At 44.2% G+C, this 115,343-nt stretch carries 117 protein-coding genes and 3 other annotated features (2 of these 120 cut by a window edge); of the genes, 33 read left to right on the forward strand and 84 right to left on the reverse strand.

The window, feature by feature from the left end; all coding sequences use genetic code 11:
• The 3 genes in view from ABE28_RS17985 to ABE28_RS17995 are tightly spaced (at most 44 nt apart) and all read right to left on the reverse strand, a layout consistent with a single transcriptional unit that may run on beyond the window.
• Positions 1-162 carry the 5' end (the start) of an ornithine--oxo-acid transaminase gene (locus ABE28_RS17985; protein ID WP_064465730.1) on the reverse strand. It extends 1,032 nt beyond the left edge of the window, so only the first 162 of its 1,194 coding nucleotides appear in the window; it begins with the start codon at positions 160-162; its stop codon lies beyond the left edge, outside the window.
• Between the two features lie 16 nt (positions 163-178).
• Positions 179-1,726 (reverse strand): L-glutamate gamma-semialdehyde dehydrogenase, encoded by a 1,548-nt coding sequence (gene pruA, locus ABE28_RS17990; protein ID WP_064465729.1) that lies wholly within the window; start codon positions 1,724-1,726, stop codon positions 179-181.
• 44 nt (positions 1,727-1,770) lie between these two features.
• A complete protein-coding gene (locus tag ABE28_RS17995; protein ID WP_167353413.1) occupies positions 1,771-1,959 on the reverse strand; it encodes a hypothetical protein in 189 nt (62 codons plus the stop codon).
• Between the two features lie 143 nt (positions 1,960-2,102).
• Here ABE28_RS17995 and ABE28_RS18000 point away from each other — a divergent pair, with 143 nt between their 5' ends.
• Both ABE28_RS18000 and ABE28_RS25190 read left to right on the forward strand, forming a co-directional pair.
• Complete coding sequence (locus ABE28_RS18000) at positions 2,103-3,515, forward strand: sigma-54 interaction domain-containing protein (protein WP_083232133.1); 1,413 nt, start codon at positions 2,103-2,105, stop codon at positions 3,513-3,515.
• 43 nt (positions 3,516-3,558) lie between these two features.
• Positions 3,559-3,732: a hypothetical protein gene (locus ABE28_RS25190; RefSeq protein ID WP_156775820.1), complete on the forward strand. Its 174-nt coding sequence runs from the start codon at positions 3,559-3,561 to the stop codon at positions 3,730-3,732.
• 422 nt (positions 3,733-4,154) lie between these two features.
• On the opposite strand, the gene ABE28_RS18005 is transcribed toward ABE28_RS25190, so the two are convergent.
• From ABE28_RS18005 to ABE28_RS18095, 19 genes are all read right to left on the reverse strand, one after another.
• A complete protein-coding gene (locus ABE28_RS18005; protein ID WP_064465726.1) occupies positions 4,155-4,841 on the reverse strand; it encodes an FMN-dependent NADH-azoreductase in 687 nt (228 codons plus the stop codon).
• Between the two features lie 35 nt (positions 4,842-4,876).
• A complete protein-coding gene (locus ABE28_RS18010) occupies positions 4,877-5,725 on the reverse strand; it encodes a VOC family protein (RefSeq protein WP_064465725.1) in 849 nt (282 codons plus the stop codon).
• A gap of 4 nt (positions 5,726-5,729) precedes the next feature.
• Complete coding sequence (locus ABE28_RS18015; protein WP_064465724.1) at positions 5,730-6,134, reverse strand: DoxX family protein; 405 nt, start codon at positions 6,132-6,134, stop codon at positions 5,730-5,732.
• A 195-nt stretch (positions 6,135-6,329) separates the two neighbouring features.
• Positions 6,330-7,142, reverse strand: a complete 813-nt coding sequence (locus ABE28_RS18020; RefSeq protein ID WP_064465762.1) for a nicotianamine synthase family protein — start codon at positions 7,140-7,142, stop codon at positions 6,330-6,332.
• Positions 7,129-8,466: an MATE family efflux transporter gene (locus ABE28_RS18025; protein WP_064465723.1), complete on the reverse strand. Its 1,338-nt coding sequence runs from the start codon at positions 8,464-8,466 to the stop codon at positions 7,129-7,131. Before ABE28_RS18025 ends, ABE28_RS18020 begins: the two co-directional genes overlap by 14 nt.
• A gap of 74 nt (positions 8,467-8,540) precedes the next feature.
• A complete protein-coding gene (locus ABE28_RS18030; RefSeq protein WP_064465722.1) occupies positions 8,541-9,305 on the reverse strand; it encodes an ABC transporter ATP-binding protein in 765 nt (254 codons plus the stop codon).
• Positions 9,302-10,099 (reverse strand): ABC transporter ATP-binding protein, encoded by a 798-nt coding sequence (locus ABE28_RS18035; protein ID WP_064465721.1) that lies wholly within the window; start codon positions 10,097-10,099, stop codon positions 9,302-9,304. Before ABE28_RS18035 ends, ABE28_RS18030 begins: the two co-directional genes overlap by 4 nt.
• Entirely contained in the window at positions 10,096-10,935 is an 840-nt protein-coding gene (gene nikC / locus ABE28_RS18040; RefSeq protein ID WP_064465720.1) for a nickel transporter permease, read from the reverse strand. Before nikC ends, ABE28_RS18035 begins: the two co-directional genes overlap by 4 nt.
• Complete coding sequence (gene nikB, locus ABE28_RS18045; RefSeq protein ID WP_064465719.1) at positions 10,926-11,879, reverse strand: nickel ABC transporter permease; 954 nt, start codon at positions 11,877-11,879, stop codon at positions 10,926-10,928. Before nikB ends, nikC begins: the two co-directional genes overlap by 10 nt.
• A 1-nt stretch (position 11,880) precedes the next feature.
• Positions 11,881-13,410: a nickel ABC transporter substrate-binding protein gene (gene nikA, locus ABE28_RS18050; RefSeq protein WP_064465718.1), complete on the reverse strand. Its 1,530-nt coding sequence runs from the start codon at positions 13,408-13,410 to the stop codon at positions 11,881-11,883.
• A gap of 404 nt (positions 13,411-13,814) precedes the next feature.
• Positions 13,815-14,264 carry an OsmC family protein gene (locus ABE28_RS18055; RefSeq protein WP_064465717.1) on the reverse strand — a complete coding sequence of 150 codons (450 nt, stop codon included), beginning with the start codon at positions 14,262-14,264 and terminating at the stop codon, positions 13,815-13,817.
• A gap of 25 nt (positions 14,265-14,289) precedes the next feature.
• On the reverse strand, positions 14,290-15,027 hold the full coding sequence (locus ABE28_RS18060; RefSeq protein WP_064465716.1) for an amino acid ABC transporter ATP-binding protein: 738 nt from the start codon (positions 15,025-15,027) through the stop codon (positions 14,290-14,292).
• Between the two features lie 15 nt (positions 15,028-15,042).
• Positions 15,043-15,687 carry an amino acid ABC transporter permease gene (locus ABE28_RS18065; protein WP_064465715.1) on the reverse strand — a complete coding sequence of 215 codons (645 nt, stop codon included), beginning with the start codon at positions 15,685-15,687 and terminating at the stop codon, positions 15,043-15,045.
• 33 nt (positions 15,688-15,720) lie between these two features.
• Complete coding sequence (locus ABE28_RS18070; protein WP_180319966.1) at positions 15,721-16,572, reverse strand: transporter substrate-binding domain-containing protein; 852 nt, start codon at positions 16,570-16,572, stop codon at positions 15,721-15,723.
• On the reverse strand, positions 16,569-17,147 hold the full coding sequence (locus tag ABE28_RS18075; RefSeq protein ID WP_064465713.1) for a TetR/AcrR family transcriptional regulator: 579 nt from the start codon (positions 17,145-17,147) through the stop codon (positions 16,569-16,571). The genes ABE28_RS18070 and ABE28_RS18075 overlap by 4 nt, the downstream gene beginning before the upstream one ends.
• 347 nt (positions 17,148-17,494) lie before the next feature.
• The gene (locus ABE28_RS18080; RefSeq protein ID WP_064465712.1) at positions 17,495-18,640 is read right to left on the reverse strand and encodes a mannitol-1-phosphate 5-dehydrogenase; all 1,146 of its coding nucleotides are present in this window, start codon (positions 18,638-18,640) and stop codon (positions 17,495-17,497) included.
• A 5-nt stretch (positions 18,641-18,645) separates the two neighbouring features.
• Positions 18,646-20,736, reverse strand: coding sequence for a BglG family transcription antiterminator (locus ABE28_RS18085; RefSeq protein ID WP_064465711.1), 2,091 nt, complete (start codon positions 20,734-20,736; stop codon positions 18,646-18,648).
• Positions 20,737-20,822: 86 nt separating this feature from the next.
• Positions 20,823-22,766, reverse strand: a complete 1,944-nt coding sequence (locus tag ABE28_RS18090; protein WP_064465710.1) for a PTS mannitol transporter subunit IICBA — start codon at positions 22,764-22,766, stop codon at positions 20,823-20,825.
• A gap of 221 nt (positions 22,767-22,987) precedes the next feature.
• On the reverse strand, positions 22,988-24,280 hold the full coding sequence (locus ABE28_RS18095; RefSeq protein ID WP_064465709.1) for a CitMHS family transporter: 1,293 nt from the start codon (positions 24,278-24,280) through the stop codon (positions 22,988-22,990).
• A gap of 328 nt (positions 24,281-24,608) precedes the next feature.
• Here ABE28_RS18095 and map point away from each other — a divergent pair, with 328 nt between their 5' ends.
• Positions 24,609-25,349 (forward strand): type I methionyl aminopeptidase, encoded by a 741-nt coding sequence (gene map / locus ABE28_RS18100; RefSeq protein WP_064465708.1) that lies wholly within the window; start codon positions 24,609-24,611, stop codon positions 25,347-25,349.
• Positions 25,350-25,578: 229 nt separating this feature from the next.
• On the opposite strand, the gene ABE28_RS18105 is transcribed toward map, so the two are convergent.
• Complete coding sequence (locus ABE28_RS18105; RefSeq protein ID WP_064465707.1) at positions 25,579-26,271, reverse strand: response regulator; 693 nt, start codon at positions 26,269-26,271, stop codon at positions 25,579-25,581.
• A 2-nt stretch (positions 26,272-26,273) separates the two neighbouring features.
• The gene (locus ABE28_RS18110; protein ID WP_064465706.1) at positions 26,274-27,860 is read right to left on the reverse strand and encodes an ATP-binding protein; all 1,587 of its coding nucleotides are present in this window, start codon (positions 27,858-27,860) and stop codon (positions 26,274-26,276) included.
• A 153-nt stretch (positions 27,861-28,013) separates the two neighbouring features.
• Here ABE28_RS18110 and ABE28_RS24635 point away from each other — a divergent pair, with 153 nt between their 5' ends.
• Positions 28,014-28,358 carry a hypothetical protein gene (locus ABE28_RS24635; RefSeq protein ID WP_373921293.1) on the forward strand — a complete coding sequence of 115 codons (345 nt, stop codon included), beginning with the start codon at positions 28,014-28,016 and terminating at the stop codon, positions 28,356-28,358.
• A gap of 23 nt (positions 28,359-28,381) precedes the next feature.
• On the opposite strand, the gene ABE28_RS24640 is transcribed toward ABE28_RS24635, so the two are convergent.
• On the reverse strand, positions 28,382-28,765 hold the full coding sequence (locus ABE28_RS24640) for a transporter (protein ID WP_083232134.1): 384 nt from the start codon (positions 28,763-28,765) through the stop codon (positions 28,382-28,384).
• A gap of 267 nt (positions 28,766-29,032) precedes the next feature.
• Positions 29,033-29,941 (reverse strand): DNA-3-methyladenine glycosylase family protein, encoded by a 909-nt coding sequence (locus ABE28_RS18115; RefSeq protein ID WP_064465705.1) that lies wholly within the window; start codon positions 29,939-29,941, stop codon positions 29,033-29,035.
• 350 nt (positions 29,942-30,291) lie between these two features.
• On the opposite strand from ABE28_RS18115, the gene ABE28_RS18120 reads away from it, so the two are divergent.
• Complete coding sequence (locus ABE28_RS18120; RefSeq protein ID WP_064465704.1) at positions 30,292-30,870, forward strand: bifunctional transcriptional activator/DNA repair enzyme AdaA; 579 nt, start codon at positions 30,292-30,294, stop codon at positions 30,868-30,870.
• Position 30,871: 1 nt separating this feature from the next.
• The gene (locus ABE28_RS18125) at positions 30,872-31,396 is read left to right on the forward strand and encodes a methylated-DNA--[protein]-cysteine S-methyltransferase (protein WP_064465703.1); all 525 of its coding nucleotides are present in this window, start codon (positions 30,872-30,874) and stop codon (positions 31,394-31,396) included.
• Between the two features lie 45 nt (positions 31,397-31,441).
• Here the strand turns inward: ABE28_RS18125 and ABE28_RS18130 are convergent, their stop codons facing one another.
• The 3 genes from ABE28_RS18130 to ABE28_RS18140 all read right to left on the reverse strand — a co-directional run bounded on the left by ABE28_RS18130 (position 31,442) and on the right by ABE28_RS18140 (position 33,256).
• The gene (locus ABE28_RS18130; protein WP_257390825.1) at positions 31,442-31,882 is read right to left on the reverse strand and encodes a DUF2690 domain-containing protein; all 441 of its coding nucleotides are present in this window, start codon (positions 31,880-31,882) and stop codon (positions 31,442-31,444) included.
• Between the two features lie 67 nt (positions 31,883-31,949).
• Positions 31,950-32,411: a YjfA family protein gene (locus ABE28_RS18135; protein WP_083232135.1), complete on the reverse strand. Its 462-nt coding sequence runs from the start codon at positions 32,409-32,411 to the stop codon at positions 31,950-31,952.
• Positions 32,412-32,989: 578 nt separating this feature from the next.
• Positions 32,990-33,256: a transporter suffix domain-containing protein gene (locus ABE28_RS18140; protein WP_373921294.1), complete on the reverse strand. Its 267-nt coding sequence runs from the start codon at positions 33,254-33,256 to the stop codon at positions 32,990-32,992.
• Positions 33,257-33,383: 127 nt separating this feature from the next.
• On the opposite strand from ABE28_RS18140, the gene ABE28_RS18145 reads away from it, so the two are divergent.
• From ABE28_RS18145 to ABE28_RS18155, 3 genes are all read left to right on the forward strand, one after another.
• The gene (locus ABE28_RS18145; protein ID WP_257390623.1) at positions 33,384-34,157 is read left to right on the forward strand and encodes a copper homeostasis protein CutC; all 774 of its coding nucleotides are present in this window, start codon (positions 33,384-33,386) and stop codon (positions 34,155-34,157) included.
• A 109-nt stretch (positions 34,158-34,266) separates the two neighbouring features.
• A complete protein-coding gene (locus ABE28_RS18150) occupies positions 34,267-34,767 on the forward strand; it encodes an RrF2 family transcriptional regulator (RefSeq protein ID WP_064465700.1) in 501 nt (166 codons plus the stop codon).
• A 115-nt stretch (positions 34,768-34,882) separates the two neighbouring features.
• Positions 34,883-36,100, forward strand: a complete 1,218-nt coding sequence (locus ABE28_RS18155) for an NAD(P)/FAD-dependent oxidoreductase (protein ID WP_064465699.1) — start codon at positions 34,883-34,885, stop codon at positions 36,098-36,100.
• Positions 36,101-36,168: 68 nt separating this feature from the next.
• On the opposite strand, the gene ABE28_RS18160 is transcribed toward ABE28_RS18155, so the two are convergent.
• The 5 genes from ABE28_RS18160 to ABE28_RS18180 form a co-directional block, all read right to left on the reverse strand.
• Positions 36,169-36,906: a MerR family transcriptional regulator gene (locus ABE28_RS18160; protein ID WP_064465698.1), complete on the reverse strand. Its 738-nt coding sequence runs from the start codon at positions 36,904-36,906 to the stop codon at positions 36,169-36,171.
• 158 nt (positions 36,907-37,064) lie between these two features.
• Positions 37,065-37,889 (reverse strand): pentapeptide repeat-containing protein, encoded by an 825-nt coding sequence (locus ABE28_RS18165; protein ID WP_064465697.1) that lies wholly within the window; start codon positions 37,887-37,889, stop codon positions 37,065-37,067.
• Positions 37,890-37,923: 34 nt separating this feature from the next.
• Positions 37,924-38,382 carry a VOC family protein gene (locus ABE28_RS18170; protein WP_064465696.1) on the reverse strand — a complete coding sequence of 153 codons (459 nt, stop codon included), beginning with the start codon at positions 38,380-38,382 and terminating at the stop codon, positions 37,924-37,926.
• A complete protein-coding gene (locus ABE28_RS18175; protein ID WP_064465695.1) occupies positions 38,379-39,212 on the reverse strand; it encodes an AAC(3) family N-acetyltransferase in 834 nt (277 codons plus the stop codon). Before ABE28_RS18175 ends, ABE28_RS18170 begins: the two co-directional genes overlap by 4 nt.
• A 45-nt stretch (positions 39,213-39,257) precedes the next feature.
• The gene (locus tag ABE28_RS18180; protein WP_257390624.1) at positions 39,258-39,770 is read right to left on the reverse strand and encodes a GNAT family N-acetyltransferase; all 513 of its coding nucleotides are present in this window, start codon (positions 39,768-39,770) and stop codon (positions 39,258-39,260) included.
• A gap of 250 nt (positions 39,771-40,020) precedes the next feature.
• On the opposite strand from ABE28_RS18180, the gene ABE28_RS18185 reads away from it, so the two are divergent.
• Positions 40,021-41,409 carry an L-cystine transporter gene (locus ABE28_RS18185; protein ID WP_064465693.1) on the forward strand — a complete coding sequence of 463 codons (1,389 nt, stop codon included), beginning with the start codon at positions 40,021-40,023 and terminating at the stop codon, positions 41,407-41,409.
• A 48-nt stretch (positions 41,410-41,457) separates the two neighbouring features.
• Here the strand turns inward: ABE28_RS18185 and ABE28_RS18190 are convergent, their stop codons facing one another.
• The 4 genes from ABE28_RS18190 to ABE28_RS18205 form a co-directional block, all read right to left on the reverse strand.
• Complete coding sequence (locus ABE28_RS18190) at positions 41,458-42,210, reverse strand: HAAS domain-containing protein (protein ID WP_373921353.1); 753 nt, start codon at positions 42,208-42,210, stop codon at positions 41,458-41,460.
• Between the two features lie 421 nt (positions 42,211-42,631).
• Positions 42,632-43,834 (reverse strand): hypothetical protein, encoded by a 1,203-nt coding sequence (locus tag ABE28_RS18195; protein WP_064465691.1) that lies wholly within the window; start codon positions 43,832-43,834, stop codon positions 42,632-42,634.
• Positions 43,835-43,980: 146 nt separating this feature from the next.
• On the reverse strand, positions 43,981-44,637 hold the full coding sequence (locus ABE28_RS18200; RefSeq protein ID WP_064465690.1) for a phosphatase PAP2 family protein: 657 nt from the start codon (positions 44,635-44,637) through the stop codon (positions 43,981-43,983).
• Between the two features lie 194 nt (positions 44,638-44,831).
• Positions 44,832-46,181, reverse strand: a complete 1,350-nt coding sequence (locus ABE28_RS18205; protein ID WP_064465689.1) for an amino acid permease — start codon at positions 46,179-46,181, stop codon at positions 44,832-44,834.
• A 60-nt stretch (positions 46,182-46,241) separates the two neighbouring features.
• Positions 46,242-46,478: a binding site (T-box leader), on the reverse strand.
• Between the two features lie 426 nt (positions 46,479-46,904).
• On the opposite strand from ABE28_RS18205, the gene ABE28_RS25195 reads away from it, so the two are divergent.
• Positions 46,905-47,078 carry a hypothetical protein gene (locus ABE28_RS25195; protein WP_156775823.1) on the forward strand — a complete coding sequence of 58 codons (174 nt, stop codon included), beginning with the start codon at positions 46,905-46,907 and terminating at the stop codon, positions 47,076-47,078.
• A gap of 462 nt (positions 47,079-47,540) precedes the next feature.
• On the forward strand, positions 47,541-47,948 hold the full coding sequence (locus tag ABE28_RS18210) for an HTH domain-containing protein (protein ID WP_064465688.1): 408 nt from the start codon (positions 47,541-47,543) through the stop codon (positions 47,946-47,948).
• Positions 47,949-48,022: 74 nt separating this feature from the next.
• Here the strand turns inward: ABE28_RS18210 and ABE28_RS18215 are convergent, their stop codons facing one another.
• Positions 48,023-48,727, reverse strand: coding sequence for a cytochrome c biogenesis CcdA family protein (locus ABE28_RS18215; protein ID WP_064465687.1), 705 nt, complete (start codon positions 48,725-48,727; stop codon positions 48,023-48,025).
• A gap of 50 nt (positions 48,728-48,777) precedes the next feature.
• A complete protein-coding gene (locus ABE28_RS25200; protein WP_156775824.1) occupies positions 48,778-49,014 on the reverse strand; it encodes a hypothetical protein in 237 nt (78 codons plus the stop codon).
• A gap of 205 nt (positions 49,015-49,219) precedes the next feature.
• On the opposite strand from ABE28_RS25200, the gene ABE28_RS18225 reads away from it, so the two are divergent.
• On the forward strand, positions 49,220-50,380 hold the full coding sequence (locus ABE28_RS18225; protein WP_064465685.1) for an MFS transporter: 1,161 nt from the start codon (positions 49,220-49,222) through the stop codon (positions 50,378-50,380).
• A 196-nt stretch (positions 50,381-50,576) separates the two neighbouring features.
• Positions 50,577-50,750, forward strand: coding sequence for a hypothetical protein (locus ABE28_RS25205; protein WP_156775825.1), 174 nt, complete (start codon positions 50,577-50,579; stop codon positions 50,748-50,750).
• A 221-nt stretch (positions 50,751-50,971) separates the two neighbouring features.
• On the opposite strand, the gene ABE28_RS18230 is transcribed toward ABE28_RS25205, so the two are convergent.
• The 7 genes from ABE28_RS18230 to ABE28_RS18255 all read right to left on the reverse strand — a co-directional run bounded on the left by ABE28_RS18230 (position 50,972) and on the right by ABE28_RS18255 (position 55,673).
• On the reverse strand, positions 50,972-51,610 hold the full coding sequence (locus ABE28_RS18230) for a response regulator transcription factor (RefSeq protein WP_064465684.1): 639 nt from the start codon (positions 51,608-51,610) through the stop codon (positions 50,972-50,974).
• The gene (locus tag ABE28_RS18235) at positions 51,603-52,649 is read right to left on the reverse strand and encodes a sensor histidine kinase (RefSeq protein ID WP_064465683.1); all 1,047 of its coding nucleotides are present in this window, start codon (positions 52,647-52,649) and stop codon (positions 51,603-51,605) included. The genes ABE28_RS18230 and ABE28_RS18235 overlap by 8 nt, the downstream gene beginning before the upstream one ends.
• Positions 52,646-53,392: a cell wall-active antibiotics response protein LiaF gene (liaF, locus tag ABE28_RS18240; protein ID WP_064465682.1), complete on the reverse strand. Its 747-nt coding sequence runs from the start codon at positions 53,390-53,392 to the stop codon at positions 52,646-52,648. Before liaF ends, ABE28_RS18235 begins: the two co-directional genes overlap by 4 nt.
• A 155-nt stretch (positions 53,393-53,547) precedes the next feature.
• Positions 53,548-54,183, reverse strand: a complete 636-nt coding sequence (locus ABE28_RS18245; RefSeq protein ID WP_064465681.1) for a PspA/IM30 family protein — start codon at positions 54,181-54,183, stop codon at positions 53,548-53,550.
• A gap of 19 nt (positions 54,184-54,202) precedes the next feature.
• Entirely contained in the window at positions 54,203-54,547 is a 345-nt protein-coding gene (locus ABE28_RS18250; protein WP_064465680.1) for a lmo0954 family membrane protein, read from the reverse strand.
• A gap of 288 nt (positions 54,548-54,835) precedes the next feature.
• A complete protein-coding gene (locus ABE28_RS25830) occupies positions 54,836-54,964 on the reverse strand; it encodes a hypothetical protein (protein ID WP_257390625.1) in 129 nt (42 codons plus the stop codon).
• Between the two features lie 94 nt (positions 54,965-55,058).
• Positions 55,059-55,673 (reverse strand): TetR/AcrR family transcriptional regulator, encoded by a 615-nt coding sequence (locus ABE28_RS18255; protein WP_064465679.1) that lies wholly within the window; start codon positions 55,671-55,673, stop codon positions 55,059-55,061.
• Positions 55,674-55,850: 177 nt separating this feature from the next.
• Here ABE28_RS18255 and kynU point away from each other — a divergent pair, with 177 nt between their 5' ends.
• The 6 genes from kynU to ABE28_RS18285 all read left to right on the forward strand — a co-directional run bounded on the left by kynU (position 55,851) and on the right by ABE28_RS18285 (position 61,585).
• Positions 55,851-57,128 carry a kynureninase gene (kynU, locus tag ABE28_RS18260; RefSeq protein ID WP_180319967.1) on the forward strand — a complete coding sequence of 426 codons (1,278 nt, stop codon included), beginning with the start codon at positions 55,851-55,853 and terminating at the stop codon, positions 57,126-57,128.
• A 68-nt stretch (positions 57,129-57,196) separates the two neighbouring features.
• On the forward strand, positions 57,197-58,618 hold the full coding sequence (locus ABE28_RS18265) for an amino acid permease (protein WP_064465677.1): 1,422 nt from the start codon (positions 57,197-57,199) through the stop codon (positions 58,616-58,618).
• A gap of 58 nt (positions 58,619-58,676) precedes the next feature.
• A complete protein-coding gene (gene kynA, locus ABE28_RS18270) occupies positions 58,677-59,522 on the forward strand; it encodes a tryptophan 2,3-dioxygenase (RefSeq protein WP_373921354.1) in 846 nt (281 codons plus the stop codon).
• Between the two features lie 24 nt (positions 59,523-59,546).
• On the forward strand, positions 59,547-60,173 hold the full coding sequence (gene kynB / locus ABE28_RS18275) for an arylformamidase (RefSeq protein WP_064465675.1): 627 nt from the start codon (positions 59,547-59,549) through the stop codon (positions 60,171-60,173).
• Positions 60,174-60,340: 167 nt separating this feature from the next.
• The gene (locus ABE28_RS18280; protein WP_064465674.1) at positions 60,341-60,586 is read left to right on the forward strand and encodes a DUF2164 domain-containing protein; all 246 of its coding nucleotides are present in this window, start codon (positions 60,341-60,343) and stop codon (positions 60,584-60,586) included.
• A gap of 366 nt (positions 60,587-60,952) precedes the next feature.
• On the forward strand, positions 60,953-61,585 hold the full coding sequence (locus ABE28_RS18285) for a LysE family translocator (RefSeq protein WP_064465673.1): 633 nt from the start codon (positions 60,953-60,955) through the stop codon (positions 61,583-61,585).
• Positions 61,586-61,659: 74 nt separating this feature from the next.
• Here the strand turns inward: ABE28_RS18285 and ABE28_RS18290 are convergent, their stop codons facing one another.
• Positions 61,660-62,514 carry an MBL fold metallo-hydrolase gene (locus ABE28_RS18290; RefSeq protein ID WP_064465672.1) on the reverse strand — a complete coding sequence of 285 codons (855 nt, stop codon included), beginning with the start codon at positions 62,512-62,514 and terminating at the stop codon, positions 61,660-61,662.
• 67 nt (positions 62,515-62,581) lie between these two features.
• Positions 62,582-64,012 (reverse strand): phospholipase D-like domain-containing protein, encoded by a 1,431-nt coding sequence (locus ABE28_RS18295; protein WP_083232136.1) that lies wholly within the window; start codon positions 64,010-64,012, stop codon positions 62,582-62,584.
• Between the two features lie 204 nt (positions 64,013-64,216).
• Between ABE28_RS18295 and ABE28_RS18300 the strand changes: the two genes are divergently transcribed.
• The gene (locus ABE28_RS18300; RefSeq protein ID WP_064465671.1) at positions 64,217-64,657 is read left to right on the forward strand and encodes a hypothetical protein; all 441 of its coding nucleotides are present in this window, start codon (positions 64,217-64,219) and stop codon (positions 64,655-64,657) included.
• 153 nt (positions 64,658-64,810) lie between these two features.
• On the opposite strand, the gene ABE28_RS18305 is transcribed toward ABE28_RS18300, so the two are convergent.
• The 6 genes from ABE28_RS18305 to ABE28_RS18315 form a co-directional block, all read right to left on the reverse strand.
• Positions 64,811-65,371 carry a peptidoglycan-binding domain-containing protein gene (locus ABE28_RS18305; RefSeq protein WP_257390626.1) on the reverse strand — a complete coding sequence of 187 codons (561 nt, stop codon included), beginning with the start codon at positions 65,369-65,371 and terminating at the stop codon, positions 64,811-64,813.
• A gap of 212 nt (positions 65,372-65,583) precedes the next feature.
• The gene (locus ABE28_RS25210; RefSeq protein WP_156775827.1) at positions 65,584-65,727 is read right to left on the reverse strand and encodes a hypothetical protein; all 144 of its coding nucleotides are present in this window, start codon (positions 65,725-65,727) and stop codon (positions 65,584-65,586) included.
• A gap of 75 nt (positions 65,728-65,802) precedes the next feature.
• Positions 65,803-65,952, reverse strand: a complete 150-nt coding sequence (locus ABE28_RS25215; RefSeq protein ID WP_156775828.1) for an FbpB family small basic protein — start codon at positions 65,950-65,952, stop codon at positions 65,803-65,805.
• Positions 65,945-66,112: a Fur-regulated basic protein FbpA gene (locus ABE28_RS24645; protein WP_083232137.1), complete on the reverse strand. Its 168-nt coding sequence runs from the start codon at positions 66,110-66,112 to the stop codon at positions 65,945-65,947. Before ABE28_RS24645 ends, ABE28_RS25215 begins: the two co-directional genes overlap by 8 nt.
• Positions 66,093-66,644: a flavodoxin domain-containing protein gene (locus tag ABE28_RS18310; RefSeq protein ID WP_064465670.1), complete on the reverse strand. Its 552-nt coding sequence runs from the start codon at positions 66,642-66,644 to the stop codon at positions 66,093-66,095. The genes ABE28_RS24645 and ABE28_RS18310 overlap by 20 nt, the downstream gene beginning before the upstream one ends.
• Positions 66,645-66,868: 224 nt before the next feature.
• The gene (locus tag ABE28_RS18315; protein WP_064465669.1) at positions 66,869-69,904 is read right to left on the reverse strand and encodes an efflux RND transporter permease subunit; all 3,036 of its coding nucleotides are present in this window, start codon (positions 69,902-69,904) and stop codon (positions 66,869-66,871) included.
• 250 nt (positions 69,905-70,154) lie between these two features.
• On the opposite strand from ABE28_RS18315, the gene ABE28_RS18320 reads away from it, so the two are divergent.
• Complete coding sequence (locus ABE28_RS18320; protein WP_064465757.1) at positions 70,155-70,823, forward strand: cupin domain-containing protein; 669 nt, start codon at positions 70,155-70,157, stop codon at positions 70,821-70,823.
• An 82-nt stretch (positions 70,824-70,905) separates the two neighbouring features.
• Here the strand turns inward: ABE28_RS18320 and ABE28_RS18325 are convergent, their stop codons facing one another.
• The 3 genes from ABE28_RS18325 to ABE28_RS18335 form a co-directional block, all read right to left on the reverse strand.
• Complete coding sequence (locus ABE28_RS18325; protein ID WP_064465668.1) at positions 70,906-71,091, reverse strand: hypothetical protein; 186 nt, start codon at positions 71,089-71,091, stop codon at positions 70,906-70,908.
• A gap of 187 nt (positions 71,092-71,278) precedes the next feature.
• Complete coding sequence (locus ABE28_RS18330) at positions 71,279-73,870, reverse strand: polynucleotide kinase-phosphatase (RefSeq protein ID WP_064465667.1); 2,592 nt, start codon at positions 73,868-73,870, stop codon at positions 71,279-71,281.
• The gene (locus ABE28_RS18335; protein WP_064465666.1) at positions 73,870-75,219 is read right to left on the reverse strand and encodes a 3' terminal RNA ribose 2'-O-methyltransferase Hen1; all 1,350 of its coding nucleotides are present in this window, start codon (positions 75,217-75,219) and stop codon (positions 73,870-73,872) included. Before ABE28_RS18335 ends, ABE28_RS18330 begins: the two co-directional genes overlap by 1 nt.
• A gap of 426 nt (positions 75,220-75,645) precedes the next feature.
• Between ABE28_RS18335 and ABE28_RS18340 the strand changes: the two genes are divergently transcribed.
• Positions 75,646-77,601, forward strand: a complete 1,956-nt coding sequence (locus ABE28_RS18340; protein WP_257390627.1) for an ABC transporter ATP-binding protein/permease — start codon at positions 75,646-75,648, stop codon at positions 77,599-77,601.
• An 88-nt stretch (positions 77,602-77,689) separates the two neighbouring features.
• Positions 77,690-78,274, forward strand: coding sequence for a TetR/AcrR family transcriptional regulator (locus tag ABE28_RS18345; protein ID WP_064465664.1), 585 nt, complete (start codon positions 77,690-77,692; stop codon positions 78,272-78,274).
• Between the two features lie 285 nt (positions 78,275-78,559).
• Here ABE28_RS18345 and ABE28_RS18350 read toward each other — a convergent pair whose 3' ends face one another.
• The 4 genes from ABE28_RS18350 to ABE28_RS18365 all read right to left on the reverse strand — a co-directional run bounded on the left by ABE28_RS18350 (position 78,560) and on the right by ABE28_RS18365 (position 80,871).
• The gene (locus tag ABE28_RS18350) at positions 78,560-79,015 is read right to left on the reverse strand and encodes an ASCH domain-containing protein (protein WP_064465756.1); all 456 of its coding nucleotides are present in this window, start codon (positions 79,013-79,015) and stop codon (positions 78,560-78,562) included.
• A gap of 32 nt (positions 79,016-79,047) precedes the next feature.
• Positions 79,048-79,506, reverse strand: coding sequence for a VOC family protein (locus ABE28_RS18355; protein ID WP_064465663.1), 459 nt, complete (start codon positions 79,504-79,506; stop codon positions 79,048-79,050).
• 12 nt (positions 79,507-79,518) lie between these two features.
• Positions 79,519-79,971, reverse strand: a complete 453-nt coding sequence (locus ABE28_RS18360) for a GNAT family N-acetyltransferase (protein ID WP_064465662.1) — start codon at positions 79,969-79,971, stop codon at positions 79,519-79,521.
• 141 nt (positions 79,972-80,112) lie between these two features.
• Positions 80,113-80,871, reverse strand: a complete 759-nt coding sequence (locus ABE28_RS18365) for an SDR family oxidoreductase (RefSeq protein WP_064465661.1) — start codon at positions 80,869-80,871, stop codon at positions 80,113-80,115.
• A gap of 189 nt (positions 80,872-81,060) precedes the next feature.
• Between ABE28_RS18365 and ABE28_RS18370 the strand changes: the two genes are divergently transcribed.
• A complete protein-coding gene (locus ABE28_RS18370; protein WP_064465660.1) occupies positions 81,061-81,687 on the forward strand; it encodes a TetR/AcrR family transcriptional regulator in 627 nt (208 codons plus the stop codon).
• A 237-nt stretch (positions 81,688-81,924) separates the two neighbouring features.
• On the opposite strand, the gene ABE28_RS18375 is transcribed toward ABE28_RS18370, so the two are convergent.
• Positions 81,925-82,716, reverse strand: a complete 792-nt coding sequence (locus tag ABE28_RS18375) for a GNAT family N-acetyltransferase (RefSeq protein ID WP_064465659.1) — start codon at positions 82,714-82,716, stop codon at positions 81,925-81,927.
• A gap of 317 nt (positions 82,717-83,033) precedes the next feature.
• Positions 83,034-83,942: a LysR family transcriptional regulator gene (locus tag ABE28_RS18380; RefSeq protein ID WP_064465658.1), complete on the reverse strand. Its 909-nt coding sequence runs from the start codon at positions 83,940-83,942 to the stop codon at positions 83,034-83,036.
• A gap of 123 nt (positions 83,943-84,065) precedes the next feature.
• Here ABE28_RS18380 and ABE28_RS18385 point away from each other — a divergent pair, with 123 nt between their 5' ends.
• Together ABE28_RS18385 and ABE28_RS18390 are read left to right on the forward strand one after the other, a co-directional pair.
• Positions 84,066-86,069, forward strand: coding sequence for a YhgE/Pip domain-containing protein (locus ABE28_RS18385; RefSeq protein WP_064465657.1), 2,004 nt, complete (start codon positions 84,066-84,068; stop codon positions 86,067-86,069).
• A gap of 90 nt (positions 86,070-86,159) precedes the next feature.
• The gene (locus ABE28_RS18390; RefSeq protein WP_064465656.1) at positions 86,160-86,828 is read left to right on the forward strand and encodes an MOSC domain-containing protein; all 669 of its coding nucleotides are present in this window, start codon (positions 86,160-86,162) and stop codon (positions 86,826-86,828) included.
• 75 nt (positions 86,829-86,903) lie between these two features.
• Here ABE28_RS18390 and ABE28_RS18395 read toward each other — a convergent pair whose 3' ends face one another.
• Positions 86,904-88,391 carry a DHA2 family efflux MFS transporter permease subunit gene (locus ABE28_RS18395; protein ID WP_064465655.1) on the reverse strand — a complete coding sequence of 496 codons (1,488 nt, stop codon included), beginning with the start codon at positions 88,389-88,391 and terminating at the stop codon, positions 86,904-86,906.
• 219 nt (positions 88,392-88,610) lie between these two features.
• On the opposite strand from ABE28_RS18395, the gene ABE28_RS18400 reads away from it, so the two are divergent.
• Positions 88,611-89,507, forward strand: coding sequence for a TetR/AcrR family transcriptional regulator (locus ABE28_RS18400; protein WP_064465654.1), 897 nt, complete (start codon positions 88,611-88,613; stop codon positions 89,505-89,507).
• 44 nt (positions 89,508-89,551) lie between these two features.
• Here ABE28_RS18400 and ABE28_RS18405 read toward each other — a convergent pair whose 3' ends face one another.
• Both ABE28_RS18405 and ABE28_RS18410 read right to left on the reverse strand, forming a co-directional pair.
• On the reverse strand, positions 89,552-90,925 hold the full coding sequence (locus tag ABE28_RS18405) for an amino acid permease (protein ID WP_064465755.1): 1,374 nt from the start codon (positions 90,923-90,925) through the stop codon (positions 89,552-89,554).
• A gap of 67 nt (positions 90,926-90,992) precedes the next feature.
• Positions 90,993-92,219: an MFS transporter gene (locus ABE28_RS18410; RefSeq protein WP_064465653.1), complete on the reverse strand. Its 1,227-nt coding sequence runs from the start codon at positions 92,217-92,219 to the stop codon at positions 90,993-90,995.
• A 244-nt stretch (positions 92,220-92,463) separates the two neighbouring features.
• Here ABE28_RS18410 and ABE28_RS18415 point away from each other — a divergent pair, with 244 nt between their 5' ends.
• Positions 92,464-93,090 (forward strand): LysE family transporter, encoded by a 627-nt coding sequence (locus ABE28_RS18415; RefSeq protein ID WP_064465652.1) that lies wholly within the window; start codon positions 92,464-92,466, stop codon positions 93,088-93,090.
• Positions 93,091-93,332: 242 nt separating this feature from the next.
• On the opposite strand, the gene thrS is transcribed toward ABE28_RS18415, so the two are convergent.
• A complete protein-coding gene (gene thrS, locus ABE28_RS18420; RefSeq protein ID WP_373921355.1) occupies positions 93,333-95,240 on the reverse strand; it encodes a threonine--tRNA ligase in 1,908 nt (635 codons plus the stop codon).
• A 59-nt stretch (positions 95,241-95,299) separates the two neighbouring features.
• Positions 95,300-95,522, reverse strand: a binding site (T-box leader).
• A gap of 31 nt (positions 95,523-95,553) precedes the next feature.
• Positions 95,554-95,774: a binding site (T-box leader), on the reverse strand.
• Positions 95,775-95,912: 138 nt separating this feature from the next.
• Between thrS and ABE28_RS18425 the strand changes: the two genes are divergently transcribed.
• Complete coding sequence (locus tag ABE28_RS18425; RefSeq protein WP_064465650.1) at positions 95,913-96,185, forward strand: hypothetical protein; 273 nt, start codon at positions 95,913-95,915, stop codon at positions 96,183-96,185.
• 16 nt (positions 96,186-96,201) lie between these two features.
• Positions 96,202-96,888, forward strand: coding sequence for a Type 1 glutamine amidotransferase-like domain-containing protein (locus tag ABE28_RS18430; protein ID WP_064465649.1), 687 nt, complete (start codon positions 96,202-96,204; stop codon positions 96,886-96,888).
• On the opposite strand, the gene ABE28_RS18435 is transcribed toward ABE28_RS18430, so the two are convergent.
• The 8 genes from ABE28_RS18435 to ablA all read right to left on the reverse strand — a co-directional run bounded on the left by ABE28_RS18435 (position 96,851) and on the right by ablA (position 104,406).
• Positions 96,851-97,429, reverse strand: a complete 579-nt coding sequence (locus ABE28_RS18435) for a DUF7010 family protein (protein ID WP_064465648.1) — start codon at positions 97,427-97,429, stop codon at positions 96,851-96,853. The genes ABE28_RS18430 and ABE28_RS18435 overlap by 38 nt on opposite strands.
• Before the next feature lie 247 nt (positions 97,430-97,676).
• Positions 97,677-98,987 (reverse strand): peptidase, encoded by a 1,311-nt coding sequence (locus ABE28_RS18440; protein WP_064465647.1) that lies wholly within the window; start codon positions 98,985-98,987, stop codon positions 97,677-97,679.
• Between the two features lie 36 nt (positions 98,988-99,023).
• Positions 99,024-99,686, reverse strand: coding sequence for a 3-oxoacid CoA-transferase subunit B (locus tag ABE28_RS18445; RefSeq protein ID WP_064465646.1), 663 nt, complete (start codon positions 99,684-99,686; stop codon positions 99,024-99,026).
• Positions 99,671-100,363: a CoA transferase subunit A gene (locus ABE28_RS18450; RefSeq protein ID WP_064465645.1), complete on the reverse strand. Its 693-nt coding sequence runs from the start codon at positions 100,361-100,363 to the stop codon at positions 99,671-99,673. Before ABE28_RS18450 ends, ABE28_RS18445 begins: the two co-directional genes overlap by 16 nt.
• Positions 100,364-100,374: 11 nt before the next feature.
• Complete coding sequence (locus ABE28_RS18455; RefSeq protein WP_064465644.1) at positions 100,375-101,742, reverse strand: aspartate aminotransferase family protein; 1,368 nt, start codon at positions 101,740-101,742, stop codon at positions 100,375-100,377.
• 30 nt (positions 101,743-101,772) lie between these two features.
• Positions 101,773-102,636 (reverse strand): putative beta-lysine N-acetyltransferase, encoded by an 864-nt coding sequence (gene ablB, locus ABE28_RS18460; protein ID WP_064465643.1) that lies wholly within the window; start codon positions 102,634-102,636, stop codon positions 101,773-101,775.
• Between the two features lie 64 nt (positions 102,637-102,700).
• Positions 102,701-102,967 (reverse strand): YokU family protein, encoded by a 267-nt coding sequence (locus tag ABE28_RS18465; protein WP_064465642.1) that lies wholly within the window; start codon positions 102,965-102,967, stop codon positions 102,701-102,703.
• Between the two features lie 2 nt (positions 102,968-102,969).
• Entirely contained in the window at positions 102,970-104,406 is a 1,437-nt protein-coding gene (ablA, locus tag ABE28_RS18470; RefSeq protein WP_064465754.1) for a lysine 2,3-aminomutase, read from the reverse strand.
• Positions 104,407-104,687: 281 nt separating this feature from the next.
• Between ablA and ABE28_RS18475 the strand changes: the two genes are divergently transcribed.
• Positions 104,688-105,257, forward strand: coding sequence for a GNAT family N-acetyltransferase (locus tag ABE28_RS18475; protein WP_064465641.1), 570 nt, complete (start codon positions 104,688-104,690; stop codon positions 105,255-105,257).
• Positions 105,258-105,278: 21 nt separating this feature from the next.
• Here ABE28_RS18475 and ABE28_RS18480 read toward each other — a convergent pair whose 3' ends face one another.
• Positions 105,279-106,757, reverse strand: a complete 1,479-nt coding sequence (locus ABE28_RS18480; protein ID WP_257390628.1) for a sigma-54 interaction domain-containing protein — start codon at positions 106,755-106,757, stop codon at positions 105,279-105,281.
• 53 nt (positions 106,758-106,810) lie between these two features.
• Between ABE28_RS18480 and ABE28_RS18485 the strand changes: the two genes are divergently transcribed.
• Positions 106,811-107,401, forward strand: coding sequence for a GNAT family N-acetyltransferase (locus ABE28_RS18485; RefSeq protein ID WP_083232266.1), 591 nt, complete (start codon positions 106,811-106,813; stop codon positions 107,399-107,401).
• A 302-nt stretch (positions 107,402-107,703) separates the two neighbouring features.
• Here ABE28_RS18485 and ABE28_RS18490 read toward each other — a convergent pair whose 3' ends face one another.
• From ABE28_RS18490 to ABE28_RS18520, 7 genes are all read right to left on the reverse strand, one after another.
• Positions 107,704-108,606 (reverse strand): peptidoglycan-binding protein, encoded by a 903-nt coding sequence (locus ABE28_RS18490; protein ID WP_257390827.1) that lies wholly within the window; start codon positions 108,604-108,606, stop codon positions 107,704-107,706.
• Positions 108,607-108,767: 161 nt separating this feature from the next.
• The gene (locus tag ABE28_RS18495) at positions 108,768-109,415 is read right to left on the reverse strand and encodes a 3-oxoacid CoA-transferase subunit B (protein ID WP_064465639.1); all 648 of its coding nucleotides are present in this window, start codon (positions 109,413-109,415) and stop codon (positions 108,768-108,770) included.
• A 17-nt stretch (positions 109,416-109,432) separates the two neighbouring features.
• Positions 109,433-110,128 (reverse strand): CoA transferase subunit A, encoded by a 696-nt coding sequence (locus ABE28_RS18500; protein WP_064465638.1) that lies wholly within the window; start codon positions 110,126-110,128, stop codon positions 109,433-109,435.
• Between the two features lie 29 nt (positions 110,129-110,157).
• Positions 110,158-111,543 (reverse strand): GntP family permease, encoded by a 1,386-nt coding sequence (locus ABE28_RS18505; RefSeq protein ID WP_064465637.1) that lies wholly within the window; start codon positions 111,541-111,543, stop codon positions 110,158-110,160.
• A gap of 573 nt (positions 111,544-112,116) precedes the next feature.
• A complete protein-coding gene (locus ABE28_RS18510; protein WP_083232140.1) occupies positions 112,117-113,784 on the reverse strand; it encodes a sigma-54 interaction domain-containing protein in 1,668 nt (555 codons plus the stop codon).
• A gap of 64 nt (positions 113,785-113,848) precedes the next feature.
• Positions 113,849-115,024 (reverse strand): acetyl-CoA C-acetyltransferase, encoded by a 1,176-nt coding sequence (locus ABE28_RS18515; protein ID WP_064465636.1) that lies wholly within the window; start codon positions 115,022-115,024, stop codon positions 113,849-113,851.
• Positions 115,021-115,343, reverse strand: the end of a protein-coding gene (locus ABE28_RS18520) for a 3-hydroxyacyl-CoA dehydrogenase family protein (protein ID WP_064465750.1). Its footprint extends 625 nt past the window's final position; the window shows 323 of its 948 coding nt (coding positions 626-948); the start codon falls outside the window, past its right edge; its stop codon occupies positions 115,021-115,023. The genes ABE28_RS18515 and ABE28_RS18520 overlap by 4 nt, the downstream gene beginning before the upstream one ends.

A 115,343-nucleotide genomic window follows, 5' to 3' on the forward strand; every position in this document is an offset into this window, starting at 1 on the left:
GTTCACTGCTGAATAAGCACTTAACATATCCATATATTTGTTGCCTTCTGGGTCTTCCACCCAAACTCCTTCTGCCTTCGAAATGACGATCGGTAGTGGATTATAATTGTTTGCACCATATTGTTCCGTTTGCTCGATTAATTTTTCCGTAATTGTTGTCATATTGATTCCCCCTAATTTATAGCGTTTCCGATGTTGTTTTTCCTTGAAGGTGAAGAACTAAATAATCGGGACCGCCCGCTTTTGAATCCGTTCCTGACATATTGAAGCCGCCAAATGGCTGGTATCCTACAATGGCTCCTGTACAGCCGCGATTGAAGTACAAGTTACCGACGTGGAAATCCTCACGCGCCTGTTCGATATGTTCAATGTTATTCGAGATGACCGCGCCTGTTAAACCATAATCCGTGTTGTTGGCAATTTCGATGGCATGATTGAAATCCTTTGCCTTACAGAACGCTACAACCGGTCCGAAAATCTCTTCTTTCATGACACGTGCGTTCTCATCCACATCGGCAATGATCGTCGGCTGGATGAAGAAACCTTTTGAATTGTCCCCTTCTCCCCCTGCAACAACTTTCCCTTCTTTTTTACCGATTTCCACGTAGCTCATGACTTTGTCGTAAGCGGCTTGATCGATGACAGGACCCATGAAGTTGTTAACATCCGATGGCTCCCCGACCGTTTTCTCTTTCGTTAATTCAATGACACGATCCAAGACTTGATCATACACATCTTCCACTACGACGGTACGTGAGCAAGCTGAACATTTCTGTCCGGAGAATCCGAATGCAGAAGCGACGATTGATTGTGCCGCCAATTCCAGATCAGCCTCTTTATCAACGACGATCGTATCTTTACCACCCATTTCAGCGATGACACGTTTTAACCAAATTTGACCTTCATGAACTTTTGCCGCACGCTCATAAATACGAATTCCGACATCACGAGATCCAGTAAAGCTAATGAAACGTGTACGGTGATGATCCACTAAATAATCGCCCACTTCGGCACCGCTTCCTGGAATGAAGTTCACGACTCCTGCAGGCAAGCCCGCTTCTTCCAATACTTCGATGAATTTGGCTGCAATGACCGGCGTTGTACTGGCTGGTTTCAATAGAACCGTATTACCTGAAACAAGAGCAGCCGTCGTCATCCCTGCCATGATCGCAAACGGGAAATTCCAAGGTGAGATGATGACACCGACACCAAGTGGAACATAGCTGAATGCATTGTGTTCAATCGGACGGCTTTCCACTGGCATGCCGTCTTTAAGCTTCAGCATTTGACGTGCGTAGTATTCCATGAAATCGATTGCTTCCGCTGTATCTGCATCCGCTTCATTCCAAGGCTTCCCTGCTTCTTTGACCAATAGCGCCGAGAAATAATGTTTTCTTCTGCGAACGATGGCTGCAGCCCTGAATAAAATATTTGCACGAACTTCCGCTTTCGTTTTTCTCCAGGTTTGGAATGTCTGATCTGCCGCTTGCATGGCTTGCTCGGCCAAATCCTTGTTCGCTTTGGAAACCATTCCAATGACTTCTTCTTTATTTGCTGGGTTTACAGAGGTAATGACTTCATCAGTAAACACTTTTTCCCCATTAATGACTAGCGGGTATTTCTTCCCTAACTCATTAGCTACTTCATTCAATGCCGCTTGAAAAGCTTTATCGTTTTCTTCGAGTTTAAAATTAGTAAATGGTTCGTGTTTATATGGTTGGACCATTATGGCTCATCTCCCTAAAGTTTATTTATGTTTTTACTTCTCCCTTATTTAATAAGCAAGTTCCGTGCCAACTTTTCATTTTTATCAAAATAATTAATATTTTGCATGAAATTCAACACGTTCAGGGCAAAATTTTTATAGTATGCCATTATTTTTTGCTCTAATCTATATTTTGCAGCTTCAAACCCTGTACTTTTATTAGATGCAAAATTCATGCCAAACTGTTTCATCATAAAAAAGCAGCCTTTCCCCCTTTTTTCGCAAAATAATTTTGCACCTATCCGCAAAACCATCTTGCTGCGCAAATTTTCATTGCACCTTTTCTTCCATTCCTCTACAATAAGCTCTAACATATGAAATAAACGGGGAGGCACTCATGTATTTAGACCAAATCATAAAAATAGAAGGTTTCCAGACCATCCTCTACTCACTTGTGGATGTGATCGATAGTGGGATACATATCATTGATACAAAAGGACGTACGATTGTATATAACAAAAAAATGGCTGAAATTGAAGGCATGGAATCCGATGAGGTATTGGGGAAAAAGATTCACGAGATTTTCAAGTTCAAGGAGGAAACGGAGAGTACATTGATTCGCGCCTTACATTCCGGCAAAAAGACCGAAAACTCAAAGCAGACGTATTTCAATAATCTCGGGCAGGAAATCACGACCATCAATAATACGTTCCCGATTATGGATCAGAACCAACGGATAATCGGGGCAATTGAAGTGGCCAAGGATATAACGAACCTGGAAAGGCTCATTAAAGATAATATTTTGAATAAGGGAGATACCAAATACACGTTTGACAGCATCATTGGAACGAGCGAGAATTTCTTGGAGGTTATAGAAAAGAGCAAGCGCTCGACCAGGACCACATCCTCGATCCTTATCGTCGGGGAGACGGGAACGGGCAAGGAGCTCTTTGCCCAAAGCATCCATAATGGCAGCAGCCGCTCGACACATCCCTTCATTAGCCAAAACTGTGCAGCCCTCCCGGATAGCCTAATTGAAGGAATACTGTTTGGCACGAAGAAAGGAGCGTTCACGGGTTCGATTGAAAGGCCCGGATTATTCGAACAAGCCCAAGGCGGGACCATCCTTCTGGATGAAATCAACTCCTTAAATCCGAATCTGCAGGCGAAGCTGCTGCGCGCCCTACAGGAAAGGACGATTCGCCGTGTCGGGGATACGAAAGACAAAAAAATAGATGTTCGGGTCATTGCGACAATCAACGAAGATCCAATAGACGCCATTGCAAATGATCATTTACGAAAAGATTTATACTACCGCCTAAGCGTCGTTTCCTTATTCATCCCGCCGCTTCGTGAGCGGAAAGAGGACATTCCTTTGCTTGCGCAATCCTTCATCGAGAAATTCAATGCACTATTCGAATTGAATATCGAAGGAATAAGCGAAGATGTTTACGCCCTTTTTTATGACTATGACTGGCCAGGAAACGTCAGGGAGCTTGAGCATATCATCGAAGGTGCCATGAATTTACTCGAACCTGGCGATACAAAAATCTCACCCAACCACCTTCCAGCTCTATTCAAAAAGAAGGCACATCTAGAGGAAGCACCTGCCTCTAAAGACGAAGACCATAACAAACGGGAAACACAAGAGTCAACTTTATCCCTGGATGATTATATAGCAAATACCGAAAAGCAATATTTGGAGAAAGTCTTGAAGGAGCATGGGATGAATATCTCACAAGCGGCCAAAACCCTCAATATCAGCCGCCAAAGCCTTCAATACCGATTGAAAAAATATCAAGTCAAATAGCATCACGCTTCACAAAAAGGCCCCCATTCTATGGACCCTTCTATTGATCAGCGCGGTGGAGAGCAAATTCATATATGACCGGACGGATTTTGCGTTGAGCACGCTGATTTTTTTCCGCACGGCCGAATTATCGGTCGGGTCGGTCGAATTATCGGTCGGGTCGGTCGAATTATCGGTCGGGTCGGTCGAATTATCGGCTGCGACGGTCGAATTATGACAGAGTTCGGACGGATTATGACTGAATTCGGACGGATTCTGCTTTGAGCATGCTGATTTTTTTCCGCACGGCCGGAATATCGGACGGGTCGGTCGAATTATCGGCTGCGACGGTCGAATTATGACCGAGTTCGGACGGATTCTGCGTTGGACATGCTGATTTTTTTCCGCACGGCCGGATTATCGGGCGGGTCGGTCGAATTATGACCGAGTTCGGACGGATTCTGCGTTGAGCATGCTGATTTTTTCCGCACGGCCGGATTATCGGACGGGTCGGTCGAATTATCGGCTGCGACGGACGAATTATGACCGAGTTCGGACGAATTATCGGCTGCGACGGACGGATTATGACCGAGTTCGGTCGAATTATGACCAGATGCAGTGGGAAAGGCCCTCCATATTTGGAGGGCCTTTCCGTTATGATTAGAATGAAGCGGCAGCTTTTGCAACGTTTTCCAAACCATCGCTGATGATTTTTTGTGTCCGATCGGGGTACTGATTGTGACCTTCTATGACCACTGCCTCAGGATTGTTGATCCCCCATAGGCTAATGATAGTTTTAACCAAATTGACAGCCATTTCTCCAGAAGCCATTCCTTCCAAGGCATAATCCGAGCCACGGGCGTTCAGTAACATGACTTTTTTATTGCCCGCATATCCTATTGGACCTTCCGCCGTGTAATTGAACATTTTACCGGCTTGTGCCAAATAGGATAGATAGGTGATGAGCGGTGCTGGTGCGGTTCCATTCCATAATGGGAAAGCGAAAACCACCTTATCCATCGCCAGGAACTGATTTAAATATTGGTCGACCAGATTGGCGGCTTTTTCCTCTTCAGCTGTCAGTTCCAGCCCTTGATTGCGTTTATACAGCCCCGTGATGGCGGTATTGCCATAGTAGGGAAGGTCTTCTTTGAATAAATCCAATTCAGTCACTTCATCTGTACGGTGTGACTCTTTATACGATTTTAAAAATGTGTCATACATTTTCGAGCTTATTGCCTGTTCTGCCGGGCGATCGTTCACTTTCACGAAAAGTACTTTTGTCATTTTCCGATTCGCCTCTGCAGCGGTTTCCTTATTTCCAAATAATCTGCTTAAAAAACCCATTATCCTCACCCTTGCTTTCTTCTATAGTTCATTTCTTAGACGACTAAATGAATCTCATTTCCTGATGGATCGGCTACAATGTAGTACGCTTCTTTTTCCGTCACTACAGCACCGATTGCTTTCAATTGTTTCGTTACTTCGTTTCTCGCTTTCTCATCTGCAAAAACGAGAGTGTACCAGTTTAGGCCCACACTATTTTCCTTAGGGGCTGGGACGCCGACGCCATTCCATGTGTTCAAGCCGATGTGATGATGATATCCTCCGGTGGAAGTGAAAAGCGCACCTCCGAATCGGTTCACGACGGTAAATCCAAGTCCTTGCATGTAAAACTCCTCCGTCTTCCGTAAATCCGATACGTGCAGATGGATGTGTCCCATTAGGGTACCTTCAGGCAATTTGCTCCATTCGCGGTCGCTTTCTTCCAGCAGGTCGTTTCCATCCAAGGGATCCGTGCCCATTGCAACCTCGCCATCAGCCCATTTCCAACGATCAGATGGTCGATCCACGTAGATTTCAATGCCATTTCCATCGGGATCGGTGATGTACAATGCTTCACTTACAGCATGGTCTGCCGCCCCGAACGGATATTTCGTTTGAAGTAGATGGCGTAAGAACTCCGCTAAGTCTGCACGGGTTGGCAGCAACAAGGCGAAGTGATATAAGCCCGAAGTCCGTCCTTCCTTAGGGGTCACACCGGCGGGCTGCTCAAGGGTAAGCAACGGGGTTTTTCCATCCGTCGTTAACACAGCCTGCCTATCCGTCTTCTTCAGTAGTTGAAGACCGATGATATCTTGATAAAACATGATGGCATCATCCAAATTCATGACGTTTATACTGACCTCGCCGACAAAAGTAACGGGTTTTTGATGAAAGTTTTCATTCATATTGTCACACCCCTTTTTTATTGAAAAACATATGATCTACAGAAAATACTGTGCGGCTTGCACATGCTAGATACACAGAAATGGCCAACAAGGCCAAGTCCAGCTCGTAGCCCGCTGTTTGTCCGTTGCCAAGAAAGCCCGCAGGCAGTTTAGCCGTGACGATCGCACCAAGTAAAATGATCGCAAATAGGACGGAAACGATTTTTGTACCCAAACCAAGTATAACCGCAAGTCCTCCAATCAATTCGATTCCTGCCACGATGTATGCCATAAAGCCGGGAATGCCCAGGCTATTGAAAAAACCAGCCGTGTTTCCTATTCCCCCTTGAAACTTCGACAATCCGTGAATGAAAAAAGTAAGACCTAAAATCACCCTTAAAAAAACTTGTGCTGCATCATTTTTATTCATGTATGAATTCTCCTTTTTATACGGTTACTTTATGTAAGTAATTATATTTTAATAAGTTTATAATGTCAAGTAACTTTCTTGGGTTTTAATTTAGCTTGTGTTCATTTAAGATAAAAAAACTGTAGACAAGCTCCCTCTTCAAGAGAGCTGGCCTACAGTTTGAAACGGGTTGCCTATGCTACCCTTTCATTGGTGTTATTGTTTAAACGTATAAAAAATGGTTGAATTGATGATGAAAGAATCCGCCTTGGTCCGTGCGACCTCCTCACATTTCACAGTCCGGAACTTCGTTGCATCAACGGGCTCATATAATAATTGATGAATGCCGTCCACCGACCGAATGGCAACAATCGCTTCAGGCTTGGTTTGAAATATCCTCTCCAGGATTTTCTCTTTATTAGGAACTAGACTGGCAATCCAGACTAAATCGAACTCCCCATAATCATGAAGTGCGCCATCTTTCAAGACATAATCCGACGTCGGTTCCCCCTCGAGTTGCTTTATGATCCGCTTGCCTAGCGAATGGGCTTGTTCATCTATATCAATACAAGTCATACTCGCTCCAAGCTCTTGTTGAAGCAGCAATGGACTTAAAGGCAAAGGGCCCGTACCTACAAATGCAAAGGAACGGATTTCACCCTTCACTTTCCGTAATTCCTTCATTTCCGTTTTGATCAGTTCTTTGTAGTTCTCCCAATAAAGGAAGGTATGGAAATCCTCCAAATTGCTCACCTTGCCAGCATATGATTTGGCATAATGCTCCTCCATCAATGTCTCGGCTATGTTCAGCTTGGCAAGCATGTTGCCGCGTATCGATTGGATTTCATCTTGGATGAGGATTTCTGTTGCCAAGTGCTGGTCCAACGGTTTGGAAATCACCGAAACAAGCTCCGATAATACACGATTGATGATCTTATTATCAGGAGATAAATCAGCTTCCTTCCGTAAGGTTTCATAAGCCCCCACATATGTATGAATGATTTTTTCTTGATTTCTAGACCATTTCATTGCTTTCAAGGTGAACACTCCTCTTAGGAAATAATTTTTTATTTAACTGAGGTATATATAGTGACAAAAAAATGGAACGACCTAAGCTGAAGATTGTAAAGGCGAGCCACAATCCATGGTTTTGATACACAGGTACAAAGAAATGCAGTGTCAATAGAAAGGCGATCAAGGAGTAAATCATCGAGTTTCGAATCGGGGCCGCCTCGGTTGCCCCAGTAAAAACACCATAAAAAACGATCCCTACACTCGCTGCTATCGGGAACAGGACCAACCAGGATCCATAAACATGTGCCCCTTCCATGACACTGGGTATCCGCGTAAAAAACGTGAAAATGGAATCACGGAATAAATGGTAGCAAGCGGCCATCAGCAGCGAGGTCAGCACTCCCCATTGCAGGGACAGCAGCAACGTCTTCTTATATAAAAGCTGATTTCTAGAACCAACCGCTTTCCCGACCAAAATGCTCGAAGCGTTTGCCAATCCGTCGAAGAAGTATGCCATCATATAATGGATTTGGATGAGTACCGCATTGGCGGCCAATACCTCCGTTCCGTATGAGGCTCCCTTTGCCGTAAAGATATTGAAGACGGTCAACAAGCAAAGCGTTCTAATGAATAAATCGCGATTCACCGACATCATTTTCTTTATCGAGGAGGCATCGATCATTTCCTTCAAAGGAGGCATTTCCAATCGATGCAAAAAGGCGTTCCAAATAATGAATAACCCAATGAAAAAGGCTGTCATTTCCGAGAGCAGCGTGGCTATCGCTACACCTGATACCCCCCATTCGAATACATGGACGAACACCAGGGCCAGAATGATGTTCATGACGTTCATGAACACCTGTAGCAGTAACGAAACCTTGATTTTGGCCATCCCCATCAGCCAGCCCAATATGACGTAATTCATCAATGTGAAAGGAATCCCCCATATCCGGATGCCGAGGTATTCCGCCGCATATAAGCGGACTGCTGCATCGGGATCCATCAAGTTTAAGGAAATTCGTTCGATTGGTCCCTGCAGCAATATGAAAACGATCCCGACCGCCAAGGCCAAAAGAAATGGTCTTATAAAAGCGAGCTTTCCTTCCCTATCATCGTTTGCCCCAAGTGCTTGTGCAGCAAATCCCGATGTGCTCACCCGCAAAAATCCAAACAGCCAATATAAGGTATTAAACACGACAGTACCGATGGCCACGCCGCCCAAATAAGCAGGATCGGGCAATTGGCCCACAACAGCGGTGTCAACCGCACCTAAGAGTGGCGTCGTTATCGTCGAGATAATCAGAGGAATGGCCAATGCTAAATATGATCGATGGTTCACCTTGCTTCCTCCCTAGATTCAAAAATAAAAAAACGTAACCATTTCGATTTATAAACTATATTAGTTTCCTCATATCAATCAAACAGGGAAATCAATTCTTTCGTATATGGATGACGGTCGGCACAAAGAAGCAGCTCCGTCTCGAAGGCATCGACGATTTCCCCTTCTTTCATCACCATGATTCTTTGGCACATCTTTTGTACCGCCGGGAGATCGTGGGAAATGAATAGATAAGACATGCCTAACCTCTCACGCAGCTTCCCTAGCAATGTAAGCAACGACGCCTGTGATAAAACATCCAGGCTTGAAGCAGGTTCATCCAGAATAATCAGGCTCGGTTCAATGCTGATGGCCCGGGCAATGGTCACACGCTGCTTTTGGCCGCCACTTAACTCGTGCGGATAACGCTCAGCCAAACTTTTTGGAAGCTCCACCATTTCCAGTAGCTGCTCAATGAAATCGCGTTCACTTTTATACGTCAGATGCTTCATATCGACCTGACTGCCATATTGCTGAAAAGGATCGATTAATGACTCCCTTACCTTTAGTTTCGGATTCAGTGCAGAAGCCGGATTTTGCAAGACGGCCTGCATGTTCCTTCGGTATGGCTTTAAAAGGCGTTCACTTTTTCCAGACAGCTCCCTTCCATTAAATAAGATGCTGCCTTCGTCAATCGGCTCAATCTGCAGGAGGCAGCGGGCAAGCGTGCTCTTTCCGCACCCGCTTTCCCCGATCAAACCTAAGCATTCTTTGCTTTCGATGCTAAAATTTACATTTTTAAGCACTTCCGCTCCACTATAGTATGTTTTATGGATATTTCGTATGTCTAATAAACTCATCCGAATGCCCCCTCATGTTTTAATAAATCTTTTCTGAGTGAGGGAGATGCTTGAATCAGCCTCCTGGTATAGGGATGCTGAGGATGATTGAGTACGTGGTCTTTATCTCCGCTTTCAATCATCACTCCGTCTTTCATCACCCCTATGCGGTCCGCGTATTTCTTGACATGACGCAAATCATGGGTGATGAACAGGATTGCGCATCCAGCTTCTGCCTGTAGTCTTGATAACAGCTCCAAAATCTTAAAAGATGAGACGCTATCCAGGGCAGTGGTCGGTTCATCCGCTATCAATAAATCAGGTTGAAGCAGCAGTGCAAGTGAAATGGATACCCTTTGAAGCTGGCCGCCACTTAATTGAAAAGGATATCTGCTGTAGATATCCTCAGCCAGTCCCACTGATGCGAGCGCGTCGACAGCTTGCCGGCGTCGTGCCTTTTTGGAAAGGTCCAGATGCGTCCGCTGATATTCTTCGAAATGTTGACCGATCGTAAGGAACGGTGTGAATGAACTTTGGTAATCTTGAAAAATATAAGCGAGGCGCTTGCCGCGAAGCTTCCTGATGACTGGTGCACAGAGAGTTAATATATTCTTGTCTTCAAACCATATTTCTCCCTTCGCTTGGAGATTGGGTGAAAGCAGCTGTCCAATCGCCATAGCCGTCATGCTTTTGCCGCTGCCGCTTTGACCGACGAGTGCCAGCCACTCTCCTTCACGGACCTCAAATGAAAGATTTTTTACGATATGATTTTGCTTGCCCATCACATGTAGCTGCCTTACCGATAAAAGACTCATGATTCCACCTTCTTATTCACATCGAATGCATCTCTGAAATAATCGCCGAGTATGTTTGTTAAAAAAACGACACCCATGATGGCGAGCCCTGGATAAATCATCAGGGATTGATTGGTTTGGAAGTATGGGCGGGCATCGTTCAGCATGGCCCCCCACTCCGCTGCAGGCGGCTGGGCACCAAGGCCAATATACGACAAGGACGATATGAGCAAAATGATTTTACCTAAATCGAGACTGGCAAGGACGAGCACGTTTCCGATGATATGCGGAAAAAGGTGTTTTTTCATGATCCTAAAGGAGCTTAGTCCATTTATTTTGGTCATGGTGACATAATCCTTCTGACGTTCGGTGATGACCGTGCTGCGCACTAGCCTGGCATAATTCACCCATTTCACAACAACGATCGCCAACAGCAGATTTTCGATTCCCGGGCCTAAAAGGCCACTCAGCACGATGGCCACGATCGTATCCGGAAACGCCAGGAACGAATCTGCCACGCGCATGAAGATACGGTCGATCACACCGCCTTTAAATCCGGCAATCAACCCGAATGGAACTCCGATGATTACCGCGGCAAATAAAGCTAAAAGACCATAGCCTACCGTGAGCTGGGACCCAAGCAATAGACGCGTCAATACATCACGCCCAAGGTGATCCGTGCCCAACGGATGTTTTCCACTTGCCGGCAATAACCTTTCCCCGAGATTGACCAGAGCCGGATCATGTTTCAAAAATAGAAAGGCGTAAGCCGCAACGGCTAACCCAAGAGCCAGCACCGTAAAAATGAAAGCCTTTTTCCCGTTTCGTTTAAATCGTTCGTTCATCACTAACTCCATTTCCGCTGATTCCTTTCCTTCAATCTTAGCTCAGGGTTTAAATATCGATACGATACATCAACGGCACTATTGACGATGAAGACAATGATGGCCATGATCAAAAGGTACCCCTGGATGACTGGATAATCCCGCGAGCGAATGGAGTCGACCACCATCTTGCCTATGCCTGGATAAGCAAAGATCACTTCGATCACGACTACACCGCCGATCAAGCTGCCCAAGCTGACACCGAATACGGTAATGACCGGAGGCAAGCTATAGCGAAATGCATGGGAAAAGAATATCCGCCTTTCCGAAATCCCCCTAGAACGTGCGGCCCTGATGAACTCCTGACTAAGCGAATCAATCAAACTCGAGCGCAGCAAGCGGACGTACACACTGGTGATAGCCAGCCCCAAAGTGACGGACGGCAAAATCAAGGTAGATAATCCGTCCCTCCCCATCGTCGGAAGCGCCCCCAAGCGTACCGCAACCAAATCAATCAAAAGCAGTCCTAGCCAAAAGCTAGGGATTGCGGCTCCCACTAAAGAAACGGCACGGCTTAGCTGATCGATCAAGCTTCCCCTGTACAACGCAGCAAGAGACCCTAAAGGTAAAGCTATGACAAGCATGACAAGCAATCCTCCGATCGCCAGTTCCAATGTAGCAGGCAAACTGCTCATGATCATCTTCAACACAGGCTGGTTCGTAAGGTAGGAGCGACCGAAATCAAATTGAATGAAGTTCAGGAACCACTGCCCATACTGCAAGAGCAGCGGTTCATTGAAGCCCAATTCTTCCCTGAGTCCATTGACCTGTTCGGTTGTAATCGATACATCATCCACCTGAAGTATCGAGAGGACTGGATCGCCAGGGGCAAGCCGAACAAACAAGAAGGAGATGAATGTGACCACAAGCACAAACATCACGACCTCAAACAATCGCCTCAATAAAATGCCGAACATTTCACTTCACATCCAGTTCATTCGTCAGCATGTAGTATTCGCTTCTTGAAGTGATCCAGTTTTTCACTTTATCGGCGTCATAGGCAACTAGTGTATTCGGATGTAAAATGAATGAATTATAAACCTGCTCATCCACATACAACGCAATATCCTCGGCTATATCCGAGCGCTTTTCTTGTCCGACCGTCACATTCAGCTCATCGATCATCGCCGTCAAATGATCATCATCCGCTCCACTGAAGTTCAAGGCTCCTTTTGGATGATACGTTGCATTCAAATAGTATCCGGCATCTCCACGCGGAGCGGTCAAATTACTATAGGTCGTCAAATCCCAATCCCTGTTGGCGGCCATATACTCTTCCGGGATTTCTATTTGCTTGATGTTCACATCTATTCCTAACTGGCCGGCATCCGATTGAAACACTTGAGCGATCAACGGTAAATCGGCACGTGAACTGTAAGTGAGGAGAGTAAACGTTAACGGTTTGCCTTCCTTTTGCATCACGTCATTCACTTCCTTATAACCGGCTTGCTCAAGATACCTTCTTGCCGCCTCCATCCCTTTTTCCTTTTCCGGATAGCTCGGAGCAAACGAGAAGGTCGATGGGAATGGCCCTTTAGCCACCTCCGCATGGCCATGCAAAATCGTTCCCGCAATCGCTGAACGATCGATCAAAGCATCCATTGCCTTTCGGACGTTGATGTCCTGCAGCTCTTTCTTTTCCAAATTCATCGTCATTTGATGCACACGGAAGGTAGAGGTCGATTCCACCTTCACGCGATCGATCGCTTCTAAACTTGCTAGACTTTCCACTTCCGGCCGGAAGACGATATCGGCGTCTCCCGATTCAAGGGCTAGAGATCGGGCATTGGCATCTTCATTAAAGGAAAACCTTGCTTTTGCAAGCTTTGCAGCCCCGCCCCAGTAAGCCTCGTAACGTGTTAACTCAACCGCCGTGCCCGGAATGAATTTCGAGACCGCAAATGGTCCTGTACCAATCGGCTTGTTAATGAAGTCGGGCTCCGTTACATCGATGATCGATGTATTGGGATGGACCAATTCAGATGGAAACTCCGGAAAGGGAACCTCCGTCTTGATGGTCAGCGCATTTCCCTTCGCTGTTATCGATTCAATGCGCAAGGCATTCTTGATCGCCAAGCTATCCTTCATCGCCCTCTCCAACGATGCCTTCACCGCTTGACCGTCCATCGCCTCTCCATTCTGAAACGTCACACCATCCCTCAGCTGGAACTCCCATAACTGACCATCCTTGCTGCTCCAGCTTTTTGCCAGCCACGGCTCGATAGTCAAATCCTTATCATTGAGATGCACCAATGTCTCCGTAATGCCAGCACGCAATGACACATAACTTGTATCCACATTGGGATCGAGTGAGCTCGTCGCAAAATTAAACAGCAAGTTTACCTCCTTCACCTCGTGTTGCTGGCCAGTCGACTGCGCAGAACAAGCAGCCAAAACAAAAAATGATAGACATAAGATAATGATTGATTGATATTTTCTCGATATCATCTATTTCCTCCATAAACTACAATTGATTTCACAAATCGAAAACATCACGATTTACAAGCTGTTATTATTCGCTACTGCCTTTATGTAAAGAAAAGATATGTTACACTCTTGGCTATGTCTCCGATACCGCCCCAAACCCATTCGCGAGTAAATTGTACCATATCCGAACCGGTCTCGAATTACTCCAGCATTTAACTGGACAAAGTCATTCCCTCCTTCACTCAAATCAAAATAATTACGATTTAACAACGGCAATCGTCGCTTTGCCGACTTGACTGCTTCATTATAAAACGTAATGATTACTATTTACAAGTGTTTTTTTAAAAATTAACCCTTCTCTTTTTTCTTCAAAAATGGCAAAAGCACTGTAGTCGTTTATCTACAGTGCTTTTGTTCGATTACAATCATTGTTTTGCTTCGTGCTGTTCCGGAGCGATTTTCGTTTGCTCTTCTCCATTTAAAATCAGTCGGAACGAGATATCGGCTTTGAGGGAATCAGATACTGCACAGTATTTTTCTTTTCCTAGATTGATTGCCCTCCAGATCCGTTTACTGTCCACTTGTCCATCGATCATGAAGGTCACGACGATGGATGTGAAGCCTTTTGGCAATTCTTCTTTTCTCGTACCATCTGTTTCAATTTCAAGCCTGTCCACAGATGACAAATAAGGTTTCAGGATCATCGTGACATCTATGCCAATGCATCCAGCTAGGGACGCCAAAAGCATTTCAGTTGGTGTGCACCCCTTCCCTTCGCCTCCATATGCAGGTGTTGCGTCCATATTGACTTCAAAGCCTGAATCTCCAACTGCTGTGAAAGCACGCTGGCCTGTCCATTTTGTTACCACTTTCATCATCATTCCTCTTCCCTTATATGACCTACATTTTTTTCAAAAATTTCTTGGCTCGATCGGTTTGTGGGCGTGAAAAGAATTCTTCTGGCGGACTTTCTTCAACGATGGCACCATCGGACATGAAGACGATTCGATCAGCTACTTCCTGAGCAAAGGTCATCTCGTGCGTAACGATAGCCATGGTCATTCCATCACGCGCAAGTTCTTTAATGACAGCCAGCACTTCATCGACCAACTCTGGATCTAATGCAGAGGTTGGTTCATCGAACAATAAGATGTCGGGTTCCATGGCAAGTGCTCTCGCGATCGCAACCCTTTGTTGCTGACCACCGGATAAACGGGAAGGGTACACATCTTTTTTGTCGATCAGCCCCACTCTTTTCAGCAGTGTTTCCCCTTTTCTCACGGAATCATCTTTCGACCACTTTTTCACGATCAACAGTGCTTCCATCACATTTTCCAGTACCGTTTTATGCGGGTATAAGTTGAATTGTTGAAAAACCATTCCCGTATGAAGACGTACTTTTTTAATTTGTTTATTGCGCACTTTATGACTGCTCTTCGCATCAACGACGATGTTGCTCACTTCGATCGTTCCACTCGTTAATTCTTCCAGTCCATTTATACATCGAAGCAGTGTACTTTTACCCGAACCACTCGGCCCAAGAATCACGACGACTTCGCCGCTGTTCACTTGCAAATCAATATCCTTTAACACGTCCAAGGTTGAAAAACTCTTCGATAGGTTGCGGATGTTTATCATTCTATCTCACCATACTTAATCATAAATTGATAACCGTTTTTCAATTCTTTCCAATACAAAGGAAAATCCTGTACTCATGATCCAGTACATTAGCGCAATCGCTAAATAAAATGGCATGTACACATAGTATTGAGCGATTAATAGTTGGGCAGATCGCAATAATTCGGTGACCGTTATTACGGAAACAAGCGATGTTTCTTTTAACATCCCGATGAATGTATTGCCAGCAGGCGGAATGGCTACCCGAATCGCTTGCGGAAAAACGATTCTGCGCATCGTTTGATAAGGGGACATTCCAGATGCATATGCCGCTTCATATTGCCCTTTAGGGATAGATTGGATCGCCCCGCGCAATGTTTCGGACAAATAAGCCCCGATGCTGATGCTTAACGCGATATAAGCCGCTGTCAGCGGTTGAAGATTCAACCCGTAATCAGCCAGTCCATAATAGACGATGATGATTTGGACCAAAGTGGGCGTACCTCTTATGATGGAAACATATGCACGAGCGATCCATCTAATGAATTTATTGCCTTTTAATCTTGCTACCGCCACAATCACAGCAATAATCGATCCAAAAAACATGGATATAATGGTGATAAGGAGCGTATAGTAGGCTCCCTTCAATAAAAATGGCAGGTTCGTCCAAATAACATCCATAGCTTTGCTTGTATCCTTTCCAAAATCATTGATTTATTCTTGCGGCTCTTCCCCAAACCATTTCACGAAAATCTCTTTATATGTGCCGTCTTCTTTCATATCAGCCAGATGTTTGTTCAATTCTTTCAGTAAGGATTCATTGCCTTTACGAATTGCGATTCCTGCTTGATCAGATTTAACCGGCTCACCTACAGCCTTGATCTTAAATCCGTTTTTCTCGACAACCGGTTTCAACGCATACATATTGTTGATGGTTGCGTCAATTCTTCCAGAGTTCAAATCCTTTAATGATGTGATTACGTCATCATAGGTTTTAATCGTAAAATCGCCTACCTCTGGAAGCAGCTCTGTACGAAGATAAGTTTCATCATTAGTTCCCAGGCCCACCCCGATGTTCTTGCCTTTGAAATCTTCTACAGACTTAACATTATTATTTTTTTCTTGAACAATCACCTTCACATTGTTCGTGATATATGGCTCCGTAAAGTCCATTTGTTTTTTTCGGTCATCAGTAATCGTCATTTGGCTTATCACTGCATCAAACTTTTTGGTTTGCAATCCTGCCACCATACCTGAAAACTCCTGAGAAACGAACTCCACATCCACGCCAAGCCGTTTCGCCAATTCCTTCGAAATATCCGCATCAAATCCATCCATTTCTTTTTTATCATTCAAGAAATTGTATGGCTGATATGTACCCATAAGCCCCACTTTAAGAGTCCCGCGATCTTTGATCTGTTGTAATAAATCTGCACCGCTTTCTTCTTTCTCACTTGCCGTCTCGTCTTTCTGACCACAAGCGGTTAAAATCAAAGTAAATGCTGTTAATAAAATCAATGTAAGGTAGGAATATTTTTTCTTCATGTCAATCCGTCTCCTTTTCATGTTCCTAATAATCCGAAAAATTCGAATCTGACCATTTCCTTGGACAGCTCCGCCGTTGTTCTAGTCCGGATATTCGAGCCATCCGAAACCGGTCCGAATAACCACCTAGATAGGATTCCTTCAAATAAACTCATTAGTAATGCAGCTTGTAAACCAGGATCCCTTTCCGGTAGCATGTCCAGTTCCATTGCTCTTTTGATATTATTCTCGAAGGCTGCTTCCACCTTCAAACGAGTTTCGATGATTGCCTGTTTAAGTGATTCTTCCCCATCGATTCCTTTGAATATCATTTCCATCATATATCGATTGGATTGCGAAAAATCAAACAACTCCACAAATAACCTTTCAGAGGAATTCAGAACATCCTGAACTGTTCCGGGAGATTTCCGATGTCCGTGTGCCACTACCTCCAGAAGTCCGTTTCGCCCTTCTTCAATGATTTCTAAAGCAATCGCCTCTTTACTTTTAAAATGCCAATAAAAAGTGCCTTGGGCAATGCCCGCCTCGCGAACGATGTCGGAAATTTTCGTTTTATGATAACCAAGTGAAGCAAAAAGTTGTTGCGAAATCGCCAATATTTGCTCTCTTCTTTCCAGCTTTTCTTGAGTAGGAATCCTTGCTCACCTCCCGATTGATTAGTCAGTCAGTATTATCATATAGAAATCCTGAAGAGTAGTCAATTATCTTTAGTGGTTTAGTTGGTATTAATTTTTTCCTTACTGAACATCGCATCGTTTGATCTCTTTTTCCGTATTTAAAGTGCACGGCACTCGTGCCTTCCGCTCCATTCCACTCTGTGTGTACATGAAGTTTTGGAAAGCTTGAAATCAGCCCGTGCCTAGAAGGAAAAAGTAATGTGAAAATTCTGAATCCCTTTTCTCTACAAACAAAAAGCTCCTGAAAATTCAGGAGCTTAGGTTCGTCATTTTTTCATTTCATTGTAATGAGTGATGACTTCTTTCGTTATTTCACTGTTTTCGTCCAAGCCGCTAACTTCCTTAAGTACGGCTGGTACACCCTTTTCTTTGATCATCGCTTGCAGCTTGATCGCTTCTTCGTCTTCGGGGAAATCAAACAGCAATGCGGATGCTATCGCCTTCGCCAAGTTCGAATAAGTTAGACCGGCCTTCTTCGCTTCAACGGCAGGTCGTACGAGACGGTCGTTCGGCCCAAGCTTGCGGAGCGGTGAACGGCCCACCCTATTCACCGAATCGTTCAAGTAGGCGTTTTTAAATCGGGCAATGATTTTTTCAATATAGCGCTGATGCTCGTCTGCATCCAAACCGTATTGCTTTATTAAATAGGCGCCCGTTTCCCCGAGTATTTTCTTGACTTGCTCGACAATCGCTTCATCCTCCAGGGATTGGTCAATTGTCAATTTGCTGTCTTTAAGATAACCGAGGTACGCGATCGAAGCATGTCCTGTATTAACGGTGAACAGTTTCCTCTCGATGAATGGAGCCAGTTCTTTTACGATCGTCATCCCTTCGACCGCAGGAATGCTTTCATTCGTTTCAACGACCCATTCATAATAAGGTTCAACCAATACGTCCAGTGACCCTTCGTTATTTTGCAACGGGACGATCCGATCGACTGCTGAATTGAAGAAGTATACTTTATCAGCCAAACTAGCCTTCGTTTCTTGATCCAAGTGTTGCAGGATGTACCCTTCCAAAAGGTCTGTTGCCGAGATTTGGTTTTCGCAAGCGATCACATACAGCTTTTCATCGGTTCGTTTCACTCTTGAAGCCAATCCCTTTGCCATCAAAGGAGCGATATGAGGCAAGATATTCGGTCCGATTGCCGTGGTAAGGTAGGTTGCTTCCGAAATGGCTTTTATGATTTCCGCTTCCTGGTTCAAGCTATTTAAGCCTGAAACGTTTTCAACCGTGACCGATTCTTGTTGATCGGTTGCCAGTTTCACTTGGTATTGTTTTTTTTCATTCAATTGATCGATGATTTTTTCAGCTATATCTACAAATGTGACATGATATCCAGATTGTGAAAAGAGTGCTCCGATAAATCCTCTTCCAATGTTTCCTGCACCGAAATGTACGACTTGTTTCATTACAATCATCCCTTTATCAAATTAGTATATAAATAGTCCAAAAATACGGCTTCCAGTCTTTTTTTGATCAATTCTTCGTCCGAAGATGAAAAAATCATGATTGATTCATTACTTTCAATTAAGCTTGAACTGATCAAGCTGACGATTTCCTGCTGCTTCACACTCAAGTCTTCTGGGGCCAGCATCAGCAGCAAATTTTTCATCTGGACGTCTTTTCCATCCATTCCTTTAACAAGGCAAGCGTCTGCAAGATGGGCGATTTGGAAGATCAACTCGTTCACGTTTTTATTTCTCGCGTGAAAAAGTCCCATACTTGTTCCCGGAATGCCTAAACCGCCTTTTGTTTCCCGTTCGTTCAGGGCCCCGATTACTTCATCCGCCTTCTTTAGCAGTTGTTCCTTTTCCGCGATCCGAACCATTTCCTCCAAAATTTCTGGCTGGCCCTTCAAATGAGGGAGGCGATATAACCGAAAATTGCCGATGATCGACTCGATACTCTCCTGGGCACTTTTCAATTCCTGCAATACATCCCTCAACTCGCCGCCAGCTTTCTTCGGAGGCGAATCCTTGTTCGCCGCCTGACTGCGGTAACGTTTATTTTTCGTGAACTTCTCGATGTTCTTCCTGATATAATTCCGGATATTCTCGATATTCTCTTCACTCAAAAGAGGGGATACGAGAATATAATCCATGTCGATATACGGAAGACGAACGGTGGAAATGATTACGTCGTAATTTTTCAGGCTATCCTGCTTTTGGATATCCTTGATCGTTTTAATTTCAACCGTCTGGATTTCAATGATTTCTTTTTTGATCCGGCTGGCCAGCATCTTGGATGTGCCTATTCCCGTCGGACAAACGATGAGTGCCCTTATGGCAATTTCCTCTTCCCTCAGCACTAGGGCAGATCCGAAATGAAGGACGATGAAGGCTATTTCATCTTCCGGGAATTCTTTAATTTCCTTGAATTCCTTTTCCAGACCTGTCTTGACCGCTAAAAAGAGAACGGGGTACTTACGTTTAATATCTTCCGTTAAGGGATTATATAATCCCATGTCCTGTTTGATCCTGAACAGCGATGGCTCCATGTGGGCAAGAAGCCCTTGATACAGTGGAAAATCCTTGGTCAAGTTGATTTGGAGCTGCGCGGAAACATCCTTGATCAAGTTCCTTATGAGCTGCCCCAATAACACACTGTCATACGGCACGGCATCGGCGGCATGAAGTTTGGACCCTTTCAAGATGGCTGCCAAGTAGCTTATATCATCGATTGTAAAAGAAACCTTGAGCATGGCGCTCAGTTCCTTACAGATTTTATCCATAAGGTTATTTTCATCCGAGAGGTCGCTCAGTCTTTTGAAGTCCTTCTCCAAATAAAATTGGCTTTCATTCCTTTGCAGGGTTACATGAATATGTACGATTAACCCTATATACCCGCTATCCGCCAAACGTGAATGGATACTATTGAAGGTTGAGTTCAGCACGCCATCAATGGCCAATAGATAATCCGGATCAAAATAGTGGAGGATTTTCCCCTTCCGCTTTTCCCCTTCTTGGAGCAAGAATAAGCTCTCGATCAGCTCTTCATTAAAGAAGTGCAGGAAGTAGGCAGCCTGGGCTTTCCGTTTATTTTCTTCAGTACCGGTAAGCTCTATTCCGACTCCCCTTTTCCTTGTAATCAAGATATTGAAATTCCTTAGCCACTCAGTCAATTCGTCCAAGTAGACGGTAAGGGTCGTTATGCTGATGCCAAGATTCACCGCAAGTGCTTGCGTTTTATATGATTCTTCCTGAAGTAAGGCCAATAGGAGATGCAGCTTTCTTTCTTGCGGCGTCTGATCGATTGGATGATTGCCCATCAGGTGCTGCACAAGCCGAAAGATTTGTTCATTCTTGCCGTCGATTGACAGCCCTTCATGTGTGTTGCGTGTTAGGTGCAATTCAAAAGATTGCAGGATTTTTTCTATCGATTTCAAATCACGCTGAACCGTGCGGACACTCACAGTCAAATGTGCAGCTATCGATACGGCCGTATGTTTCCCTGACGTTTTTATGATCAGTTCCAGGATTGATTTTTCCCTTGAAGTAATATACATGCTACCAACTCATTTCAGGTGGAGTAACACGAGAAAATACTGAATAGAAAAGCGTAAAACGCTTTTCTATTCATGGTTTAGAGTATTTAATTTTTTTCTACATTGATGATATCCATCAATTCCTTGGCGGTTGTAGCTTTGACCATTTTTTCAATGTTCTCCATTTCAGAACACGTTACGGCAATGCCAGACAGGATTTCCAGATGCGTGCCATCCTTACCGGCTATCCCGAATATTAGTCGTGCTTTTTGGCCGTCAAAGTCAACACCATCAGGAATCTGTAAAACGGTGAATCCGGATTTAAGAACGTCCTTCTTCGCTTCCTCTGTTCCGTGTGGAATCGCTACATCATTTCCCATATAGGTTGAAGTCAGCTCATCGCGGGCAATCATTGCTTCGATATAGCTTTCCTTAACATAGCCTGCTTTGAATAAAGCCCTGCCAGCAAAGCGAATCGCTTCTTCCTTATTGGCAAACTTTTGATTGAGGAAGACATTTTCTTCACGAAGCAATTCATCAGCACCTTGTTCTTCTTCCTCTATACCCGGTTCGATTGAATGTTCACGAACGCCTGGTACCTTTTCTTCAGCATCTTCTACGATCTCATGCAGCTCATCTGCGCCGTCATCTTGAAGACGCGCAAGCAAGGAATCATATTCAGGACTTGATAAGAAGTTATCGACGGATACGTGATAAGCATTAGGCACTTTGTTTTGTGCCCTTGGCGTTAACTCTTCCTGGGTAATGACGATTTGTGCATCAGCAGGAATGTTTGAGATCGCCGTATTGGTAACCGTGATATTCATCCCGGCTTCCTTCACCTTCTTGCGAAGCAGTGATGCCCCCATTGCACTTGAGCCCATACCAGCATCACAAGCAAAAATGATTTTGCTGACGTTTGTAGGCAGCGCTCCCGGTTCTGAAGCGAACACATTGGCAACGGAGCTTTTCTTGCCTTTCATTTCTTGCATTTTCTTCGCGGCATCTTCAATGTTCTCTTCGGATTGTTTTCCAGTTTTCAAGATGAATGCAGCGACAACGAATGTTACGATTGCAGCGACAAGTACACCGGCAAAGTTGGCAATATATGCGCTGGCATGATGCGGAGTTACGGCCGTAATGGCAAAAATGCTTCCTGGTGAAGCAGGCGCGAATAATCCTCCGCCTAATAGGACTAAAGTGAATACTCCACTCATGCCTCCAAGGATGACCGCTACAAATAACATCGGCTTCATCAGGATGTAAGGGAAATAAATTTCATGGATTCCGCCGAAGAATTGAATGATGACAGCTCCTGGTGCCGATCTCTTCGCCGTTCCTTTTCCAAAGAAGCAATAAGCAAGCAGGACGCCAAGACCTGGTCCTGGATTCGATTCAAGCAGGAACAGTATGGAAGACCCTGTTTGTTTAGCTTGCTCTAGAGCGATTGGTGATAATACACCGTGATTGATCGCATTGTTCAAGAACAATACTTTCGCAGGCTCGATCAGGATACTCGTCAATGGCAGCAAACCTGTACCGACAAGCCAATCGACTCCTGCTACAAGCCATCCTGTAAAGACGACAACAGCCGGCCCGATGGCCAGGAATGATAGAATTGACAGCAAGCCGCCAAGTATCCCGGCCGAGAAGTTGTTGACAAGCATTTCGAATCCGGCTTTTATTCTTCCTTCGATCATTTGATCGAATTTCTTGATGACATACCCACCGAATGGTCCCATGATCATGGCACCGAGGAACATCGGGATGTCAGATCCGACAATGACACCCATTGTCGCGATTGCACCGACTACGCCTCCACGGTGATCATGAATGAGCTTACCACCTGTATACCCAATTAAAATCGGCAGTAAAAACGTGACCATCGGGGAAACCATTTTGGCAAGGCTTTCATTTGGAAGGAAGCCCGATGGAATGAATAGGGCCGTGATTAACCCCCAAGCGATGAAAGCTGATATGTTCGGCATGACCATTGAACTTAAAAAGTTACCGAACTTCTGGACTGCAACCTTTATATTAAAGTGAGCCATTTTACTCTCTCCCCTTCATTAATAATATATTTTACATTTATCTTAAATCACGTACCTTCCGCATTCAATAAAAGATAAAACTAACTTTGTCGCGGAAGGGAAGACAAACATAATGTTTCTCATTTTTCCAGTTTTATTCAGGTCTTGGTCAATTACAACTTGGAGTGAACGAAAGAGGATCCCATTCGCATCTTTACGAACGGAATCCTCTTTCTTAAAACTTATAGGGGGATGATGCCCAATATGACAGAGACCACGATCATGACGAGTGTCGATCCGCACGCCCATTTCAGGAAGGTGCGCTGCAGGGCTCCGAAATCTTCGCCTACCATTCCAATCAATAGATAGGTAGATGGAACGAGCGGGCTTAATAGATGAACGGGCAGCCCTAACAGGGAAGCTCTTCCGATCAAGGCAGGATCGATTCCATAAGCCGCTCCCGCTTTTGCGAGCAATGGGAGTACCCCATAATAAAAGGCATCGTTGGACATGAAAAACGTGAATGGAGCCGAGATGACGGCTGTAATGACGGCAAAATGTGCACCCATTTGGTCAGGAATGTGCTGGATCAAAGAGTTGGCCATCGCATCGACCATTTCCGTACCGGCAAGAATACCAGTAAAGACTCCAGCAGCAAAAATCATTGAAATTACCGATAAGGCATTGTCAGCGTAATTGGCAACGCGTTCTTTTTGATCACTGATCTTAGGATAATTGACCGTGATGGCGATTGCAAAACCTACCATGAATAAGACCGCCGAAGGCATAAGCTCCATAATCAGCGCTACAAGAAGGGTCAGCGTCAATGCATAGTTGAAAATAATCAATTTGGGACGCTTAAGATGAGCATCTTCCGTTGCTGCCGCATGCTGGGCCGCAACAGATTGATCGATTTCAATGATACCGATCCGTTTTCTTTCTTTTCTACCGAGGCAATAAGCCATGAATAAGACGAATAAGACTCCACCGATCATTGCAGGAATGACGGGGGTGAAAACTTCGGACATTTCAAGCTTTAAAGCGGTCATCACCCGTGCTGTCGGTCCTCCCCAAGGAAGAAGGTTCATGACTCCGGAGGATGAAACGGCGATACCTGCTAATATGAGCGGTTTCATTCCAATCCGTTTATAAAGCGGAAGCATCGCGGAAATCGTGATCATATAAGTGGTTGTACCATCTCCGTCCAGAGAAATCAGCAACGCCAGGACCGCCGTTCCGATGGCAATTTTGACTGGATCTCCTTTTACAAGCTTAAGAATCGTTCGAATGATCGGATCAAAGACGCCAGCATCGATCAAAATGCCGAAGAAAAGGATCGCGAATAAAATCATGATTCCCGTTGGCGCCACACTTTTGATTCCTTCCAGCGCCATCGCACCCATCTCACCGCCGAATCCGCCGATCAGTGCAAAGGCACTTGGTACTGCAATCAAAGCTATCATGGCTGAAAGTCGCCCTGTCATAATTAATATCATAAATACCAAAATCATCAAATATCCCAATAAAGCGAGCATATGATCACTCCTCATCTTCTAATAAGTAAATTGTATCGGAAAACGCCTCACCTGTAAGCGTTTTCAATTTATTGTTTTTTAAAACTATTTTGTTAATTGTGTTCATTGTGTTCACGGAGTTGCCTTCGCACCATTTTCAAGAGGTGAAAATGGTCCGTAAGTCATGAAAGTTGTTGCATCGATAATGAAATCACCCATTATGCCACTAAAAGGGTGGGTAACTCCGATTAATACTGTATAATTTACATTGCTTTTATTTTTCGAGAAAATAAAGGTACAATTAATATTCATAGCTACTAAATGTTGAAAGTTAATGAGGTGGGAAAAAATGATTGCAAAAACAGAAGCAGATTTTAATGGTTTGAAGGAAATCGGTAAAATTATTGCCACCATTAGAGATGAAATGGTACAAAGATCGATTCCTGGCATAACGACCAAAGAACTTGATGATATAGCCGGAGAACTTTTAAAAAAGGCAGGTGCAGTTTCAGCACCTAAAGGTGAATATGATTTTCCTGGCTATACTTGCATCAGTGTTAATGATGAAGTGGCACATGGTATTCCTGGTCAACGGGTTATTCAGGAAGGGGATTTAGTCAATATAGATGTATCCGCTTCAAAGAACGGTTATTTCGCAGATACCGGAATTTCATTTGTAGCAGGAGAAGGAAATGAAGTATTAACGAAATTATGTGACGTGGCGAAAAAGGCATTTGAAGCAGGTCTTAAGAAAGCGAAACCGGGTGCCAAAAAAAGCAGAATCGGAAAAGCAGTTTTCGAAACAGCGAGACAAAATGGATTCACCGTTATCAAAAACCTTACAGGACATGGTGTTGGACGTAAAATACACGAAGCACCTGCCCATATTTGCAATTACTATGATCCATGGGATAATGAAATTTTAAAGGAAGGAATGGTCATTGCATTCGAACCATTTATCTCAACCTTTGAAGAAGAGGTGTATCAAAAAGAAGACGGTTGGACCTATGCAACAGAAAAAAGCTATGTAGCTCAAATGGAACATACGATGATCCTTACTAAAAATGGCCCGATTATTGTCACGCTTTAATTCAAGCATAGTCGGAAAACAATAGCAGTACACGTAAAGAAAGTGACATAAACGATTTTTTAAAATGTTACTCTCCGCTTCGATTGGTGTATCCCACATCAACCCACTTGAATAAGGGAGTTGATGTGGCTCCATATGCCTTCATCATGCTTCTTCTTTCAACACTCATTGTTTCAGGCATACTAGCTGATTTTCCATTGTGTATAAGATCGATCATTTATCGTGAAGTTCACTCAATTTTATAATATCTTCGCTCCGGTCTGCCCACTACTCCGTAAACGACTTCGGCTTTGCATTTTTTTACCGATATCAAGTATTCCAAATACCGTCTCGCAGTTGTCCTGGAAGCGCCAATCTGACCGCTCACCTGCTCGGCCGATAAGCCGATATCGTTTGCCTTGAGGACCTCGATCACCTTCGTCAAGGTGATTTCGTCGACCCCCTTCGGCAGGGCGGCAGCTTCGTACGTTTTTTCCGGCAGCGCGTCCCCCTTTTTCAAAATGAGATCAACAAAATCCTGATCGATCTCTTGTTTGGATTTCATCAGCTGGACTTTCTTAAGATACTCACCGATGACTTGGTTAAAGCGCTTCATTTCCACTGGTTTAATTAAATAATTCTCGACACCATAGTGGAGCGCTTTTTCGAGTTGTTCCTTTTCTGTCGCCGCCGTAACCATGATGATATCGACATTCGGGAATTTTTTTCGAATATCAGGAAGGAGCTCTGTGCCGAGCTGATCCGGCATATACACATCAAGCAAAAGCAGATCCGGTTTTTTTTGCTCCAATATCCGCAATGTTTTTTTGGCATTGACGGCTTTTCCGACCACTTCTATTTCTTCAAAGGCTTTCAGGAATTTTTCATGGATATCCGCTACCCGGAAATCATCTTCGGCGATGACGGCTTTTATCTTCAGCATGTTTACCCTCCTCTCCGTTGTTTAGGCAGATACACCGTGAATATCGTGTTTCCGTCCTCGCTTTGGACTTCGATGATGCCTTCCAGCTCTTTTACGACCTGATCGGCATTCGCAAGTCCATACCCACTCGGGCTTCCATTATTTTTCGAGGTGAAGCCCCGATCGAAAATAAAGGAAATATCCTGTTCAGGTATTCCTTTTCCATTGTCACTCACTTCGAATACCAGATCATTCCCAATATCGGTCGCGAAGAATTTCACGAGCGGCTCGTCCATGCCGGAAACCGCTTCAAGCGCATTATCGATGATATTGCCTACTATTAAAGTAAGCTGAGACAATTTTATATGATCGGGCAGCTTCTCCAAGTAACTTTGCGAATCTATTTCGAAGCTGATTTTCTTCTCCGATGCTTTCCCGATCTTGCCTAGTAACAGGGCTTGTACCTTCGTATCCTTAATTTGTTCGAATACGACCCGGTTCAAGGAATGCAACTCGGATGTTTCGCTTTGAATCATATCTATCGCTTCATCATATTCCCCTAATTGTAGCAATCCTGATAGAACATATAACTTATTGGTGAATTCATGGGTTTGGGCCCGTAAATCCTCTGAATGCATCTTCACTTCCGATAAGGTATTGACCATTTCCTCAATTTCCGTTCGATCCCGAAACGAAGCGACAACACCGCTTACACCCTCACTATCGAATATCGGCGTACAATTCACGATAATCGATTTATCTTTCCAGGAAATTTCTTTATCCGCCTGTGGCTCCCCAGACCTTAGCACTTCAAATAAATACTTTGACGGAAATAGTCCATCCACATTCAAATGGCGAACGGATTCCTTAATATCAAGCAACTTTTTGGCTGGCTGATTCATCGAGGTGATCAGGCCATTTTGGTCAATGGCGAGAATTCCTTCCTTGACCGACTGAAGCACAGCATTTTTTTCTTTATATAAATTGGCGATTTCAAATGGTTCAAGACCTAACGTATCTCTACGTATGCTTCTAGCAAGCATGTAACTGCCAATGATCGAAATCATGATCGCCAATAAAGAAATAAGCATTTCTTTGGAAAGATCCTTGAAAATCTGCGCGCGAACATCTTCGACCAAAAAACCGACCGATACGATCCCAATGATTTTCCCTTCCTTATTGAAAATCGGCGATTTCCCCCGAATCGAAAGACCAAGTGAGCCCGCTGCCTCGGAAACATAATATTCACCATCGCGGATGGCCCTGCTATTATCGCCGCCCTTCATCCGCTTCCCAATTTCAGATATCAACGGATGGGAATAGCGCATTTCTTTATCATTCCCCACAACAATGAACTCCGCCCCTGTTTCCCTGCGGATCCTTTCGACAACCGGCTGGATGATACTTGCCGGTTCATCCGTCTCAAAAGCCTCCGTGACGGTAGGCATGAAGCTGATCGTTTTAGAAAGCTCCAAAGCCAATTGGCCCTTATCCTTCGCGATTTGCCTTCCTTCCATATATGAAAAAGAGATCGCCAATAAAAGTATCAAAAAAAGGCTCAACGATAAAACTAACCCGAGAATCTTGGTCTCCAGTGATACTTTCCTCATATTCAACCGCATCCCCTATTTTCACATTCTTTCATTCTATTATATTGCAGCATAATGATTTTACCATTTCTATTAAATTTTGAACATTATGATTCATAGGATGAACCCCAGTATCTCATGGTATAATTAACAAAAAAGAAGGTGATTTCTTTCTTGAATCGCATGTATTTAATCGTGATTACCTTTATGCTTGTTTACGACTTTTTCCCAAACACTCTTCCTACTATCGTTTTGCCGAAAATAATTCTTGGCCTTTTGATCGGCTTTTATCTCAGTCTTCTCTTCAAAAAAAATCGACATGCTGATGATAGAGCGAAGTTCAAAGAGCAAGTGATTTCCATCTTGTACCTCCTTTTCCTAATCGGCTTGCTCACCGCTCTAGGTGGAAAATCATCAGTAGGCATTTCCTTCAATAACGCTTTCCTATGGGTTGTCCTGCTTTTATCGGTCTTCCCGATTTATTCGAATTGGAGAAAAGCAAAAAAAGAGTTCCCATGACGGCAACCCCTTTAAGCCTTTTTTCAAAAACAGGTAAAAGATCTAATTTGTCTTGTATCGATTCCAAAAAACGTCCAAAATCTCCCATTCCACCTGAAGCCTGCCACAGATCGCGGACCGACGAATATTGGGTAATACCAAAAACTCCCCCCATTATTTAACCAAATGAACGTATTCCTGAATAAGCAAAACGAAATCGCCCCAGGATCTACAGCAAATGTTGAAGCTTGTTGCTGCTGCGGGATAAACGATGGCGGGGGGGCTGTCGGTGCTTGCGAATACGGAGACTGTCCCGGTTGACCCGGAAATTGCGGCCCGCCCGGAAAGCCTGGGAAACCAGGTAGTTCAGGAAACACTCGATCTTGATACGATTGATCTTCATAATGATACGTCGGATACACATACATGGTCATTCACCCCTATCTGATTGAATGATATAACGTATGATATATCAACCGAGATTGTATGGGCACTTAATGAAGAATCCGTAAATGGAGAGAAATCGACGTTTTGGCTGATTTATCTACGAATTTTGAGATTTATCTACGTTTTACGCTGATTTATCTGCGAATTTGGAAATATATCGACGTTTTACGCTATTTTATCTGCGAATTTGGAAATATATCGACGTTTTACGCTATTTTATCTGCGAATTTTTGTATCATTTCGATTTTTCAATAAAGCAGTCTCCATAAATAGAATGTTGCGTAGGACTCCCACTCAGACCAGGCTTGCGACCATGTTTGGATTTCCGTTTTTGTAGGTTTTACTTCCATTTGGAGGACCAGCTTGATGGAATTATGCAGGCCGACGTCATCGATAGGAAATGCAGCTGGAAACCGCAAGCATCTCATGAGTACATAATTCGCCGTCCATGGACCAATTCCGCGTATTTTCGTAAGCATTTTTTCGGCTGCCTTTACATCATTTGCTAGCAGCAGCTTTTCTTTCGTAAGTTCACCTTTCGCCATCAGTTGGGCCACATCAATTAAGTACTCACATTTCTTCACGGTCATCCTCATGACGGAAAGATCTTCTACCGTTAATCCCGCTATCGATTCAGGCGTCGGAAATAGCCAATAATCCTTCCCCTCATATTCAATCCGTTCGCCGAATGCTTCAACTAGCCTCCGCTTCAATGTATAAGCATACGTCAAGTTAATCTGCTGTCCGAGAATTCCCCAGGCAATAGCTTCAAATAAATCCGGGATGCCCATGTTCCTTAAACCGAAGAATAAATGGACTGGCTTTTGCAATAAAGGGTCGTTTTTAGCAAGCTCGTAAAATGGCAGAAGATTTGTGTCTAGATCGAACCAGGTACGAATGTATGTGGAAACAGCATCCAAAACAGGCTTGTCGATTGGTGCTGACCGGCCTGGAATTCGAACGTGCAGCTCCGTTTCATTCGTCGCACTGATTTCCACTAAAAGTTTCTCGTTTTCGAAAGCCAAGGCACGATAGATCTTTTGATCGATAATATTGAATAAGCATTCATTGGAGGATCTCGATAGGTATTTAAGATTTTCCGTAAAGCGAAATTCATTCGGTGCCTGGATGGTCCATTCATGACAGGTCTTATTCATTCATACTCCTCCTTGTTCAGAACTTAATAATAAACTTCCGAAACATAACATAACTCCCATCCCCGATCATGAAGCATATCGATCGTTGTCCATCGAAATATCGCCACCATTTCCTTACCATAAACCTTCGTTTCTTCCAGTGTATATCCGAACTCTTGAATATCAATATCTTTTGCTGAACATTTCCTTCCGCTAATTGCACAGATGCAGCAATGTCTTCATTTCCACAAATAAAATAAAAAAGCCTTTCATCATTCAAATATAACCAAATTTAATTACGTTATCTTGCTTTTATATTATCGTCTTGTTTGCACCTCTTCACTTTCTTGTATACTAAAGGAGAGGTGAGCATGGTGCATCCGAACATTCCTAAAGATTATTGGAAGGCCATCGAAGATTGTGATGAAGCGTATGATGATCATTTTTTATATGGAGTGAAGACAACAGGCATTTTTTGCAGGCCCTCCTGCAAATCCCGGGTGCCGAATAAGGAAAACGTGAAGATTTTCAAAAATGCCAGTATGGCTCTGGAGGAGGATTTCCGGCCGTGTAAACGATGTAAACCGGAAGGACTGAATCTGCCGATAGAGGAATGGATTGAACATATAGCCGAATGGCTCGACAAACATTTCTGTGAGCCTCTCACATTGAACAAAATCGCCGATATTTCCCATGGAAGTCCCTATCATTTACAACGATCCTTCAAGCGTGTGATGGGGATGACGCCCAATGAATACGTTCAGCGCCTCCGAATTGAAAAAGCATGCAGCCTTCTCGAAAGCTCCGGGCAGCCTGTGGCAGAAATAGGCTTGGCCGTAGGTTTCTCCAGCGTTCCTTATTTCATGACATTATTCAAAAAGAAGATGGGCATTACACCAATGGCCTATCGCAAAAATAACAGTAAAAAAGCAAAAAAGGAGCGTGAATAAGATGCACAACGTTGACTGGTCTGTCCTCCGGTATGAGGGTGGGTTATTATATATCGCCAAGACGGAGAACGGACTCTGCTATGTAGGTTCACCGGGCCAATCAGATCAGGACCTGTTCGCATGGATACAGAAACGCTTCCCCAAGGCCAAGCTTGCCGAAAATCCAGAAGCATTAAAACCTTATATTCAAGAATTGCAAGAATATTTCAATGGAGCACGGCAAACCTTCTCATTTCCTGCAGATGTAAGCGGAACTCCCTTTCAACAAGAAATTTGGGCGGCATTGAAGCAAATCCCTTATGGTACGACTTGTTCCTACTCCGATATTGCTGATCTCATCAAAAGACCAACAGCCGTAAGGGCGGTCGGCACGGCCATCGGCGCCAATCCTGTATTGATCACGGTGCCCTGCCATCGGGTCATCGGAAAGAATGGCGCCATTACCGGTTACCGCGGCGGTACGGAGATGAAACAATATTTACTTCAACTGGAAGCAAAAAATCGAGAAAATGATTTCCCTGACTAAAGAAAGCATCCGATCATCCGGATGCTTTCTTGCCGCTTGCTGCCCCTAAAACCAGATGGTCACCGCTTTATTATATGCATCGCTATTGGGGATCGCATGTATTCCTTGGGCCTGAGCTTTTCTTGGATCCAAGCCATAGACCATCGGTGTATAGCACGATGTCTGGCCCTTGTTGACAACGCCGTTCCCTTCGGAGCTTTCGCACGTGTAGGCCTTCCCATCCGTACTGCGGACGATTCTGGCATCCGCTTCATGATTATAGACAGCTGGACGGGTGACAGTGACCTTCGCCCAGGCGGTCTTACAAGTTGTGCTGAACTTCAATTCTACGTACGAAACGGAATCAATCCATACTTTATCCTTCGTTACCGCCGTGTTTGCGCACCCATTATAGTTAGGGCTCTTTCCATCATAATTATGCGTTTCTGCCAAAGCTTGTTCATTACCGATGACCATGAAATCGAGAAAAAACAGGGAAAATGTCATCAGGAGTGATAAACCGATCATTTTACATATACTCAATGCATTCATCCTTTCTTCGAATCAAGTATCCTTAATACCAGCCTGTTTCACCGGCTGTATATGGCCAATAACCGACCGCTTTCGCTTTTCGCGGATCTAAATCATATACCATGGGGGTATAGCATGTCGTTTGACCTTTATTGATCTCACCATTTCCTCCGGGAGAAGCACAGCTATATTGCTTATTATCGGTGCTGCGGACAACCAATGCAGTTGCTTCGCCATCCGATTTTGCAGGCCTGCTTAATGTGATTTTCGCCCATGCCGTTTTACAGGTGTTGCTGAATTTCAGCTCCAAATCGGCAGTGGCGCCATTCGCATTGATCTTCACAGACTTCTTGGTCACGGCACTATCGGCACAATCATTATAGTAAGGACTTTTTCCATCATAGTTGTGGGTTTCTGCTGACGCCCTGCCGGAAAAAGAATCCAGTGAGCCGAAAGCGACTAAGAAAGCGGCTAAAAACGAAAAACATACAACCATCTTTTTCATTGTTTCACTCATCCCCTTTACAAATTTTCTACACTGTCCATCTTACGATTTTGTCATATTTTTACAAGTGATAAATTCCCTAATTAAGGAAATTAGATTACGATGGTTAGTCCAGCCTAGTATGTACCGGGTTTTCCGCGATTTCACTCAAGAGACAACCTATATATTCCCATGAGGAATTCAGTGCAAAAAGGCGAACAAAAGGAAATGCACCAGAGAAAACAAGCCATTAGACCATCACTTCGAGGTATTACTGTCAGGCCATTGTACTCACATGCACGAATAAAAGCTCCGTCAAAGTTTTGACGGAGCTTCATTTTTGTATCTGTTGCCTTCCATGATCAGCTTAATGATGCTTTCTTAATAGGAATTGTCATGCTGCACAAATTCGAACGAGGCATTGGGTGACTATGGATTTGACTCATCAAACCCGTCGCATACTGTTTCGCGAGCGAGCAACGATGTTGAAGCTATAAGTAATCCAAGCCAGCTTCCTTACGAACGAATTAACATTGGAAAGCCTCCTGAAGGTCCAAGCCTATGTATATCTTCAACGCTCACTCACCTTTCCACAATATTCATCCTTTTTCTTTTCGCCAGTTTTTCGGGTTAAGATAACTTTTGTATTTTGCTGCGACTTCCTTGCCGACCAAAAGCGCCCCCGCCCAAAACATGACTTCAGCGAATACGATTGCCCCCGTTATGACCCCGGCCTTGCCCGCAGCCGATAATGGGGTAAAAGGCGCGATCACCGGAATGATCCAGGTGAGCAGGGATATGATCAAGAAGCCCATTCCTAATTTGTAAAACTTTGATTTCGTTACTTCCTTACCTTCTTTATCCAATTAAATAACCTCCGTTATGGTGTTGATCCGTTCATGACCTTGCCTTCCATCCAAGTTTCATTTTCATATAGTCTGTTTTTATACGTTTGAATGTTCATTTCGTTTCATAATTCATGAAGAAATTTTGATGAGATTGACTTTACGCTTTTTAATGGTTTTAATAATCATATACATACAGTTGCATGTAAAAGCAGAGCAGGAAAGGAAAATCCAATCCATGTACATTGAATTCATTGCCACGACCATTGAAGATGTTATTTTAATCGAAAAAGCAGGTGCAGATCGCATCGAGCTGGTCAGTTCTTTAACAGAAGGAGGCGTAACTCCGAGTCACGGTTTGGTTGAAGCTGCCGTCCGTGCTGTAAACATTCCAATCAACGTGATGGTAAGGCCGCATAGCCAATCATTTTCTTATTCAGAAGAGGATCTCGCTATCATGAAAAACGATATCCGGACCATACGTTCACTGGGCGCGAACGGTGTCGTGTTAGGTGCATTAAATGAAAGAAATGAAATCCACCGAGGATACCTCGAGGAGCTGATAGCGGAATGTGCCGGCTTGGAGATCACGTTTCACCGAGCTATCGATGATACGCCTGACCCCGTGCGATCAGCGGAAATATTAGCTCATTATCCTGAAATCACGACGATTTTGACCTCTGGAGGACACGGAGATCTACCAAGCCGCATACAGACGATCCAGCGAATGAAAGACGTCTGCGGCAATATGGTGATATTGGTAGGAAGCGGGCTGAATAAGGATAACATTCTTTCTATATCTTCGGAACTGAATACGGGCTACTATCATTTCGGTACGGCCGTGCGGAAAAATAACGGTCTCATCGAGGGTGTAGCGTTAGAAAAAGCGCAGGAAATCGTCAACATGCTAAAAAAAGGCTGACATAGTGGAAAAGGGGTCATTTCTTTGATCCCTTTTTCATTTGACAGTAATCACAAAATCAGGTACATTAAATTATAGATAAACTGTATCTGTAATAGGAGGTTTTTTTTTGCAATTCAGTATAGGAGTGGAATATGCTCTTCATTGCCTGACTTACTTTGTTGATACTCCTTCGGGGACAACAATTGGAGTCAAGGAATTAGCAACATTTCAAGGCGTTTCCGAAACGTACCTTTCCAAGATATTCACAAAATTAAAAAAAGCAGGCATTGTGCGATCCATGCCGGGGGTTAAAGGCGGCTATGAATTGGCGAAACAACCGAGCAAGATTACTTTTTGGGATGTTATCGCAGCGATTGAAGGAACTCAGCCCTTTTTCCAATGTGCAGAAATCAGGCAAAAATGCATCTTGCTTGAAGGAAAGGAAAACGACCCCAAGAGCTGTGCACCTTGTACAATCAATGTAGTCATGCTCGAAGCTGAAGAATTGATGCGCGAACATCTCAAGAGTAAAACCATTGCTTGGTTGAATGAAACGATACTATCCAAACAGAAGGACCAACACGAAGAAGGAGTCAACTGGTTTCGTGAAGCATTGAACCGTCGATAATCGTAGCAACGGAACCTTCGTTCCAATGCTACGCTCCTAACATTTCTAAATTTTTTACCTTCAATTGCAGATAACAATTATCTATTATATATATAATTAAAAGGAGGAATTTATCATGAAACGAATCGTCATTATTGGTGGAGGCTTTGCAGGTGTGTGGAGTGCAATAAGTGCTGCAAGGCAATTGCATAAACTACAAATGGAAAATAACGAAGTGGAAGTTGTTTTAGTGAACCGGGATCCTTATTTCGGCATCCGTCCACGCTTTTACGAACAAAATCCACAAAATTTAAGAATCCCATTAAGCCAGGTGCTGGATCCGGTTGGAGTTCGCTTCATCGAAGGAGAAGTCGGAAAAATCGATACCAACGGACAAAAAGTGTTGGTCCAACAAAAAGACGGCCAAATGGATCTTGCCTATGATCGCTTGGTCTTTGCTGCCGGCAGCCAATTGGTGCTTCCTAATCTCGCTGGATTACATGAATATGCTTTTTCCACGGATACCTATCAGCAGGCGATCAAACTTGATAATCACATAAATGGGCTGGTTGACTCGGATAAGGTTGAAGGTAAATATACCGCGGTAGTTGTAGGTGCTGGTTTTACTGGAATCGAGATAGCCTCGGAATTGACTGCCCGCCTGAGAAAAGTGGCAAAGCAGGAAAATAAAGAAGCGGAAGTAAGGGTCATACTTGTACAAAGAACATCTACCGTAGCTCCTGACATGGGAGAACAGTCACTCCCGATCGTCGAAAAGGCTTTACGTGATATGAATATTGAAACCTATGCAAATGAGACAGTGAGTTCGATAGATTCAGAAGGAGTGACTTTACAATCGGGAGGACGGATTCCTGCATTGACGACCATTTGGTCAGCTGGTGTCAAGGCAAGCCCATTGGCGGCGGATTTCCCTGTAGAGAAAGATGGATTGGGACGCATGCCAGTCGATGCAAATTTGAAAGTGAAAGGATTATCTTCCGTCTTCTCTGCTGGAGATACCGCTCTAGCCATGACGGATGAAAATCATGTAGCCTTGATGACCTGTCAGCATGCCATGCCTCAAGGAAAAGTCGCTGGCCACAACGTTGTGTGCGACTTACTTGGAATCGAGGGAATCCCCTACAAGCAGGAACAATACGTCACTTGCCTTGATTTAGGTCCATGGGGTGCTCTATTTACGAATGGCTGGGATCGCATTCCGCAATATCAAGGTGAAGATGCGAAAAAAATTAAAATGAATATCAACCAAGCAGTCATTTATCCACCTTTAACAGGAAATAGGGAAGACTTATTCGAAGCATCTACACAAATCATTCCAGATACAAGAATATGATGGACTAATCCATAAAATAAAACGGCGGAAGTTTGTACTCTTCCGCCTATTTTCCGATCAAGGAACCCTTACTTTCCTTTCATTTCAGCAAAGTGTCCCATCGCTTCACACATGAAGCGGGCTAAACCATCGCCATATTGGTCGATATTTTTCGTAAAGCGCTGGTCATCGACGTACATTTGCCCTAATCCTTTGAAGGCGTCAAGCGAATATGTGCCAAAGTTATGGTTCAAACAGTCATACCATTCTTTAATGGCTGTCTGCGCCTCCCCCGACTGAGGAGAGACCGAACGGATCGACGCAAGTTTTGTATAAATTTCCGAAACGGCTTGTTGGGCGTCTTTGGACAAGCCCGCCACTTTCGCATTCGAAGCATCGACAGCTTCATTGCCCCATCGCCTGCGTGCCTCCTCTTCATATGGATTATGACTGAAGTCGAACCCTTCAAATTTTTCTTTATCCGTCATTTGGATTTCCCCTTTCATATGCTTAATCGTCTTATCCACCGTATTGATCAATTTATCCAGTTGACTGCGCTTCCCGATGAGCATTTTTTGATGCTGCCTCAACGCTGCCTGCTTATCAAACGAGGAGCTGCTGGTCATTTGTTTGATTTCCTTTAAAGGCATGCCAAGTTCCCTGAAAAACAGGATTTGCTGCAGCATCTCCAGATTTTCATCCGAATAGAGCCGATAACCGGATTCGGTTGTTTCCTCTGGCGATAATAACCCGATTTCATCATAATAATGCAGGGTACGCACACTGATGCCGACTAGATCAGCCAGTTCTTTCACCTTCATTGCCACTGTGTGTTACCTCCTTTCGTGTCTTTTACTTTAAGGTATTACGCAACGTGAGGGTCAAATGGGAAAACGAAAATTCTCCGCCCAATTTGAAAAGACGATCCTTCCTAATGAAGAATCGCACGTTTACTCGTGAGTTACATTATATGGTTCAAGTTTTATTATTTCCTCCAATGATCGGGTCTACTTAGTGAGAGCGGTAATTTGGTCTTCATATCTCCTTTGGCCGAGTTAACCTGTGCTTGTGTGGTAAAGAAACTTCCCGTGAGATCGGCACCGCTTAAATCAGCGTCCCTGAAATCTGCTCCGATAAGATCCGTTATTCTCATGTCCGCTTCCCTGAGGTCAGATGCGATCAACAAAGCTCCTCTAAGGTTAGCTCCCCTAAGGTCAGCCCCTCGCAATTTTGCACCAATAAGGTCACTACCCCTACCTATTTTGTTTTGTTTTTTTTGATTTTTCTTGAATGAAAACTTTGCACGTACCAGTTCACTTGTGCTCAGAAGTAAATCGTTAACGATCGCTCTATGAACTGGTACATTAAGGTCCATGATAGACTTTGGGTTTTGCTTGGTGAGATTTTCCGTATCTTCAAAAGCAATCTGCAGGTCTTGATGAAGAGGTCTCGCATCAGCTAGATTCAGGGCTTCATGTAAGTAGCAAAGCATTTCATGCAGTTGTTGCATAATAGGAAATACATCGAACATTTCCTTTGCTGAAGCTGGGTTGTTCCTCCAATCGTTTCCACCATAAGTGAGTTGAGATACCTTTTGACCGGCACCAAAGCATTCATAGACCGTGCAGCCTCGAAATCCTTTTTCCCTGAGATTTTTATGGATACCGCAACGATAATCTGATCGCAGGTTTGAACATGGAGTACCTCCGTCTTTATTAAATGCAAAATCAGCAGACGTTGCATAAGGCAAAGCTACACAGCACAAACCGAAACAATTCTCACAGTCTGCGCGTAAATGTTGATTAATCACTACTTACACTTCCTTTTATGTAAAAAACTTCAATTCACCTAGTCAATAGCTTCTCCCACTCTTCCAATGAAAGCTTGTCCGTCCTCTGCTTATACGCGTCAGGGACTTCAACATAACACATCAATTCCAAGCTATTGCCATCCGGATCTTGAAAGTAGACAGAGGCATTCCCTTGTTGAGGGCGAACAAAAGGTTCGATAGTCTTCCTTCCTCCAAAAGGTACCACTTCTATTTGCAGGGATTGGAGCCAAGCCATTGCATGCTTCATATTTTCATAAGTGACCCGAAAGGCGATATGCCTTAATGAGGGGTGATAAGGGGTTTTGTATTCTTTTCCCTCCCAAAGACCGACCCAGCTTTTGTTTTCCTCGATCCAAAAGAAGGCCGTTTCTTCATCCCTCCAAGCAAGCTTCAAGCCTATTTTCTTATAAAAATTAATGGAAACGTCCAAATCTTTGACTGGTAAGTGAGCTTCGTATAAACCTTCTATCATCGTGTACGATCCTTTCTCGTTTGGATTTTGGAATCAAACTGATTTAACCATTTTTCAGCATAATCCACAGCCTCTTTAATGGAAAAAAGACGGCAACAAGCTGAACCCACTTTCCCTTCTTTCAATACATACTCTCTTTTGTAAGATTCGCCGACCTCCGCAAAAAGCTCTTCCCTGAATTCAAGCTCTTGATATTCCTGCCAAACCCGATTCCCTTCCACTAATACGGGAGCGCCCAAGCTAATCACTTGTTTATGATCTATCCTATATTCAGCAAGGTGGAAACACGTCGCACTGTCGACTTGGGCCCCTAATTGCAAAACATAGGAATCACGATCATACAGTTTTCCTAGAGGAGATTGTTCACCTAGCCCAAATTCCATGGCATGCGGGTGAAGGATTTCCTCCTTATCCTTTCCCCAGGCTGTAAATGAATAGTTTGGGTGATCACTTCTTTCAACTCCTGGGAAAGATCTGAACAATTCCGCTATTTGCCCCAATGCTTTTGTAACAGGGGTATATTGAGGGTCATAGGCAGGCATGCTTTCTCTTATGACCTTCCACCACGCTTCTGGAACAGGTGGATTCCCCCATCTTGCAGGATCGGATAGTTCGACGGATTGAGAAGGCATGACGATGGTCCCTTCTTCGGTGACCACTTCCATTAAAGCCTGAATCACCGCAGTCGCTCCCCCATTCACCCATCCTATAGAGGATAAAGAGGAATGGACGAGTATTGTCATTCCTCGCTCGACTCCCATATTTCGTAAATCCGCTGCAATCGACTGCTTCGTTCTCGGGTATTTAGTATGTTCTATCACCATTTCCATCATTTCGTCTCCTAAACTTTTTGTCCGTGTCGGGTGTGCTGTCCACTATAGGTTCTTTCTATAATGGTAGAGTGTTATCTTTTGACTGGTATCTTCACTCATTTCCTCACTAACCGATATTCGTTCAAAGCCATTCTTCGCCAATACCTTTTGGGAGGCAATATTGACGTTTGTCGTTTTGGCATGAAGTTGATTCACCTTCATTTCCGGTGCCAGTTTAATCAAAAGCTGTAGAGCCTCGTTTGCTATCCCCTTTTTCGTAAACGCTTCACCAATTCGGTACCCGACATGAGCCGTACCAAGAATGGGGTTGATATCCACAAGATTAATCCTGCCGACGATTGTTCCTGCGTCTTCCTTGATTAAATAACAAGAACAGGCAGCATCCTCTTGTTCTTTCAATAAGTCCCTATGCCTGATTTCAAACGTATCAACGTTATAATAATCATCCCCCCGACCCGCGATCGTTTGCTCGAAAAACGCTCGATTCTTGCACTCAAAAATATATAATTCTTTTGCATCCTCTTCATTTAGCTTGTCAATGTATACATTCATCATCCCTTCATCCTTTCATAAAAGCACTACACAGCATATGTGCCTAATATATTATTCAAGAAAATCAATAACTTATCCTTCCTGAGAAATATATAATGGAAGATTTGTAAGTAGTTTAATGATGCAAACATGAATTACTTGAAAAGTCAAAAATAAATTATTTTCTTCTGGTAAAAAATCAATGGTTGATGTATCATTGTCTTCAAGTATTTATTATTCATATTAGATTAATCGGAATTAGGAGGAATATAGGATGATAGGTTACGTGTTTTTAAATCTTGCCATAATGCTCATTCTTTTAGGCGTTTTGTTCTACATGAATAAGAAACACATCTCTTTTACAAAAAGGGTCTTTACCGGGCTTGGATTAGGGATTGTGTTCGGACTTCTCTTACAGTATTTCTATGAACCGCAGTCAGACGCAATCGTTAAATCGGTCGATTGGTTTAACATTGTCGGCTCAGGCTATGTGAAATTCCTGCAAATGATCGTCATGCCGCTTGTATTCATCTCGATCTTGTCTGCATTTACAAGATTGAAGCTAACGAGCAACATCGGTAAAATCAGTGTTCTGATCATCGGAATCCTGCTCGGCACCACTGCGATTGCTGCAGCGATCGGGATCACTTCGGCAACCGTTTTCAACTTGGAGGCAGTGCAGATCGAGCAAGGCGAAGCGGAATTAAGCCGCGGAGATCAAATATCGGAGACATACGGAACCATTCAGGACAAAACGATGCCACAGCAAATCCTTGAATTGATTCCGGCAAATCCGTTCCTTGATCTAACGGGGGCACGTCCGACATCAACGATTTCCGTCGTGATTTTTGCTGCATTTCTTGGTATGGCCTATTTAGGGGTCAAAAGAAAGCAGCCGGAACATGCTGAATTCTTCGCAAAAATAGTGGATACATTGCATAGCATCACCATGCGCGTCGTAACGCTGATCCTGCGTTTAACACCATACGGCATCTTGGCGATCATGACGAAGACTGTAGCGACAAGTGATTTGGACGCGATCTTGAAATTAGGGAAATTCGTCGGTGCCTCCTATGTGGCCCTGATTGTCATGTTCCTCATCCATTTGTTATTGCTGACGCTTGCCGGCTTGAACCCAATGGTATATTTGAGGAAAGCCTTCCCTGTTTTGTCCTTTGCCTTCACGTCAAGAACGAGTGCAGGTGCTCTGCCATTGAACATCCAAACACAGAAACAGCTAGGTGTATCCGAAGGTATTGCCAACTTTGCCGGATCGTTCGGCTTGTCAATCGGCCAAAACGGCTGTGCCGGCATCTACCCGGCCATGTTAGCGGTCATGATCGCCCCGACAGTGGGCATCAACCCGCTTACCCCATCCTTCATTGCCATGTTGATCGCGGTTGTAGCGATTAGCTCGTTCGGAGTTGCCGGAGTAGGCGGAGGAGCAACATTCGCTGCCATTCTAGTTTTATCCGCAATGAACTTACCAATCGCCTTGGCGGGTCTATTGATTTCCGTCGAACCACTGATCGATATGGGAAGAACGGCCGTGAATGTCAGCGGCAGCATGACTTCAGGTATCCTGACAAGTAAAATCACGGGAGACCTTGATAAACAGCAATTCAGCCAAGAATCTTCCTTGGAAGTGGAAGCTGAAATGTAAGTGTAAAGGCACCAAACCTCCCCTTGAGGAAGTTTGGTGCCTTTACACTTACACTCTTTTCAATTTTTTCAGCGTAATTCCACAATAAAGCAGGATGCCGAGCATCGTTATCAGGCTGCTCAAAACCAGCTTTAAACTTTCCTGATAATCGGTATTGTCCATCATAAGACCGGGTCCAAAAAGAAGGATGGGGATGATGATAGAAATCCACGTTTTACTCCATAGGGATAAAATGATGAATATCGAAATGGCTGCTATCAAAGCCACAACGTTACCTGTATTTTCAAGTTTTACAAAAGGGGTGCCATATATTCCACTGAGAATGACGACACTTGCAAACAATGCGATCGAAATGATGCCTAGGGAGAATAGGAGGACACTTTGCCTTACCATGGATAATGTGTGACTTGCCAAATACCTGAAAGAGATCAGATAAACCACGATTGAAAGAAGTCCGGCCAAAGGATAGCCAATGAGCTCCAAAAATGAAAATTCGATGCCGCCATTCAGAGCTCTATCCATTACCAAATAGGAAGCTGCACCGAATAAAATCATTACGATATATTTTAGATAGCCCTTGAAATCAACCGGCATTTCAGCAGAAATTTGCTCCATATATTCTTTTGGGCTGCTGCCTACAATATGTTCGACACTCTTATCTTTTCCCTCAGCCTCTAAAAGGTGAACCCCCAGTTCCTCCACGATTTCCTCGATTTCATCCGTATTCTTTCCATTTGCAATAAGGTATAACCTGAGATTTTCCAAGAAATGCCGACTATCCTTGGACAATGGTGTATTCACATCAAGCAACGCTACATTCCTCCCTTGTTCTTAACTATTTGGTTTACATTGACACTCAGCCGATTTCACCATATTCTGAGATTTAACCGCCAAACTTTTTGATTCATCTGCAAATTTTGAGATTTATCTATCAAACTCACTCTTTTATCTTCGAATTTTGAGATTTATCCACCAAACTCACTCTTTTATCTACGAATTTTGAGATTTATCCACCAAACTCACTCTTTTATCTACGAATTTTGAGATTTATCCACCAAACTCACTCTTTTATCTACGAATTTTGAAACTTATACGCCAAACTTTTTGATTTATCTACGAAATGCGTAAGATTCCCAATCTGACCAAGCTCCGACCACTTTTATCTTTCGTTAACTAAGCTTCACTTGTGCATTTCCAGCTAATCGCCTAAATAAGATTCCATTTAAATAAGTACATGCAACATATTTTCTTGTTTCTTATATCTTCCCTTTATTACTCCAACACCATCAATGATTAGCGAATCAATGTTTTCAATCGGTTTATTTTCTACTATTAGATGTAATTTATTTATGTTATGAATGCCATCATTGATATGAGCAATAACCGGTTGTTGAATAAGAAAATCTTCATTGTTCATTCTTACTTTTATAAAGCTCTTATGTAAAAGCCTATCTTCTAGAGGAATGATATTCATGGGGTCAAAGGATACAGCAGTTATTTCCCCTTCAATGTATAGATGAATTCCTGCTTGTTGATTAAACTTTTCAAAATATCCCCATCTCTTTTTTATAGCAAAATCAAGAACCTCCACTGTTTCAGAACTTATTTTCACATCAGCTATTGAATTTCCCATATAGTCACCGGTCTGCTGTACTAATAACTCATATAATGTTTCATCACTATCAAAGAAACTTTCCATCCATCCTGGTGATAGCTCGTTCAGTAACAAACATATAAACAAACCGGAACTATAACAACTCCTTCTAATACTAGATGTAGATTCATATTTGTTTATTAGTTGTTGTCCATACTTTGTTAAAACAGAATCACAATCTTTCGAAGTTTTTTCCGAATACGCTCTAAATTCAACATACCAGGCGGGTCCCTCAATTGTTTCAATCAATTTCTCATAGGTTATGTACTTTTCAAACTTGGCTGTTCTTTTTTCCCTTAAGGCAATAAAAGTATGAAGATAGTGTTTCTTCTTTATTATGTTATGTTCCAACAACGCAAGATAAAGATTTGTTCGTTCTTGATTTCGTAATTCCACATTTTGTTGTGACAGCGGATATGTGATACCCATCATTTCATCTGGAAACCGTTTTTCATCTTTTATATACTGATAGCCGTGAAATAATTCGTGAATTAATACTGAATAGATATCCTCATAATCTTTATAAGAATCCAAATTAACAATTGCAGTGGGATATTCTTCATACAAAATCATTGTGTCTCCAGTAAACTGAATATCCCAGCTTAAAATATGATAGGTACATTGTGGGTTGTTACTAAACTTAGGATGATTGAAAAGATAAACATTTCTCTTATCATATAAGGCATATGCAACAAGTTCAAAGCCCCACCAATAATTCTCCAGCTTAGCCTGAACCAAGTCTTCAGCTATTCGATTAAGATATTGAGGCATTCTCTTCCTCCTCCACTGTTTCCATTCTTTCAAAATAATAGCATCGTATTCATATTAACACAATTTCCCAAGTGAATTTCACAAAAAAAACACTGTAAAACATCAGCTCACGGGAGCGAATATCTTACAGTGGCTTTTTTTCTCCATCACTTCTTAATTTGCCTTGCTGGAAAATGGCTGGCCTGATAAGCCGATATCGCTTGGAACATATACTGTATGACAGCGTACATTCCGCATGCAAGGAGTATTCCCGACAGGACATCCAATACGGCATGCTGTTTCGTAAATAGGGTGGATAAGATGATCAAGGTTCCGAATGCCGTAACACCAGCATACTCCCACTTATGCTGTTCCCTCCGTTTATGGACGACGATCATCATGATGAATGTTGTCAGTACATGGATGCTGGGCAGGCAGTTGACGGGTTGATCGTGGCTATATACGAAACGCATCAAGTGGGCAAAGATATCATTTCCGACCACATCGGGACGCGGGACTGTCGACTGCCAAAGGCTATATATCACAAAACAGACCAGCTTCCCCGAAACTAAGCTGCCTAATGCAACAAAATAGTGTTTTCGGTCAACAAAACAATAGTAAATCAGCAATCCATAAATATACGGATACCACAGTAAATACGGAACGACAAATTCTTTAATGAAGGGAATCTCTCCATCTATTAAAGTCGTAACATCGACAGCGTGACCTGACGATTGATTGATGATTGAATATATGGAACTAGTAAGCACCAGCAGCAATGAATACCATAGCGGGTGCAGGGGTAAAATAGATTTGTTTTTCATAGTTTGCTCCGACTTTCAATATTATGGTTATTTTCCAAGGATTATTATACTACATTTCACGCTGAATGGTCGCTTTATGTGCTAATGTTAATGATTCCCTTGAACTATTAAACTGGTTATCTCTTACTATGGCCTGCCCCCTTCACCCTGATGACAAAGGAAAAGCCATGGTATGTCTCCATGACTTTTACATGCTAGATTTTGTGACGACGTTTTTTCGCTACATACGTTAAGGTAATGAAGATGTATATGCAAAGCGTGATCAACGTCACGATCACCGATGTCGTGAAAATGATGCCAATCAGTATCATCAATAAGGCGATAATCGCCGCCCAGGTGGTATAAGGGAACCACTTGACCGCATAGGCACTTGGTTTGCCGTTCTGCTGCTTTCGTGACTTCAAATGGGCGAAGGCAATGATCAGCCAGATGAACAAGACGGTGTATCCTAGCGATCCCATCAAGAAATCAAAGGTCTTGCTGCCGGCAAATAAAGAAATCAATACACCGATATATAAAGCGGACGTACACATTAAAATGGCGTAAACAGGAACCTTCTTCTTCGATAAACGCGAGAAGATTTTCGGGATGCGTCCATCCTCCGCTTGTGTATACAGGACGCGGGATGAACCATATAACCCTGAGTTCATCGATGAAATGATCGCAAGTAACACAACGGCATTCATAATATGGTCGGCACCTGGAATCCCTATCATCTGGAAGACCATCACGAACGGACTTTCCGGCACACCGTTCACCTCGTTCCAAGGAATCAAGCTGACGATGATGAAAAATGGGATGATATAGAAGGAGATGATCCGTATCAATGTGCTGCGAACCGCTTTTGGAACCACCTTTTCAGGATTTTTCGTTTCAGCCAATGTGACCCCGATAATTTCCGTGCCACCATATGAATAGATGACCACCAGCATTGCCGTGATTAATCCCTTGGATCCATTCGGGAAGAAACCGCCGTTGTCAGTCAAGTTGGAAAAACCGACTGCAGCATGATCGCGAAACGTTACAAGCAATAACAATATACCAGCCATGATGAAGACGATGATGACGGTGATTTTAATTAAGGCAAGCCAATACTCGGTTTCCGCAAAAACCTTTACGGACAGCAAGTTAACCGCCGTAACTAACACGGAAACGGCTAATGCCAGCATCCAGATTGGATATCCGGGCAGCCAATATTGAATGAAAATCGCCGCAACGATCGATTCCGCCGTGATGTTCAACACCCACATTTTCCAATAAATCCAATCCAGGAAGTAAGCTGGATACTTTCCTAAAATCGATTGAACCAAATCCCGGAATGTTCTTGCACCGCTATTAGCGACTGCCATTTCAGCTAACCCCTGCATGATGAATAAAAGGATGATCCCACCTATCAAGTATGCAAGGATGACGGCCGGTCCAGCCATATCAATCGCAGAACTGCTCCCTTTAAATAAACCTGCCCCGATCGCACCGCCTAATGCCATCATCGTAATATGCCGTGAAGTCATTGTTCTCTGTAAATTCCGTTTCTCCGTTTCCATATCCTTACCTCCCAAAATATCAAAAAAAGCATATCGTCTCTTCCTTCATAATCAAATGAAGAAAGAGACGATATGCCTTATGCTTACCGCGGTACCACTCTTTTTGGCTCTTTTATTAGAACCCTGCTCTCAAACCCTATAACGAAGGTTACTCGTTAAAACAAAGAGAAAAGGATATCTCTCCCCCTGCTTTACCACTCCCAGGCAAGTTCAAAGTCTCATTGGACTGCGTTGCACCACCCCGCAGCTCTCTTTACCGAATGATGAGCTTTTACTACTCCTGATCATTGCGTTTCAAAAATTATATCTGAATATTTTTATAATATTCAATACTATACGGACTCTGAGTACCTTTGTCAATAACTTTTTTAGGATAGTATTTTAACAAGGGAAAATATTAGGTTTTGTGGTTGTATGATGTATAATCACAGCAACTTCAATAGATATTTTTTCATTTTTACCTTGTGTAGTTATTGTCTTTGGTTTAATTTTTCCTAATTAAGCCATTCAACAGTGCCCCAATACTCAACTCTTATGACCCTTCAAAAGTTATTTTTTAATCACAGATAATCCTATATTAAATTCTACCCTATACGATAAATTCATTGAAAAGTTCCCAAACCAAAAGTAATTTTTTAAATTTTCAATAAATTATACACTAGTTATATAGACCCTGTGTTACTATTTAATTGAAGTAAAAATTATACCGAGGGGGTAAATGGAATGAGCAAATGGTTTATTAGTATCTTAGTCGCATTTATGATTATGTCTACATCATCCGTTTTTGCAGAAGATCAAAAAGATCCCGGTTCGTCTAACTTGGTATCAACAGATACAGTAGAAGGTAAACATATAGGTGATTACTATACTTTTTCAGTTGATTTAGTGGATATATAATTAGCAGAAGGTGAAGTAGCTTCTATTCCTTTAGTTCTAGTTCCCACCAACTCAGAGAACAAACTTATCCAACCAAGAGTAGCCTTTCCTGGTCCCGGAGGTGTCCTTAATTTATGGGCAGAAGGGAATAAGGTTAGATACAAAATAACTATGTCTATACCAGCTACAGGCTTTACTGGCACTATGAGTATTACAAATCTTACTTCAGGGTTATCCTCTGGGAGAACTTCAGTTTCGGGTTTTAGTGGGTCTGTTTCATATAGAGCGTTATATAATAATAGATATAGTGCGCAATTAACCGGATCAGCAACTTTCCTCGGTAAAGTTGTTTCTTATACTGTACCAAATTATATTACTTGGGTTTCCAAATAAGAATTTTTCACCAAACCATAAGTAGACAATATTATTATATTTTCTACTTTTATGTATAATAAAGTTAAAAATGAAAGAGGGTTATCAAAGATGATTGATCATGAGCCTAAAGAATTATTAAAGACTCTTCTAAATGATTATAAAATGCCTGCAGCATCATTAAGTAAAATTACCGGTATATCTGAACAAGTCATTTTAGATTTTGCAAACGGCGAAAATGTTCAATCTTTGATCTCTCAAACAGAAATGATGGACCTCATAGACTTAGTCGGCCTTTTAGCCATCGGGATGAATTCAACCGATTCAAATGAGAGGGTCTTCGCCATAATTCAGGCACTGAACAATGAATTTGGCATACCCTTGGAGACGATTTCCTTATTCTCTAACCTTGAAAGTGAAGATATCGAGAAATTCATGGCAGAAAATGATTCTCTTTCGATCGAGAAAAGATACAACCTTGCAGTAACCGTCCTATTTTTGCATTATATAATCAAATAATTCATCAAAAAAGAGGATATACCGCGAAATGTAAGCGGCTACCCTCTTTCGTTTTTTATGTTTCGCCGAAGTTCTCAAAAACCCGTGAAACCGCCGAATACACGATTTGTCAGAAAAGTCGTGATGTTCGTCATCCAGTCGAAAAACAAGAAAATCCCCATAACGATCGTGAGATATCCGCCAATTTTGGTGAAGCTATGACTATACTTCCTGATCCAGCTTGATTTGCCGATAAAAAAGGACATGATGAAGAAAGGGATTGAAAATCCAAGAATATAAGCAATCATATAGAGCAGGCCTTGTCCGGTATATAAACCGAGAGCCATGACAGCACCCAAAATCGGTCCGACACATGGAGTCCAGCCAGCAGCATAGCCAATACCGATCAAAATCGACCCGATATACCCCGTTGGACGGTTTTTAAAGGTGATCTTCCTATCCTTCATCAGGAATTTCGGCTGGAAAAATCCGACCAAGATCAACCCGAACAAAACGATCAATACAGCCCCTGCTTGCCTGACCAAATCTATATACTCATAAAAAAGCTCGTAAAAAATCGTGGTCGAAAGCCCCAGTGCCACAAAAATGATGGAAAACCCGACCAAAAAGAAAAAGGTATGAAGCAGTGCCTTTCGATTGAAGGTTTTGCTTCCTTCTTTTAACTCACTTACCGATAAGCCTGTAATATAAGATAAAAAGGCAGGATATAACGGTAAACAACATGGAGAAATAAAAGATAATATTCCTGCACTAAATGCTAAAAAGATACTTACATCCACCTATCGATCTCCCCCTTAGCTACTCCAACTTCTGAAACTCTCGTCAACTATCAAATATTCAGCCCCAACCATGAAGCAGCAACCATCAGCACCCCAATCACGACCGCTGCAACCGGTCCCAAAATAAATAACCCGAATAGCAGAGAGACCCCTGCGTCCAAAAAGGTTCGAACGGGCCCTGGCTTTTTCATTTTATTCGACTGCGCCGCCAATAAGTCTTCCAGGTTGCTGATTTTTTGATTCAGCTCCTGCAACTCTTGAACCACTCTGGTGTCCTGATCCATCACTCCCATACTTCCTTCCTCATTAACATTTAGTGTTAATTTTATCATCTTCATCCATTTATAAAAAGTGAAAGTGACGATTTCCCAGAACAAATCGGATTCCGGCTGCTTAGACGATTGAAACTTTTTTTCAAAATCTGTCAACAATGTTACAATAACAAGGTTGAACCCATCCAATCTATAGAACAGGCGAGGTATCATTTTTTTTATGAAAGCTTTACGATTATTAAAAAGTTTTAACTTTTTATATTTTGGACTGCTTGCCATTTTCATTCCGTTTCTTCCAGTTTATTTGGCAGATCAAGGTTTGCGGCCAGCCCAAATCGGATTCATCATTGGTACAGGAGGATTTGTCACCCTGATTACCCAGCCATTATGGGGAATGATCAGCGACAAAACCCGGACGATCCGCAAAGTCCTGTTGTTACTCATTTTTTTCTCCAGTGTAATCGGTTATTTTCTATATGACTCAAGCAGCTATCTCCAGCTGATCCTGTTTGCCATGCTGCTTTATTTCTTTTTGATGCCGATCGATCCCCTGACGGAAAGCCTCAACTTTACGATTGCGGAGAAATCAGGAATCAGCTATGGCTCGATCCGGACTTATGGCGCATTGGGTTATGCGGTCATATCGCTGATCACAGGCTATGTGATGTCCTATTTCGGAGCAAACAGCCTGGCCTTTCTTTTTGCCGGGATCGGGCTGATCAGCTTCATCATTAGCTGGATGATGCCTGATGCACCGGTGTCGGGAAAGCCTGTCACCTTGAAGAGCCTGAAGCATTTTTTCAGCAACAAGGAGACGCTGCTTTTTCTATTGCTGGTATTTATCTGTGCCGTTCCAGCAAGAATGAATGATACGTTCCTAGGTGTGTATATCCGCGAGCTTGGAGGAAGCGCCAAGCTTGTCGGCTTGACCTGGTTCCTGGCGGCCGGAAGTGAAATCGTCGTATTCGCCCTAAGCTTCTGGTGGCTGCGCAAAGGCAATGAAATCATCATCATTTCGTTTGCAGCGGCGTTTTTCTTTATCCGCTATTTCGTCTCTGCCTGGATTACCGATCCGCATTTGCTGGCTTATTTACAGGTCTTGCAAATATTGACGTTCCCGATTTTCTACTCTGCGGCGATCCAGTACCTGTACCGCATCGTACCAGTGGAGTGGCGCGCTACAGGCCAGACTGTCCTGGCGCTCCTATTCTTCGGGGTTTCGGGAATCATCGCTTCTTATGTAGGCGGCTCCATCTATGAGGCCTTCGGGGGCAAGACGCTATACTTGTTCATCTCCTCGATATCCTTTATCGGCATGGTTTTCGCCTTGGTGCTTTACCGCATATATGGCACAAGGCTTGATACGGCAGAGGAAGGTTGATTGAACTGAAAAGTTCTACGGTTTCTCCTTAATATGGAATGTAGTCATTGTAAAAAACACTGAATCGTCTATTACAGATAAGTGTAGACGATCTCAAACCTGAAACGGCACATTTCAAAACTGGAATTTCGTTCCCCTGACTTTGTATTACTATAAAGTCATGAATTAAGCCCCTTTTACTAAAAGAGGTGTTTTAATGTCGAAATATCGTTTATTCCACACTCTTATCAGTGTCATCTTCTTCGGATGCTTTCTATATAGTGTCTACACCAGAACACCTGAAGGCTTCATAGTGACCATTATTGTTGGAATCGTTGGATGCGGCTTATTGTTGGTTAATCATAAGATGAATAAACAAAGTGAAACATAAGGCTTGGTACATCATCTCCCGTTCACAGACGTTGTATGGCGATTTCCCGCCTTCTCTAGTACTGCCCGGAAGCATAAAAAGGGGGCTGTCTCATAAGTCCGATTTAGACCGATTGACACCCCCTCATTAAAATCAAGATGCTGATGATTTAACAGCAATCTTGATTTTTTCATTTGTTCTTTTTGGCTGATTTTATCCTTTTGGCATGGCCCTTGTTTTCTTTATTGATCATCGACGAGTGAATGCTTAAATGCGTAAATCACCGCTTGGGTACGGTCCTGCACATCAAGCTTACTTAATATATTACTAACATGCACCTTGGCCGTTTTCAGGGCAATGTATAGTTCATCGGCTATTTCCTGATTCGTTTTCCCTTGTGTCATCAAAAGCAATATTTCCATTTCACGGTTTGTCAATTGTTCATGAAGCTCGGTTTTCTGTGGCCGACGTAGCTTTTCCATCATTTTCCCGGTCACCTCAGGCTCCAGAACGCTTTGTCCCTGGAAGGTGGACCGGACGGCTCTGGCAATCTCGCTTGCCTTCGAGGTTTTCAGCATATAGCTCGTCGCCCCGGCCTCCAATGCCGGATACACTTTTTCGTCATCCAGGAAGCTTGTCACAATGATGATCTTGGCTTCGGGCCATTTTTCGATAATTCGCTTCGTCGCTTCTATGCCATCCATTTCAGGCATGACCAAATCCATCAAAATGATATCCGGACGCAATTCCAAGGCCAGTTCGACTGCTTTCAAACCGTTGTCCGCTTCCCCGATCACTTCGATATCCGCTTGTGCCGTTAAATAGGCAGATACCCCTATTCTTACCATTTCATGGTCATCGACAAATAATACTTTAATCATCATGATCACCTCCTGTATGTATCAATGGGATTTTCACCTCGAGCTTCGTTCCTTTGTTCGGGACGCTCACGAGCTGCATCGTCCCCCCTAGCTCTACGGCCCGTTCATGCATGTTTTGCAGTCCGTAAGATCCCGCTTTTGCATCCTCGGCGTTAAAGCCGATGCCATCATCCGTGATCCGGAAAATGATCAAGCCATCACGAACGATCAATAGCACTTCAAGCGAGCTCGCTTTGGCATGTCTCAGTGTATTGGAAATCGATTCTTGTAAAATCCGGAACAGGTGGTCTTCAATCCCCTTATCGAGAGTAACCGCCTCCACCTTCCAATCAATATCCATCGTCACTTTTTGAGCCAGTTCCTCAAGGAGTTCCTTCATTCCCGCTTGTAATGTTTTCCCCTTCAACGCAAAGGGTCTTAAGTGAAGCAGCAGCGCCCTCATCTCGAGCTGAGATTGATGGATCATCTCTTCCACGACCTTGAATTGCTTCATTTCCGTTTTATCGATATCCGTTTGTGACTCAGTAATGGCGGACATGAACATCGAAGCCGCAAACAATTGCTGACTCACGGAATCATGGAGCTCCCGTGCCAGGCGGTTTCGCTCCTGGGAAACGATTTCCTGAATCTGCTTCTCCTGATCGACGGCCTTTTCATTGGCCATTTTTTGCGATAATTTTGTCTGTTCATTGATTTGCTTATGAATTTGGTTCATCCGTTCAACCATGGTTCCGAGCTCCGAAATCGGATAGGCTTCCGGCTGTATAGGTAAGCGCCCCTGTTCCAGCAGGTAAAGGCCTTCATCCACCCTTTGCAGCTGCCTTTTGAAAAACATCCCTGAGACAGCTCCATAAATCAGCCCTGCCGTTATGACCAAACTTGGCAGGAAAATGACGAAGGGCAGTCCCATGACCATTTTCTCCCATAATAATTTCCAGTCCGATAATGGGAAAATAAAGAAAATCACCGCTGGTAAAAGAAGCGAAAGAACGAAGGAAACACCTAGGGCATTCAAGATCTGCCGTGTCACGATGCTCATACCCGCTTCACCTCTAAATCTCCAACAAGGATGGACGTGATGATATGCACTTTATGGTCCGCTTCATCGAACCCCGCTGTTTGAAAGGAATGGATTTGATTAAAGACCCTGGATTCAGACTTATTTTCAAAAATTCGCGCTCTTCCTGCCATGACGGAATGATGCACCCTTATTTCGACGCCATATGGAATGAGGACCGTGATATTGCCAACGATATTCCTAAGGGAAATGACGGCATCCCCCTTCGGCAAGATCGTGCGGCTCAAATCGATGACCGTATCACCGACCCCGCTTTGAACATTCACGGAATTCCATTCATATACATGCTCTCCCGTTTGTTGGTGACCGAACAACTTATTCTGAAAAAGATACCCGGTTTGCAATAACGGCTCTTTATGGACCTGCTCTTCTTCATACCCTTCATTGGTTAAAATCGGGTTGATCCAATCGGGATTCTTTTTCGACTGATAATATAAAAGTAAGAAATAAATGAGAATGGCGAACAAGAAAAACTTAAAAACGAACATATTCAAAACTGTGATGATAAGGGAAATCAGTCCTGTGAAAAATAGGATCTTGCCAATTGTCCGTTTAGTGAATTTCCTGCCCACATAGATTAATACAACCGAAAAAGCAAGCGGAAACAGCAAACCTCCACCTTTGAATGAAATCTCCAAAAAAAGCAGGGCGATTCCGATGAGGAAGATCCAACCCATATAATCCGTTTTCATTTTGCTCAACATCGGCCCGCCTCCCTTGTAAATGATCATAGTATTCTTAAAAGGCGCAGTCATCCGCGCCCTTTAAGAATACCACGAAACGATCACGTTCTAACAGAGCGTTTTCCCTCATCCTCCGCTTTCCAGGATGAGGGATCACAGCCATGCCTTAATAATGTTTACGCTTCTTTCTGTTCCAATTCCTTTTCAAGCTGGGCGATTCTTGCATCGATGGTATGACGATTATAATCGGCATCGACTTTATGCTCGATGCGATCGATATAGAGCTCCATCTCTTCAAACATCGCTACCGGCTTAGCCTCAGTGCGGCCGGCATCCAACACCCGATTGATCCGGTGGTTTGCCCGGGCAATATTCTCCCTGCCCATCAATTCCATCCGCTTTAAATGCATATCCTTGAGCTTATGCTTCATTTCTTCATATTTACGCTCCAGCTCAGCCAACTGAACCTCTGCACTTTTATGCGCCTCCTTCAAACTTTGCGCACGATCTTCATAGTGCAGACTTTCCTTAAGGGCAAACTCCATCAAATCCGTTTCACCAGACTGCTTCGCAACGTCAGCCTGATTTTTACGTTTTTCAGCTAGATTTTGCGCTTGATTATATTCACGCGTAAACTCTTCTTTCAGCAGATATTGACGTTCAAGCAGCTTGCCGACCTTCTCCGTCTCCTGCTCACACTGCCGCAAATACTGATTCAGCATGCCAATTGGATTCTTTTGCTCCTTCTTATCAAGCAAATCATGAAAGTCCGCTGAAATCGTCTGTTTCATTCTAGAAAATAAATTACCCATTACCTATCCATCCCTTCTATTAGTTCTTATTCAAATCTTTCCACTCTCTCTCGAAATTGGAGAATGGATCATTTTCAGTTGATGCTTGTTCATCATGGTCATTCCATTTTTTATAAACGAGGTAAAGTACATAAGCTGCCACCAATCCTAATATCGCAGGGATATGGGAAATGGAAACGATCAGCACGATTATGGAAACTGACCCCCACGCAACCTTGGCTCCTGTCGATTCGGACTTCATGAACTGCTTGAACCCAAAATATAGAATCGTCAAGCAAATCGCCAAACTGATCAACGGACCCACATTCGCCAGCAAAATGAACAATGCAATCAAACCTACAGTAAACAAACCAAATTTCTTCATTGTTTTCGTCCTCCTTTCCTTGTTTATATCTTATCTACTTTTCCAAGCTCGTATAATGAGCCTTAGCTATATTTTCGAATAAGACCTAAGGCGTAGTGGATATAAGTCCCTCCCTTGGAAGGGCCTGAATTAGGTGCACGACCCGGTTATTTCAGCTGCTTTCCATGGAGATTGGGCGGATTACTCGCCAATTGGAATTTTCTCTTGATTATGAGGGTTTCACTCGTAAATTTGGGCGTGTTTCTCCTAATTTTGGAGCTTTACTCGCGAATTTGGGGTAGGATTCTCCTAATTTTGATGCTTTACTCGCAAATTGGAACGTTTACTCGCCAATTTGAGCACTTTACTCGCCAATTTTGCACGTTTACTCGCCAATTTTGCCCTTTTACTCGCCAATTCGACCACTTTACTCGCCAATTAGGTGCCTGACTCGTTATTTCAGCTGCTTTAGGGATAAAAACGAAAAAAATCTCCCAATTATATTGAACTGGAAGATTTTTAGCGATATCAGTTATACATATAGGCCTTCGACGTAAACGGATGTGATGGTTTGAGCGATTTCTTCGACAGAGCTTTGATGCTCGTTCCGGACGATTTCCCAAAGATACATTTCATTTGTGAAGAACCAGCCTTTTGCCACAAGCTCATGGTTCAATTCGGTTCTTGCCAGTCCTTTTTGCTGTGCATAGTCGATATCCTTTGAAATGCGCTGGGTGAATTTCAGCCGGATCGCTTTCCATTTTTCTGAAATGACGGCCGACATGCCAATAGCCTGCTCGAAGACTTGGAGCATATTGCGTTCAGCCTCTGCCATTATTAAAAAAGCCTTGGCTTGGTTATTTATGATTTGTCTCGCTTCATCCTTCGATTTCGGAAAGAAAGAGGTCTCCGCAATTTCATAGAATTGCTCCATCACATTCTCCATTAAAACAATCAATAGATCCTCTTTTCCTTTAAAATGAACATAGGCCGTTCCATATCCGATATTCGCCCTTTTGATCATTTGGGAAATAACTGAAGCTTGATAACCTTCTTCAAGAAAAATTTCCTTTGCAGCTTCCAATAGCTTTTGCCTTGTCATCATCGAGCGTAGATGACGTTTATCCCCTACTTGGCCATCAAACATACCGATCCCCCCTTATATCCAGCATAAAGGATTTCCCTTAAAATAAAAAACGTTTGCAGGAAATTGCATCCCCTGCCCATTTATTCTTAATTTTCTGAATTATATTATTGACACGATGTCATATTCTTTGCTACGATTTTCCTAGTACTATTACTAATTCGAATATAGGAGGTCATTATGGTTTCAACATACACTTTGGATTACGCGAGGCAGCTGGATGAAAAAGATACCCTTCATGCTTTTCGGGACGAGTTTTATTTAAAGCCAGACTCCATTTATATGGACGGGAACTCCTTAGGGCTGCTTTCAAAAAGGGCTGAACGCACTCTTTTGGAATCATTAGCGGATTGGAAGGAACATGGGATCGATGGATGGACACAGGGAAAGCAACCGTGGTTTTTCTTGTCAGAGGAACTGGGCGCGAAAATGGCCCACTTGGTCGGGGCTGCCTCCGATGAGGTGATCGTAACCGGCTCGACTACGGTGAATCTACATCAGCTTGTGGCCACCTTTTATAAGCCTGTAGGAACCCGCACAAAGATATTGGCGGATGAACTCACCTTTCCGACTGATATTTATGCACTTCAAAGCCAGCTGCACACTCATGGGCTCGATCCGCAAACCCACCTAGTCCGTGTGAAGAGTCGGGATGGCCGTTTCCTTGAAGAGGATGATATCATAGAGGCCATGACCGATGAAATCGCTCTCATCATCTTGCCGACGGTCTTGTATCGAAGCGGCCAAATATTGGATATGAAACGTCTGACCGAGGAAGCCCATAAAAGAGGAATCATGATCGGATTCGATGGATGCCATTCGATTGGTGCAATCCCGCATTCTTTCGGGGAATGGGATGTTGATTTCGCTTATTGGTGCAATTATAAACATTTGAATGGCGGTCCTGGCGCCGTTGGAGGCTTGTATGTAAACCGGAAGCATTTCGGGACGATGCCTGGATTGGCTGGATGGTTCGGGTCAAGCAAAGAAAAACAATTCGATATGGAACATACATTAACCCAAGCTGATTCCGCTGGTGCCTACCAAATCGGAACACCAAATGTGTTAAGCTGTGCTCCTTTAATTGGTTCCTTGGAAATTTTTATGGAGGCTGGCATTGATAACATCCGGGGAAAATCTCTTAAAATCAATCAATATTTAATCGACTTGGTCGAGCATGAACTGAAGGACATGGGTTTTTTCATAGGCACGCCCAGAGAAGATTCCCGGCGCGGCGGCCATGTCAGCCTGGAGCATAAAGAAGCTGCACGCATTTGTAAGGCGTTGAAAGATAACGGCGTGATACCGGATTTCCGAGCGCCTAACATCATTCGCCTTGCTCCAGTTGCTCTTTATACTTCCTACGCGGAAGTTTGGGAAGTCGTCCAAATCCTCAAAAAAATCATGACAGAAAAACAATATGAAAAATATAAAAATGAACGTGAAGTCGTGGCATGACAATAAAACCTGGGGGACGCCCTCCCCCAAAGCTTTAATGGGCTTTACAGAAAGAAAGGGGATGAAATATGGAGAACAACAATATACAATTGAATGGGAAAGATGATCCGGAAAAAGGATTGAAGCGAACGTTAAAAACGAATCAGCTGTCGATGATAGCGATGGGCTGTGCCATCGGGACGGGTTTATTCCTTGGCAGCGGGCTTGCCATTCAAGCTGCCGGACCAAGCGTTTTGCTCAGTTATGCACTCGGGGCGTTCATTGTCCTTCTATTGATGGGCTGCTTGGCGGAAATGACGGTGGCGCATCCCACTTCCGGATCGTTTGGGGCGATAGCTGAAAAGTATATGTCTCCCATGGCAGGCTATCTTGTTCGCTATTCCTATTGGATTGGGAATGTACTCGCTGTCGGCGTGGAAGTGAGTGCTATCAGCGTGTATATGAGATTTTGGTTTCCGACCGTACCAGGAATCATTTGGATTATATTGTTTGCAGGTGCACTAATATACGTAAATGCCACTAGCGTGAACACATTCGCTTCCTTTGAGTATTGGTTCTCCTTCATAAAAATAAGTGCCATCGTCGGGTTTATCCTGCTTGGGTCGTATGTATTGATCGGCTCGTCTGCACCATCAAGCATTGGCCCGGAAAACCTGGTCAATGCAGGCGGTTTTTTCCCATTTGGTTGGTGGGGCATGTGGGTGGCCGTATTCATTTCTTTATTCAGCTTTATCGGGACCGAAATGATAGCGGTTACATCAGGCGAAGCAAAAGACCCGGATGTGGCTGTGCCCAAAGCATTAAAAGCGACGGTTTTTCGTTTATCGACTTTCTATGTGCTGACAATTGGAATCATGCTGATGATCGTTCCGTGGAAAACAGCTGGAATCGAGGAAAGCCCCTTCGTAAAGGTTATGGAAATCCTGAACATTCCCGGTGCTTCCGGAATCATGAACTTCATCATATTAACGGCCGCTCTATCTGCCATGAATGCTCAGCTCTATGCTTCAACCCGCATGATGTTTTCGTTGGCACGGCGCGAAAATGCTCCTAGCATTCTAGGAAAACTAAACAAAAGGAACGTTCCGGCAAATGCACTGGCTGTCTCGACAACCGGAATCATCATTGCTGCAGGCGTTCACGCGTTACTTCCAGGTTCCTCTTATGCATTCATGATGGGCATATCCATGTTCGGTGCCATTTTCACTTGGCTGATGGTCTTTGTATCCCATTTATTTTTCAGGGTTCAATGGGAGAAAACAGGCGGCCGTAAGCTACCGGTAAGGATGATCGGCTTTCCCTATTTAACGATATTGGGAGCGGTTCTCCTATTCTGCTTAATGATCACGACTTGGTTTACCGATTTCAAAATCATGCTCCAATTCGGGGTTCCTTGGTTGTTATTTTTATCCATTGCTTATTTCGTTTCCAAAAAAAGAAATTCATTCGTGCATCCAGAGCAGGAATTACCAAAACAAAAGATAGATTAGAAGGATAGATTCACCGTCTTTGCAAATGAAAAGTGAGGGGATAATCAAAATGAAAAACATGAATGGCAAGGAACAAAACGGGGCTGGGCTAGAAAAGAATATCCAAACCGATTTTCAAAAATCGATGTCTTACGGCGATTATCTCCATCTTGATCAGATATTATCGAGTCAACATAGGTGCTCGGATCATCATGATGAAATGCTTTTTATCATTATCCATCAAACGAGCGAGTTATGGATGAAGCTCATTTTACATGAATTGAAAGCTGCCACAAAATGCATCCGCCATAACAATTTGGAGCCTTCGTTCAAAATGCTGTCACGTGTCTCGAGAATCCAACAGCAGCTGATTCAGTCATGGAATGTCCTTGCAACCTTGACCCCAGCTGAATATATGGAGTTCAGGGATAAACTGGGGCAATCCTCAGGATTCCAATCCTATCAAAACCGCCTGATTGAATTTGCGTTAGGAAACAAAAATGTCCATACACTATCTGTCTATCAGCATGAGGCGGACCTATATAAGCAAATGCAGCAGGCCCTTCATGAGCCAAGCATCTATGACGAGGCCATCACCGCTCTTGTCGCGCGTGGACTATCCGTTGATCACGATGCCATCAGTCGCGATTGGTCACAAAAATATGAACCGAATGCCAGTGTAGAAGAAGCGTGGCTGACCGTTTACCGCGATGTCGAGCAATATTGGGACTTGTATGAGCTGGCAGAGAAGTTAGTGGACATCGGCCACCAGCAGCAATTATGGCGCTTTAATCATATGACTACGGTGGAACGAATTATTGGAAACAAAATAGGAACCGGCGGATCATCCGGTGTTACGTATTTAAAAAGGGCTCTCGACCAAAACTTCTTCCCAGAGCTCTGGAGCTTACGAACGAAGCTATAAGAAGAAAAGTGCTGGAGGTTATGCATGAGTACATGGATTGATATTTCACAGCGACTGGATGAACATATCGCCACTTGGCCAGGCGATACACCTTTCACATACAAAGTCAGCTGCAGCAAGGAAGAAAGCGGATCTGTCAATGTCGGCCAAATCAATATGAGTGTCCATACTGGTACGCATATTGATGCACCGTTTCATTTTGATAACGAGGGAAAACGGGTGATTGAATTGGATCTCGATTTATATATCGGATGTTCCCGCGTCATCCATTTACCAAATAAGACGAGCATTGGAGTCGATGAATTGGCCAATCACGACCTAAAAGGCGTGACGCGGCTGTTAATTCGGACGGATGCGTGGAAGGATAGGCGTCTCTTTCCGCAAACGATCCCCCCTATCCAACCAGAATTAGCCGCTTATCTTTCAGGTATTGGCATACGGCTTCTCGGCCTTGATTTACCTTCGGTGGATCCTTTGGACAGCAAAGAACTGTCTGCCCATCATGAACTTGCCGGCCATGGAATTCACATTCTCGAAGGTCTTGTATTGGACGAAATCGACCCAGGTAATTATGAATTGGCTGCTCTTCCCCTTCCATTGGTCCACGCAGATGGAAGTCCGGTACGGGCTGTATTGAGAAAAATTCCCTGAATGGGATAACGAAAATGGCTCCCGGAATATACGGGAGCCATTCTTTTTACCACCACTATGTCACCGACGGATTCTGTACATAAACTTTTTTGAAAATCCAGCCTGTGATTATGTCGATTCCACATGTATAGTTAGAACTACAAAAATATTTGTAAGGAGTGTGCCTCATGTTTATTAAGCTAACAAAAGAACAGCAAGAATTAATGATATCCGACATCCAATATTTCTTTTCACAAGAGAGAGATGAAGAAATAACTGAGTTCGCCGCAGAACGAGTATTGGACTTCATAAAGGAATCGCTCGCCCCCCATTTCTATAACGCCGCTGTCCATGATGTCAAACATGTCGTCGAACAGCAATATGCTTCCCTTGAAGATGAAATCTTAACGCTCGAACGCCCGATTAAAAGATAAGCGACCACTTTGCCTTGATCAATTGAAACTCGCGAGTAAATCAACAAAATTGGCGAGTAAAACGGCAAATCTCGCGAGTAAATCAGCATAATTGGCGAGTAAACAGCAAAATTGGCGAGTTAAACGGCGAAACTCGCGAGTAAATCAGCATAATTGGCGAGTAAACCAACAAAACTCGCCAGTAAAGCGCCAATTTCGCGAGTAAGGCACTCATTTCACACGCAAACTTGCGATATTCAGGCGTAATCGGCACAAGCTCATAAATAAAACGCCAAATTCATGAATTTCTTCCTTTCGTACCTCCCGCAACTGCGTTTGTTTATGTTATAATCTTCTGAATTCAACAACGAGAATGGAGGTCCGTATATGGATAACTTTTATTTTTTTGTGCTTATGTGCATTCTCCTCATCCTTTTGCCGGGTCCGGATACGGCTATTGCCACTAGGAATACGGTTACCGATGGGACGAAGGGTGGATTTAAGACGATGCTGGGGACTTGCTGCGCCCTGCTTATTCATACTTCAGCCGCCGTGTTCGGGCTGTCCGCAATCATCGTGAAGTCGGCTTTATTATTTTCCGTCTTCAAATACGTGGGCGCCGTTTACCTGGTCTATCTAGGCATCAAAACGTTATGGGGGCTAAAAAATAATCAAGGGGCTGCTGTCACAGAGTCTTCCGTCAAAAGCAGGTATGAGAGCCATTCATGCTTCAAGCAAGGGTTTCTTACCAATTTGCTCAACCCTAAAGTGGCCGTGTTTTTCTTGACGTTCCTGCCTCAGTTCGTCGATCCAGGCAATGAGACCTTTTTGCCGTTTCTGATCATGGGGATAACGTATACCGTTTTAACGGCGATGTGGTTCATTTTTTATATTTATTTGCTGAACCAGATCAGTGCTTTTATGAAGAAGCCGAGAACGCAGGCGATTTTTGAGGGCTTAACCGGGGCGGTACTGATTGGTTTTGGGATTAGGCTTGCACTGGAAAAAGCTCATAATTAAATGGAACTGCACACCCATCACGATTGGGGTGCAGTTTTTTCGCCTTTTATTTGCATCGGCCTTTCGCTTCGCTCTTATTCTTCAATATAGCCATTGACAAAAAATCCGATCATTTCGCGTTCATTTGCCGTCAATTCCCGGTTTGCCTCTTCCGCCAAGTCCTGCTCGATTTTGGCTCGATTTCCACGATGCTTGACGACAGCTCTGGCACATTGTTTCATTAATGTTAATTCAGCCTCCATTTCCTGCTTCGTGCAAGGCTGATCATGATGGGAAAGTATATATGTATCGGCATCATAGGCTTCAATTTTCTTGACGAGCAGTGAGGCCTCTTCAGCGGTATAATTCCATTTTTCCGCATAAAGATTGGCGTAAAAGCAGTCTCCGAGAAATAATGTTTTTTCTTCCGGAACATAAATGATGCAGGAATCCTTTGCATGATCACCGCCGACGTGATCGATGATACAGGTTACATCGCCTAAATCGATCGTCAGCTTTTTTTCAAACGTGATATCCGGCAGCGGTATGGAAATTTCCCGATTTCTTCCAAGCTCCAGCTTGATGGCATCCGCACAAAAGGGTATCTCCGTGCCTTCTTCAACTCGCTGGTCAAGAGCTTGGTCCTCCCATGAGAGCGGCTGCATACCTTTAATATGCTGATAGGTTTTTTCGTGACAAATGACCGGAATTCCGATATGCTCCAACCCGAATACATGGTCCCAGTGGGAATGTGTCAAAGCAAGGATATCCCCGCTTATATCATGTTTAAGTAATTCGTCCTGAAAGAGCTGTGCATGCGCCACAGAGTTACCGGCATCGATGATGAGCGTTTTCTTGTTCCCCTTGACGGCAGCAAGAATGGGCCGATCCGTTTTTTGGACCGGTGTCAGGTAGAAGATATGTTTCGAAAGGTGCTGTAAAGTTTGCATGATTGTTTCTCCTTCGGATAGATATTGTGGATGGGCAGCTTTTAGTATACCAAATCATCTAACGGCATTAAATGAACCTGTTGCAATAGACCGTTATTTTTGAAAGGGCGTTCAAAAAGGTTGCTTTAAAGAAGGATTCTTCCTTTTTTTTGTCTTCAGGTGGTTCGATATATTTTTTATCGTCTGCAACAAGTGTACTATCCGCAATTTTCGTATCGATCGCCCCAACTAGCTGCGAGGCGAATGCTTCACTATCAATGATCACCATCGATTCCGTATTTAAAAAGGCTGATCGTGAATCCAAATTGAAGGAACCGACGGCACTTAACCGTTCATCATATACAACGGACTTTCCATGCAAGGAGTACAGCTTCGAATATTCATAAAGCCTTGCACCAGTCTCCACGATACGATCCCTTAACCCTAAATAACCGGAAAAAGCGATTACATTCGGAGTCGATGTCACGGAATTGGTTAGTATCGTCCACTCGGCTTTATCTTCCATCCCATTTGGCACATACTGCTCCAACATATCGGAAGGAACGATATAAGGACTCTGGATGTATACCGATCGCTTGGCCTCCGCTGCAATATCGACTAGTGATTTCCACACAAAAGGGTATTTATAGAAGCGTTCGATTGGATTATGCACGAATGAAACTTTTTTCGTAGCGGCTGTTGACGTTCTCCAATGGATGACCGGCTGAACGAATTCGGCCTTCGCATGCTGGGCATCGCGATATTCACTTGATAAACTCGCCCTCATCTTTTTACCCTTTTTCGTTTGTTTCTTTGAAAGGTTCGCAAAAACCTCACTCGTGTATGGATGGTCCCATAATTCGTTCAAATAGTCCTTCATATCAACGATGACACTGTCTTTTTCTTGTTTCTCATTGAAAATCAGGACATCACGGTCGTAAACATAATCCTTGGGAGGCTGGCTAGCCAAATACTTATCGGCAATATTGCGGCCTCCTATGATCGCTAATTTCCCGTCTACAGTCATGATTTTGTCATGAAGCCGATTGTGCCACGTCCATGGCTTGAATGGCTTGAAGGCTTCGTAGTACCTTAATTCAATATTCTCATGTGAGGCCAATGCATAGCGGGCATTTCTCAATTCCCCCCTCAGGCCATGGGAAACTCCGTCCAGAAGGATCCTGATCTTGACACCGCGATCCGCAGCTTCGATCAATGCTCCTAAAAGAAGTTCGCTTGTTTCACCTTTTGCGATGGAGTAGTAGGCAACATCAATTGAATCCTCCGCTTCCTGAATCATTTGCATCCGGGCCATTCCCGATTCATATCCGTCTTCAAGCAGCAGAACACGATCGACTGTGGAGTCTTTTGCTCCCATATAGGTACTAATGTGATTCGTCATCCTACCCGCTTCTTTTTCCTTTGGGAGGCAGAAAATGATCACTGCCGTCACCACTATATAAAGAAAATATCCTAAAAGAACAAGCAAAATCGCCATCAATGCCGTTTTGGCAGCCATCAAAGCATCCCTCCTGATCGATATGTTACTACTATTCGTAATAAGCAAGGGAGCTATGCAGTTTATCTTAATAAGAACGAATTATACCGTTCACTTGGTCAATGGTGCTTATCTAGTAAATTTGGACATTTATTTTTCTTTTAATTGTGACAAAGTCGTGAACATGTAAGCAGTTGCATACTATTATATAGAAGGAGGGATTTTATGAATAACAAAATCAGCATCTTCAATTATTGCTTCCCATTAGGTGTGTCAGAGGTGTTCTTCTTATCCAGCTTTTATCTTTCCATCCTAGACGTTTCCCTATTTGCTTTAGCTTTACCCTTTTCCGCCTTGTTCCTATTGATTTCCGTCTACCTATTCCTGCGAACGAAAAAAGCGATAAAAGCCTTACCTAATCAAGAAGAGCGAAAAAGGGACATTCATGCCTTTTACCATCAGTCCTTCGGGATTTTTTCCATCATTTTTTCGGCGTTACTTTTTGCTGCATTAGCTTATATTCCCCTAATGGAAAACGGAGGGCACTTCTACCTTCTTTATTGTTTACCGATGGCATTATGCTGCTTGATTCCTGCGGTCACATCTTATAAAGCGATGAAACTACACAAATTGGAAGTCGACCGCAATGCAACGACGAAAATCTAGATTGTTAGATATTGACAGCAAAAAAAAAGCCCGTGATCGAACGAGCGTCTTTAATGAATAACAGCATGAAAATAACCCCCTCCATGCATCTGGCGGATGTCATGGAGGGGGTCACTATTTTATATGGCGAATGAAATCATTGGCAGCAGCTTCTTATTGTTCCACTACACGGCCATCTTTATATATGTGGAACCAGCCGATCGTACCTGTGCCGCCTTGATCGATCCAATCCTTGTTGGCGGCTTTATAGAGGTAATAGGCTTTTCCTTTGCTATCTTTAAGCAATCTGCCGTCACCGCTGAATACGATCTTGCTCCCTAGCTTCTTTGTCCCTATGGCAATCGCTGCCTTCTCCGTGAACTGTTTTCTTTCCACTTTATTTTCATCCAAGGCAGCCCATGTCATCGGCCCAACGATTCCATCCGAACTCAAGTTATGGTCCACTTGAAATTCCCTTACGATATTTTGCGTCTGGGTCCCAAAAATGCCATCAACGCCAACAGTATATTTAACATCTTTAAGGCTTTGCTGCAGGTCCCTTACGTAGCTTGAGCGGGAGCCTTTGCGGAGGGTCGGACGCGTTTCCGCTTTCGTTTCCACCTTCTGCACTTGACCATCCTTTGAAGCCGCATGGGTAATTGATGCTGTCCCCGTGCCAAGTGGCGACGCCATCAGGACAACGGCTGGGATCATGACCAATAATGTTTTCTTCACTGACACAAACCTCCATTCATATAATCATTCTGCTGATTTCAGACTATCTTTCCATGGAGCACATTCATTATAACGTATAAAATCCATTTATTGGGTTTTAATTACTTATGATAAATAAAATGGGAAAAAGTGTTCACGAGAGCTGAGGGTCTTCTGACTGATGGTCAAGCGTTGACCTCGATTATCAAAATGCCGACAAATGGCGTTTTCCCTCATTCATCACCCAAAAGTGAGACAGCCATTTGTCGATCTGGTTTGCCTTTAATCCAGCCGACTTCGTTCTCATTTCCTGTCATGTCGCTGTCGCTGCCTGTTCTGTTTTTCAGCTTCCGTCCATTCCCATTCGAACACTTCAATAGCCTCTTCCTTTGGAAGCATTACTTTCATGGAAAAAGCCGAAATCAACTTTGGATTTCGGCTTTCACACGGACTCATGAGTACACTTTTTTTGTTTTTTTATCATCAACGACGGCTTTTTGATCGATTTTTGTAAGAATGCGCTCGACCTCCGTTTTGTCATGCAACAGATGCTCGCGGTTTTCATTTAGCAGTTCTTTATAAGATTTCCTTCTCCTAGACATTCTTTAATTCACCTCTCAAGTGATTGAATTCCCTCTGCAGGACAATGATCGGAAGTTCGTATAGCTGTTTATTGTATTTTTTGAATATCCCGAATTTAAGAAGCTCTTGGATAAGTTCCTCTTTCTTCGCTTCTCTCTTTTTATTTAATGGGGTAATCATCAAGCGCCCTCCTTATTAAATAGGCAGTCTTTTGGTACTTGGGGTTATTTTGCATCCGGTTCCATATGAGAAAACGCCATTTCTTCCTTTTGCTTCCCCAATCAAGGGCTTGATCCGCAAAGTCTTCACATTTCCTTGCCATATCGTATGCAGGGGCTTCCTTGTCAATTTTCAATACTCGACTATAAACAGCAACCCCACATCGCTTCATTTTGTCGGAGAGGATATTGATTGCGCCGCAAGGCTTCGGCTGGCTCAAGTCACCTGCCCCAAATAACGCAACCTTCATGCCATGAAGATCTGCTTGATCAAGTTCTTCATAAAATTCGTTTGCCTCATATGGCAAACCTTCTTGATTCCATGTATATAAACCGATAAAGGCCAAATCAAACTCCTTCAACGTATCCACTTCTACCGTATCCAATCTTTCCATATATACTTCACAGCCGACAGCCATCATTTGATTCCGTATGTTTACAGCCATTTTCTCGGTATTACCGGATAAGCTGACGTAACCAATGAATACCTTCATCTATATCACCCTCCTAATTGAGAATAACTTTCATTATACTTTAACTATAAATGAAAATGATTCTCATTGTCAATTATATATTCCCACTAATTTGATTCAGGTTATGTTTTTTCATCCATATCGATTGCAGGACTCCGTGGCCCTTGATTACAATGTCGACATCCAAAGAAAAAGGTTTGCAGGAATGACGTTGCCTTTCCTGCAAACCTGCTGATGAAGCTTCCTTACATTTCAGCGCTTTCGCTAACAGGTTCATCCGTTTTCAATCTTTGTTTCTTCGATTTTTTGAAGTACAGCAATTCATAGATACATGGAATGACGATTAGTGTGAGCAGCGTAGAAACTGCCAGCCCGCCAATGACAACAATGGCCAAGCTTTGTGAAACGAGGCTTCCCGTTTCCGCCTTTTTATATAAAAGCGGCAGCATCGCACAAATGGTGGCCACAGCCGTCATGATGATCGGACGGAATCTTGTAGCTGTCGCTTCAACGATCGCATCCCGAATGATCATTTTTTCTTCGTTTTGCCTGACTCGATCGAGAAGCACGATGGCGTTAGTCACGACGATGCCGATCAGCATGAGCGCCCCCAACAGCGCCGTAACATCCACTGAAATCCGGCTGATGACCAATCCTAACACGGCCCCGATGGCCGCGAACGGCAGTGAAAATAAAATCGCAATCGGCGCCTTCATTGATTTGAAAGTTATTACCATGATCAGAAAGACAATGCCGATCGACAGTAGCATCGTCAGGAACAAATCCGAAAAATCATCCGTCTGCTGAGCACTGGCTCCCCCGACAAAAATATCTACATCCTTCGGAATCTTAAGCCCCTTGTTCTCCTTGTCTCCAAATATCTCTACATTTATTTTACTGGCAATATCAGAGAGTTTAGCCGGATCTACCGTTGCCGTCAATTGGAGATATGTTTCGCCATCTTTATGAAACTGTGTTGTGGCACTCTCCTCTCTCGTTAATGACGCCACTTCTGAAACGGGGACCATTCCGCCCCCTGCCATGATCGGGATATTCTTTAAATCATTGGGTTTTTCCGGATCTAAGAGAGGCTCGAGGACGACCGGTGTCTGCTTATCCGCAAGCATCATATTGCCGATCGGGGTTCTATTGAGCATGACCCCAATCTGTTGACCTATTTGTTCTGCGTTTCCTTTAGCCGGATCTACCTTAAAGGAATAAATCGTTTTCTTTTCGTCCTGGTTCGTCGTAACTTCTTCAATCCCCTTAATATCTTGTATGTTTTCTCTAATTTTAGTGGCGGTCCGCTCCAAATCCTCGACATTGCTGCCAATCACATCGATCGTCATGTTCGTCTTTGAAGCCCCCATCATGAAGGAAGAAGCGCTGGCTGTAAGCAGTGCATCGGGATAGTTTTCTTTTTGCTCGTCGATTTTCGACAAGATGGCATCTATGTTCGCTTCATCTTTCACTAAAATACCGAAAGTCGCTTCCGTAGGTGAAGTGACTGCGCCGTATTGGGCCGCTTCCGCAGAGTTGCCCAATTGCATGAACACATTATCCACGTCGCTCAAATCCTGCATTTTCTCTTCGAGCTCCAGTGCCTTCTCTTTCACTTTATCAAAGGGCTCATCATTCGGATAAGTTAACGTCACGGAAACATAGTCCGCTGAAGAATTATCGATGGCTCCTTTTGGCATCGCAAAATATGTACCAATGGAACCGACGAACAGAAGCATCGCAATGACCAGGACCACCCATTTATGGTTTAACGACCAAGTAACGAGCTTCGTGAAACGCTTTGCGGGTCGATGTTTTGGCAGCTTTGCCCGCTTCAGCAAGCCCGCACTCATCAAGGGAACGACCGTCAATGCGACAAGTAACGATGCCAGCAAAGAATACGTGACAGTTAAAGCGAAAGGAAGCAGGAATTCCTGAAGCCCGCCATTCAATAAAGCGACCGGCAAGAAAACGGCTACCGTCGTAAGTGTTGAAGCCGTGATCGCCACACCTACCTCCTTTGTTGCATCCAGTACCATTTGGACCGATATCTTTTCCTGCTGCATTTTCCGGAAAATGTTTTCAATCACAACAATACTGTCATCCACCAAGCGGCCAATGGCTACAGCGACACCGCCCAGCGTCAAAATATTCAGCGTCACTCCCGACAATGAAAGCAAAAATAATGTAAAGCCGAGAGATAACGGAATCGATACGATCGTAATGAAGGTAGAACGTACATTTCGTAAAAATATCATGATGACGATCGTGGCGAATAAAGCACCAAGCAGCACTTCCTTCACCATCGAATGGACGGAAGTCTCCACCATATCCGCTGTAGATAAATAGATGGTCGATTTCTGATCCTTGTACTTTTCGTTGATTTCTTTTGTTACCTTTTCAACCTCTTTACTGATTGTGACGGCATTTGATTGATTGTCCTTGATAATGCTGATATCGATGCTTTCTTTTCCATTAAAACGGCTGATGAGGTTACCATCCTTCGCTTCATCAACTTTTGCGATGTCCCCAAGCGTGACATTTGGAGTGACCTTCAGCGCTTTTACTTTTTCTATACTCGTTACATCCCCGATGACCTTAATGTTACTTGCCTTCCCGTCAATCACCTTTTCCCCAACGGCCAGCGCTGCATTCTGGCCATTAAGGACGCCCAAGACATCTTGAATCGAGACTTTCTTTTTGGCCAGTTGTTCATTATCGACTTTGACAGAAAGAACAGATTGGGCGATCCCAAACGTCTGTACATCCGACACTCCTTTAATGTCTTTATATAGAGGCTCCAGCTCCTTTTTCGTGAAATCCAGGTTATCAGCTGTCAAGCCTTCCTTGAACGTCACGGCTATGAATGAGATGGGAATCATGGATGTATTTAACTGGGTAACGGTAGGCTTTGACATACTCTGCGGTAATGCTATATTGCTTAAAGCCTCTTGTACATCCATTTTTGCCTGTTTCATATCCGACCCGGATTCAAAGAATAAATCGATTTTTGAAAATCCGTCGCCGGTGGTCGAGTATATTGAACTTTTTCCTTTTACTCCAGTAACCGCCCTTTCAATCGGGTCCGTAACTTGTGTTTCCATCGTTTTCGAATCCGTGCCCTGACCCATCGTGATAATCGTAACTTGTGGATTATCGGCTGACGGCAGAAATTCCATCGGCAGTTTGAAATAACTGATGATTCCTATCACCAAAATAAAAATGGTTACCAATGAAACGGCAGCCTTGTTCTTGAACGACCACTTTGTAAAAAACTCCACGTTCACATCACTCCTGATCTCATTTTATAGAAAATAATTCCATATTAAATATTACCATATATTTCTAATGCGAATGAGGATAATTATAACAATTAACCTAAAATTCATAATTACCGCTGACCCATTCAACGGGTTCTGTCTTCTGGCAAATGAATGATATTTTTTTCACAAATCACATCGCCCATGATTTTCACATATAACATATAACATCACCATTCATCCAGATCATTTGGCGGAAAGGAGGAGATCGATCGTGAGTCGTGGTTATGTTCCAGATAACAAAAACCTAAAGAAATCAAGTGGTACTCCGAATCTCTTTTTTGATTCAAGGGATAATGTTTTTTTCGAGCGCGATCCTAATAATATCGCCTATGAAGTCACCTCGACCCAGCTACCTGCGATGGTAGGCGGGGCTTTTGTGGACCTGTTTCTAACCAAGGGACATATACGGGAACCACATTGGCATCCTAATGCCTGGGAGCTGGATGTCGTCGTATCCGGCGAGGCCCTGATCTCGATTGTTGATCCCGACACGAAGAAACTGCATCACTATGTAGCCAAACCCGGTCAGGTCGTCTTCATTCCAATGGCTTGGTGGCATTGGATCAGGCCCGTTTCACAAGAGCTGCACCTCCACCTCTTTTTTAATAATGATCAATTCGAAACGGCTGAAGGATCCGACATGCTGCGTCTGACGCCGCCAGAGGTGTTCCAGCTTTCCTACGGCGTCGATGCCGAGAAAATCGCCGATTCATTGGCACCCATTAACGAGTCGGTCGTCATCGGTCCGCCTGGCAGCCATAAGAAAAACCACGCTCCGCACTATCCTGATCGAAACGAACCGACATACATGGAAAGGCCGCATCGAAAAGGGGAAGGAATAACGATCAACATCAATGATAAACCGATTGATTACTAATGGAATATATTCGCTATGGCTGTTCAGGATTACAATCCACGAAAAAAAAAGGCTGCCTCAGCAGCCCTCCACGTTTTGGCGATCACCTGTAACCTTTGATAAAAAGCAGCATGATCGCCAAGATGATCAAACCGATAAATAATAAAGGCCCGATGCCTGAACTAAACACGAAGTATACCGTAATATGGCGAAAGGCCATCACAACAAGGAATAAGAAAAGCAGGATGCACAAAAAAATGACCAGAGCGGTGTTTTTATTCCGATACAACGTAACCAGCCCCAATTTACTAATCTTTAATTACAAGAAGAATACCAGCATCACTCTTTTAAGAAATGATATGCCGACACCATTTTGTACTATTCTGTAAAAAGTGAATGATATCCGCAACTCTTCGAAAAAAATCCTGCTTTTCTGCAAAAAGAAACGGGCTGCCGCAGCAACCCGTGTTCATTCATTACAATCGGGGATCTACAGGTTCTGACTCCATGGCCAGCGTCCCCAAGACACATTCATGCACGCGCTCGATCGATTCCCCTTTTACATATCGTCGGATGCCCTCGATTCCGAGGGAGAATTCCCTCAGAGCCAATTTTTGCTTTTTGCCCGTACTCCTGTTTTTCAGCCTCTCCAGGTTTGCCGGAAGCAAATAGTCCATGCCATAAATGATGTTCAGATATTTTCTTCCCCTTACCTTAATCGCAGGCTGCAAAAGCTTGCCCTTATTTCTTGCAATGAAGAATTCAGGCTTGATGACAATCCCTTCATGGCCTTCACTGGTGATTTCCTCCCACCATGATATGACCTCTTCTTCACTCGCTTCATCCGTGATCACTTTGTATTCGGTTTCGACGAACAAGCTTGAATACTTTGCAAACTCCCGGTTTCTCTCCATATGCCAAGTATGGGGCTTATCGAAGAAGGCTTGTCCACTATGGGCGAGTACATGAAATGGTGCGATCTGAATCGAATCCATATCCTCGATGTCCCAGCAATACTTTTGAAAGACTTCTTTGAACGTATGGGCGTTTTCCAGCTTCAGCTCATACTCCTTCAGCCAGCCTTGGATATCGGCATTATCAAGAGCCGCCATCTCCAGTTTGTCCTTTAGCATCGTTCGGTCAAGGATCGCATTTTCGGATACATGGGCATATTGACGGCTGATGAGCTCTTTTGCCTTTAAGTTCCATGGCATGATTTCAGCGTCGAGTAGGACATAATCCGTATCATACGTTTCAAAATAGCCGCTTTCACGTAAATCTTGGTTGATCCTCAAGACTAGTCGTTCCTCCGTCTCGACGTCGAAGAAACGTCTTCCCGTCCTTGTATGGATAACCCCCAATGATTCAAAGCCGGTATATGTTTTCGATGCTTCCATATCCCTGAATAGGAAAAGGATGGCACGACTGCCCATATGCTTCTTTTCCGCAATCATGGTTTGGATCCCATTGCTTCTATAATAGTCGATCGCCTCTCTTGGATGTTCCAAAAAGTGGGCCGCTGAAGATGGAGTCGGTGTCGGGCTCATCGTTGGCGGAATATAGATTAATTGTTCAATTGGTATCGTATGATGGGATAGCTTATCGATGGCGGATTTCACGATGTCCTGCTGAACCTTGATCTCACCCATTTTTTCTGTCAAGACCGAAAAGCCGTTGATGAATGTCCCGATATTAGGCGGATTCAGCCGGTTTCTTTCCCATTCTTTCAAAGGGTTTTCGTCATCGCCGGAATGGTTTTGACTCGCTTTTACGGAAATGACTTGCCTTTCCGGATAGCGGAAGGCCGTCAATTCCCCGCCAAAGACGGCGCCTTGATCAATATTGATGGTATTGTTGATCAAAAGCGGCTGTGGCTTGGGATCATGTCCCCAGACGATAAGCGTGCTTTTCTTATGGGAAATATGCCAATCCTTGCGCACGGGTTTTCCTCTTTCATCGAAACCATCTGTATCGCCATAACGGCAAAAGTCGCTTACCGCGTCGGATTGTTTACCGATGAATGCGTCCCTGATTCCAGCATGCACACAAATCACGGTCTGCACACCATTCTTGGTGAACACGTAATGCGAAGGAGCCTGCAAAAGGAATTCCTTAAGCGCCTGCTTCGCTTCTGCCGCTTTTTCGCTGCCATGCTCTTCTTCATACCTTTTGAAATCTTCTTCCACCTTTTCGTCGCCATGATTCAATGTTACATTTCTTCCATCCAGCCACCTGGCAATCTTCCAGCCATGATTACTATCAATCATGTAGGCAGCGGCCTTTTGAACATGTTCATGGAAAAAGAGCATCGTTTTAAGCGACTCCGGCCCCTTGCTCATGACATCTCCCACTGAAACGAATTTCCGTCCTTCGGGATGCAGATAAAGACCTTCTTCATTTTTTTGATAGCCGAGCTTTTCAAGCAGAAGGATCAACTCTTCATGGCAGCCATGAATATCTCCGATGATATCGATACCATGCCCGATGTCTTTTTCAAGAGGATTCGTATCCCTGCTGACCTCTAGGTTTTCTGCTTCCTTAATCGTGTAGACCGAGGAAAAGCCTTCTTTTTTCAGATTTCGCTTTTCTCTTTTGAACGTTTGGCATTGCTGCCTGATACGCCTTTTTCCCCTTGGATGCTCTCTTCCCTCATCCCTAGCAAGAAGTACTTCTTCAGGGGTATCGAGCACAATCGCCTGAATGGGTACATGATGCTTTTTGGCAATCGCGATATATCGCTTCCTATCGTCTGGGTGAAGGTTGGTTGCATCGATCATGGTCAATTTATTCAAGCGGCATCTAGCCTCAATGACGGCATCCATCACGGAAAAGGCTTCCCCTGAAATCGCTTGATATTCGTCCATCAAACTGTCCGCCTCGTCCTTTGCCCGATCACGCCAATCAATGAATTCGATGTCACTGACCATAATCCTGAAATCATCCGAACCTATGACCTCCGAGGATACAATCTCTTCTTTTTCGATCATGCTTTTTAATAAAGTCGATTTACCGCTATTGGATGGACCAACCAACAAGACAATCCCTGCATATGGCAATACGATAGACATTATTCGTCCACCTTCCTTTCAAACACGCACATTTGTGTCGGACAGCCTTGCGTGGCATGCTCTTCACCAATTCCTTCGAAGCGAAGGTCGTAGTGGCCGCGATGATTCCGGGCTGCACACCACTGTTGAAATTCGGCCCTTGTCCACTCGAAACGATGATCCGCATGTCGAAGAACGTCATCCATATCGTAAACCTCGTTATATTCTTGGTTTGGCGTTGTAAGGATCAGGGCTTTCGGCTGATAATCGTGCAAGATCGTATCCATCACCTTCGGAAGGCGATGTTCGTCGATATGCTCGATGACCTCACATAAAATGATGGCATCCTTGTTCTTTAACCTGTCATCATAATAAAAAAGTGAGCCCCAAAGTGTCTCGGGCACGACGAATGTTTCTTTATCCTTCACTTTATCAAATCTTCCCAATGCTTTGAGAGAGGCGGATTGGGATGGCTCGACGGCCAGGATTTCCTTGATTCCCTCGACAAAACCGAGCCGTACGGAAAGCTTTCCTTCGCCTGAACCAAAATCGACCACGCTTCTTGCATTCATATCCCTTACCGCATCAACGATTTTTTCATAGCGAAGGTCATTCAACCGAACCTTGCTTTCTTTTTCAGCCTTCATCTTTTCAGGCTTCTTATTCTCGACAATACTGTATACTTCCTTGAATCGAAGGGATTGGCGATAAATGAAATCACGCATGGGATGCTTCTCTAGCCAGCCCTCCCCATATCTTTCAAGTTTTTCGATTTCCTTTTCATCAATGTAATAATGCTTATAATCGTCGATGACCGGAATCAGAACAAACAAATGCCTTAACCCTTCCTGTAACGTCTTCAGCCCCTTCAAGGAAATAAATCTTGCCGAACTCTTCTCCTTCATATCGAAGGAATATTGGATTTCGGGACGCGTAATGGTCACTTCATAGCCAATCGGCCCGAATAGATCACATAATTGCTTGTCCGATAGAGCGGAAACGACCGGGCCGAAGTCGAACTGGAACGCAAACGGATGTGTCACCCACTCTGCATAATCCTCCTTCGGCTGCCCATTCAACGCTGTCCCCAATGCAGACCTGATCAATGAGCAAAAAATGCTGCTAACCGCAAATTCGCGATCATTTATGTAGTGGGTAATATCATACGAATTAGCATCGCTTTTCACTAATTCCAAGGGGTCCGGGGTAACAAAGATGGTCGCCTCCAACTCCGTTTCCGAGCACTTACTATAAAAAAGGCGCACTAAATGCCCTTTATGATTTCTTTCATACAGGTTATTCGGGTTCTTCGACAATAAGTAAGAAATCGCCTTAACATTGTCCCCCGTCGCCATAATCGTCAGCTGCATGTAAAACACTCCTTTCGAAAAAACAATTTCCAGTTAAAAAGGACTAGTAACCCTAATCTTACCACAAAATGAAAGAGCTTTTCCGATATGTTCGAGTTTTCGGTGCCTTAAATATAGGACGACAAAACGTAAAGGAAAATGGTGAATTGTGGGTTTTTCCATACTCAGCTTCTCCAATCAACTAGTTCGTTTTAAAACAATATTCTTTTTGTTGACAAAAAACTAGTTACTTTCCACTAAAATCCGTTCCATTCAAAAGAAAAATGCAGGTTCCTATAGCTTGTTATCAAAACTCTTGGCTAACACATTACAATTGACAAGTGGTTAAGTACTTGCTAATCTAAAACGGACAGCTGTCCACTTTGTGTTTTGCAAGTGCAGGTATTTATGGTTTTAAAGTTAGCAAATAGAAATAAGGGAGGTAATATGATGAGTTATATTCAAGTTACTCATACTAATAAATCGTATAAGCTCGGCATGAAAGAGAAAGTACAGGTGTTGCACGATGTGAACATATCCTTTCAAAAAGGGGAATTCGTATCCATTTTAGGAGAGTCTGGGAGTGGGAAATCCACTCTTATGAATATCATCGGTGGCATGGATCGTGATTTTGAAGGAGATGTTTCAGTAGATGGAAAGAAGCTTGGACAAATGAAAGAGAAGGAAATTGATGATTACCGCAAATTGAAAATTGGTTTCATCTTTCAAAGCTTCAACTTAATCAGTCACTTATCTGTGTTGGAGAATGTCATGATGACCATGCAAATGACGAATAGACCACGCAGTGAACAACTTGCGAAAGCTAAACAAATATTGACAGAATTAGGATTGGAGAAACATCTAGACAAAAGGCCAAATCAGTTATCGGGAGGTCAAAAACAAAGAGTGGCAATTGCCAGGGCCTTGTCCAATGATCCAGATATCATTTTGGCTGATGAGCCGACTGGAGCATTGGATAAGAAAAACAGTGCACAAATCATGGAGCTTCTGGATGGAATCGCAAAAAAGGGGAAACTTGTCATCACCGTCACGCACTCCCAAAAAGTGGCTAATTACGGTTCGCGCATCATCACAATGGATGATGGAAGGGTTGTAAAAGATGAACAGTTAAAAGATGCATATCCTGCCAATGAACGTACGGAGCAGACAAAGACAAAAAGTCTCGGCTTACCGGCGGCGATTAAAATGGCTGCAAAAAATGTGAGATTAAATAGTAAGCGAAATGTGTTGGTCTCTTTTGGCGGGGCGATCGGCATTTTGAGCGTCATCCTTATGCTTGGACTCGGAAGTGGCGTAACAAAATATATAAACGATGAGATCAGTTCCAGTCTGAACCCGAACGTCATTCAAGCTACAAAAGCTCCGGAACAAGGAAAAGAAGAGTCAAAACAAACACCTTTGCCAAATCCTATCCAAGAAACCGAACCAATCACAGCAAAAGACTTAGAAAAAGCAAAACGCATAAAACATGTGAAGAGCGTAGATCAAGTTTTCACATTGACTTTAAGCAGTTCCATCAACTATAACAAAGGATCGGCTGATATTGTCAGCTTTCAAACGATGAATAGCGCTGTGAAAGAAAGTGATTTGATAGATGGGAAGCTGCCAAAAAAAGGCGAGATTCTATTATCTGATACGCTGGCTAAAAAATTGTCTGACTCTCCGAAAAGTTTGATTGGAAAGAAAGCGACTTTTTATGTGAAGACGAAGGATCAAAAAGATCGGCCTGTTGTTCTGGAAAAGGAAACGACTGTCTCCGGATTAATAAAAGGTCAGATGAATCAAGATACAGCCTACACCACCTATGATACGATTGAGGATATGTATGAATCAAAGGAGTTGCAGGTGTCTGCGTCGCAGCTCGATGTGACTGTCGACGACGAGAAGAATGTAGATAATGTGCAGGCAACTATGGAAAAGAAAGGATTCACAAGCACAGGAGTCGGAAGTATTTTGAACCAGGTGACAACATACTTGAATCTGGCGACAGCTTTGCTTGCAGGAGTAGCTGGCATTTCGTTGCTTGTATCGTCAATCATGATCATTGTTGTCCTTTACATTAGCGTGGTGGAGAGAACGAAGGAAATCGGGATTTTACGTGCGGTTGGCGCGAGAAAGAAAGATATCAAGCGCATCTTTTTTGCAGAAGCGGCAATTCTAGGTGCGGCAAGTGGATTGATTGGCGTTGTGATCGCCGCCCTTATCGGCTTCCTCGGCAACAATGTGATGGAGAGGATGTTTGACGCAAGAATCATCAATATCGGGGTAGGTTATATGGTTATTGGAGTCGTAATTGCTGTGGCCATCAGCATTATTGCTGCTTTGTTTCCAGCAGCGAAAGCAGCGAAATTGGACCCGATGGAATCCCTGCGTTACGAGTAGAATAAATGTAGAGTGAAAGGCGTTTTGTCTAGTTCAGTTCCTTTGTTTACATGTATACTTAGTATAAGAACTAAGGAGGGGTTTTCGTTTGTCTAGAGAGCAAAAAAAAAGTGAAATGACGAAAACAATTATTGAAACAGCAAAACGTCTATTCAATATTCACGGGGTAGAGCAAGTGAGTATGCACATGATTGCGCAGGAAGTGGGGATCGGACAAGGTACAATGTACCGCAGGTTTTCCAATAAAGCGGAATTGTGCATGACTATTTTATCCACGGACTTTCAAGCATTGTTTCAAAGGATCGAACGTTATTTGCAAGAAAATGCCTCTTGCTCATCTTATGAAAAAGGAAAATATATGATTTTGGAAATGATCCGCATGAACGCGGAACACAGCAGTTGGATAGAGGTGATTTTTTCTCAAACAGACTTTAGAGAAATGCATCATAAAGAGAAATTTTCTAAAGTGCCAGCCCCGTTTATAGCTGTTCAGCATATGTTTGAGCCACTGTTTAAAAAAACAGATGGTATGGAGGATCCATTCTTCTGGAGCACAACCTTGGCTTGGAGCTTGAATCCAATTTTGATTCGGACATTTTCGGAAAAAGGATACACTGATGAACAAATAGCTGAACACTTTGCGCAAGTGTTTTTACGTGGGCACGATCGCTAGTTGAGCTTAAATGAAGGGATCTCTGGATAAATGAAAGGGAAGCTATTCTTTTTGCAAAAAGAATAGCTTGTTTTTTTGTAGCAAAAACTACTTAATTTGTACCGGAAAAATATTTTAAATCCAAATGTACTTTAGATATGGACCTTGGAATTCAAGCATGTCTTAATTTCAATTAAAACCAATCTCCCTAAGCATGACCTCTAGAAGCTACATGCTAAAATTTTAATGGTTGCTTTAAAATATCGCACACCCCATCAACTACAAAGATTGTGACTTTCAGGTCCGTTACATTCTCTTCACATCAATCAATTCAAACCGCTCACAAACGAGCAGCATATCTTCTTGAAAGGTGTGACCGATTTTGTGCAGTTCTTCTTTAAAAAAATGTTCATGTGCATTCCACCAGTATGTATACGTTCCATCGCCTTCACCTTCTGCAATCGCGAACTCCTCGCTCACTTCATTCATCGGCAATACTTCGACATTCACTGTTCTTATGATCGCTAAAGGAATATCCTCGCTGCTTAAGATAATGCTGTAATCGCCTACGGACGGCAATGGCTCATTTTCCTCTCCATAAAAAACATGACCGGAGCACGTTGCCGTTTTTATCCCGTCGATCACCAACTGAGCCAACTGATCGGGATCAGCGCCGAATTGCCACGCACTGACTGACTTTGGCATTTCTGCGCCTTTCTTTTCCCAAAATTCATGCCAATATAATTCCGCTTTCTGATTCATTTTATGAGCTTCCTCCTTGATTCGCATGGAAGTTATCCTTCCTGCATTTGTTCCCATTCACTTAAATACATGCGGGTCATGATCTTTTGACGGTTTTCCAGCTTGCAAATGAATTCCAAGCTATTGCCGTCCGGATCATTGAAGTGGATTTTTGCATGTGCATACTCTCCATGCGGCATTACAAAAGGTTCGACTGGTTCAAACCCAAAAGCCTCCCTCGGCTTAAATCCTTTGCCTTCCAGCCATGCGACGGATTTCTTTAAATCTTCCAAGGATACGTGAAAAGCTATGTGACGCAATGAGGGGTGATACTCGACCTCCACTTTCTCCGTTTCCCATAAACCGAGCCACCTTTTATCCTTTTCAATCCATAGGAAAGCCAAATTGTCCTCCACCTTGGGATCCAGCTGCAAGCCAAGCGCTTCATAAAATGCTATCGAACGAGTCAAATCACGCACGGGTAAATGCGCTTCATATAACCCTCTTATCATGCAATCACCTCCTTAAAGCTTCATTTTCAGCCCTTCATGAGTGGCCGTGAATCCTAAGCGTTCATAAAAACGCAGCGAATCTTCCCGCTTTTTATCGGTCGTCAGCTGAATGATATGACATCCACGCGCTTTCGCACGGTCGATTGCATATTGAATCAACTTGCTTCCAATCCCCTTACCCCGTTCTGAAGCTGCCGTCCGTACTCCTTCGATCGTAGCTCGCCAACCGCCTTGATGCGTAAGATAAGGCGTGAAGGTGATTTGTTGCACCCCAACGATTTGCCCATCGAGGCAGGCTACGATCAATTCATTGTTCCTATCAGCATCAATTGATTCAAAGGCATCGAAATAGCTATCTGGAAGCGGGTTTTCATATCGCTCCCGCTCCTGACCTAATACATCGTCGGCGAGCATTTGCACGATTTCGCATAAGTCCGTTGCCATAGCATTCCTGAATGTGACCATATGATCCCTCCGTTTATTCAGTTCCGTTCAATTATAAGTTCTGCTAATGATCCGCCGTTCCCTCTTTTTCCTCTAAGCTTCCATAAAAAAAAGACCGCTGCAATTAGTGATTTGCAGAAGTCTTAAGCATTTACCACTCGCTTAGTAGGCGCTCCACCCTGCATCCGCTGTTATGACGGTGCCGTTGACGAAGCTCGAATCCTCTGAAGCAAGGAATAAAGCGATTTTCGCGATTTCCTCAGGTTTTCCATTGCGTGGATTGATGGCCATTCCCAATTGCTGACGAGAAGCACCGAATCCATTGATATTCGTCATGCTTGAGCCGATATTCGTCTCAACTCCACCTGGCGCTATGGCATTGCAGCGTATGCCCTTGCCGGCGTACATGAATCCCGTATTTTTCGTGAAGCCCACGACTGCATGCTTCGAGGCCGTGTATGCCCCGCCAGCCCGAGCACCATATAAACCGCCGGCGGAAGCGATATTGATGATGACGCCTTTTTGTTTTTCCAAAAAGATCGGCAGCACCTTTCTAGTCGAACGCATGACGCTTGTCGTATTGATGGCAAAAATCCGCTCCCATTTAGCATCTTCAATATCTCCTGCCGGTTCCATGCCATCCATGATACCCGCGTTATTCACGAGAATATCCACCGTACCGTACGAGCCGACCGCCGTATCGATCAAATGCTGAATATCTTCTTCCAATGCCACGTTCGTTTTAATCGCAAAGGCGGTGCCGCCAGCCGCTTTAATTTCTTCGGCCGTCTCATTCGCACCATCCAGATTCACATCCGATACGACGACTTTGGCACCTTCTCCAGCATATAGGATCGCAATTTGTTTCCCCATGCCTGATGCTGCACCTGTTACGACGGCAACCTTGTCCTGTAATTTCATCTAATCTCCCCCAGTTCATAAATGTTGTTGGTAAAAGTGAATCTTAGTGTACAGATGTTCATTAACTACCTTCCTTTATAGTATAATTAGTTTCAATAACGTTATTCAATCAGCAAATGCAGCCCTCGATGTTGAACAATGAACATTAAGGATGCATTTTGATCATTAACGGAACAAGGAGTGTTGAAAATGGCGAATTACAACACGGGGATTGATAGAAGAATCAGGAAATCCAAAAAAACTTTAAAGACTTCCCTCATATCGTTGATGCAGAGTAAGGATTTCAGGGAAATATCCATCACTGACATCGTCGAACACGCTGACCTGAATCGCGGTACCTTCTATAAACATTATCAGTACAAGGAAGAGCTGCTTGAAGAAATGATGGAGGATGTCATCGCCGATTTGATCATATCTTACCGGGAGCCATACAAACATGTCGATGTATTCACCATCAATGAGTTAACGGCTTCAGTGATCAAAATATTTGAACATGTTGCTGCCCATGCCGACATTTATACACTCGTACTGAAGTCGAATGCATTGCCGACTTTACATGATAGAATTTGTGAGGAATTAAAGAAGCTCCCATTGGAGGACCTGGAGGATTATCGGCCGAACACCAAAATTAATAAAGCACTTGCCTCCAGCTACCAAGCCTATGCCATTTTGGGCATGATCATCGAATGGGTCAACACCGGCTTTACCTATAGTGCGGACTATATGGCGGAACAATTACTTGAAATCATCACGAACAGACCAGTTGATGCTGTTTATAAAATAAGCAAAACGTTTAAAGAGGACGCACTGGAATAAGAGGAATGCACAGGCCCCCACTCTTGTTCCTTCCAATACTGGACACGAACCTTTTTCCCGATCAAGAACGGCTGCTCCTTCAAAACCACGAATATGGACATAACCGATATAAAAGAGAATGAAGGCAGCCAAAATCGCCAGAATTCCTGGCAACATGTTTAATAAAAAGGGAAATCCTTTTTTATAAAGCCTTTCCCTCAGTGATGGCAGTCAACAAGAAATTTCCACATATTACACCTACTGATTTTTCACAAAAATGGAGTAGCTACTAGGCTCGCGGAACCCCAAGCGATCCGCCAGCTTCCTTGACGCCAGGTTTTCGACGTTGCAATCCCAGCAAGGTATCATTTCATTCTTTAAGCAATGATCAATAAAGGCTTGGGCCGCTTTCTTGGCCACACCCATTCCCCTATACTCGGCATCCACGTAAATATCGATTTCGGCATATACCTTACCCCTGAAAATCGACGTGCACTCTCCAGCCAGTGCCGTTTCCCCATCGATCACGGAATAGCCAAATCCCTTATCCAGGAAATGCCCTGCAGACCCCCAAAATCGCTCATAGTACTCAAGATTGAACTCATGACTGCTCCTTATCGTTGCTTCATCCAGCCTGCTTACAGTGAAAGGTTCCTGCAACTGAACCTCTTTGACACCATACTCCTCGGGATGAAAGGTGAATGAATATCGGCTGCTTTGTTTCAGTTCTAACCTGAAGCAATCCGAAATAAGCCCGTCCCAACCACCACTCCCTGAAAATAGCGTGAACCGCCTTCCTTCTTTCAGCTTGCTGCTGCAAAATTTCAAAAAATGCTTATTGAACGCAACGTTTGAAATTGGACCGCCAACAAAATATAAACCCGAATCCGTTCCCACAAAAATCGTTTTTGGCGAATTGAGATCATCGGCAAAAACAAATCCTGGAATGAACCGTTCCAGCACCGCGAAAACAAATGTCGGGCATCGCTCCTTCCTTTTATATAGATAAGGCAACAGCCTTTCGAACTCCTTTTTTTCTAACTCCTGCAATTCCGCTCCCTCCCCTAAGCCTTACTTCTATTTATTTGGACCTGCCATGCATTTTCCGGGCATTTGTGTCATTTAATTCGGCCTTCTCACCATTTAATCCGCCCTACAGCCGATAATTCGGCCTTTTCACCTCTTAATTCGTCCTTCCGACCATTAATTCGACCTTATCGCCAATTAATTCGACCTTTTCACCTGTTAATTCGGCCTTCCGACCATTAATTCGACCTTATCGCCATTTAATTCGGCCTTCTCACCTGTTAATCCTTCCTTCCGACCATTAATTCGTCCTACGACCTTTAATCCGTCCTTCCGACCATTTATTCTTCCTTCTTTTTCAGCCTGGCTGTGTTGACGGCAGAGAAGTAGTCCATGACAAATGGGCGAAATTGTTCGGCTGCTGGTGTGAAGTAGCGTTTTTCCGACCAGGCTAGGCCAATTGTTCTCTGACACATAGGCTCGGTTATCCGGAGTTTATGTGAGGATGTTCCCGATTGGTGGAGCCAGGTCAATTCGGATACGAAGGCGATGCCTAGTCCTTTTCTGACAAGGTCCGAGATGACAGCCGGTTCATCGCCTTCAAACGCGATGTGCTGGACAAATCCAGCCTCCAGGCAAAATTGGTCCGTTAGACTGCGGAATCCAAAGCCTGTGTTCATGCTGATGAACGGTTCATCCTTCACTTCCTGGAGTTCAATGCTTTCCCTGCCTGCCAGCCGATGATTCGGTGGCACGATCAAGTAAATTTCTTCGGTGATCAGCGGCTCCCACTTGATGTCGGCTCCTTCAATCGGGACGGAGGAAATGCAGTAATCGATTTCTCCTTCGATGAGCAGCTGCTTCATGGATGATATCGATTTCAGGAACTGCTGAAAGCGGACATCTGGATATTTAGTTAAAAAAGTGCCCAATAAATCTGGCAGGACCCTCGGTATGGTGACGGCCAGCGTGATGTTTTTTTGGTCGTGATCGGATAATTCCTCGATTTCACGCCTGCCTTCATTCAGTTCGGCAAAAGCCCGTTCGACCCTGTTCAAAAATTTTCTTCCAGCTGCATTGAGCCTGATTTTCCGATGTTCCCTATCGAATAATGTGACACCCAAATCCTCTTCAAGGCGAGATATCGTTTTACTAAGTGAGGGCTGGGCTATTTGAAGCTTTTCGGCGGCCTTCGTCATATGTTCAAGATGTGCTACGGTTTGAAAATACTGAAGCTGCAATAATTCCACTTTCCCCACTCTTTTCATATAGATTTAAATCTATTATTACATAAACAATTATGTATTATACAGCATTAATAAAAGCCCTTATGATGAAATAATCTCATTTAGTTGGAAAGGGCAGGCTCAATAATGAAAGGTATGCAACTTGTATTACATGATATTAAAGCAATGTGGATGCACAAACATGGGAGAATCGCGCTGATTTTCCTTTTGGTCGTTCCTTTGATTTACGCAGGTTTCTTCCTGGCGGGCTATTGGAACCCATATGGACAGCTTGATCAGCTCCCAGTAGCTGTAGTCAACCAGGATAAAGGCGCACTAATGGACGAGAAGCCGATCGAAGCCGGTGAAGACTTCGTTAAGGAATTGAAAAAGCAAAAAGAATTGGATTTCCATTTCATCTCACAAAAAGAGGCTGATTCGGGCCTTAAAAAAGGCACCTATTATATGGTCGTGACGATTCCGAAGGATTTTTCCGAAAACGTCACGACATTAATGGATGAAAAACCAAAAACGGCCAAGCTTTTATATACTGTCAATCCTGGCAAGAACTTCGTTGCCTCGCAAATTAGCACAACAGCGGTTGAAAAGATGACGACGAAAATCAATGCAAGTATAACTAAAGTCTATTCAGAAGGCATCCTTTCAAAATTCCAGGATGTTTTAAAAGGCATGGCGGATGCGGGAAATGGAGCGGAAAGGCTGCATCAAGGAACGCTGGCTGCGAAAAACGGCAGCGCCAAGTTATCGGACGGCATTCAAGGTTTGCATGCGGGTGCCGAGAAGCTGCAATCAGGAAGCAACCAGCTTGTGGATGGCCAAAAAGCTTTGGCTGACGGGGCCGCCGGTATCACGGAAGGTTCCCGGAACTTGTATTCCGGGATGAAGCGGCTTTCGGATGGACATCAATCATTGGAAAATGGCATGAACAATCTTAACCAAGGGATTAAGAACTGGTCAGCCGGAAATGACAAATTAAGCCAAGGTCAAGATCAGGCAGCCGATACGGCGAATACGCTGAAAAAACAATTGGCTGAGTATGGCAAGAGTCATCCTGAAGCAATGCAGGATCAAGACTTCAAGCAGATTCTTGCCCTATCGGAGGGAATATCCAAAGCAGCCACCACGATGCAGGCCGGTCAAAAGCAGCTGGGCGAAGGTGCCGCCAAAGTGACAGATGGCCAAGATGCCCTTCAGGCAGGGATGAAAACCTTCGGGGATAAAATGACATTAGCCTTATCTGGCGCCAAGCAATTAAACGACGGGTCCGTTGATTTTGCCGATGGATTTTCCAACTGGTCAAACGGCTTCTCCCGTTTTCAGGGCGGCATCGATTCACTTGCCAGCGGAAGCAGCAGGCTCGCAAATGGTTCGGCGGACCTTCAAAGCGGCTTGGCTTCATTGGAAACCGGATCGAATCAATTATCGACAAAGCTTAATGAAGCTGCGGACAAAACGGCCAGCCTACAGTATGATGATTCGAACACGACGATGTTCTCTGAACCTGTGGAATTGGTTCAATCGAACCTATCCGACGTTCCTAACTATGGAACCGGAATTGCCCCTTATTTTCTATCTTTAGCCTTTTATGTGGGCGGCATCATGGCTTCCAATATTCTGCCGCTCGGCCGCCGACAGAATCTTACGGTTAACGGAACGGTCCATTTTACGAATAAGCTGGGGCTTGTCTATGTAATCGGCCTAATACAGGCATTGCTGGTGGATGCGGTTGTGCTTCTAGGCTTCCATTTGCAGGTCGCAAGCGTCCCTGTATTCATTTTATCAAGCATCATCGTTTCCTTTACCTTCATGACGTTCATTCTCATGCTGGTTACTGTATTCGGAGTGGTCGGGAAATTCGCGGCCGTCACGCTCCTCGTATTCCAACTGGCTACCTGCGGCGGAACCTTCCCTGGTGAACTGGGGATGTCATTATTGACGAAAATAGGTCAATTTTTACCGATGGCCCATTCCCTGCAGGAGCTTCAAGAAGTCATCTCCTTAGGGGGCTGGGAAAACCTGCGGACACAGATATGGATTATGCTTGCCTATCTCGTTTCTGCCGCGGTCATCGGCTGGATAACCAGTCATATCCAGCATGCTAAAGTGGCTTCCGACGAAGTGATCACATGATTTAAGGAGCCGTGTCATTCTCATCGGAATGGCATGGCTCTTCGCTTTTTTGTATAATGGTCATAAAGTCCAGATGGAGGGCGATTGGAGATGCTTGAACAGCTATATGAAGTGAAATCATTGAATATGGGAAAAACCGAAACCTACCATTTCGGAAAAAAGGTGTACCGATCCGCGATTAAAAAGAGCCCAGTGGACGGTCCTGTATTTTTAAGCAAGGTAGGATTGGCTGGTGATGAACAGGCCTATGAACATCACGGCGGGGAAAATAAAGCTTTATGTTTATACCCGTTCGACCATTATGAACACTGGAGACCTGCTTTTCAAAATATGGTCGATACCGCCCTTTTTGGCGAAAATCTCACGGTCACTGGTCTGACGGAGGATAAAGCCCATATCGGGGATATCTTTTCGCTTGGCGAGGCCATTATCCAAGTATCCGAGCCGCGTAATCCTTGTTATAAACTTGCAGCCAAATATGAGGTGCCAAGCTTGATCGTCCAAGTTCGAAATACAGGATACACAGGGTTCCTGCTAAGAGTGTTGAAGGAAGGAATGATTTCCCCCAATGACCCGATGCAATTGATCGAGCCCCACCCACAAAAGGTTTCGGTTGCATTAGTCAATGATGTTAAATTCCATGACCGTTTCAACCGTGATAAAGTGGATCAGGTTTTACAAGTCAAAGAATTATCCGAGAGCCTGCATCTTGCCATTAAAGAACAGTTCGATTCCGGACGAAAAAATGGCTGGGGCTGATGGTAGATCGGAATGACAAAATAAGCCCCCATACGGCTGCCGAGGCAGACCATATAGGGGCTTTCCTTGTGTCTTTTACGCGGTTTGCTTTTTCTTCTCGACTGGTTTTTCTTCAGCCGGCCATGCGCGTTTGATGAATACCGTTAAAATAAGCGCCACGGCTGCAATGAAGGTCGAGACGAGGAATGAGAAGTTGATTCCATCCAGCATGGCCTGCGTCCCGATTTGGGCTTTCATTTGTCCCATCATCTCAGCGGTGGGCTGACTTGTTAATTTGCTCATCGCTTTCGTCATTAACTCTTCAGCAGATGAAGCGGCACGGTTTGACATGACCGTAACAAGCAAGGCTGTACCGATAGCACCCGAAATTTGGTTCAAAGTGTTATTCATTGCCGTACCGTGCGGGTTCATACGGGCTGGCAGCGAGTTCAATCCATTTGTCATGATTGGCATCATCGACATGGACATTCCGAATGAACGAATGGAAAACAGGATTATAATATGGGTATAAGTGGTTTCCATTGATAACTTACTTAAGTAATACGTAGTCACCACGGTGATAAGCAAACCGATTGAAGCAAGAATGCGGGCACCGAACTTATCGAAGAGCTTACCGGTGACAGGTGACATGAAGGCCATTAATAACGCACCCGGCAGCATCAGTAATCCAGAATCGAATGGTGAAATGCCACGGACTGTTTGTGTGTACATCGGAATTAAAATCATCCCCGAGAACATCGCCATATTCAGCACGATTGAAATCGTTGCTGAAAGTGCGAACATCGGGTGCTGGAAAATCTTGAATTCAAGCATTGGCGTTTCCATTTTAAGCTGGCGTGTAATGAAAAGGACCAGGGAAATGGCACCGACGAATAGTGTTCCGTATACCCAAGGGCTATCCCAGCCTTTGCTGCCCGCCGAACTGAATCCGTAAAGCAAACCGCCGAAGCCTAAGCTTGAAAGGATGACCGATATTTTATCGATGTGGATATCGACTTTTTCCTTGTGGTCCCGAAGTTTAAAGAAACCGAAAACAAGAACGAGTAACGCAAGCGGCGTAATGAAATGGAAGAGCATTCTCCAATCATAATGTTCAATGATCCAGCCTGACAGCGTCGGCCCGATTGCAGGGGCGAACATCATGACTAAACCGAATAATCCCATTGCCGATCCCCGTTTTTCGACAGGGAAAGAAGTTAATAGCACATTCATCAAAAGCGGCATCATGATCGCAGAACCTGCAGCCTGAACCATCCGTGCCCCTAATAGTAGCGGGAAAACTTCTGCTACTCCTGCAATGATCGTCCCGATGGAGAACAGCAGCATCGCTGTCAGGAAGAGATTTCGTACCGAATATTTCCTTATTAAAAAGGCAGTTGTCGGAATCATGATCCCGTTCACAAGCATGTAGCCTGTTGTCAGCCATTGGACTGTGGAGGTTTCTATCCCTAAATCTTTTGTAATCGATGGCAGTGCAATATTTAAAAGGGTCGAATTAAGTATCGCTATGAACGCACCGACCATCAGTATGATCAATATGCCATAAGAGCCCTTTTTTTCCATTGTTTGTGCAGTACTCACTTTTTATCTATTCCTCCATTCAAACTATTGGTTCATTATATTGTACGATAGGTACACCCCAACCTCATAAAATCAATAATATACCCATGGTTCATTTTTTGCAATAGAAATTTTAACGGTTTAAATAAGGGTTTGTGCTGTGATGAAAAATAGAGTACGATTACATTTATACAAGCAGTATAATGAAAATAAGGTGATACGATGAAGAATCGAAGGCAGAATGTCATTGATACGGCTCATAAGCTTTTTATTGAAAAGGGCTACCAAGCCACGTCCATCCAGGACATTTTAGACGGCAGCGGCATTTCCAAAGGTACATTTTATAATTATTTCCCTTCGAAGGGAGAATTATTTATTGCCATTTTCCGTTCCTTTTACAAAAGGATCCGCCATGATCGGGAAAAATTGCTGGAAGGTCAAGATGCAGCTAATATTGAAATTTTCATACAGCAGCTCGAACTGCAAATGATGGGCAACAAACAGAGCAAGCTGCTGATTCTGATTGAAGAAGTCCGCGTTTCCAACGATGAAGAATTAAAACAATTCATCAATCAAACCCTGTTGTTGAGCTTACGCTGGATGCATGGCCGCTTTCTCGATATATTCGGGGAAAGTACAAAACCGTATCTTTTGGATTGCGTGATTATTTTTCACTCGATGATGACCCATATGAATCATTTCAATCATCGTGCGAATGCTATCCCGAAGCCGGAAATACAAATTATCCGCTACTGCATGAATCGAATGATCCAAACTGTCGATGAGGTGGCAAAAAGCAAGGAACAAATTCTTGATCCGGAGCTATTGGACACGTGGTTTCCGCAGTTTGAAAACCATCTTTACCCATGCCACAATAACTTGGCAAACGCGACCACGGAATTAAAAAAGGCGATACACACAGTCCTTCCCTGCGGAGAAAATCAAACAAGGGCAATCGAACTCATCGACTTCATCCAAGATGAGCTAATGCAGTCCGACACCCCAAGGCAATTTTTAATAGAAAGCTTGCTGCTCTCTTTAAAAAACCAATATTCGGAGCATGTTCAAGCCTATATGGAAGATTTTGAGGAAAGCATAAACGCGTGCCTCGTTCAATGAATAAGAAGGCAGCCCATTCGGCTGCCTTCTTTTAACGCCGTCAATCAATCCAGCTCCGATTTACTCGCTTTAGCTGCCATCGCCTTATTTTTGTTCCAAACCTTGAACTTCATGAAAATGGCTGCAAGGCCTATTATCACCACGAATATCAGGCTTATTAAGAATCCCGGGCGGATCTCCTTTTCAAGCAATGTCCCACTGACCGCAACAAATATCAATAGCATGCCAAAAACCCCTGTGGCCTTGCTCCACGCTTTGTTTTCCAAAATCTTGAAGGAAGAAAGAATGATGAAGGACCAGTTATATAAAAGTAAAATACCGGCAGCAGTAGTGATGTATTCATAAATCTTCCCTGGCAGGAGCAAGGCTGTGATGATGGAAGCTAAAAGCCCCAAGGCCCCAAGACATAGTGACGGGAGTGGCAGATTCTTGAATTTCTTGATTTTTTGCATGAATAATGATGGCGCATTGCCATCGTCGGCAATCGTAACCAATAAATTGGTGACACCGAATAAGGAAGCCGTCATCGCCGAAAAACCGGCCACGATAATGGCTCCGTTAAAAACATGCGGAAAAAAAGTAAGATGATAACTATCCAGTGCGGTCACGAAAGGGCTTTCCTTCTCACTGAATGCCCCTAGAGAAACCATCGTGACAGCTAACCCCAATGAGATGACATAGATGATCGTCAGTCCCATGAGCATGATCGTCCCTGCCTTTGGTGCGTCTTCTTTCTTTTTAAGCTGCATCGCCATCAGTCCGATCACTTCAATGCCGCCAAACGCATAAAAAGCATAAATGAGCGATGTCCAAAATCCTTTCAGCCCTTTTGGAAATAATTCATTATACGTATTGGGAAATGACGGCGGCTTTTCTCCATCAAGTCCAAACCAATCTAGAACGGCACATACTGCGATAATGATAAACATCACGATAGCAGCTGTCTTTATGATGGCAAGGAGGTTTTCAATCCTGTCGAAGCCTTTCGTTCCCAGCAATACCACAACGATTGAAACAATAGCGAATCCCGCGGAAAACAACCATAGCGGAACACTCGGGAACCAAAATTGCGATAATAGCGACAGTGCCGTCAACTGACTGCCCATAATCAAAATATTGGAGCACCAATAATTCCAGCCACAGCTAAAGCCAGCCCATCGGCCAAATGCTTTATTGGCATAATAACAAAATGAACCTTCCTGGGGATCTTCTGCCGTCATTTTGGCAAGCAGGTTATAAACGATATACGTACCGAGGGCAGCCAATACAAAGGCAAACACAATGGATGGACCGGTCGTGATGATCCCGATCGTCGACCCAACGAAATATCCTGTGCCGATCGTGCAGCCTACACCGACCATAGACAGCTGCCACCACTTCATATCGCCTTGTTGCCCGCCTGAATCAGAGGCATCCATGCTCTTGTTTCCTTTTGCTGAACTGCAATTGGCTTTTACCATCATACTTCCTCCTTCCATAAAGGGGTTAATGGGCCGCTTCTTTTTTATCCGAACTAATGAACTTCATCACTAGCAATACAATGCAAATACCCATGATTCCAGAGATGATATAGCTCATATTAAGATAGTCCTTCATGACAAGCGACATGACCGGAGGGCCCGCTGCGACTCCGATGAACCTTGAGGACATATAAAAGGAGGTTATCGTCCCCCTCTGTTCCTTTTCAATATTTTGGGTGATGATGGCATCAAGCGTCGGCAATAAGGCGCCAATCGCGATGCCCACCAAGCTCGTGACGAGCAGGAGCAGAAAGACCTTCTCCTTAGTAAATCCAACAAAGACCAAGCTGATCGACAGGACTGCTAAACTGATCATGATGATTTTTTTCATGACCGGCAACTCCCCTTTGATCTTTTTTCCTGCGATATAGGAGGATACACAAAGAAAAAATAGGGGAATCGCAATGACAAAGCCCTTCTTGACTCCATGCAGATGATGTATTTTCTCCAGGTTTTCCGACAAAAAGAAAAGGACCCCGAACAAAACCAGCATGACAAATACACCAATCAGGAAAACGCTATACAGCCATTTTCCTTCCTTCTTGAAGATTTGTTTCGTATCATGCCAAAATTCCTTTAGTTTCTTCGGTTCGTCCTTTTCCTTTGGTACCTTAATAAAGTAAAAAACCAAGACTATAGATATCAAGCTGAAGAAGGAAATCGAGAAAAAGGGTAAAAACCATATAAATGCGGCAAAAAGGGAACCTAATATCGGGCTCAGCACTTTTCCAAATGTATTCGATGTTTCGATGATGCCCAAGCACGAACTCGTTTTTTCATCATCATCCTTGTATAAATCCCCGACTAGAGGCAGTATGATCGGCGAGGCGCCAGAAGCACCGATCCCTTGCAGTACTCTCCCAATGATGATCCAGGTATATGGATCATCAATCTTCCAAGATGCATATCCTGCAACCAATCCGCCAATCAAGGCAAGAACCAAGCTTGGCAAAATGACCATTTTCCTTCCGAACCGATCGGAAAGATAACCTGCGATAGGGATTAAAAAAATTGAAGCTACGGAATAACTTGTAATGACCATGCTTGATTGAAATGAAGATATCCCCACCTTCTCCTCAAAAATGGGCAATACCGGAATAAGCATTGAATTTCCAAGTGTCATAACTAATGGGATTGACGCCATACTGATCAAGCACCATATGCTGACATTATTTTTCTCATGACCTTCCATACCTACACTCCTCATCCATTATAAACACGACTTTCAGCATACAAAGGCAAAAAAAAATTGACGACTCAATCGTCCTTCATTGAATTTTGATGTCTTTAATTAATATGTTGTTGGGCGGAAGGATTTATTCAGCGCATACCCATGATAATGAATGGCTTCTTTTCCAAAACAAAAAGTGGTACAAGTCCTTTTTCGTGAATACATTCAATTAAGCAAATGTTTTTCATGAGGAGGTGATGAAGTATTGGGCGTTTTTTTAAGCTATGTATTGCTGGGGCTATCCCTAGCTGCTCCTATCGGTCCCATTAACGCCGGCCAATTGGACAAAGGAATCAAGAAAGGCTTTTGGCACGCCTGGATTTTCGGCTGTGGTGCCATTTTAGCGGATGCTGTCTATTTAGTCCTTGTCTATTACGGAGTCAGCCGCTTTCTGGATAACTCCTTCATACAAACCTTTTTATGGCTATTTGGCTTTTTTGTCCTGACCTATACAGGTATCGAAAGCCTTTCAAGTGCAGGTAAAATAGAAGTGAATGCACGGAATGCGAAAGAATCCCACTTTTCTTCCTTTGCATCAGGATTCATCATGGCCCTCTCCAACCCTTTATCCATCCTGTTTTGGCTCGGTATTTATGGCTCGATTCTTGCAAACACCACAACCAAATACGACTTTCATCATATAATTCTATACAGCTCAGGCATCCTTCTCGGCCTCTTAGCCTGGGATACCACAATGGCCATCATCTCCAGCAGCTTCAGGCGCTTTTTATCCAAACCCATCCTTATTGGCATATCCGTCATCTCCGGCCTATCTCTTATAGGAATTGGCATATACTTTGCCATACAAGCCGCAAAGGCTCTAATTACATAAACGAAACATCTCCATAACGTTAAAAAAAAGCCTCCAAGCAGAGGCTTTTTTTGCGGGTTTCGCGCTTTTTCTCAAAAGTTTGGGTGCTTTTCCCGCGAGTTTGGTGCTTTTCTCGCCAATTGGGGTGGTTTACTCGCCAATTGGGGGTTTTTCTCGCTAATTGGGTGTTTTACCGTCAATTTGGGCGCTTTTCTCGCCATTTCGATGCTTTTTCTCGCCAATCATCGGTGCAGGCCCGCGAGTTAGTTGCTGCGGGACTTTATTTGTAGAAGCAGTTTATGGATGAATGCCTCTATTGAATTTGATTTATTTGTTTGCTCACCGTATTTCCGGACGTTGACTTCATTTTCCTGCTCTTCTTTATCGCCAAGGACGAGCATATATGGGATTTTTTCCATCTGGGCTGCCCGGATCTTATATCCGAGCTTTTCATTTCGTTCGTCTGTTTTGACCCTTATGCCGAAACTTTTCAGTTGTTTTTGAAGCTTTTGGCAATAAGGAATATGAACAGTCGAGACAGGGATGATTTGGACCTGTACCGGGGCAAGCCATAGCGGGAAAGCTCCGGCATAATGCTCGATCAGGATACCAAAAAAACGATCGATCGAGCCATAAATCGCCCGATGGATGACGACCGGTCGGACTTTATCATTTTGTTCATCAATGTAAGTCAAATCGAATTTTTCCGGCATTTGAAAATCAAGTTGAATCGTTGCGCATTGGTGGCTGCGGTTTAATGCATCCTTAATATGAAAATCAATTTTCGGACCGTAAAATGCTCCATCTCCTTCATTTAATTGATAAGGTAGGCCGATATGGTCGAGCACATTTTTCAAGGCTGCTTCAGAAGCTTCCCAAAGGGAGTCCTCTCCCAATGAATCCTCTGGTCGAGTCGAGAGCTCCACGGAGTATTCGAATCCAAATGTACGATACACTTCGTCAATCAGTTGAAACACCTGCTTGATCTCCCCTTCGATTTGATCCTGCCGGACGAATAGGTGGGCATCATCCTGGCAAAATGTCCGGACCCTCAGCATGCCGTTCAATGCTCCGCTATACTCATGACGATGGACTTGACCGAACTCAGCCATCCTGATCGGTAAATCCCTATAGGAGTAACGATTATTTTTGAAAATGAGCATATGACCTGGACAGTTCATCGGCTTCATCGCGAATTTCGTATCATCCACCTCAGTAAAGTACATATTCTCATGATAGTGATCCCAGTGGCCCGATTGTTCCCATAACCGCTGATTCATCAAGGACGGCGTGCGAACCTCATCGTAATGGCCCTCGCCTTGGAGCTCACGCGAGAATTTTTCCAATTCATTCCTGATAATTTGTCCTTTCGGTAAATAAAATGGCATGCCTGGCGCTTCCTCGGAAAACATGAATAGCTCGAGCTGCTTCCCTAATTTCCGATGATCACGTTTGGCTGCCTCTTCCATGAAATTCACGTGATTTTGTAAATTTTTTTTGCTACTGAAGGCCACGCCATATATCCGTTGAAGCACTTCATTCCGTTTGTCTCCCCTCCAATAGGCACCTGAAACACGAGTCAGCTTGAATGCTTTTATATAGGATGTCGCCGGAAGGTGCGGCCCGCGGCAGAGATCGATAAATTCACCTTGTTGATAAAGCGTTAGTTTTTCACCGTTCGGGATGTTCTTCACTATATCCAGCTTGAATGACTCCCCTCGATTCTGGAAAAGCTTCACTGCTTCTTCATAGGAAACCTCAATCCTTTTTATTTCCAGATTTTCGTTTATGATTTTTTCCATTTCATTTTCAATGGCTTGCAGACTCTCTAAGCTCAAAGGATGAGCCAGCTTAAAATCATAGTAAAAGCCATCCTCGTTGACCGGGCCCATGCCCAATTCAGCTGTGCCTTGAAGTCTCTTCACCGCTTGTGCCATAATATGCGCCGATGTATGCCGCATAACCTGCAGCCCTTCTTCCGAATCAAGTGTTATTATCGAAAGTTCAGCACCTTCATTCAACTGGAAACTTAAATCAACCAGTTGCTTATCAAGCTTTCCTGCTGCTGCCTTTTTCCTTAAGCTTGAGCTGACGGAGGCTGCCACGCTCCCCACTGTCGTTCCCTTCGGATATTCCTTCTGCTTCCCATCCGGGAATCGAATGTTGATCATTTTTTCATCCATCACATGCACACTCCTTTAGAATAATAAAAAAACGCACTCATCCCTAAGCAAGGGACGAGTGCGTTTACTCGTGGTTCCACCCAATTTCCCATAAGCAAGAAAACACTCATGGCTCTGGAGCTTGTAACGCAGCTTAGACGATATCAATTACTCTCGTTCACTGATATAGCTCAAAGGCGGTAAATCCTTTTCCTAAGCCAGGAAGTTTGCAGCTGCCCTTCCCTCTCTTGAGACCGTAAAAATGATTATTGTCCTTTTCATCGCAATATTTTTATAAACAAAAAACGCACCCATCCCTAATATAAGGGACGAGTGCGTTTACCCGTGATTCCACCCAATTTCCCATAAGTACGATCACCTATGGCTCTGGAGCTGTAACGTAGCTTAGTCGATATCGGTTACTATCCTTCACCGATAAAAGCTCAAAGGCGGTAAATCCTTTTCCTAAGCCAGGAAGTTCGCAGCTGCCCTTCCCTCTCTTAAGACCGTAAAAAAGATTGTTGTCCTCATCATGGCTTCTAATTTTATATTGTTATACATATTACATTCAATCCCTGAAAGTTACAACATTTTATTCCAAAAAATATTTATTTTAACAAATAAACAAATCCTATCCTAGTATTCTGCCGATTGGTATAATTGGTAAACAAGGAGGTTCACATGAAAAATTCAAGCAGGTGGTCGATCGTATTTGCGGTGATGGGTGCCGCGGCATTTGGCAGTTCTTTCATCAGTAAAGCAGCCTTCGATTTTTTAATGATCTTCGGATTCGCAGCATCATCACTTGGCATGCTATTAAGCTTCGGCGCCATGTACAAAAATGAAAGAGGAAAAACGAAATTTATGGCTGTCGCCGCGTTTTTTTTAGGCTTCATCCTGGTTTGGAATGAACCATTTCAGGTCATCCGGCTTTTAACTTGGCTGAGAAATTAAAGGGGGCCATACACATATGAATATTTGTTTCATTGGCGGCGGCAATCACGCGAACAGTGAATTGGATGAAGTGTACCAGGAGCTTGCAAATATATTGAAGCGTGATGCCAAAATTTTAATAATCCCGTTTGCAACGGACCATTCCAGGTATGAAGGATGGCTGGCAACCATCAAACAAGCTTTTTCCATCATGGAACATGCACGTGTTAACGTATTGAACGAAAACCTTTCAGAAAAAGAAATGAAACAAGCTATAAACGAACATGATGCTCTTTATTTCATTGGCGGCAGGCCAGAAAGATTGATCACTGTAATGGAGGAAAAAGGACTTACACCGATCTTAAGAAGCTTTAAAGGCTTGATCATTGGTTATAGTGCTGGCTCATTAGCCTTCTGCACTGATTGCATAATGACGAAAGATAAAGACTATCCAGAAACGATTGTGGTCGATGGCTTGGCATTCGTTCCGTTTAGCGTTGAAGTTCATTACGAAGATAAGATCGATGGAGAATTACTTCCCCTTTCAGCCGGACGAGAGGTATATGCAATTCCAAATGGAAGCGCCCTTTTCACGAAGAACGGCGAACTCTATAAAGTGGTTCATGATATTTACTTCTTTCAAAATATGGACAAGGGAAAGGTACATGCTTTGATTCAAAGCACTATCAGCTCTTTGCATGCTTCAGACGAAACCATAGGATAAGTCCAGTGGTCCAAAGGGTTATCGCACAGCCAAAGCCGAGCAGTGATAGTTTTGCCCTAATTTGTTGATCACCAAGCAGGATGGTGCTTGGTGCGACCAGTAAAGTGATAAGTGCCAATAAGCAGAGCATGATTCCCGTTACATAGTATAGTTTGATTCGAAAAAGCGATGCCAGAGGTAAAAAATGTATGCCCACGATAATCGCGATGACGGCCGGTATAAGCTCGGTTTGTTTAATCGCGTTACAGATGGCAATGGCAGCCCCAATCAGCAATCCTTCGGCGATGAAGACGATGTTGAACCAAAAACGGATACGCTGAAAATGGCTTGTAGTTCGTTCGGGCATTTTTTGTGCCTGATGTAGTAATGAAATGCCTCCAATAAGCAATAAGAGTCCAACTAACATGGAGGCGAGTTCCACGTATGGAAACCCCCATTCCTGCAAGCCCATTACACCGATCCCCGCCCAAAGCGTACCGAAGAACGCCATGAAAATGACTCCCATTCCAGTACCGCGATATGCTTCTTTCGTTTGCATCATCCAGATCCTTTCCTCTTCCGTACTATCATACATAATCATAATACTGCGGATATTCACCAATTATTCATGACCGGTTCTCATTTTCGGAGATATAACTGCTGATTTCGTCGATATATTTCGTTTTTCGGAGATATAACTGCCGATTACGTCGATATATTTCGTTTTTCGCAGATAAATTCTTATTTTCGCAAATATAGTTAAAAGCGGATAGCCTGCCACCGAGGCAGGCTATCCGTTTTATTGCCGCTTACTTTCTATTTGCAATCTTTTCCTGATGGGTTTCTTCCTGTCCGACCTCCAGCCCGCACCACTGAACGAGGGTCAGGGCGATGATTTCCGCTGTGGAGAATACGTTGTCCAGCAGGATATATTCATTCGGGTAGTGGGCAACCTCGGTTGCTCCCGGTCCGAAAACGATGGCGGGTGTTTCACCGACATGTGTCAGCAATCCACCGTCCGTTCCCCATGGCGAGGCTTCAATGACGGGGTCTTCTCCGGCCACTTGCCTGTATTGGTGAATGAGCGCATTCATGAGTTCATGCTCTGCATCAATGGCTCCGGGAACCCAGCGTGCCCCGAACCATTCCAAGATGGGCGGATGTTCCTTGAACCAATCGTCTCTTTCTTCCAGCTGCACTAACCAGTCCGCCATTTCTTGCTTTGCCTGCTCCATCGTTTCCTCCGGGGCAACGCCCATCCTCCCTTCGACCTTGACAAGGTCGGGAACGGACGAAGGCCAGTTGCCGCCTTCGATGACACCTAGATTGATTGGGATGGGAATGGGTGTGTTTGCATAAAGCGGATCAGTGATTCGTGCATTTCGCTGTTCTTCCAACGTACGTATATGATTGATCACGATCATGCTTTTTTCAATGGCGCTGACGCCTTCATACCTTGTTCCCCCGTGAGCTGAGCGCCCTTTCACAGAGATCCGGAACCACATCGAGCCTTGCTGTTTCGGAAAAATCTTCATATTTGTCGGTTCAGGGATAAGGGCAGCATCGGCACCATATCCCCTCAGGACAGCCGCTAGCGTTCCTGCCCCGCCGCTTTCTTCTTCGATGACACTTTGAAAGATGACATCTCCTTTTAATGAAAGGCCGCTTTCCTTCAATGCTTGCATGGCCAGGATCAGGGACACATTGCCACCTTTCATATCGGTTACGCCGCGCCCAAACATTTTTCCATCCTTGATCGCCCCACTATATGGGTCATCATCCCACTGATTGCGATCACCGTCCGGAACGACATCGATATGTCCGTTCAAGATAATCGAACGGCCGCCACCCGTTCCTTTCATGATTCCGACTACATTAGGACTGTTGGAAAAGTCACTGCGTGGGGAATAAAAATAGTCATGCTTTTTCAGATCAGCGCCATCAGGTTCCCAAATATCGACCTGCAAACCCATTTCCTTCAGTTTTTCGGCGACGATGGCCTGTGCACCAGCTTCATTGCCCTGCGTACTCGGGGCTTGTACCATTCTTTGCAATAAATCCGTTCCTTCTTCACGGTGTTCCTTGATCCATTCGTTAATCCGCCTTTTTATTTCTGTCACGGTTTCCCCTCCTGTTTTTGCGTTTAATGAGCGATACTATTCAATGATGCTGACAGCAGCATGTATTTTCAGTTTTGCTTCGGTATTCACAATCACATCATTCACGGTATAAGGGGCCATGACCTCCTTCAGCACCAGCCCTTCATCCGTAACTTCCATGACAGCCATCTCGGTAATGATCAAGTCCACACTGTTTCTGGCAGTCAATGGAAGTGTGCATGTTTTCAAGATTTTCGATTGACCATGCTTATTCACATGATTCATCAATACAATCACCTTTTTCGCTTTTTGGGCCAGCTCCATTGCCCCCCCCATGCCGGGGACCCTTTTGCCTGGAACGATCCAGTTGGCCAGATCCCCCGTTTCACTAACCTCCAGGGCACCCAGTATCGTCATGTCGATATACCCTTTCCGGATCATTCCAAATGCCGTTGCACTGTCGAAGTATGAAGCACCTCGCACGGTCGTGATCGGGTACCCTCCAGCGTTACAAAGAGCGGAATCCTCCTGCCCGGGATCAGGCAGCGGACCAGTACCGAGGACTCCGTTTTCCGCATGAAACAATACATGGAAATCGTCTGGTATATGATCGGCGACCAATGTAGGGATGCCGATTCCCAAATTGACGATCAGCCCATCTTCGATTTCCTTGGCTGCGCGTTTGGCAATCCGATTTCGTACATCTACTGCCATGCCCATTTCCAATTCACTCCCTTTGTCAGGATCACCATATCTACAAAAATGCCAGGTGTGACGATGCACTCCGGATCAAGCTCTCCTGCCGGAACGATTTCCTCCACTTCCGCAATCGTGAAGGATCCAGCCATCGCCACCAGCGGATTGAAGTTACGTGCCGTCTTGTCATACACTAAATTCCCTTGCGTATCTGCCTTTTTGGCATAAACAATGCTGACCTCCGAGGTCAAGGCGGTTTCCACCAAATATTCCTTTCCGCAAATCATCAGCTTTTCCTTCCCATCTTCGGCTATCGTGCCCCCTCCGACATCGACAAAAATACCGCCTAGCCCAACACCGCCGGCACGAATCCGTTCGGCTAAAGTCCCTTGCGGTGAAAATTCGACTTGCAGCTTTCCTTCCGTCATGAGACTGCCGGCATTTGGGTTGGAGCCGATATGCGAAGCGATGACCTTCTTTGCCCTTTTTGCCGTCACAAGCCGGCCGATTCCGATATCAGGAAACCCAGTATCGTTACCGATCAAGGTCAGTTCCTTGACTCCCTTATCAAGGATGCCCTGAATGAGAGTTGGCGGAGTTCCCACTCCCCCAAAGCCTCCGTACATGAGCGTGCAGCCATCGTTTATATGCTCCAATGCTTCTTCACTGGTCGCCAGTTTGTTTTTTTTGACCTGCTTCATACCCGTACCTCCTACATAGCCTGCATGTTCCCCATCAAGCCTTCTCTGTACAATTCCTGCTGCAATTCTTCAAGTGAGGCTCCCAGGATTTCAACGAGGCGCCCGATTTCTTCTTTTGTAATCACGAGCGGCGGTGAGACAATGACCGCATCACCCGCTATTCCTTCGATCGCACCAGAGGCAGGATAAATCAATAATCCTTTTTCAAAGGCTTTAGTCACAAGCCTTGAGGTTATGCCGCTTTGCTGCTCGAAGGGCCTTTTGGAGGCGCGGTTGGAGACGAACTCAAGTCCCAGGAGCAGTCCCTTTCCCCTTACATCACCAATGATCTCGAATTGCCGAGCGAGCATCTGCAATTTTTGCAGCAGATAGTCGCCTTTCTCCTTCGCTGCCAAAACAAGCTCATTTCGCTCCAAGTAGGTAAGCACTTCCAATGAAATCGCAGCAGATAGTGGGTTTGCACTATATGTGTGTCCGGCCATGATTGACTTCGAGCCTGTTAAAATCGGCTCCATGACACGGTCGCTGATCATCGTGGCTGCCATCGGGGTATATCCGGCACTCATCCCTTTGCCCAATGCGATGATATCGGGGATGACCCCCCAATGTTCCATCGCGAACATTTTTCCTGTCCGGCCCATTCCCGTCATGACCTCATCGGCAATGAAGAGAATGTCGTATCGTTCGCAGATTTCCTTAATTCTTGGATAATATCCTAAAGGAGGGGTTACCGCACCAGCTGAGGCCCCGATGATCGGTTCGGCGATGAAGGCCGCGACATTCTCGGAGCCGATCCTTTGAATGGCCGTCTCCAACTCATTGGCACACTGCAGCTGGCAGCTTGCAGCTTCAACATTATACGGACAGCGATAACAGTACGGAGCGGGTATGGTCGGGAAATCCTCCAAGAGCGGAACAAATCGTTTTCTTCTCGGGACATGGCCCGACATCGAGAGGGCGCCCATCGTAATCCCGTGATAGCTCGTCCATCTGGAGATGATTCGGTTTTTTCGTTCGAATCCTTTTTCCTGCCAATGTTGAATGGCGATTTTCATGGCTGTTTCGGTCGCTTCCGAGCCGCTATTCACAAAAAATGACCAATTCAAATCCCCTGGTGCCAAGTCGCTTAGTTTTTTGGCCAATGCCTCTGCGGCGTCACTCGTAAAATGGGAACGATATGCAAAGGAAATCTTGCCGGCCTGCTCCGTCATCGCCTCGACAACCTCCGATACACCATGGCCGATACTCGCAGTAACCGCACCAGACGAGCCGTCTATATACGGATTGCCATCCGTATCATAAAGGTACACTCCAATCCCATGAGAGATAGTGGGATAGTGCTGGCCCAGAGTCGGCTTAATTAAATGATTGCGTTTCATTTCATCTCTCCTTTCACGTTCGCCCACACATCATTTAGCAGATAAATCCTTGCCCCAAACATTCATGTCCTCATACTTATCCCAAATGTTGCAATTCTTCGTAAGCCGGCCGCCATATTGATAGCCGAGCTGATAAAAAACGGCGTTCATGCCCATGGACAAAGATCGTGCCAATGAATAGGAACAGAATATGCTTTTCCTGATCAGTTCTTCTTCCAATGCCGTTAGGAGCACCTTCATGAACCCATGCTTCCGGTGATGCGCAATCGTTGCACAGTCTGTCAATTCCGCGTTGTGATACCTCTCATTCACTTCCGCGGAGGCAGCACTCACGATCGAACCCCCATATTGGATGATGCTGAAAACCGTCCCCTCCTCGATCACCTTTTCGATATATCGCTCATCGTTCATCGGTGTAGGGTAGGTTTCAAAAACGGTACGATAAAGCTTTGCCAGCTCGCGTGCGTCCTCACCTGTAGCAAACCGAAGGACATAATCCTCAGGAATTGGCTGTTTTTCCTTCAATCGAGGAACCGCGCATGCAGCTTCGATGATTTTATCCTCCTTAATCCAAAAGTCGCTCGTTCGTCTTTCATCCGTTAAATAAAAGGCCATGCAATAAGCGTCATTCCCCTTAAAATATTTGCTCATGATCCCTTCCAGCATGAAACCTTGTGCCAAAGCCGCAGATAGATCCTCCTGTCTCGCTTTAAGGATCACTTTCGTGAAATTCTGCTCCTTTGCGATGGCAAGTGCACGCTTCACCGCCGCTTGGAAATGACCGCGATAATCATCCAGGCGCAGCCGCTGATTGACATGATCATGATAGAGCTCCATCACAAAACAATCCCCAGTTTCCACTTGGCTGAAAAAAGGCAGCTTTTGAACAGTCATCTTGTTCCTCCTTTCTTAAATGGTCCGGGAGAAGCGAAGTCTGCCACCCACTTCTCCCGCGACCTTATTTCCAATTGAATAGTTGCTTGACAGGCGCCAGCAGAAGCTGATCATAGGTGAACTCATCAGGATATTCACTCAGATCATGAATGGATAAAGCTTCATCGACCTTCTGATTCATGTGATCGGACACATAAACCCCACATCCCGGGCAATTCAGGGCGGGAACCTGCAGGAGCTTTATCGATCGCTTTCCATCAGGCATGATCCAGTAGCAGTCCTTCTTTTCACTTTCTTCAACGTCAGGGGCATTGCACCACAAGCACTCCATCTTCATTCCTCCTTGCCTTCCGGCTTCACCGGTACACTTTTTGCCAGGGCATTCTTTTTTTCCTGCGCTTTTCGCAATTTCTCCTTCATCTCATCCCGTTTATCGCGACGATCCTTCAAGGAGGCATGCTCTGCCGCATTTTCATAGGCCTTTCGCTTATCGAGACGTCGCAACCCCTCTGGCACCAAATTGAATTTTTCGTCCGTCATGAGCGCGGAGATTCCCACAGCTGCTTTTCGTTCTTCGGTACCGTACACTTCATCAAAGTACGCGTCCGCACTGCCGGAAACATAATTCTTCGGCTCCGGATAGCTGGTGATGACTCCTTCAAAATTCCGCAATACAACCTTATCCGGGCTTTGGGATAGAAGGTAATTCGGAGTCAAGGCTATCTTTCCGCCGCCGCCAGGAGCATCCACCACAAAAGTCGGCACCGCATAGCCCGATGTATGGCCACGCAGCGCTTCAATGATTTCCAGTCCTTTTGAAACCGGCGCCCGGAAATGGCCGATCCCTTCAGATAAATCACATTGATAAATGTAGTACGGTCTTACTCTCGCCATGACACAGTCATGCATCAGTTTTTTCATGATATGGACGCTATCATTGATGCCAGCAAGGATGACCGCTTGATTGCCGAGCGGGACACCTGCCATCGACAGCATATCGCAAGCCTTCTTCGCTTCATCGGTCAATTCAAGCGAATGATTGAAATGGGTGTTTAACCAAATTGGATGATATTTTTTCAGAATATTGCATAAATTTTCCGTAATCCGCTGCGGGAACACGACCGGCGCCCTCGTGCCGATCCGGATGATCTCCACATGCGGGATGGCGCGTAAGTTGCTCAATACGTATTCAAGGATCTTGTCATTGATCAGCAAGCCGTCCCCGCCGGAAATCAGCACGTCCCTCACTTCCGGAGTATTTCTTATATATTCGATCGCCCCGTCCAGTTGCTTCTTCGGCACGCCCATGCCGACCTGGCCGGAAAAACGGCGGCGCGTGCAATACCGGCAGTACATCGAGCACTGGTTCGTGACGAGGAATAGCACCCTGTCCGGATAACGATGCGTCAAGCCTGGAACTGGTGAATCCTCATCCTCATGCAGCGGATCCTCCAAATCATATCTCGTCTTGTTCATTTCTGCCGAGAGCGGTACGGACTGTAACCGAATCGGACAACGAGGATCATCAGGATTCATCAAGGACGCATAATAAGGCGTTATATTCAAAGGAATCGTTTGCGTCGAGATCCGGACTCCTTCCTCTTCCTCCGGTGTCAGATTGACGACCTTTTTCAAATCATCCAAGGTTTTGATCGTATTGGTCAATTGCCAAATCCAATCGTTCCACTGCTCTTCCTTGACGTCCTTCCAAAGCTCGATCTCATTATAGTGCCTGCGTCCACCAAGGTATTCTTTATGTTTTATTTCCATTCCCATCATGTTCATGTTAAAAATTCCCCTCCCCTTATTCTAAAAAACTTATCAGTATACACTCGCAAGAATGATGCCAACAGCCAAGATAAGGAAATATCAGTCTAAGAGGGAAAGCTGTCCTTCCAGGCCGCAAAATCCCTTTCTAAACGCCCAATATTTTGCAGCAAGATTTCTTGCACTCCAAAAGGAATTAACATTCACAGCCTCTACGCAAGGCTCCTATGATAAACTCGTATTATCTGTATTTTCTAAATAATGACTTCAAGGGGGAGTAAGATTTGTTGATACATAGAATTGATGAAGAAGTTTCTTTACGGTTGTTTACTATAGATGATGCTGAAGAATTTTATACGTTAACGATTCGTTCAAAAGCATATTTAAAAGAATGGCTCGGTTGGCTCGATTACGTAGAAAGTGTACAAGATACGGCTGAAAATATTAAATTAAGACTAACGGAATTAGTTGAAAATGGGGGATATCCAAAGTCATTCGCCATTATCCATAAGGGGAAAATGGCAGGGACAATCGGATTCAATGACATAAATAAGCTGAATAAAATAGGGGTCGTCGGGTATTGGCTAGGTGAAGAATTTCAAGGGAAGGGCATCATGACCAAAGCATTTAAAAGGTTAATTGAATACGGTTTTAAAGACCTTGGACTTAATAGGATAGAAGTTAGAGTGGCTGTTGAAAATATGAACAGCAGAGCGCTTCCTGAGCGATTAGGGTTTAGGAAAGAAGGGGAATTAAGGAAAGCGGAGTGGTTATATGACCATTATGTCGATCATGTTATATATGGACTCCTGGCTGAAGAATGGAACATATTATCCCCAAAAAGGAACTCCTAAATAAATAGGAGTTTCCTTTTTTCATGATTCTCTCGTTTCAGCCGTATACACCTTTTCAATTCTGTACTTGCTTAACTTATATTGTAATCCTTGTCTCGTAATATTGAGGGCCTCCGCCGTTTTGCTGATATTCCCGTTATACTTCTGGAACATATTGATGATCATTTCCTTTTCCAGTTCTTCAAGGACGACAGGTAAATCAATACTTTCCGTTAATGTTGGTGCCAGGCTGTGTGCATTGGTGGGAGTGTATTTGCCTGAAGGAAAAAGGTAGGCCGGAAGGTGATGTTCATCAATCCTATCCTCCCCGGCATCCATGACGTTAAATGCCAATTCGATGGCATGACCCAGCTCACGAATGTTGCCTGGCCAAGAATACTGAAGAAGCCGATTCATCGCTTTTTGACTGATTCCGCGAACATCCGAGAAAAATGATTTGTTGAACTTCTGAATAAAATGATTGGCGATTTCCACTATATCCGTTTTACGTTCCAGCAGAGACGGCATGGCGATCGTCACGACATTCAGACGAAAAAATAAATCGGAACGAATGATTCCCCTCTCTAAAGCCTCATCGGGGGAAATGTTCATCGCGGCAATGATCTTCACATTAATTTTTTGCTCCTTCGCCCCTCCGACGCGGCGGACCTCACCCTCCTGCAGTACCCGCAGCAATTTCGCCTGCAATCCAAGGTCGAGGCTATTCAATTCATCAAGAAACAGCGTACCGCCATTGGCTTGTTCAAAAATCCCAAGCCGATCCACCGCCCCGGTGAAGGCCCCTTTCGTCGTGCCAAACAACAGCCCCTCCATCAACTCCTTTGGAACTGCGGCACAGTTTTGTGCAATGAACGGTTGATGGCGATGAGCACTTACATTATGTATACTTTGCGCGACCAATTCCTTCCCTGTTCCCGTCGGTCCATAAATCATGACCGGGGAATGGGTACGGGCCGCTTTTTTTGCCAATGCTATCGCTTCTTGAAAGGCGGGGCTGCTCCCAATCAAATCACTGAAATGATACGTCGCCGTCCCTTCAAAAAACTTATTTTTCTTATAGGTTTCAGCAAGCTGCGAGCGTAAATCCACTATTTGATCATACATGTTCATGACCTTGGTAATGTCCTTGGCAATCTCCACTGCCCCGATGATCTCTCCATCCTCATACAAAGGATACGTGCTATTGATCGACGTAATTTTTTTCTCCTTTACATTGACATATGTTTGAATCGATTCATTCGTTTCAATGCCTTTGTCCAAGGCCGCCTGCAGCGTACTCGATTCATCGGTCAAGGATGGGTAAAGCTGAAAGATATTCTCCCCGAGCACCTGTTCACGTACCAGCCCATCGATATGTGCCATCATTTCATTGTAAAAAACCGTATCTCCATCTTTATTCACGATATGGACACCCACATTGATCACATTCAATATCCATTCAAATTGAGTGGAAAACTGATTGACTGAAGATTTCATTTCTTCATCTCCGTTCTCTGTCATTCGATAGAATTACCTGTAAATTATATCATTTAATGGTAAATGGATTCATGGAAATGACAAAGCTTCAGAAAGGAATTTCCCTTTCAGGAGGGAAATATATATATAAGGGGGCGATTGGGATTACAAAACGAACAGACGAAATCAATTTGGAAATTAAGGCTTGGGAAGAAAAGGACCTTGATTTACTTATCCAACTAAATGAACCGAAAATGATGGAGTATCTTGGAGGTCCAGAGAGTGCAGAACAGATCGAAAGACGCCACAAACGTTACCTTGAGATTGGAAGCAAAGGAAGCATGTTCAGCATCAATCTACCGGGAGCTGAAGCCATTGGCTCCGTCGGCTACTGGCAGACCGCCTGGAACGATGAAAGTGTGTATGAAGTCGGTTGGAGTGTCCTTTCTTCTTTTCAAGGAAAAGGTTTAGCATCTCAAGCCGTGAAGGCCGTTATCGCCAAAATCAAGGACGAACGCAAATACCATTGCATTCACGCATTTCCGTCCGTCCATAATGCAGCGTCCAATGCCATTTGCCGCAAGCTGGGATTCCACCTCATCACCGAATGCGAATTCGAATATCCCCCAGGCAGCTTCATGACATGCAACGATTGGTGCTTAAACTTGAATGAAACACTAGATCGATAGCCAATTTTTGTGTAGAAAATGCTTTTCCGGGAAAAGTCGAATGTTGTTGGTTTTAGGTGATTTATTTCCCGGGAAAGTCGGAATATTGCTTGGGGAGGCGGAACATTGTTTGAGAGTGATGGGATTTTTCACGTGTAGGTCGGATTATAATTTAGGTTGGACGGATTAGTGGTTGATTGGGACGGATTATCACCTGATTGGGACGAATTATCCTTCGATTCGGACGAATTATCACTTAATTGGGACGGATTTTCCTTTTCACAGGATGATTGACAGCCTGCTATCCATCAAATTTGACTCTTTCAAGCTAGTAATTGATTCCATGTTTCTTGACCTGCTAGCTTATCTGCAGAAAGGTTGCTTGCTTTTTGAAATTTGGATAGTGCCGCTTCGGTTTTGCTGCCGAATCGTGCGTCAAGTGGCCCGGGATCGAATCCTTTCATATAAAGGGCGGCTTGCAGGATCCATGTGATAGGGCCCGCAGCTCCTATTTTCAAGATGATCATCGCAGCCTTGGTTTTTGGCCCCCATTTCCCATCGACCGCAAGTCTATGATTATATTGCCTATTAAGCTCCGTTTGTATTCCTTTTAAAAGCGCGGTTCTAGTTTTAGGGCCGAAAAATCCATCGACTGCTAGATTCGTTTTATATCGGCTGTTTACTGTTTTCTGGATGGACATGATTTGGCCATCTCCTTTACTGGCCTTTGTTGTTTTGAATAGGTTGGTAAGTTGCGGTTTCTTCCCTGCTTGTAACTGTGTATAAGTTAAACCGCCCGTCATTTCCAAGTGGGGGTAATCCTTGAATGCCCGCCAATCTCCGCCCCAATCGAATCCCAACTTTTTGCCTATCGCAGCTACATGCTTCCACCTTGAATCCACCGTCCAGATTGCCTTCCTGCCATCATCACTCACCAGGAAGAAATCGATGGCCAGTCCAAAATTATGATAAGATTGGCCCGGCTTAGCGTCCGTTACAACAGGCTTACCCGGATCACTATAATTTTTTCCATTGTAGCTGTAGACTCGTCCTTGACCATAAAGCGCGGCTTGCTCTTCCAAAGAGCGATAACCTGCGCTTATCTGTACAGCGATCCCTTCTGTATAAGCCCGTTCGATCATCTCCAAAGCTGATGCCTTCACTACTGCATCCACCCCTTTGCCCATCTTCTTCACTGATCGCTCCACTAATGTTCGTAATTCCACTTTCAAGGTGATCCCTCCTTTTACATCCCTAGCACCCTTTATAAAAGGCTTTTCAACGAAAAAGTAGCACCTGAATCATGAAACCCCCAAAAAAAAATAGACCACTTCCATTCGCTTGTTTGCGAATGGAAGTGGTCTAATGGCAGCTTAACTTATTAATTTTATGCCTTAATTTCAATAGAAGGGCTTATGGTGAAATCAGCCTCTGTTTTACTCTTCACTTCATCAAGCGTTACGCCATTTTGCAATTCAATCAGTTCCATGCCCACTTCGGAAAAATGGAAAACAGCCAATTCGGTAATGAGGCAATGGACGACCTTTTCTCCTGTCAACGGCAGTGTACAGCTCTTTTTCACTTTGGATTCCCCATGCTTGTTCACATGGTCCATTATGACAACGATGCGTTTAGCTCCCTGGACGAGGTCCATCGCACCTCCCATTCCTTTTACCATCTTCCCTGGAATCATCCAGTTGGCCAAGTCCCCCGCTTCGGAAACCTCCATCCCGCCTAAAATGGCAAGGTCGATGTGGCCGCCGCGAATCATTGCAAACGATTCAGCGCTATCAAAAAATGATGCCCCGGCTTTGGCCGTTACCGTTTCTTTCCCTGCGTTGATCAAATCCGGATCGACTTCATCCTTTTGTGGATAAGGTCCGATACCAAGTAAGCCATTTTCCGATTGAAGCATGACATTAAAGTCATTGGGAATCATGTTGGCAATCAAGGTCGGCATCCCGATTCCTAAATTCACACACATACCATCTTGGATTTCTTTCACGGCCCGTTCTAAAATCAGTTGTCTAGTCATTCGAATACTCCTCCTTTTTATGCGTTAGCAGTTGTAAGTTTTTCAATTCGTTTTACATAGTCATTTCCTACAAGCACTTTTTGTACATAAACTCCTGAAGTATGAATTTCATCCGGATCAAGCTCCCCTGTGCCTACAAGCTCCTCCACTTCGACCAATGTCACTTTTCCGGCTGTCGCAACGACAGGGTTGAAATTCCTTGCTGTTTTCCGATATACGAGATTACCGAAATGATCCGCTTTCCAAGCTTTGACAAAGGCAAAATCCCCGACTATCCCTTTTTCCATAATGTATGTGCGGCCATCGAACTCTTTATGCTCTTTCCCTTCAGCGACCTCCGTACCCACTCCCGTAGCTGTATAAAAGGCAGGAATGCCCGCTCCGCCCGCTCGTAAACGTTCAGCAAGCGTGCCTTGGGGAACTAGCTCGACCTCCAGCTCTCCGCTTAAAAACTGCTGCTCGAATAACTTGTTTTCCCCGACATAAGAGGCGATCATTTTTTTGATTTGTTTATTTTCAAGCAAAAGTCCCAGACCCCAATCATCGACTCCGCAATTGTTGCTGACGACCGTCAAATCCTTCACACCTTTGTTACGCAAAGCAATGATTAGTTTTTCTGGAATTCCGCTTAATCCGAACCCGCCAACGATAATGGTTGCACCATCCTCGATTTGTTCAATAGCGCTTTCAAAAGATGATAATAATTTACTCATTCTCCCATCTCCATTCCTAATCTATTCTTTTAAATAAACAATGATGTTCCAAAAGCAATGATGAACACGGTCACTGTTTTCAAGACCGTAATCGCAAAGATATCCTTGTATGATTGGCGATGTGTCAGTCCCGTAATGGCAAGCAAGGTGATGACGGCACCATTATGCGGCAGCGTATCCATCCCGCCAGATGCCATGGATGCAATTCGATGAAGCATTTCCGGGGTGATCCCGACACTTTCGGCCACCTGCAAATAGTGATTTCCCATTACTTCTAACGCAATCGAAAGACCGCCGGATGCAGATCCGGTGATCCCTGCCAGGACATTGACGGCAACAGCTTCGGATACGAGGGGATTGCCGCTTGCGTTGAACACCCAGTTTTGAATGACGGAAAATCCAGGAAGCGTTTTTACTACATTCCCAAAACCGACTTCAGATGCGGTATTGAATATCGCAAGCAAAGACCCCATGGCAGCAGCCGTCAATCCACTTGCCAATTTGACTTTGATTCGTCCTACATTCAGGAGCATCGCTGCAATAATACCGATTGCAAGTGCAACGATCAAAGACCAGGATGAAGTGACTGTACTTACATCGGCAATGTTGAACGTTTCCTTCAGCATCGATCCGTCATACCAGTGCTTTACTGAAATGGCACTGCGGCTGAAAGCGAAGTTGAATGCGACGACAAGGATGAGCGGTACGAGGGACAGCCAAAAGTTAGGCAGGTTTTGCTGTTCTGCACTTTCTGGTTCATTAATATGTCCATCCCCGTACCCTTCCCCATTTGCCACCGCTTGTTTACGACGGCGTTCCAGCCAGAGCATTCCTCCAGTGAATACAATGATCGCGCCTATGATCCCCATGATCGGAGCTGCATAAGTATCCGTTCCGAAATAATTCGTCGGAATGATATTTTGGATTTGAGGTGTTCCTGGAAGAGCATCCATCGTATAAGTGAAGGCACCTAAGGCAATCGTTCCTGGCAACAATCTTTTTGGAATGTCGGCTTCTTTGAAGATGGCCGCTGCAAATGGATAAACGGCGAATGCCACGACAAACAGTGAAACCCCGCCATAAGTCAGCGCCGAACAGGCAAGCACAACAGCAAGAATGGCCTGCTTCGAGCCTAGTGATTTTACGATGGTCTTGGCAATGGATGCAGCTGCACCGCTCATCTCCATCACCTTTCCGAATACGGCCCCCAATAAGAATATCGGAAAAAATGCTTTAATATAGTTAGCGGCAAACGTCATGTATGTCTCTGTATAACTCGGCAGCAAATGACCGCCGGATAAGATGACCGCCAATAAAGTAACAATCGGCGCTATGATGATGACCGGATAGCCCCGGTAGGCTAAAAAGATTAAAAGTCCCAGCGCCACGACAATGGCTAAAATTTGAATCACCAACTCAATTCCCCCTTTTCTTTCTCCCCTTGCCCCAAAGTGACTCCTGAAGCCATTTAGTAGAAATATGAATCTCCCTAAATTCCATATTTTTAATATTTTCCCCTTTTTCCACTCAAGCCTGCCTTCCCCAAGTCAAGCTGAGTGATCCACTAAGTGCTTCCTAATCACTGATAACGCTTTCAACAATCTGTTGAACTACGAAATCCCTTTCCATTTTACGTTGAATCACGATATAAAATGACTTATAGGCCATTCACTGAAGTAATATGCAATTAACGTGCCAACTTAATATCAAGCACTTTTCATTGGATTTTTAGTTAGTGGACAAGCAAAAATCCCTTGTACGTGTCAGGGTTTCCTTACACATAAGCATATTCGGCTAAAAAGTGTAAGCCTTTTCATACAACATTTAAAATCCCCTTCGTTTTATGTGCGGATTTCCGTACAAACGCACTATAGTCCACTTCAGGGATTCGCCTTTGAGCGGGCAATCTGCCTCTGCGCCTCCCTTGAACGTGGATGTTATTCCCATTATTTCGACATGTAGATTGACAATAAACTATTTTCCTATCATCATAAACCATATTTATTCATTTTTTCATAAAGCGTCGTTCGACTGACCCCGAGTTTCTTTGCCGTTTCAGATTTATTGCCGGAAGTCATTTCCAGGCATGAAAGGATGGCAGCCCGTTCGGTCTCATCCATCACCTCGGCCAGAGGGCGGATCGTGACCGTTTCCTTCTGTCCCGTGATTTCTTTCGGAAGGTGCTCGGAACGGATCACTTCCCCTTCTTCAACAATATTCATGGCCCGTTCAATGATATTCTCCAGCTCCCGAATATTACCCGGCCATCTGTAATGGCGCAGCAGCCGTAATGCTTGATCACTCATCCCGATTACTCGTTTTTTCATGAGGTTCTGGTACTTTTCGATAAAATGATTGACCAGGATTTCAATGTCCTCCGGCCGCTCCCTTAAGGAAGGAACCTGGAATTGCATGACCTTTAACCGGTAATACATATCAAGCCGGAATTCCCCTTTCGATACCATATCCTCCAGATTGCGGTTCGTTGCAGCGATTACCCGTACATCAATCGGAATGCTTCCCGTCGAACCAACCCTCTCGATTTCTTTTTCCTGGAGCACACGAAGCAGCTTCACCTGCATATGCAGCGGCAGCTCGCCGATTTCATCGAGAAAAATCGTTCCTCCCTCAGCCGCTTCGAACTTCCCTGCTTTTCCGCCTTTTTTCGCACCAGTGAAAGAACCCTCTTCATAGCCAAACAGCTCGGACTCCAGCAGCTCTGCCGGAATGGCGGCACAGTTCACCTTGACGAACACGCCCATCGCCCGTCTGCTATCATTGTGGATGGAATGGGCAAACAGCTCCTTACCCGTTCCGCTTTCGCCCAAGATCAATACATTCGAATCGCTTTTGGCGGCAATTTTGGCCTGACCTTTCACTTCCATGAAAGCAGGACTTCTTCCCATCAAATGATCAAACGTATAGGAGGCCTTATTTCTCTCGCGAAAATCGCCTTTGTACTTTTTCAGCTCTACTTCAAGTGAATTTATCCGCTTGGAGAGAGCAGTGAATTGCCCGACATTCTTAAACAAAATCTTCCCGACAGCTCCGATCAATTTACCTTGTTTCCGTATGGGGGAGCGTGTCGCAATGATATAATTATCTTTTATTTTCTGTAATTCGGCGACCTCTTGCTTGCCTGTTTTGGAGACCACATGCATACGTGTATTTTCGATGACCTCCGTAACATGTTTCCCTATGGAGCTTTCCTGATCGACCCCTAGAAAATCCGCATAAGCGTGGCTAAGCATTTGGACATATCCTTCCGTATCGACCATCACCAGCCCGTCATAGGCAAATTCGATGATATCCTTGAACAGAATTTCTTCATGATTATCGACATTGAGAAAATCGCTTTTATTATTGGCAAACAATAGAAGATAAATCTGATACTGCTCATCACCGATTTGAATGTTGGTTTTTCTGACAATCCCATTATGATCGTTCAAACGGATGGGCGTATTTACAGCTGGTTCAAGTTTTTTTTCCATAAGCACTTTTATTTGCTGATCAAATTGTTTCTCAGCGATAATTTCTGATAATAGGCGATTGCATAAATTGATTTCTCTACCGTTTTTCGTGACCAAAACACCCACAGGCAATTCTTCCAATATCGCCTTCACTAATTCCAATTGAACCGTTTCAATATCGGCCATCCTTATTCTCCTTAACCGGTCTGAATTTTCCCTCATTATATCATAGGAGAAGGAGGTCAAGGCATTACCGCTCCACAATCAGCGCCGTTCCTTGTCCGCCGCCGATACATAAGGTGGCAAGGCCGGTTTTTGCTTCCCTGCGCTTCATTTCATACAATAAAGTCACTAATATGCGTGCACCAGATGCACCTACCGGATGCCCCAAGGCAATCGCCCCGCCATTCACATTCACTTTCTCCGAATTCAGATCAAGATCATTAAGCACGGCGAGTGACTGCGCCGCAAAGGCTTCATTCACTTCCAGCAAATCGATCTCATCGATTGTCATTCCCGCTTTCGCTAAAGCTTTTTTTGTCGCAGGAACTGGACCGTAGCCCATGATTTTCGGATCGAGCGCGGCGTTTGCATACGACTTGATCGTTGCCAGCGTTTCCAGCCCCAGCTCGTCTGCTTTTTCTTTAGACATCAGGACCAGCATCGCTCCCCCATCATTGATTCCCGATGCATTGCCCGCCGTCACCGTTCCGTTTTCCTTAAATGCAGGACGCAGCTTCGTTAGCTGATCGATCGTCAGCCCATGACGTGGATGTTCATCCTGGTCCACCAAGACCGTCTTTCCACGGCGTTTATATTCAACAGGTGCGATTTCTTCTGCAAACCGCCCTTCCAGCTGGGCCTTTTCAGCCTTCATTTGGCTATTCAAAGCGAATTCATCTTGCTTTTCCCGGCTGATTTCCCACTGCTCGGCAATATTCTCCGCAGTCACGCCCATATGATATTGATTGAAGACATCCGTTAAGGCGTCATACGTCATGGAATCCACGGCTTGTGCATTCCCCATTTTCTGGCCAAAACGATAATTGGGAAGTAAATACGGGGCATTGCTCATGCTCTCTATCCCCCCTGCCAGGATCACATCCGCATCTCCGAGGGCAATGAATTGCGCTCCCATTATGACTGTACGGAGGCCGGACCCACAAAGTTTATTAACGGCCATTGCCGGCGTCGTTTCCGGAATGCCTGCATGAATCGCAACCTGACGTGCCACATTTTGCCCTAATCCCGCAGATAAAATATTTCCTACCAACACCTCATCGATCAGGTCAGCCGGAATTTTTGCCCGCTTGATCGCTTCCTTCGCTGCCACAACTCCCAATTCAACCGCCGAAACATTGGCAAGACTTCCTCCAAACGTACCAACCGGTGTCCTCGCTGCCCCAACTATCACTACTTCTCTCATACTATTTCCTCCTTCTCCCTCTTTAGTTTTGCTAATTTAACGAAATGACGGTCCCTCTCACTGATTTTCCGGGAAGCGGCAGATCCTTCATACGTAAAAATCCCTTCTCCCGACTTCGCCCCAAACTTCCCTTCCTCCACCAGATCACGAATCAACACAGGGGCTTCCTTACTCTGATCCAGCAAGGGCGACACATTATCAAACACCCGCTGCCATGTATCCAATCCGCCTAAATCAGCAATCTCGATCGGCCCGGTAAATGCCCACCGAAAGCCTGGTCCGGCCGTTATCGCTGTATCGATATCCTCCGCATCGGCAA

This window comes from Peribacillus muralis (genome assembly GCF_001645685.2).
Taxonomy (GTDB): domain Bacteria; phylum Bacillota; class Bacilli; order Bacillales; family DSM-1321; genus Peribacillus; species Peribacillus muralis_A.

Bases quoted from the DNA above. Each gene is read 5' to 3' on its own strand.
- ABE28_RS18395 (WP_064465655.1), bottom strand. From the start codon at position 88,391: ATGGAAAAAAAGGGCTCTTATGGCATATTGATCATACTGATGGTCGGT.
- ABE28_RS18435 (WP_064465648.1), bottom strand. From the start codon at position 97,429: ATGATGCAAACGAAAGAAGCATATCGCGGTACTGGAATGGGAGTCATT.
- ABE28_RS18120 (WP_064465704.1), top strand. From the start codon at position 30,292: ATGGTGCATCCGAACATTCCTAAAGATTATTGGAAGGCCATCGAAGAT.
- ABE28_RS25195 (WP_156775823.1), top strand. From the start codon at position 46,905: ATGAGCAAATGGTTTATTAGTATCTTAGTCGCATTTATGATTATGTCT.
- ABE28_RS18080 (WP_064465712.1), bottom strand. From the start codon at position 18,640: ATGAAACAAGTCGTACATTTCGGTGCAGGAAACATTGGAAGAGGATTT.
- ABE28_RS18205 (WP_064465689.1), bottom strand. From the start codon at position 46,181: ATGGAAACGGAGAAACGGAATTTACAGAGAACAATGACTTCACGGCAT.
- ABE28_RS18055 (WP_064465717.1), bottom strand. From the start codon at position 14,264: ATGAAAGTGGTAACAAAATGGACAGGCCAGCGTGCTTTCACAGCAGTT.
- ablA (WP_064465754.1), bottom strand. From the start codon at position 104,406: ATGGAAATAAAACATAAAGAATACCTTGGTGGACGCAGGCACTATAAT.
- kynU (WP_180319967.1), top strand. From the start codon at position 55,851: ATGGTTTCAACATACACTTTGGATTACGCGAGGCAGCTGGATGAAAAA.
- ABE28_RS18085 (WP_064465711.1), bottom strand. From the start codon at position 20,736: ATGTATATTACTTCAAGGGAAAAATCAATCCTGGAACTGATCATAAAA.
- ABE28_RS18180 (WP_257390624.1), bottom strand. From the start codon at position 39,770: ATGATGAATGTATACATTGACAAGCTAAATGAAGAGGATGCAAAAGAA.
- ABE28_RS18285 (WP_064465673.1), top strand. From the start codon at position 60,953: ATGGATAACTTTTATTTTTTTGTGCTTATGTGCATTCTCCTCATCCTT.
- ABE28_RS18290 (WP_064465672.1), bottom strand. From the start codon at position 62,514: ATGCAAACTTTACAGCACCTTTCGAAACATATCTTCTACCTGACACCG.
- ABE28_RS18105 (WP_064465707.1), bottom strand. From the start codon at position 26,271: ATGCTGAAGATAAAAGCCGTCATCGCCGAAGATGATTTCCGGGTAGCG.
- ABE28_RS18390 (WP_064465656.1), top strand. From the start codon at position 86,160: ATGCTTGAACAGCTATATGAAGTGAAATCATTGAATATGGGAAAAACC.
- ABE28_RS18210 (WP_064465688.1), top strand. From the start codon at position 47,541: ATGATTGATCATGAGCCTAAAGAATTATTAAAGACTCTTCTAAATGAT.
- ABE28_RS18365 (WP_064465661.1), bottom strand. From the start codon at position 80,871: ATGAAATTACAGGACAAGGTTGCCGTCGTAACAGGTGCAGCATCAGGC.
- ABE28_RS18300 (WP_064465671.1), top strand. From the start codon at position 64,217: ATGAATAACAAAATCAGCATCTTCAATTATTGCTTCCCATTAGGTGTG.
- ABE28_RS18070 (WP_180319966.1), bottom strand. From the start codon at position 16,572: ATGAAAAGGAGACGGATTGACATGAAGAAAAAATATTCCTACCTTACA.
- ABE28_RS18000 (WP_083232133.1), top strand. From the start codon at position 2,103: ATGTATTTAGACCAAATCATAAAAATAGAAGGTTTCCAGACCATCCTC.
- ablB (WP_064465643.1), bottom strand. From the start codon at position 102,636: ATGACTGTTCAAAAGCTGCCTTTTTTCAGCCAAGTGGAAACTGGGGAT.
- ABE28_RS18445 (WP_064465646.1), bottom strand. From the start codon at position 99,686: ATGGGCATGGCAGTAGATGTACGAAATCGGATTGCCAAACGCGCAGCC.
- ABE28_RS18340 (WP_257390627.1), top strand. From the start codon at position 75,646: ATGATGAGTTATATTCAAGTTACTCATACTAATAAATCGTATAAGCTC.
- ABE28_RS18020 (WP_064465762.1), bottom strand. From the start codon at position 7,142: ATGAAATGGTCTAGAAATCAAGAAAAAATCATTCATACATATGTGGGG.
- ABE28_RS18185 (WP_064465693.1), top strand. From the start codon at position 40,021: ATGATAGGTTACGTGTTTTTAAATCTTGCCATAATGCTCATTCTTTTA.
- nikB (WP_064465719.1), bottom strand. From the start codon at position 11,879: ATGTTCGGCATTTTATTGAGGCGATTGTTTGAGGTCGTGATGTTTGTG.
- nikA (WP_064465718.1), bottom strand. From the start codon at position 13,410: ATGATATCGAGAAAATATCAATCAATCATTATCTTATGTCTATCATTT.
- ABE28_RS18330 (WP_064465667.1), bottom strand. From the start codon at position 73,870: ATGTCTATCGTATTGCCATATGCAGGGATTGTCTTGTTGGTTGGTCCA.
- ABE28_RS18455 (WP_064465644.1), bottom strand. From the start codon at position 101,742: ATGAAACGCAATCATTTAATTAAGCCGACTCTGGGCCAGCACTATCCC.
- ABE28_RS18060 (WP_064465716.1), bottom strand. From the start codon at position 15,027: ATGATAAACATCCGCAACCTATCGAAGAGTTTTTCAACCTTGGACGTG.
- ABE28_RS18510 (WP_083232140.1), bottom strand. From the start codon at position 113,784: ATGGCCGATATTGAAACGGTTCAATTGGAATTAGTGAAGGCGATATTG.
- ABE28_RS18195 (WP_064465691.1), bottom strand. From the start codon at position 43,834: ATGCCTCAATATCTTAATCGAATAGCTGAAGACTTGGTTCAGGCTAAG.
- ABE28_RS18255 (WP_064465679.1), bottom strand. From the start codon at position 55,673: ATGTTTGATGGCCAAGTAGGGGATAAACGTCATCTACGCTCGATGATG.
- ABE28_RS18135 (WP_083232135.1), bottom strand. From the start codon at position 32,411: ATGAAAAAGATGGTTGTATGTTTTTCGTTTTTAGCCGCTTTCTTAGTC.
- ABE28_RS18265 (WP_064465677.1), top strand. From the start codon at position 57,197: ATGGAGAACAACAATATACAATTGAATGGGAAAGATGATCCGGAAAAA.
- ABE28_RS18405 (WP_064465755.1), bottom strand. From the start codon at position 90,925: ATGGATGCCTCTGATTCAGGCGGGCAACAAGGCGATATGAAGTGGTGG.
- liaF (WP_064465682.1), bottom strand. From the start codon at position 53,392: ATGTTGAGCAAAATGAAAACGGATTATATGGGTTGGATCTTCCTCATC.
- ABE28_RS18355 (WP_064465663.1), bottom strand. From the start codon at position 79,506: ATGATAAGAGGGTTATATGAAGCGCATTTACCCGTGCGTGATTTGACT.
- ABE28_RS18130 (WP_257390825.1), bottom strand. From the start codon at position 31,882: ATGACATTTTCCCTGTTTTTTCTCGATTTCATGGTCATCGGTAATGAA.
- ABE28_RS18465 (WP_064465642.1), bottom strand. From the start codon at position 102,967: ATGGAGTGCTTGTGGTGCAATGCCCCTGACGTTGAAGAAAGTGAAAAG.
- ABE28_RS18295 (WP_083232136.1), bottom strand. From the start codon at position 64,012: ATGGCTGCCAAAACGGCATTGATGGCGATTTTGCTTGTTCTTTTAGGA.
- pruA (WP_064465729.1), bottom strand. From the start codon at position 1,726: ATGGTCCAACCATATAAACACGAACCATTTACTAATTTTAAACTCGAA.
- ABE28_RS18170 (WP_064465696.1), bottom strand. From the start codon at position 38,382: ATGATAGAAGGTTTATACGAAGCTCACTTACCAGTCAAAGATTTGGAC.
- ABE28_RS18145 (WP_257390623.1), top strand. From the start codon at position 33,384: ATGAGATTGACTTTACGCTTTTTAATGGTTTTAATAATCATATACATA.
- ABE28_RS18065 (WP_064465715.1), bottom strand. From the start codon at position 15,687: ATGGATGTTATTTGGACGAACCTGCCATTTTTATTGAAGGGAGCCTAC.
- ABE28_RS18350 (WP_064465756.1), bottom strand. From the start codon at position 79,015: ATGAATCAGAAAGCGGAATTATATTGGCATGAATTTTGGGAAAAGAAA.
- thrS (WP_373921355.1), bottom strand. From the start codon at position 95,240: ATGATCAACATTCGATTCCCGGATGGGAAGCAGAAGGAATATCCGAAG.
- nikC (WP_064465720.1), bottom strand. From the start codon at position 10,935: ATGGAGTTAGTGATGAACGAACGATTTAAACGAAACGGGAAAAAGGCT.
- ABE28_RS18425 (WP_064465650.1), top strand. From the start codon at position 95,913: ATGAAAAATTCAAGCAGGTGGTCGATCGTATTTGCGGTGATGGGTGCC.
- ABE28_RS18030 (WP_064465722.1), bottom strand. From the start codon at position 9,305: ATGAGTTTATTAGACATACGAAATATCCATAAAACATACTATAGTGGA.
- ABE28_RS18400 (WP_064465654.1), top strand. From the start codon at position 88,611: ATGAAGAATCGAAGGCAGAATGTCATTGATACGGCTCATAAGCTTTTT.
- ABE28_RS18155 (WP_064465699.1), top strand. From the start codon at position 34,883: ATGAAACGAATCGTCATTATTGGTGGAGGCTTTGCAGGTGTGTGGAGT.
- ABE28_RS18125 (WP_064465703.1), top strand. From the start codon at position 30,872: ATGCACAACGTTGACTGGTCTGTCCTCCGGTATGAGGGTGGGTTATTA.
- ABE28_RS25215 (WP_156775828.1), bottom strand. From the start codon at position 65,952: ATGTCTAGGAGAAGGAAATCTTATAAAGAACTGCTAAATGAAAACCGC.
- ABE28_RS17995 (WP_167353413.1), bottom strand. From the start codon at position 1,959: ATGATGAAACAGTTTGGCATGAATTTTGCATCTAATAAAAGTACAGGG.
- ABE28_RS18430 (WP_064465649.1), top strand. From the start codon at position 96,202: ATGAATATTTGTTTCATTGGCGGCGGCAATCACGCGAACAGTGAATTG.
- ABE28_RS18385 (WP_064465657.1), top strand. From the start codon at position 84,066: ATGAAAGGTATGCAACTTGTATTACATGATATTAAAGCAATGTGGATG.
- ABE28_RS18495 (WP_064465639.1), bottom strand. From the start codon at position 109,415: ATGACTAGACAACTGATTTTAGAACGGGCCGTGAAAGAAATCCAAGAT.
- ABE28_RS18480 (WP_257390628.1), bottom strand. From the start codon at position 106,757: ATGACAGAGAACGGAGATGAAGAAATGAAATCTTCAGTCAATCAGTTT.
- map (WP_064465708.1), top strand. From the start codon at position 24,609: ATGATTGCAAAAACAGAAGCAGATTTTAATGGTTTGAAGGAAATCGGT.
- ABE28_RS18175 (WP_064465695.1), bottom strand. From the start codon at position 39,212: ATGGAAATGGTGATAGAACATACTAAATACCCGAGAACGAAGCAGTCG.
- ABE28_RS18515 (WP_064465636.1), bottom strand. From the start codon at position 115,024: ATGAGAGAAGTAGTGATAGTTGGGGCAGCGAGGACACCGGTTGGTACG.
- ABE28_RS18360 (WP_064465662.1), bottom strand. From the start codon at position 79,971: ATGGTCACATTCAGGAATGCTATGGCAACGGACTTATGCGAAATCGTG.
- kynA (WP_373921354.1), top strand. From the start codon at position 58,677: ATGAATGGCAAGGAACAAAACGGGGCTGGGCTAGAAAAGAATATCCAA.
- ABE28_RS18280 (WP_064465674.1), top strand. From the start codon at position 60,341: ATGTTTATTAAGCTAACAAAAGAACAGCAAGAATTAATGATATCCGAC.
- ABE28_RS18110 (WP_064465706.1), bottom strand. From the start codon at position 27,860: ATGAGGAAAGTATCACTGGAGACCAAGATTCTCGGGTTAGTTTTATCG.
- ABE28_RS18015 (WP_064465724.1), bottom strand. From the start codon at position 6,134: ATGAATAAAAATGATGCAGCACAAGTTTTTTTAAGGGTGATTTTAGGT.
- ABE28_RS18005 (WP_064465726.1), bottom strand. From the start codon at position 4,841: ATGGGTTTTTTAAGCAGATTATTTGGAAATAAGGAAACCGCTGCAGAG.
- ABE28_RS18370 (WP_064465660.1), top strand. From the start codon at position 81,061: ATGGCGAATTACAACACGGGGATTGATAGAAGAATCAGGAAATCCAAA.
- ABE28_RS18090 (WP_064465710.1), bottom strand. From the start codon at position 22,766: ATGGCTCACTTTAATATAAAGGTTGCAGTCCAGAAGTTCGGTAACTTT.
- kynB (WP_064465675.1), top strand. From the start codon at position 59,547: ATGAGTACATGGATTGATATTTCACAGCGACTGGATGAACATATCGCC.
- ABE28_RS18230 (WP_064465684.1), bottom strand. From the start codon at position 51,610: ATGATTAAAGTATTATTTGTCGATGACCATGAAATGGTAAGAATAGGG.
- ABE28_RS18245 (WP_064465681.1), bottom strand. From the start codon at position 54,183: ATGGGTAATTTATTTTCTAGAATGAAACAGACGATTTCAGCGGACTTT.
- ABE28_RS24645 (WP_083232137.1), bottom strand. From the start codon at position 66,112: ATGATTACCCCATTAAATAAAAAGAGAGAAGCGAAGAAAGAGGAACTT.
- ABE28_RS24640 (WP_083232134.1), bottom strand. From the start codon at position 28,765: ATGTATGTGTATCCGACGTATCATTATGAAGATCAATCGTATCAAGAT.
- ABE28_RS18310 (WP_064465670.1), bottom strand. From the start codon at position 66,644: ATGAAGGTATTCATTGGTTACGTCAGCTTATCCGGTAATACCGAGAAA.
- ABE28_RS18485 (WP_083232266.1), top strand. From the start codon at position 106,811: ATGACAAAGCTTCAGAAAGGAATTTCCCTTTCAGGAGGGAAATATATA.
- ABE28_RS18200 (WP_064465690.1), bottom strand. From the start codon at position 44,637: ATGAAAAACAAATCTATTTTACCCCTGCACCCGCTATGGTATTCATTG.
- ABE28_RS18500 (WP_064465638.1), bottom strand. From the start codon at position 110,128: ATGAGTAAATTATTATCATCTTTTGAAAGCGCTATTGAACAAATCGAG.
- ABE28_RS18115 (WP_064465705.1), bottom strand. From the start codon at position 29,941: ATGAATAAGACCTGTCATGAATGGACCATCCAGGCACCGAATGAATTT.
- ABE28_RS18450 (WP_064465645.1), bottom strand. From the start codon at position 100,363: ATGAAGCAGGTCAAAAAAAACAAACTGGCGACCAGTGAAGAAGCATTG.
- ABE28_RS18010 (WP_064465725.1), bottom strand. From the start codon at position 5,725: ATGAATGAAAACTTTCATCAAAAACCCGTTACTTTTGTCGGCGAGGTC.
- ABE28_RS18410 (WP_064465653.1), bottom strand. From the start codon at position 92,219: ATGGAAGGTCATGAGAAAAATAATGTCAGCATATGGTGCTTGATCAGT.
- ABE28_RS18335 (WP_064465666.1), bottom strand. From the start codon at position 75,219: ATGCAGCTGACGATTATGGCGACGGGGGACAATGTTAAGGCGATTTCT.
- ABE28_RS18095 (WP_064465709.1), bottom strand. From the start codon at position 24,280: ATGCTCGCTTTATTGGGATATTTGATGATTTTGGTATTTATGATATTA.
- ABE28_RS18035 (WP_064465721.1), bottom strand. From the start codon at position 10,099: ATGAGTCTTTTATCGGTAAGGCAGCTACATGTGATGGGCAAGCAAAAT.
- ABE28_RS18250 (WP_064465680.1), bottom strand. From the start codon at position 54,547: ATGAAGAAATTTGGTTTGTTTACTGTAGGTTTGATTGCATTGTTCATT.
- ABE28_RS25205 (WP_156775825.1), top strand. From the start codon at position 50,577: ATGTCGAAATATCGTTTATTCCACACTCTTATCAGTGTCATCTTCTTC.
- ABE28_RS18225 (WP_064465685.1), top strand. From the start codon at position 49,220: ATGAAAGCTTTACGATTATTAAAAAGTTTTAACTTTTTATATTTTGGA.
- ABE28_RS18235 (WP_064465683.1), bottom strand. From the start codon at position 52,649: ATGAGCATCGTGACACGGCAGATCTTGAATGCCCTAGGTGTTTCCTTC.